Genomic DNA, 112,947 nt, shown 5'->3' on the forward strand with positions numbered 1-112,947 from the left:
GTCCTACGGCGGCCACACCCCGCACCTGCTCGACGAGGCGCTGTCGTGGCACCAGCGCTACGTCCGCGAAGGCTCGATGCGCGCCGGCTGAGCGGCGTTTGCGCCACCGCTGCCCCGGGCATCCCGCGGTCGACCCTTGCCGGGTGCGACGGAAAGTGGTGGTGCGGTGCGCGAGCGGCCCGGCGTCGAGCGCGGACGGCTCTCCGTTCGCCCGTCGGTCCTGGCGGCGGGCGTCATCGGCATCGCGGTGATGGCGGCCGTCGACGAGATCGTGTTCCACCAGCTGCTGTCGTGGCACCACTTCTACGACCGGTCCACACCGGCGATCGGCCTGCTCTCGGACGGGCTCCTGCACGCGGCCGAACTGCTGGCGCTCGTCGGCGGCTTCTTCTGGCTCGCCGACGTACGCCGGCGCGGAGCGCTCGTGCCCGTCGCCGCGTGGGGCGGATGCCTGGCCGGTGCGGGCGCGTTCCAGGTCTTCGACGGCCTTGTGGACCACAAGGTGCTGCGGGTGCACCAGATCCGCTACGGAGTGGAACTCCTGCCCTACGACCTGGCGTGGATCCTCGGCGGCGCCGCGCTGCTGCTCGCCGGACTCGTGTTGATCCGGCGGGCGGCGCGCGCGACGGCGACGAGGTGGGCCCGTGTCCGCGTCCGGGTTGCTGCTCGTCGTGGTCGCCGGGGCGGCGCTCGCCTACGTGACGGCGGCGCTCCGGGCGGGTCGCTGGAGTGCCTGGCGCACGGCGTCGTGGCTGTCGGCCTGCCTCCTGATCGCCGTGGCGCTGTCGCCGCCGTTGTCCGGAGCCGGTCCGCGGGCGCACATGGCCCAGCACGTGCTGCTCGGCATGCTCGCGCCGATCGGCCTCGTAGCGGCGGCACCCGTGACGTTGCTGCTGCGCACCCTGCCGCCACCCCGGCGGCGCCCGGTGGTCCGGGTGCTGCGTGCGCGGCCGGTGCGGGTGCTCGGCCATCCGGCGACCGCGGCGGTGCTCGACGTCGGCGGCCTGTACCTGCTGCTGCTGACCCCGGTGGCCGCGGCGGCCCACCACGCGGAGTGGGCGGCGTTCGGCGTCCACGTGCACTACCTCGCGGCCGGGTACCTGTTCACGTGGTCGATCGCGGGTCCCGATCCGGCTCCCGGACGGCCCGGCCTGCGCACCCGGCTGGCCGTGTTCGTCCTCGCGGCGGGCGCGCACTCGGTGCTCGCCAAGCTCCTCTACGCGCGGGCGTCCGGCCATCACCACGACGCGCACCTGAACCAGGAGGCCGCGCAGCTGATGTACTACGGCGGCGACCTCGCGGAGGTCCTGCTCGCCGTCCTCCTGTTCGCCACCTGGTACCGGCGCCGGGCGCGGCACCGTCCACGTCGGACCCCCGCGGCTTCCGGGTGACGCCACCTCGTGGGCCTGCGCCGACGTGGCGTCGGCCACACCCGCTCCTCTCGCCGCGGGTGGGCAAGCCGCCGTCACTTCTATAGATTCGCCTACGCGAGTGCGTTCCCAACGCCGGGAGGAGCCTTCGATGACCGACGACGTTCTCGTGGAGGAGCGCGGCCGGGTCCTGATCATCACCCTCAACCGACCGTCGGCACGCAACGCCATCGACGCCTCGGTCACCCAGGGCGTCGCGGCCGCGCTCGACCTGCTGGACGAACGCCGGGACCTCTCACTGGGCATCCTCACCGGCGCCGGCGGCACATTCTGCGCGGGCATGGATCTCAAGGCCTTCCTGCGCGGGGAGAACGTGACCGTGCCCGGCCGGGGACTGGCGGGGATGACCGAGAAGCCGCCCGCCAAGCCGATGATCGCGGCCGTCGAGGGCTACGCGCTGGCCGGTGGTTGCGAGCTCATGCTGGCCTGCGACCTCGTGGTAGCCGCCGCGGACGCCACGTTCGGCATTCCCGAGGTCAAACGCGGCCTGGTAGCGGGCGCGGGCGGGCTGATCCGGCTGCCGCGGCGCATCCCGCAGCAGCTGGCGATGGAACTCGCGCTCACCGGCGACTTCTGCTCGGCCGGGGACGCGCACCGGTACGGCCTGGTCAACCACCTGACCAAGCCCGGTGAGGCCCTGGACGGGGCGCTACGGCTCGCCGAGCGCATCACCGCGAACGCCCCACTGGCCGTACAGGCCACGAAGCAGATCATCGTCTCCTCGGCCGACTGGAGCGCCGACGAGGCGTTCGCCGAGCAGGCGAAGATCATGGGCCCGGTGTTCGAGTCGGCGGACGCCCGGGAAGGCGCGCGGGCGTTCGCCGAGAAGCGGGAGCCGGTGTGGCGGGGAGAGTGAGCCCGTGACCGGCTCCGGGCTGCCCGTCCTGCTCGACTGCCTCGACCTGGACCCGATCGAGCTCGACCTGTTCCGCAGTCGCACCACCAGGGAGCCCGGCCACCGGCTCTTCGGCGGCGAGGTCGCCGCGCAGGCGCTCGTGGCGGCCGAACGGACCGTGGACCCCGTGGCCGCGGCACACTCGCTGCACGCCTCTTCCTGCGTCCGGGACGCAGTGGCGAGCGGGTCGCGTGCCAGGTGGATCGCCTGCACGAGGGCCGGACGTTCCGGCGCAGGCGCGTGACCGCGGTGCAGGCCGGCGCGCCGATCCTCTGTCTGGAGGCGTCGTTCACCACGGACGGGTCGGGCTCGCATCTGCAGGCCACCGCCCCGGACCTACCCGGCCCGGACAGGTGCGCGCCCGCGGAGTGGAGCTTCGGCGGGGGTGCCCGCAACCGGGCGACGGGTTCGAGCCGCGCGTGCTCGCCCCTACCGCTCCCGCGACCTCGCGCAACATGCACGACCTGTGGGCGCGCCCTCGGGCGGCGACACCGGAGGCCGTGTCAGCTCCGCCGCCGTGCTCACCTACCTCAGCGACCTCACACTCGCCTCGGTGCTGCTGCGTCCGGGCGGGCGGTCGGTCGGACGCAGCCGGCATGAGGTCGCTGGACCATGTGGTGCGGTTCCACAACGAGGTCCGGCTCGACGACTGGTGGCTTCACGCCAAGACCGCCCCGGCGGTGGGTGATCTGCGCAGGCTCGCGCAGGGACGGATCTTCCACCGCGACGGCACACTGCTGGCCACGGTCGTTCCAGAGGGTCTCCTCCACGGCAGGCGGTGACACCCTGGGCCGACTGTCCGAACCAGACACGGCATCAGGTCAGGCCGCGGATCACCCGTGCCGGCTGTTTGCTGCCCTTGATGACCGACACCATGTCGAGGGTCTGGCACGTCTCCGCGACGTTGTGCGCACGGAAGACCGCGGCGCCCTGCCAGGCGCACACGGCCGTCGCGGCAAGCGTGCCGTACAGCCGCTCGCCCACGTCGGCGCCCAGCGCCTCCCCGACGAAGTCCTTGTTGGACAGTGCCACGAGCACGGGCCACCTGGTGGCGACCAGCCGGCCCAGCTCGCGCGTCAGCGTGAGCGAATGCCAGGTGTTCTTGCCGAAGTCGTGGGTGGGGTCGACGAGGATGCCCTCGGCGGGCACGCCCAGCCGGACCAGCTCGTCGGCGCGCGTCGTCACCTCGGCGACGACGTCGGTCACGATGTCGGGGTAGCTCACCCGGTGCGGCCGGGTACGCGGGACCGCACCGCCGGTGTGCGAGCAGACGTAGCCCGCGCCGAACTCCGCGGCCACCTCGGCGAGCTTCGGATCGGCACCCGCCCACGTGTCGTTGAGCAGGTCCGCGCCCTCCGCACAGGCGAGCCTGCCCACCTCGTGCCGCCAGGTGTCCACGCTGATGACCAGCTCGGGAAACCGCGCTCGCACCTCGGCCACGAACGGCACCACCCGCCGCGTCTCCTCCGCGACGTCGACCTCCGCGCCCGGCCCGGCCTTGACTCCCCCGATGTCGACGATGTCGGCCCCGGCCTCGGCGGCGCGCTCGACCGCGGCGAGTGCCTCCGCGGTGCCGTAGGTGGCACCCCGGTCGTAGAACGAGTCCGGTGTCCGGTTGACGATCGCCATGACCAGCGGGCGGTCCCGCCTCATGGGACGCCCCCGGAACCGGATCTCGCGTGGCGTGACGCCTTCCATACCACTTCCCTCTGTGACGCAGCGCGGACGACACCGAGTATCCCCGGCGCCGGGCACGCTGCGCTGCCCGGCGCGAACGACGCCACAGAAGCAGGCCGCCGACGAGGGCCGGAGTCACTACGGCTGGGTCGGCACGGTGCCGCTGATCCGTCCGTACCCCTCGGCGTCGTGCTCGGCGAGGCCGTAATGGAAGCGTTCCCGCGGGGTGAGCGAGGCGACGATGCCCTGCCGGGCGGCGGGCGGCAGCGTGTGCAGAATCGTCATGACACGGTCCTTGCGGCGGCGGGCGCCCTTGCGTTCCGGCAGCCCGGGGGTCGGCTGCAACTGCGGCACGATGCCCCGCACGTCCTCGGCCGACCCGTCGTGGTGGCCCGCGGCGGCACGGGCCTTCTCCAGCGCCATCTGCGCGGAGTCCTTCTCCTCGCTCATGCCGATCGGCCCACGGACCCGCCCGTTGAGGAACTGCTCCACCACCGGCTCGTCGCTGGTGAGCAGGACCTCGCGCGGACCGAACATCACCAGCTCCTTGCGGAACAACATCCCGATGTTGTCCGGCACCGTCCGGGCCACGTTGATGTTGTGCGTGACGATCAGGATCGTCGCGTCGATCTGGGCGTTGAGGTCCACCAGCAACTGGGAGATGTAGGCGGTGCGCACCGGGTCGAGGCCGGAATCCGGTTCGTCGCAGAGGATGATCTCCGGATCGAGGACGAGCGCTCGCGACAGCCCGGCGCGCTTGCGCATACCACCGGAAATCTCGCCGGGTAGCTTCTTCTCTGCGCCTGACAAACCGGTCATTTCGAGTTTCTCGAGCACGATCTTGCGGATCTCGGTCTCGGATTTCCTGGTATGCTCGCGAAGCGGGAACGCGACGTTGTCGTAGAGGTTCATCGACCCGAACAGCGCGCCGTCCTGAAACAGCACCCCGAACAGCTTGCGGGTCTCGTACAACCTGCGCTCCGAGCAGCGGACGATGTCGACACCGTTGACGACGCATCTGCCGCGATCGGGTTTGAGCAGGCCGATCATCGACTTCAAGAACACCGATTTGCCGGTGCCCGAAGGACCCAGCAGGACCGACACCTCACCGGGCGGCAAGGTCAGCGTCACATCCCGCCAGATCGCCTGCTTACCGAAGGATTTCGACAGGTTCTCGACGACAACCTCAGCGCCCACGCCCACCTCCTCGGAGACCGCACCACCCTGGACGGTTCCGTAGATCTCATACAGCGTGACAGCGATTCACCGACATGGTCAAGGACCGCGAATGTCGGTCGACGTCGGCGTGGACCGTCCCGCCTGCCCGTTGCGTTCGCCGAACGACACCGGCAACACGCTCGAGCGCCCCGGCAGCCGATGCCCGTCAGCCGTACCCAGTGGACGGTCGGCTGCCCCGTTCCGGCACGCGACCGTCCACAGTGGCAACTCCGATGGTCGCGGCTACGCGGGGCAGTGGCTGAGGACCGCACGCAGGGCGTCGCGTTCGTCCTGGTCGACGGTCAAGGAGTACTTGGCCTTCACCGCGACCCAGCGGGCGGCGTAGCCGCAGCGATCCTCGTCCGGCAGCCAGGATGCGGGATCCTGGTCGCCCTTCTGCCGGTTCGACCGCGCGGTCACCACGACGAGCTGGTCGAGGTCGTTGGCGAACGCCTCCCGCTGCTCCTCGGTCCAGCCGCGGACACCGCTGCGCGCCGCTTCCGCCAGTGGCACGAGGTGGTCCAGGTCGGCGTCGCCGGCGTCGGCCATCACCACGCCGTCGTAGGAGCTGCGCCAGGAACCGGACACCGCACGGCACTTCTCGTCGGTGACCACGTCGCTGCCCTGCCGCTGCAGGGCGATCTCCCGCGTGTTGCACCCGTCTCCGTGGGACGACCAATGCGGCCAGTCGTCCCGGTCGTAGGGGTAGCCCGTGTCCTCCGGGGCCACGGTGAGCGAGTCGAACGTCGTCAGCGCCTCGCTCGCCGTGACCGGCGCGGGTGCGGCGCTGTCGGCGGAGGTGGGGTCGTCGGTGAACCACCAGATCACCGCGGCGACCGCCAGGACGATCAGGGACACCACCGTGCTGCCACGTGCTCGTTTGCTCGCCACGGTGATGATCATGAGCCGCGCTGAGCCCGGGGACGGCCTGACGCGCCGGAAGCACCGGGTGGTCGTGGGCGGGATCACGCGGCCGCCGGGGCCCGTGAAAAGGTTCCCGCACGGATCTGGGCCGCGCGACGGCGCTTGATGCCACGGTGAGGGTCCGAGCTCGTGGGCGGGGCCGGTCCGGATCCGGGACGGCCCGGCACCGCCGAATCCGGCTGCCGCCCGCGGGCACCGTGGAAAGGAGTCGACGATGGCCGAGACACACGCACAGTCAAGTGGAGCCTGGACCACGGCCCGTGGCCGCCCCACGAGTGCCGCCACGCCCTGGGCGGGATGGATCACCTTCGGCGCCGTGATGATGGCGCTGCTGGGATTCTTCAACGTCATCTTCGGCCTGATCGCGCTGTTCGAGGACACCTACTACGCGATCACGCCGCAGGGCCTGCTGCTCTTCGACCTCACCACCTGGGGCTGGATCCACCTCCTGGTCGGCGCTGCCGCCGTCCTGGCCGGATTCGCTCTGATGAGCGGGGCGACGTGGGCCCGGGCAGCTGCCGTGATCCTCGCGAGCTTCAACGCGGTGGCCCACCTCGCGTTCCTGCCCGCCTACCCGATCTGGTCGGTGATCGCGATAGCCCTCGACGTCCTGGTGATCTGGGCCGTCGTCGTGCATGGCGGCGAGTACGCCGACCGGGAACGCGTGAGGTAGCACCCAGGCGGGCGCCGGGGCGCCCGCCGCGACCGAGCACGCGAACGACCGGCAACGTCCTCCGGCCCGCCCGCGATCCAGGCTTCACACCGTGACTGGACGGCGTCTCCTGACCCGGGCGGGCACCGGACCAGGAGACGCCACGCGACCCGCTCACTCAGGGTGTGCCCGCGCCGCGTAGTTCGGATCAATCGCCGCCGCGGCGGGCGCCCAGCCCATCCGGCCCGGCGCCCAGCCCTGTTCCATGGGCACCCAGAAGAAGAACGTCACCCTGCGCTCCTCGAACAGCCAGCGCCCGTCCGGCCGGCGCGCGATGCGGTCGGCGTAGCGGCCGGCCGCCACGTGCGGACGGCCATCCACGACACACGGCTGGTACAGCCAGGTCTCGCCGTACGCGGTGTCGCCCTCCACGGTCACGGTCTCGTTGGCGCTGAAGTGCCACCACGCGGTGAGCGCACCCTCCTGCAGTCCGGCGAAGAAGGTGCGCAGCTCGGGGCGGCCCCGCGCCGTCGAGAGGCCGACGAACGCGCCGTCCTCGGTGAACAGCTCGGCCAGCTCGTCCCAGCGCCCGTCGTCGAGGTACTGGCAGTACCGAGCCCGCAGCTGGCCGATCTCGTGGACGTCCTCGAGCCGGCGCACGCGGGCCCGCAACTCCTCGTCGGTCATGACAGCGCGGCCGCCTTCTCCGCCGCCTGCTGCGAGGTCTCGTGCAGGTCGCGGCGAAACGACTCGCGGATGGTGAACACGGCGACGAAGGTCAGCACGGACATGGCGACGATGTAGAGCGAGACCGACCACGCCGAACCCGTGGCCGCCAGCAGCGCGGTCATGACGAACGGGGCGAGCCCACCGGCGAGCACCGAGGCGAGCTGGAACCCGAGGGACGCGCCCGAGTACCGCACGTCGGCCGGGAACATCTCGGCGAACAACGCGGCCTGCGGCCCGTACATCACGGCGTGGATCGTGAATCCGCCGATGAGTCCGAGCAGCACCAGCGGCACGGAGCCGGTGCCGACGAGGGCGAACAGCGGGAACGCGAACACCGCCATGAGCAGCGCGCCGACGAGGTACTGCTTGCGCCGCCCGCGCCGATCGCTCAAGGCACCGAACAACGGGATCGTAACGAGCTGTGTCGCCCCCGCGGCCATGACGCACAGCAGGATGGTGGTCTTGGACATCCCGGCGTGCTGCGTGCCGTAGTCGAGCATGCCGCTGATGAGGATGTAGAAGGTCGCGTTCACCACGAAGAACGCCCCGGCCGCCTGCAGGATCTGCCGCCAGTAGAGGCGGATCGCCTCCCGCAGCGGCGCTTTCCGGACGCCCGCGGCCTTGGCCGCCGACTGTGCGCGCAGCGACCGGAACACCGGCGTGTCCTCGATCTTCAGCTGCACATAGATGCCGATGGCCACCAGCACGAGCCCGGTGAGGAACGGGACGCGCCAGCCCCAGTCGGTGAACGCACCGTCGCTCATGGCGGACGTCAGCACGAGGAACAGGGCGTTGCCGACGACGGCACCGATGATCGAACCGGTCTGGATGAGACTTCCGTAGTAGCCGCGGCGCTCCACCGGAGCGTGCTCGGTGAGCAGCAGCGCCGCGCCGCCCCACTGGGCTCCGACGCCGAGACCCTGGACGAGCCGCAGGACCACGAGCAGTACGGGCGCCCAGACGCCGATCGCCTCGTAGGTCGGGAGCACGCCGATGCCGAAGGTCGCGACGCCCATCACCACCATCGCCCCGACGAGTGGCGGCTTGCGGCCGAACCGGTCACCGAGGTGGCCCGCGACGACACCGCCGAGCGGCCGCGCGAGGAACCCGACGGCGAAGGTGGCGAACGACGCGAGCGTCCCGGCCACCCCGCTGAACGACGGGAAGAACAACTCGCCGAAGACCAGCGCGGCCGCCGTCGAGTAGATCATGAAATCGAACCACTCCAGCGCCGTGGCGAGAACGGCGGCCGACGCGAGCCGTCCCATGCGTTTCGGCTGCGCCGACGGTGGGTGCTGGTTGACACTCATCCGGCTGACCTCCGGTCGCGACATTGCGAGTAGGTACGAACGATCGTTCGGACGCTAGCCGGGACGACGGCTCCGGGCAAGACCCGCTGTCCGCCTCAGCCGGGCAGCTCGGCCTCGAGCAGGGCGAGGGCGTACCGGGCGTGCTGCTCGCCGAGTTCGCGTTTGGACAAGCGCCCGCCCGGCCGGTACCACGTCGAGATGGCCGAGCACATCGACACGATGTTGCGCGCGGCGTCATCGGGGTAGGGCGTGCGGAACTGCCCGCTCGCCGCTCCCGCGGCGACGATCTTCTCGTAGATGCTCTGCGTGCTGTCCCTGGCGGCCACCACGTTCGTCCTCGCCACGCCCGCGAGGTATCGGACCTCGGTCAGCGCCACGAGGGAGGCGATCTGGTGGTCGACCACGAACGCCACGTGCGCCCGGACCGCGGCACTGAGGCGATCCGGCGGCTCCTCCCCCGCCGCGTTCACCGCCTCGGTGATGCGGGCGAGCAGCTCGTCGTTGGCCATCCGCAGCAGCTCGGCGAGCACGTCGGACTTCGACGGGAAGTAGTTGTAGAGGTTCGACAGGCTCGTTCCGGCGCCGCGAGCGATGTCGCGCATCGAGGCCCCGTGGAAGCCCTTGGCCCCGAACGCCTCGAGTGCGGCCTGCAGGATGGCCGCGTCATTGCCCCGGCCGCCGTCGCGGAGGAGGCCCAGCGAACGACTGTTCATGCGCGGAGGCTACGGGCGCGGCGGAGAGCCGGTCAACCGGGGCCACTCTTGACGGCGAGCGACACTCGGTGCTTCGGTAAGAACGTTCGTTCGTATAGAACCCTGCGCAGAGGAGCGCCATGGCGAGCCGCCGGTATTTCGAGGACTTCGTCGTCGGGCAACGGTCGTCCGGCCCGTCGTGGGAGGTGACCGCCGGCATCGGTCCCGCGGAGTTCCCCGGCCTGTTCGGCGATGCCGGCGGCACGGTGGTGGAGGCCCGCTGGCAGCATCTCGCCCCCGTCGAGACGGGCGCGACCGTGCGGTTCGAGGAGACGGTCACCCGCTGCCGCCGCACCCGCGACGGCATGCACGGCCTGGTCACCCGGCACGGCTGCGTGGTCGACCGGCGCGGGCGCACGGTGTGCGAGGGCTCCACGACGGTGCGGGTCCTGGCGCGTGGCAGCGGCCCGGACCCGGCAGGCCGCGCCTTCGCCACCCCGGAGTGGGCCGAGGCGCTGGCCGGCCTGCTCGCGGCCGACGGCCGGTTCACGGAGGCCACCGCCACCTGGGACGGCGCGATCGGCCTGCGCTGCGGCGCCGAGGAGGTGCAGTTGCGCGTGTATTGCGGGTCGGTTCTGCGGCCCGGCACTCGCACCCCGCTGGGCGCCACCTTCACCCTCGGTGCCACGGAGCTCACGTGGACCGAGCTGCTCACCGGGCCGGACAACGACTTCATACGCCGCGCGATGTCGGGCCAGTTCGACGTCCGCGGCAACGGGTACGAGTACCTGCGCCTCACGAAGGTGCTGGACATCCTCGTGGACAACGCACGGCAGCTGGCCCGGCAGGACGGTGCGGCATGATCGAGGCGAGCTATCTCGACATCGGCGGCTGCTTGTCCTATGTGGAGCAGTGTGGTGCCGGGCAGCCGGTGCTGTGCCTCCACACGGCGGGACAAAGCGGTGTCCAATGGCGGCACACCGGCCCGGCACTCGCCGCTCTCGGCTACCGCGTGATCGTGCCCGACCTGCCCGGGCACGGCCGCTCGGAACCCGCGCCCGGCGGTCCCGTCACCGACCTCGGTACCTACTCCGCCTGGTGCGGGACGCTGCTCGACCGGCTCGGCGTGAATCGGCCGTTCGTCGTGGGCTGCTCGATCGGCGGCAAGATCACGCTGGACCTTGCCGTGCGCCGCGGTGACCGGCTGGCGGGCGCGGTCGTCATGGCCGCCGGGCCGGGCCCCGGCCGCGTGAACCTCACCGGGCTCCGGCGGGAACTGGAGGACGTCGCGGCGCCGAGCCGTGCGGACCGCACCCAGCTGGGCACGCTCGCCGTCGTGGGGCGGAAGGTGCCGCCGGAGCGGGCGGACCTGATCGCCACCATGCATCGCAGGGAGGACCCGGCCGTGTCCGGCTCCGACCTCATCGGCTGGGGCACCCACGACGTCAGCGCCGAGATCGGCGGCATCGCGTGCCCGGTGCACCTCGTGGCGGGCTCCGACGACCTGTGGCTCGAGCCCGAGCTGATCCGGCAGGCCGCCGACGTGATCCCTGATGCCCGGTTCACGCTCCTCGACGGAATCGGTCACTATCCGATGGAGGAGCTCGAGGACTTCGCCGCCGTGCTCGACGGCTGGCTCACCGACCTCACCGCCCGGCAGGAGAAGCGCCGATGACGTTGCTCGCAGTGCTGTCCGATCTCGTCGCGCGGAACGCCGACGCACCCGTCGCGATCGACGCGCATCCCGAGGACCCGGTCGTGGTGTCGCGGCGGGAGCTGTGGCAGCGCACGCTCGCGCTGCGAGCCGATCTCGCCCACGCCGGTGTCGGGCGGGGCGACGGTGTGGCCGTGTGGCTGCCCAACTGGTCGGACGCGCTGTGCTGGCAGTTCGCCACGGCATCGCTCGGGGCGCACGTCATCGGGGTCAACACGCGGTACAACGTCGAGGAGGTCGCGCACGTCCTCGACCGCGCGCGGCCCGCCGTCGTGGCGCTCGCGCACGACTTCCACGGCCTCGACCTGCTCGGCAGACTCCACGCCGCGGTCGGGCGCGTGGCCGCGCCGCCCCCGGCGGTGGCCGTGGTCACCGGACCACACGGCACGGCGCCCGAGGACGTCTCCGCCTACGACGTGGGCGGCGGTACGTGGCGGCCCGGACCGGCACGCGACCTGCCCGCGCCCGAGGCCACCGACGGTGACGAGCTCGCCGTCGCCTTCACCACCTCCGGTTCCACCGGCAAGCCGAAGCTCGCCGCCCACCGCGAGTCCGCCGTGGTGGCACACGCCCGCGCCGACGCCGCCGCCCTGGGCATCGGTGACGGCGACGTGGTGGTGTGCGCGCTGCCGTTGTCGGGCGTGTTCGGGTTCAGCACCGCGCTCGCGGGCGTGGCCGGTGGCGCGGCGTGCCTGCTGGAACCGGTGTTCGACGGCACGGCCGTGGTCGCGGACATGGCCCGCTGGCGGGCCACTCACCTGGTCGGCGGTGACGACCTGGTGAGCAAGCTCGCCGCCGCCTGGCAGGCGTCGCCCCGGCCGCTGCCGGCGTGGCGCTGGCTCGGTATGGCCGACTTCATCGGCAAGACCCACGAGCTCGCCCGGTGGGCCGAGCAGGAGTTCGGCACCCACGCCACGGGGGTCTACGGGTCGTCGGAGGTGTTCGCGCTGACGGCGTGCTGGCCCGGTGACGAACCCGCGCCGCGACGGTGGAGGGGCGGCGGCCGGCTCGTCTCCGGCCGCATCCAGGCTCGCGTGGCGGACCCGGTGACCGAGGAGAGCCTCCCGGCCGGTCATCAGGGCGAGCTGCAGCTGCGGGGCTACAACGTCGTCGACGCCTACCTCGGTGATCCGGACGCGGGCGTGCGATCGTTCACCACGGACGGCTGGTTCCGCACCGGTGACCTCGTCGAGCTCGACGCCGACGGCGCCGTCACCTACGTCTGCCGCATGGGTGATGTGCTGCGGCTGCACGGTTTCCTCGTCGACCCGGCGGAGATCGAGCAGCGCCTCGCCGAGCACCACGCCGTGAGCGTGGCGAAGGTCGTCGGTGTCCGTGGTGACGACGGGTTCGAGCGGGCCGTCGCCTACGTCGTGCCCGTCTCCCCCGGTGCCGTCGACGCCGCCGAGCTGCGGGAGTGGTGCGGGGCCACGCTGGCGACGTTCAAGGTCCCGTCCGCCATCGAACTGCTCGACGAGATGCCGACCACGTCCGGCACCAACGGCACCAAGATCCGGGCGGCGACGTTGCGCGAGTGGGCACAGCGCCGCCACGGTGCCCGGCGCGAGATGGCGCCCTGAGCACCGTGGCAGCGAACCCCGTGGCGTCGGCGCGAGCCACGCCCTAACCTCGCTCTCGTGCGGATCGTCTCCCTGTTGCCCGCGGCCACCGACATCGTCGTCGAGCTCGGCAGGCTTCCCGACCTCGTGGGCCGGACCCACGAGTGCGACTGGCCCGCCGGGGTCGCCTCGGTTCCCGTGGTGACCGCCAGCGGAGTGGACTCCAGCCTCGCCAGCCGCGAGATCTCCACCGCGGTGGGTGGAGCGCACCGGGGCTCGTCGCTGTACACAGTGGACTCCGAGCGGCTCGCCGCGCTCGCTCCCGACCTCGTACTGACCCAGGACCTCTGCGAGGTCTGCGCCGTGTCCTACACCCAGGTCGCGGCCGCGGTACGGATGCTCGATGCGGGTCCGCGCGTGCTGAGCCTCGAACCACGCACGCTGGAGGAGGTACTCGACTCGCTGCGCGTGGTCGGTGCCGCGCTGGGCGCCGAGGACGTCGCCGCCGACCGGATCGGCTCGCTGCGGCACCGCCTGGACGTGGTGCGTCACCGGGTCGCCGGCGCTCCGCGCCCACGCGTGGTCGCACTGGAGTGGCTCGATCCGCTGTGGCCCGCCGGGCACTGGGTACCGGAGCAGATCGAGGCAGCGGGCGGGCAGGCGCTGCTGGCCGGACGGGGCGAGCACACCGCACCGGTGACCTGGGACGCCGTGCGGCAGGCGTCGCCGGACGTGCTGCTGCTCCTGCCGTGCGGGCTCCCCCCGGAGCGCGCCCTCGCCGAGCTGGAGGTCCTGGCCGGGCTGCCCGGCTGGCACGAGCTGCCCGCGGTGCGGAACTCCGCCGTGTGGGTGCTCGACGACCCGGCGTACTTCAACCGGCCGGGACCGCGCGTCGTGCGCGGGATCGAAGTGCTGGCACACGTGCTGCACGGCGTCGACCCGGCCGAGCCGGTGACGGCCACCGAGGCCCGCCGGGTGACGTCGTGACTCGCTAGACCACGTCGAGTGCCGCGCGGACGATGCCGTCGGCGTCGATGCCGTGATGGCGGTACACGTCCTCGAGCGAGCCCGACTGGCCGAACTGCGTCACCCCGAGCGCGAGGCTCGGCACGCGGTTGACGTTGGCCAGGAACGCCAGCGTGTGCGGGTGTCCATCCAGGACGGTCACGAGCGGCGTCGCGCGCGAGGCCGGGAACACCTGATCGAGGATCCAGCTCGGAGCCCGCGACCGGCCCTGCCGGGCCTGCAGCGCGTCGAACAGCAACCCCGCGCTGGTGACGCACACGACGTCGGCCGGGGTGCCGAGCCGGTCGAGGCGGTCCGCGGCGGCGAGCGCCTCCGGCACCACGGCACCCATCGCGGCGATCGTGACCGCGGGCGTCTCGGTCCGCCGCAGCGGGTAGGCGCCTGCCACCACCTGACGGCGCCGCCGTTCGCGTGCCGCCGGGTCCTCCGGCACGCCGGCGAGTGTCTGGTCGACCGGCCGCGTGGACAACCGCAGGTAGGCCGAGCAGCCGTCCGGCCTGCCCAGCCTCGCGAGGCAGGCCAGCAACGTCCACTCGACGTCGATCGCGAACGCCGGTTCGTAGGCGACGCAGCCGGGCTGCTCGATCCCGACCGACGGTGTGGTGATCGACTGGTGCGCGCCACCCTCGGGCGCCAGGGACACTCCCGACGGAGTGCCGACCACAATGGACTGTCCGCCCGCGTAGATCCCGAACGACCACGGCTCGAGCGCGCGTTCGAGAAACGGGTCGTAGAGCACGCCGATCGGCAGCAGCGGCTTGCCCCAGCGGCTCCACGTGGAGCCGAGCTCGCCGAGCAGGCCGACGAGGTTGGTCTCGGCGATCCCGAGCTCGATGTGCTGACCCGTCGGGCGTTCCCGCCAGTGCAGGATCGTCTCGGTGTCGTCGGCGAAGAAGTCGTGGCGCTCGGTGGACGACCAGACACCGACCTTGTTCACCCAGCCACCGAGGTTGGTCGTGGAACTGACGTCGGGGCTGACCGTGACCACCCGGCCCGCCGCCTCCGGCGCGCTGCGCGTGAGGTCCAGCAGCACACGCCCGAGTGCCGCCTGGGTGGTGGCCGTGCCCTTCGGTGTCCGTCCGATGTCGGTGGGCAGGTCCGGAGGTTCCTGCAGGGTGACCGGGGCGCGCTTGAGGCGCTGCGCGGTGCTCGCGCAGAGTTTGCCCTCGGCACTGTCGGCACCGAAGCGCGCCCAGGGACGGTCGACGTCCATCCCGAGCTCCTCGGCGAGTTCCCGTATCTGCTCGGTGGTGAGCAGCGAGGAGTGGTTCTGCGGGTGGCCTTCGATCGGCAGGCCGCGCCCCTTGATGGTGTAGGCGAAGATCACCGTCGGGCGATCGTCCATGATGGACTGGAAGGCGCGGTCGAGCACCCCGAGGTCGTGGCCGGCGAGGTCCCGGACCGCCGCGGTGAGCGTCTCGTCGTCCAGCTGGTCCACGAACGCCGCGAGCCCGGTGTCGGCGCCGGGAAGCCGGTGCCGCAGCTCACCGGGGGCGCAGCGAAGCAGACGCTGGTACTCCGGGTTGGGCATCGCGTCTATCCGGGCCCGCAGCGCTGCCCCGCCCGGCCTGGCGAAGACCTCCTCCGCGAGGGTGCCGTACTTGAGCTCGATCACCTGCCAGCCCGCCGCGGCGAACATGCCGCGCAGGCGGCCGGCGGCGATGCCGGGCACCACGCGGTCGAGCGACTGACGGTTGAGGTCGACGATCCACACCAGTTCGCCGAGCTGCGAGACCGCGGGGTCGAGAATGGCCTCCCACACGGCACCCTCGTCGAGCTCGGCGTCGCCCAGGAGCGAGTACTGCCGGCCGGCACCGACGCCGCCGACCGTGCTCTCGAGATACCGGCGAGCCACGGCACCCCAGATCGGCGCGGTGGCACCGATGCCCACCGACCCGGTCGAGTAGTCGACCGGATCCGGGTCCTTGGTGCGGCTCGGGTAGCTCTGCAAGCCGCCGAACTGCCGCAACGTGCCCAGGTAGGACTCGTCGAGCTCACCGAGGAGGTAGTTGATGGCGTGCAGGACCGGCGACGCGTGCGGCTTCACCGACACCCGGTCCTCCGCGCGCAGGTGCCGGAACCACAGCGTTGTCATGATCGACACGAGCGAGGCACTGGACGCCTGGTGGCCACCCACCTTGAGCCCCGAGGGGTTGGGCCGAACCCGGTTGGCGTGGTGGATCATCGCCGTCGCCAGCCAGAGCACCCGGCGCTCGACCTCCTGGAGGACGGCGGTCTCAGCCCTGGCCGAGCCGGGTCGAGTCGGAGCGACACTGGTCATCCGGACACCACCTCCTGTGCAGGAATGCCCGATATGACAGCACTGTCGCACCGGTGTGCACAACGGACTCGCGCCAGATTGCGCATAATGCACGTCCGAGAAACATCCACACCGGCGAAAGCGAGCATTGTGCCCACCTCCGACCGTCTCGACCGCGTCGACGTGCTCCTGGTGCGGGCGCTGTCCGAGCAACCGCGCGCCACCGCACTCGCGCTGGCCAAGCTCACCGGGTTGTCCCGCAACACCGTCCAGACCCGGCTCGCCCGGCTGGAACAGCGAGGACTGCTCGACTCGTTCGAGCGCCGGATCTCGCCGAAGAGCTTGGGGTATCCACTCACCGCCTACGTCACCACCACCGTGACCCAGCGCAAACTGGACGACGTCGCGGACGCACTCGCGACGATCCCGGAGGTCCTGCAGGTGCAGGGCATCAGCGGTCCGACCGACCTGATGGTGCACGTGGTCGCCCGGGATGCCGACGACCTGTACCGCGTCGCCGGGCGCATCCTCGCGGTCCCCGGCGTGGAGCGCACCGACACCGCGCTGGTGATGCGCGAACTCGTGGACTACCGGATCACGCCGCTGCTGGAGCAAGCCGTGAACGTCGACCGCTGACGCGCGTCGCTAGGCGGTGCCGTCGATCCAGGACTGCAACAGCGGTGCCGTCCTGGCGACAAGGTGCTCGGGTTCCTGCGCCGCGATCTCGCCGGTCCGCAGCACCAGCCGCGCGGCGCCGAGGCCGAGCAGGTGCGCGCACACCAGCTCCGCGCGCAGGCGCGCGTCCGGGCCGGACAGCCGGTCGCTGAGGGCGGCGACGAACTGGCGCTCGAAGTTCTCCCGGAACGTCGCCCCGGCCGGCCGCGACGACGTGAAGAGCGCGCGCAGGAGCGGATCGGCCTGCGTGCGCTCGTGGTAGTCGAGCAGGGTGCGCACCAGGTGCTCGCCCAGCCGGTCCACGGGGCAGTTCAGCAGCACGGCGGCCTCGCCCTCGAAGCTCGACGCCTCGGCGAACAAGGCTTCCTTGCTGCCGAAGTACTTCACCACGAGAGCGGCGCTGACGTCGGCGTCCGCGGCGATGTCCCGCAGTTTGACGTCGGCGTAGCCGTGCAGCGAGAAGCGGCGCCGCGCCGCCTTCAGCACCGCCGCACGGGTGAGGCACGCGTCGCGGCGCTGCTCGTCGACAGCCGCGCCCGCCTGCTCCGGTGTGGACACGGGGTAAGGCTAGCGCGACCGTGCTGCCGCGGGCGCGGCTCGCGACGGCCCCATCTCGGCGTCCGGGCGCGGCGTGGGCGTCAGAGCTGCGATCACGCCCGCGAGCAGGGCGGCTCCGCCGGCGATCACGAAGATCACCGTGTAGCCAACCAAGGACGGGAACTCGCCACCCGCCGCGTACGTCACCATGCCCGCGGAGACCGTGGCGACGATCGCGCTGCAACTGGACGTGCCGATCGAGCGGCACAGCGCGTTGAGGCTGTTGGCCGCCGCCGTCTCGGAGCGGGGAACGGCACGCATGATGAGGGCGGGCACGGCCCCGTAGGCGAGGGCGGCGCCGATCGCGGTCACGGTGACCACGAGGATGACGCCGGCCAGCGGGCGGTGCACCAGAGGACGGCACAGATTGCCCGCCGCGAGGACCGAGACGCCGAGCACCACGGTCACCCGCGGACCCCAGCGCCGGGAGACGACAGCCGACAGCGGGGAGAACGCCACCATCGCGCAGCCCACCGGCAGCAACGCCAGCCCGCTCTCCATGAGCGAGAGGTCGAAGCCGTAGCCGGTCTCGGCCGGTGCCTGCAGCATCTGCGCGCTCACCATGAACGACGCGAACATGGCGATGCCGATGAGCACCGAGGCGATGTTGGTGAGCAGCACGGCCGGCCGCGCCGACACGCGCAGGTCCACCAGCGGCGCCGAGGGGCCGCGCAGTTCGTACCGGCCCCACACGAGGAACAGCAGCAGGGACGCGCCGAGCAGCCCCAGCACCGGCGGACTCCCCCAGCCCCACACCGAGCCACGCGACACCGGCAGCAGCAGGCACAACAGCGCCACGGACAGCCCGACGGCACCGGCGAGGTCGAACCGGCCGCCGCTGCGCACCGGCGACTCCGGCACCAGCAGCCGGACCAGCAGGATCTCCAGTGCGGCGAAGACGGCCGCCCCCGCGAACAGCCAGTGCCAGTCCGCGTTCTCGGCCACGAACCCGGTCAGTGGCAGGCCCACCGCGCCACCCGCCCCCAGGGTCGAGCTCATGACGGCGATGCCCGTCCCCACCCGCTCCGGCGGCAGCTCGTCGCGCATGATGCTGATCCCGAGCGGGATCACGCCGATAGCCACGCCCTGCAAGGCGCGCGCGGCGAGCAGCACCAGGAACTCGCTGCTCAGCGCACCGAGCGCACTGCCGAGCGCCATCGCGGACAGCGCCACCAGCAGCATCCGGCGCTTGCCGTACATGTCGCCGAGCCTGCCCAGCACCGGGGCGAACACGGCACCGGTGAGCAGCGTGACGGTGATGAGCCACGCCGCGTTGGACGGCGTGGTGCCGAGCAGCCGGGGGAATTCCGGCAACAGTGGCACCGCCAGCGTCTGCATCAGCGACACCGCGATGCCCGACGAGGCCAGGACGCCGACCGCGACCTTGGATCTCGCGGGCGACCGCACGGGCAGTGTTCCGGTCACGGGCGAGGGCTCCTTCTCGACATCGGTGAACCAGTGTTCACGCGCCAGCCGATCGAGTAAACCTGTGTTCACCCCTCCGCGCAATCCACCGGGGCGCCGGCATGGAGCCGGGTGAGCCCGAACCCGCTCACACCGGCGCGCCGCGGGACGACGGCGGCCGGCGCACGGGTACGCGCCCGGCGGCGGGCCACTGAGCTACACCGTGGCGATAACCCTGCTCATGATCCTGAACGGTTCCGACCGGACGACCCGGACGGCGGAATCGACCGGTAACGCCGACCGGACACCATGTCGAGAGGAGACTGAGTGATCCGTCGATGTGCTAATCTATCATCACCATTCGCATAGAGGAGACGATATGGGCACTGAAGCCGTCCCCTCCGGCGCACGGCCGCTGGCCGGTGTGCGGGTGATCGAGCTCGGTTCGATGTACGCGGCCCCGACCGCGGGCAGGATGCTCCGCGACTTCGGCGCCGACGTCGTCAAGATCGAGGACCCGGCGAATGGCGACTTCGCGCGCCAATGGCAGCCGTCGCACAACGGCACGGCCATCGGTTTCGCACGGCTGAACTCCGGCAAGCGGTCCGTGGGCATCGACCTGCGGGACCCGCGCGGCCGCGAGGTCGTGACCCGCCTGGTGGCCGACGCCGATGTGCTGATCGAGAACTTCCGGCCCGGTCGCCTCGAGGACTGGGGCATGGGCTACCGCGACCTGTCGCGGCAGAACCCGCGACTGGTGATGACCCGCGTGAGCGGGTTCGGGCAGACCGGCCCCTATCGCTCCAGGCCCGGCTTCGGCACGGTGGCCGAGACCGCGAGCGGATATGCCTTCCTCAACGGCTGGCCGGAGACGCCCCCGACCGCACCGCCGTTCGGATTCGCCGACTCCATCGCGGGCATCTCCGCCGCCTTCGGCACCGCCATGGCGCTCTACCGGCGCGAGGTGCAGGGCAGCGGTTCCGAGGTCGACGTTGCCCTGTACGAACCGCTGATGTTCATCCTCGGCGACGCGGTGCTGAACTACACGGCATCGGGAACGATCATGCAGCGGCACGGCAACGCCTCCGGAGCCGCCTCGCCACGCGGCATCTACCAGGCCGCGGACGGTGGCTGGTTGTCGATCGCCGGCTCCAACCAGACCATCGCCATGCGGCTGTTCGACGCCATGGGCAGGCCGGATCTCAAGACCGACCCGCGCTACGCCACCAACTCCGCTCGGATGGCCAACAACGAGTCGCTGCAGAAGATCGTCAGCGACTGGGTGCGCAGCCGCCCGCGCGACGAGATCCTCACCATCCTGGACAAGTACGAGGTGGTGTCGGCGCCGGTCAACGACGCCCGCGACATCACGCTCGATCCGCATTTCACCGAACGCACCCTGGTGGAGCTCGCCAACACCGCACTCGGCCCGGCGCTGATGCCCGGACCGATCCTGCACGTGCGCGACACCGAACGCCCCGTGTACGACGGTGTGCCCGACCTCGGCCAGCACACGGCGGACGTCCTCGTCGGGGAGCTGGGCATGAGCGAGGCCGACCTGAGCTCCCTGGCCGAGGCCGGGGTCGTGGCCTCAGGCCGGCCGGGGGTGCGGCGGTGAGCCAGCCACCGCTGCGGCCACGAAAGACCGCCATGCTCGTCGCGCAGCGAATCGTCGCCGACATCAACAAACGCGGCAACACGGTGGGCGAACGCCTTCCTCCCGAGCGCATCATGCTGGACGAGTACAGCGTCGGCCGCGGCACGCTGCGGGAGTCGCTGCGGTTCCTCGAGCTGCAGGGCGTGATCTCGCTGCGGCCCGGGCCGGGCGGCGGGCCGGTGGTCGAACAGCCGGACGCCTCCAGCCTCGCCACGGCACTGACGTTGCTGCTGCAGTTCGAGAACGCGCCGTTTCGCACCATTGCCGAGGCCCGCACCGGGCTCGAACCCATGATGGCGCAGCTGGCGGCCGAGCGGATCAGCGACGACCAGTTGTCCGACCTCAAGCTCAGCGTCGACACGATGCACGAGCACCTCGACGACCAGGAGGTATTCCTGGCCGAGAACAAGCGGTTCCACGACATCATCGCCCACGGGTCGGGCAACGCCATGTTCGGCTATCTCGTGGACGCGCTGCTCGGCATCCTCGACGGCTCCGCGATCGGTATCGATTACCCCAAAGTGCGCCGCTCGGCGGTCCACAAGGCACACCTGCGGATCTACGAAGCGATCGCGACGCGGGACCCGGACGCCTCGTCGGAAGCGATGTCCGATCACATCCGCGAGTACGTTCGCTACGCCGAGCGCAAGTACCCCGAGGTGCTCGCCGCGCCGATCGTCTGGACCAACCTGGCCTGAAACGCTGCCCTCACCGCGACCACGGCGAGTCGATACCGAGCACCCTGGCCAGCGTCCCGCCCAGCACCGACTTGGTCTCCGTGTCGCTGAGACCGAGCGCCTGGATCGCCTCGATCTCCTTGGCCGGGTCCGCCATCGGCCAGTCCGAACCGAACACGACGCGCTCGGCGCCGTGCCGGCGGATGAGCCTGCGCACGCGCTCCGGACGGAGTGTGGTCAGGCTCGGCGGCCACGACGTCTCCAGCACCACGTCGGCGCCGCACAGCATCTCCTCGGCGTCGTCGAGGATCTTGTAGCCGCCGAAGTGGCAGGCCATCAGCCGCAGGTCCGGAAACTGCCTGGCGATGTCGGCGATCATCGTCGGACTGGACAAGCTGTTGGTGTGGGCGTCACCGCTGCCGGCGCCGACATGGGCGATCACGGCGATCTCGGAACCGAACGCCTCCAGGATCGTCCACAGTCGAGGGTCGTCCAGAGCGAAGTTCTGGAACAGCGGGTGCAGTTTGACCGCGCGGATCCCGTGCCTGCGCAGGCTGGCGAGGTTTTCCTCGGCGGACAGTTCGACGTGCACGGTCCCGACACCGAAGTGCCGCTCGGAGGCGAGCCCCGCCACGAAGGCGTTGACCTTGTCCACATGGCGGGCCTGGTTGGCGATGCCGAGACAGCAGCTCATGTCGACGCCCGTGGCGTCCATGTGCGCGGTGAGGCCGCCGACCGTGCCATCGCCCTGGGCGGTGAGGCCCGGCAACCGGTTGTTGCCGAGAGCAGCGGCCGCGATCGTGTCCGGCCAGACGTGGGTGTGTGCGTCGATGATCATGGCGTCACAGCTTTCCGGATTCACCGCCGTCGACCACGAACACAGCACCCGTGGTGAACGGCGAACTGGCGGACACGAGCAGGCAGACCAGCGGCATCAGCTCCGCGGCGTCGGCCATCCGGCGCGCGGGGATCTTGGCGACCCGCCGCTGGAGCAGGTCGGGTGATTCGAGTACGGCCTTTTGCGCGTCGGTGGCGAACGCCCCCGGCGCGATGCAGTTGACCTGCACGTTCTTGGCCGCCCACTCGGCGGCCAGCGCCTCGGTCATGCGCACCACCGCGCCCTTGGACGCCGAGTACCCGACCAGGTGGGGCTTGCCGCGGACACCGGTGGTGGAGGCGATGTTGACAATCCGGCCGTGGCCCTGCTCGATCATCTTCCTGCCCGCCGCTTGGGCCAGCAGCATGGGTGCGATGACGTTGACCGTCATCGTGTCCTTCCACACCTGGGGATCCTGCTCGGCGAACGTGCCGGCTGCCGCGATGCCCGCGTTGTTGACGAGCGCGTCGATCCGGCCGTGCCGCGCGACGACGCTGTCCACCAGCCCGCTCACGGCCGTCTCGTCGCGCATGTCGACGACCTCGACCGAGATGCGGCCCTGTCCCCGCGCGGCGACGTCGTCGAGACTGTCCTTGCTCCGGGCCGCCGCGACCACGGTGGCCCCTTCCTCGGCGAGGGTGACCGCCATGGCGGCCCCGAGACCGCGGCTGGCTCCGGTTACCAGGACGACCGTGTCCTGCAGCTGGAAGTCCATTCAGGACACCTTCTTCCCGAGCCTGCGGGCAAGCGAGTCGAGGAGCACCTCGGTGGCGCCCTCGTAGACCCGCAACGGGCGCGCGTTGCGGTAGAGCCGCTCGATCTTCGAGCCCCGGACGAGCCCGAACCGGCCCATGCTCTGCACGCCCCGGTCGACGACGCGCCCGGCCGCCTCGGTGGCGACGACCTTGGCGATCGAGGAGTAGTCCAGATGCGCCAGTGGGTCCTGCCGCGCGAGCGAGGCCGCCCGGTAGGTCATGGCGCGTGCGCTCTCCACGTCGGCCCAGGAGAGCGCGAGGTTCTGCCCGACGGCGCCGAGCTCCAGCAACGGCCTGCCGAACTGGGTGCGCGTCGTGCTGTGCTGCACCGCCTCGTCCAACGCGGCCTGACCGAGCCCGACCGCCGACCCGGCTACCGTCACCCGGAAGACCGCCAGCGTCTGCAGCATCAGCGAGAACGCCTTGCCCGGAACACCCAGCCGATGGCCCTCGGGGACGACGACGTCGTCGAAGGTCAGCTCGCCGAGGATGTGCGGCGCGATGATGTCGGCGCCCCGCTCGGCGCGCAGCCCGGGCGCATCGGCGGGCACGAGCACCATCGAGTAGCCGTCGCCCTCCTTGCCCAGCACACAGTAGAAAGCAGCGGCACCGCCGTTGGTGATGAACGACTTCCGGCCCCGGACCCGTAGCTCGCCGTCCCGCGACTCGATCGTGGTGGTGATCGCCCGCAGGTCCGAGCCGACGTCGGGCTCGGTCAGCGCGAGCCCGGCGATGGCGTCGAGCCGCGCCACGCGCGGCAGCCACTCGTCCTTCAGCTCCTCGGATCCGCCGACCGCCAGCGAGTAGCTGCCGACACCCTGCATGCCGAACAACGAATCGAGGTGCGCGGAGGTGTACATCAGAGCCTCGCGCACCACCGCGATGGCGAGCGGGTCGAGTATCTCCTCCTCACCGCCGTACGCCGCGGGCACGACGTGGCGCGCCAGGCCGGACTCGCGCAACGCCGCCGCGGTGGCGGGGTGCACGTCGGCGCATTCGTCGGCCTCGTGCGCGAATGGTTCCACCGAGGCCGCCACCTCGCGGGCGATCTCCTGGATCTTGCGATGCCGTTCGGACAGATCGAACGGCTGCTCCACTGCGACCATGCCACCCTCCCGCTCAGCCACGCTGGTCGAATCGACGGTTCAGCAACTCGGACACGATCCGGATGCGCTGCATCGTGGGCGTTCCGCCTGCGATGGCCCACCCGTGGGCGTCCCGGTGCAGCCGCTCGAGGCCGTACTCCTCGGTGTAACCGTTACCGCCGTGCAGCTGCATGGCCAGATCGGTCACGCGCTTGGCGGTCTCGTTGGCCGTGCACTTGGCCAGGGACACCTGAAGCGGGTTCGGCAGCCCGGTCCCGGCGCCGGCGGCCGCCTTGTCGAGCAGTGACCGTGCCGCCTCCACCTGCAGCACCATGTCGGCCAGCGTGGTCTGCACGCTCTGGAACTCGATCAGCGGCTTGCCGAACTGCTCGCGCTCCTGCACGTACTTGACCGTGCGGTCGAGTGCTTCCTGGGCGATGGCGAGGCTCATCGTGGAGTTGCCGAGCCGCTCGATGGAGAAGACGCCGAACAGCTTGCCGAAGCTGCCCGCGGGCACGACGACGTGATCCTTGGGCACCACGACGTTGTCCAGGATGACGTCGGCTGACGGAATGCCGCGGAAGCCCATCAGTCGCTCCGGCGCGCCGAAGCTGAGCCCGGGCATCCCCTTCTCCACCACGACGGCACCGATGCCCTTGGAGCCCGGCGCGTCGGACAGGCGCGTGTAGACGAGGTACAGGTCGGCCTCTCCCCCGTTGGAGATCCAACGTTTGGCGCCGTTGACGACGTAGCCGTCGTCGGTCGGCTTGGCCACGGTGCGCATGTCGGTGGCCGCCGAGCCCGCGTCCGGTTCGGAGATGGCCACGGCCATCGTCTTCTCCCCCGAAACGATGGCAGGTAGCCAGCGCTCGCGCTGTTCCTCGGTGCCGAGGTGGTTGACGACCTGCGCGGGTCCGGTGTTCGACTCGAAGACCTGGAACGCCGCGGGACGGCAGACCTTGGCGAGTTCCTCGATCACCGCCAGCGCCTGGGAGACGGGGGCTCCGGCGCCCCCGAACCGTTCGGGGAGGGCGATACCGAGAAAGCCCAGCTCACCTAGTCGCCTTCGTTCCTCCGCGGGCAACGGCCGGCGGTGGACGTCCAGCTCGTCGGCCATCGGCGCGTAGACCTCGGCGGCCACTCTCGCGGCGAGTTCCCGGATCTCCCGGTTCTGGTCAACGGTCATCAGTTCGCCCTCCTTGGTTGTAATCATTATCCTGGTTTAGCCGCCGGGATTGTCAACAGGCGAGCGGATGACACTGACCGAGGACCAGCCCCGCGGCAACCGGCGACCGTGGACTTGCCATGAATATCATGATAAGTAATTAGCCATGATTCCGGCGCGGGAAGTCAGTGAAGTCGTCATCGTCGACGCGGTCCGGACGCCGATGGGCAAGGGCCGCCCGGGAGGCGCACTGGCGAACGTCCACCCGGTGGATCTGCTGGCCCAGACGCTCGCCGGACTACTCGGCAGGCACGATCTCGACCCCGGCACCGTCGACGATGTGCTCATCGGCTGCGTCTCCCAGGTCGGTGAGCAGTCGGCCACCCCGGGCCGCATGGCCTGGCTCGCCGCGGGGTTGCCCGCGCACGTCCCGGCCACGACCATCGACCGCAAGTGCGGCTCCGGCCAGCAGGCCGTGCACTTCGCCGCCCAGGCGATCATGGCGGGCTGCTACGACATCGCCGTCGCGGGCGGTGTCGAGTCGATGAGCCGGGTGCGCATGGGCTCGGCCCGCATGGACGCCGACCCCTTCGGCGCGGGAGTGCGCGAGCGCTTCGCACCCGGGCTCGTGCCGCAGGGCGTCGCCGCCGAGCTCGTCGCCGCCCGCTGGAAGCTCGACCGGGACGAGCTCGACGAGTACGCCGTGCGCTCGCACCGGCTCGCGGCCGCCGCGCGGGACGCCGGTTCGTTCGCGCGCGAGATCGTGCCGATCGCGACCCCCGAGGGCACCGTCACCGACGACGAGACGATCCGGCCCGGCAGCACCGTCGAGCAGCTGGCCGCGCTCGACCCGGCGTTTCGCTCCGACACCATGACTGAACGCTTCCCGGAGATCGGCTGGCACATCACCGCGGGCAACTCCTCCCAGATCACCGACGGTGCCGGTGCGCTGCTACTGATGAGCGCGGCGAAATGCGAGCAGCTTGGCCTCATCCCGCGGGCACGGATCCGCGCCATGCACGTGTGCGGCGACGATCCGCTGCTGATGCTCACCGCACCGATCCCCGCGACCCGCGGCATCCTCGGCCGGACCGGCCTGACGCTGGACGACATCGACCACATCGAGCTCAACGAGGCATTCGCGTCCGTGCCGCTGGCGTGGGTGGCCGAGTTCGGTGTGGACGGTGCCGACACCGCGAAGCTCAACCCGCGCGGCGGCGCGATCGCGCTGGGCCACCCGCTCGGCGCGTCGGGCGCCCGCCTGATGACCACGATGCTGACCGCGCTCGAGGACAACCGGCAGCGCTACGGCCTGCAATTGATGTGCGAGGCAGGCGGGATGGCCAACGCGACCATCATCGAACGCCTGTGAGCCCACCGCAGAGCAAGGAGAACAACGTGGATCTGACCAACGCGTCCGTCATCGTCACCGGCGGAGCCTCGGGACTGGGCGCGGCCACGGCCGCCCGGCTGGCCGACCGTGGCGCCCACGTCGTCATCGTCGACCTGCCCACCTCACAGGGCGACGCCGTCGCGGAGAAGATCGGCGGCTCGTTCGCGGCAGCCGACGTCACCGACACCGACGCCGTGCAGGCCGCCCTGGACACCGCCGAATCGGCCGGTCCCCTGCGCGCCGTCGTGCACTGCGCGGGGCGCGGGGGCGCCGTGCGCCTCGTCGACCGCGACGGCAACCCCGGGTCGATGGAGATGTACGAGACAGTCGTCCGGGTCAACCTCTTCGGCACGTTCAACGTGCTGCGCCTGGCCGCGGCACGGATGGCCCGTAACGAGCCGGTCGACGGCGAGCGGGGCGTGTGCGTGCTCACCGCGTCGGTCGCGGCCTACGAAGGCCAGATCGGCCAGATCCCCTACGCCTCGGCGAAGGCGGGCATCGTCGGGATGACGCTGGTGGCCGCGCGCGATCTCGCGTCGAAGCTCATCCGCGTCACCACGATCGCGCCGGGCCTGTTCGACACACCGATCCTCGCGCGGCTGCCCGAGGAGGTCCGCGAGTCGCTCGGCAAGTCGATCCCGCATCCCAGCAGGCTCGGCATCCCCGACGAGTACGCCTCACTCGCCCTGCAGATCATCGACAACCCGATGCTCAACGGCGAGACCATCCGGCTCGACGGCGCCATCCGCATGGCGCCCCGCTGACCCACCCGTGGAGGGACCGTGACCGACCACTCCGCCGACTCCGGCGCTCCCGAGCTGCTCGTGTCCGAACGCGGGCGCGTCCTCGTCCTCACCATGAACCGCCCGCACGCCCGCAACGCGATGTCGCTGGCGATGGCCCGGCAGATCGCCACCGCCCTGGACGAACTCGACCGCAGGCCCGACCTGAGCGTCGGCGTCATCACCGGTGCCGGCGGGACGTTCTGTGCCGGCATGGACCTCAAGGGGTTCGCGCGCGGCGAGCGCCCGGTCGTGGACGGCCGCGGCTTCGCCGGGCTCGTCCAGCGCCCGCCCGCGAAGCCGCTGATCGCGGCCGTCGAGGGCTACGCGCTGGCAGGCGGGTTCGAGATCGTGCTCGCCTGCGATCTCATCGTGGCCACCACCGAAACGAATTTCGGATTGCCCGAGGTGAAGCGCGGGCTCACCGCGGCGGCGGGCGGGCTTCTGCGCCTGCAGCACCGCATTCCCTACCACCTCGCCATGGAGATCGTGCTCACCGGCCGGATGTGGCCGGCCCGCGAGGCCGCCGAGGCCAGGCTGGTGAACCGGCTCACCGAGCCGGGCCGGGCGCTCGAGGTCGCGCTCGAACTCGCCGGCACGGTCGCCGCCAACGCTCCGCTGGCGCTCACCGCGTCCAAACAGGTCCTCGTGCGCTCGGCGGACTGGCCGCTCGAGGAGAAATTCGCGCGGCAGGAGGAGTTCGTCGACCCGGTACGGCGATCCGCCGACGCCAAGGAGGGCGCGGCCGCCTTCGTCGAGAAACGCGCACCGGAGTGGACCGGTTCCTGAGCCGGACACGCGAGAAACGCCGGGGGTGCCGTGTGGCGCCCCCGGCGTTGTCGTCCCCCGGTCAGTAGCTGCGCGGCAACCCGAGCACGTGCTCGGCGATGTAGTTGAGCACCATCTCCTGGCTGATGGGCGCGATACGCATCAGTCGCGCCTCGCGGAAATACCGCTCCACGTGGTACTCCTTGGCGAACCCGTAGCCTCCGTGCACGCTGATCGCCACGTCGGCGGCGTTGAACCCGGCCTCGGCCGCCAGGTACTTGGCCTCGTTGGCCTCCTTGCCGCACGGGATGTCGTTGTCGATCATCCACGCCGCCTGCTTACACATCAGGTCCGCCGCGTCCAGCTTGATCTTCGCCTCGGCGAGCTGACCGGAGATGAGCTGGTTCTTCCCGATGGGGCGGCCGAACACCACCCGCTCGCCCGCGTACTCGCAGGCTCGCCGCAGTGCCGCGCGGCCCAGGCCGATGGCGGCGTTGGCCGACAGCACACGTTCGGCGTTCAGACCGGCGAGGATGGCGTTGAAACCCTCCCCGACCTCGCCGATCACGTCGGAGTCGGCCACGAACAGGTCGTCGATGAACAGTTCGTTCGTGTCGACCGCGTTGCGCCCCAGCTTCGGGATCGGCTTGACCTCGACGTGATTGCGGTCGAGCTCGGCGAACATCAGAGTGAGCCCCCGGGTGCGCCCCTTGCCCTCCTCGCGCGGCGACGTGCGGCAGAGCAGCATCATGCGCTCGGCCTCCTGGGCCTTGGTGATCCAGACCTTTTTGCCGGACACACGGAAGCCGCCGTCCACCTTGCGCGCCGTGGTGCTCAGGTTGAGCGTGTCGGTACCGGCATCCGGCTCGGTGACCGCGAACGACGTGTGCAGGTCGCCCTTCACCAGCCGCGGCAGGAACCGCTGCTTGAGCTCCGCGCTGCCGTACCGGATGAGCGGTTCGAACCCGAAGATTCCGATGTGGACGGCGCTGCAGCCGTTCATGCCCGCGCCGGAGGCGGAGATCTCCTGCTCGACGATCGCGGCCTCGGTGACGCCGAGCCCGCCGCCGCCGTACTCCTCCGGCACCGTGAGCCCGAGCCAGCCACCGTCCACAACGGCCTGGTAGAACTCCCACGGGAATTCGTGGGACTGGTCGTGTTCCAGCCAGTACTGGTCGTCGAACCGGGCGCACATCTGGCGGACCGCCTGGCGGATGTCCTCGTGCGTCTCGTCGTAGCCGAACCCCATCATGCCCTCCTGTGGCTCGCCCGCACCGCTGCCGCGTGTGTGAACATCACCGCGCGTCCGGCCGCTTCATCATCATCCCGACGCGCTCGCACACGCAGACGGTCTCGTCCCGCTGATTGACACCGCGATGCTCGAACCAGACGATCCCCGCGTCCGGGCGGGACTTCGACTCTCGCTTGCGGAGGATCGTGCTGCTGGCACGGATCGTGTCGCCGTGGAACACCGGCTTGGGGAACTCGACCTTCTCGTAGCCGAGGTTACCCAGCGTGGTGCCGTAGGTGAGGTCGTACACGATCATGCCGCCGACCAAGGCCAGCGTGAACAGGCTGTTGACCAGCCGCCGGCCGTGAATGGTGGTCTTGGCGAACTCCGCGTCCAGGTGCAGCGGTTGTGGGTTCATGGTCAGCGAGGTGAACATGATGTTGTCCATCTCGGTGACGGTGCGGGTGAACGGGTGGTCGTAGACCTTCCCCTCCACGAGGTCCTCGTAGTACAGGCCTGGCATGGTCGGCTCCTCGGTCGTTCGGGTCACGCGCGCTCGAGCACGCGGCGGGCATGGGCGAGCCATTCCCGCGCGGTGTCCGCGTGCGCTTTGTCGATGTGGACGCCTCGGTACCGGACAGCACCGTCGCCGTGCGCGGCGGCGGCCTCGAACGCGGCCACGAGGCCTTCGCGGAACTCGATCTCCTCGGCGCTCGGCGAGAACACCTCGTTCAGCACGGGAACGTGGGACGGGTGGATGGCGATCTGGCCGCGGAAACCGAGCTGGAGCCCCTGGTCGGCGAACGCGCGCAGCCCGTCCAAATCGGACAGATCCTCCCACAGTCCGGTGAGCGCGTGCAGGCCGTACTCGCGGCACGCCAGCAGCACCCGGCTGCGCAGGTACAGCGTCTCGGTGCCCTCACGGCTCCACCGATACCCGACCGCGCGGGCGATGTCGGCGTGCTCCGCCGTCGGGCCGATCATGGCGCCCACGCGTGGCGAGGCGCCGGCGATCTCCCGGCAGTTCTGGATCGCCTCGACCATCTCCACGGGCACGATCAGCTCCAGGCCGCTCGCCCCGTTGCGACGCTCGAACCAGTCGACGAGGGTCTCCCAGCGCACGACGTCGTCGCGGTCCCGGACCTTCGGCACGAAGAGGCCGGTGAGCCCGGCACCGACCGCGGCTTCGAGGTCCTCGCCCGCGAGGCCGGTGTCGAGCGCGTTGGGCCGGACGAACAGGCCCACCCGGTCGTCCCCGGCACGGATGTCGGCCACGGTGCGCGCGACGGTGGCCCTGGCCTCGGCCTTCAGGTCGCCGGGCACCGAGTCCTCGAGGTCGAGCACCACGGCGTCGGCGCCGCTGGCCACCGCCTTGGCCGCCCACCGCGGCTTGTGCCCGGGCACGAACAGCACGGAGCGGTACGGATGCATGATGGTCCCTTCTCGTCAGCTCGCGGGCACCGAGGCGCGGTCGACCGTGTCGGCGGTGATGCCGATCTCGCGCAGCTTCGCCTTCTGCACCCGCTGGCTGGGCGTCTTCGGCAGTTCGTCGACGAACCGGAGGTAGCGGGGCACGGCGAAGGCGGGCACCTTGCTGCCGCACCAGTCCCAGATCTCCTCCGCGGTCACCGGCTCGCTCGTGATCAGGTAGGCCATCACCTCGTCCTCACCGGCCTCCGCCTCGGCGGGCACGGCGATGACAGCGCATTCGAGCACGGCCGGGTGGCTGAGGAAAGCCGTCTCCACCTCGTAGGAGCTGATGTTCTCCCCGCGACGGCGCAGCGCGTCCTTGAACCGGTCGACGAAGTAGAACCAGCCGTCGGCGTCCTGCCGGAGCGCGTCCCCGGTGTGGAACCACAGGTTGCGCCACGCCTCGACCGTGCGGTCCGGCATGTTGAAGTAGCCCATGCTGCAGATCCACGGCACGCGCGGGCGCACCACCAGCTCGCCGACCTCGCCGACGGCCACGTCCTCGTCGGTTTCCGGGTCCACCAGCCGCACGTCGAACCACTCGTCCGCCGCGAGTCCCGCCGCGCCGGCCGGCCGAGCCTCGCCGTAGGGCGAGAGGATGGGTGCCGAGGTCTCCGTGAGGCCGAAGACCTCGACGAAAGCCTCGATGCCGTACCGGGACTTGAACTCGTCCACCAAGGATGCGGCGGTGGGTGCGGCGAAGACACACCGCAGCACGTTGTCGGCGTCGTCGGGGCGCGGTGGCTGCTTGGACAGGAAGTCCATCATCACGCCGATGAAGTTGGTGACGGTCGCCCGGCTCTCGCGGATCTGGTCGATCCACCGGCTCGCGCTGAACCGCGACCGCACAATCGCGCGTGCCCCGGCCACCATCGCCGGGTAGACCGCCATGAACTGCGCGTTGCCGTGGAAGAGCGGCGTCACGGTCATCCACGCGTCGTCGGAGGTCAGGCGCGTCAGGGACACGCATTCGTCGGCGAAGAAGTACATCTGCGCGTGCGGCATCGCGACCCCCTTGGAGGGCCCCGTCGTGCCGGAGGTGAAGAACACCGACGCCAGGTCGCGCGGGGTCACCTCGGGCAGGGTGGCCGCGTGGTCGCTCTCGAGCGCCTCCCACGGTTCGGCCGTCCAGCCGGCGTCCCGCAGCGTCGCGAGCGCCTCGGCGCGCCGTCCGGTGTCGATGACGTAGAACCGTTTGATGTCGCGGGCGGCCTCGGCGACGGCGACGAACCGCTCCGCGTGAACGTCGTCGATCACGGCGATCCGCGCCTCGACGGTCCGCACCTGGTGGGCCAGGAAGTCGTGCTCGTAGGCGGTGTTGATGGGCACCTCGACGAGTCCCGCGACGGCCGTGCCGAGCCACGTCCGCACGAACCGCGACGAGTTGGCGGCCATGATCACGACACGGTCGCCCGGCTCGGCGCCGGCGTGCAGCAGACCGCGCCCGACCCGCTCGGCAGCGTCGAGAGCCTGCGCGTAGGTCCACGTGGCCGACTCCTCGGGAGCGTCGAGGAAGACCGCGTCCGGAGTCCGGCGCGCCCAGTGCCGCAGCACCGTGGGCAGCGCCCACTGCTCGCGGTCGCCGAACGTGGGACGCAGCTCCGTGTAGTACCGCCGTGCCATCACGACCTCCGTGTTCCAGTTCCGGGCGGCGGAAATTCGGGCCGCCGTTTCTCGATGAAGGCCCGCGCCCCTTCCCGCATGTCGTCACTGCCGATGGCCTGCACGAGCATCCCCAACCCGTTGGCCATCGAGTCCTGCGCGCTGTTCCACCACAGGTTGGAGCTGACCTTGCTGATCTCCAGGTACCGCGGGCTGAGGGCCTTGAGCTCGGCGATCCACTCGCTCACGCGCGTCTCCAGCTCCTCGTCGGCGACGACCTCGTTGACGAGCCCCATAGCCAGGGCCTGCTCGGCGTCGTAGCGGCGGCAGAGCAGGGTCAGCTCCTTGGCCTTCTTCTCACCGATCTGCACCGCCATGAGGTTGGTTGCGCCGAGGACCGGCGACGAGCCCACTCGCGGGCCCGTCTGGCCGAACGTGGCGCGCTTCGCCGCGACGGCCAGGTCGCAGGCGACCACCAGTTCGTTGCCGCCTCCCGCCGCCGCACCGTTCACCGCGGCGATCACCGGCCGCGGGCAGGCCCGGACGGCGTGCAGCATGCGCGCGGACGTCGTGAAAAGGGTGCGCAAGAGGTCCGGGTCCGGGTCGTCCAGCTGATCGAGCGCTCCGCCGGCACAGAAACTGCCGCCGGAGCCGGTGATGACCACGGCATGCATCGCCGTGGCCGATTCCAGCGCGTCGATGACCGTGGTGGCCATGCCGATGTCGTAGGCGTTGCGCCGGTCCGGCCGGTTCAGCCGGATCCAGATCGCGCCGTCCCGTTCCTCCACCTCGACGTCGCCCATGCGACCAGCCCTCCGTTGGGTGTTGCGGTTGTCGTGGTTCGGCTGCCGCCGGGGTGGTCACTCGTCGACGACGGAGAGCGCGATCTCCGGGCACGACTCCACCCCGCGCACGGCGTCGTCGTGCAGCTCGGGCGGCACCTCGGGCGTGCGGATCACGACGTGCCCGTCCTCGTCGGAGAGGTCGAAGACGTCCGGTGCGGTCATGTTGCACAGACCATGTCCCTGGCAGCGGTTCTCGTCAGCTCGCACCTTCATGGCTGTTCCTCACTCTGCGCGACAACAAGGCCGTTGTTCACATATAACCATTATCAGAGAACAAGCGGAAGGTCGAGCCTTGACGAGGTCAGGGATATAACTATTATCAGGAAAAGCCCAAAGGAGGGATGCGCAGTGGCCGAGCAGCCTCGTTGCCCAGTGACCGCGTTCGACCACCACTCCGCCGAGCACGCCGCGGACCCGGTCGGCGCCTACCGCAAGCTCCGCTCCGAGTGCCCGGTCGCGTGGACGGACGCCCACGGCGGGTACTGGGTGCTCGGTGACTACGCCAGCGTATTCGAAGCCTCGCGGGATGACGACCTCTTCTCCTCGGCCCGGCACGAGTCGGGCGGTGACGGCCTCGCCATCGTGATCCCCAAGGCACCCACGGCCTTCCACATCCCTATCGAGCTCGACCCGCCGCAGTTCCGCAGCTACCGCAAGATCGTCAACAACGTCACCTCGCCCGCGGCGATCCGCAAGCTGGACCCGGTGATCGACCGGTTCGTCACCGGATTCATCGACGAGATCATCGAGACCGGCGAGGCCGACCTCGCCTTCGTCGCCGGCGTGCCCGCGGCCGTGACCGTCGAGTGGCTGGGCCTGGACGCCTCGGAGTACAAGCGCTACGTCGACGCCATGCACACCCTCGTCTCGGCACCACCCGGGTCGCCGGAGTACAACCACGCCAAGGACGTCGAGGTGCCGTGGGTCGAGAAGACCGTCCGTGCGCACATCGCCGCACGGCGCGAGAACCCGGCCGACGACGCGACGAGCGCGTTCCTCAAGGCTGACGTCGACGGCAGGCCGATGACCGACGACGAGATCTACTCGATCCTCGAACTGCTCATCTCCGGCGGTGTCGGGACCACGGCGTCGCTGGTGACCCAGTCACTCGTGTGGCTCTACCAGAACCCGGCCGAACGGCAACGGCTCATCGACGACCCGGGCATGCTCGACATCGCGGTCGAGGAGTTCCTGAGGGTCTTCTCCCCCACCCAGGCCCTCGCCCGAACGGTCACGCGAGACGCCGAGTTCCGCGGGGTCCACCTGCGCGCGGGCGACCGGGCGCTGCTCAGCTGGGCGTCGGCCAACCGCGACCCGGGCCAGTTCGAGAACCCGGACACGGTCGACATCACCCGCTGGCCCAACCGGCACATGGCCTTCGGCCTGGGCGTGCATCGCTGCGCCGGCTCCCACCTCGGCCGGGCGATGGCCAAGGCGATGATCGGCCAGGTGCTCGAGCGGATGCCGGACTACGAGGTCGACCTCGACCGGATCGTGCCCTACCCCGACCAGGGAACCAACGCGGGTTACCACTCCATCCCGTGCCGGTTCACCCCCGGCAAGCGCCGGGGCGCGCCGCTGTTTCCCGCGAAGTCCTGACCGGCCGGTTCCCGGCCACAGAAAGGAGCGCGCCCGGTGACCGACCCGAGCGCCATCCGCCGGATCGTGGTGGTCGGCGGTGGGCTTGCCGCTGCCCGGACCTGCACCGCCTTGCGGCGCAAGGGCTATTCCGGTGATCTCGTCCTGATCGGCTCCGAGCCCCACCCACCCTATGACCGGCCACCGCTGTCCAAGGACGTCCTCGCCGGTACCCGCGACTCGACCGAGCTGCCGTTCGACCCGCAGGCGCTCTCCGTGCGGATGCGCACGACGACCACCGCCACCGGGCTCGACCTCGCGACCCGGACCGTGACCACCACCGCGGGCACCGAACCGTTCGACCGGCTGGTGGTGGCCACCGGGGCGGACCCCGTCCGGCTGCCCGGCGACGGCGAACAGTGCGCGCTCCGCACGGTCGACGACGCGGTGGCACTGCGGCGGCGGCTGGTGCCCGGCGCGCGTGTCGTGCTCGTCGGCGCGAGCTGGATCGGTGCCGAGGTCGCCACGGCGGCGCTCGGCGCAGGTTGCACGGTGACCTGTCTCGAAGCCGGGGCGGCTCCGCTGTCTGCGGCGCTGGGTACCGACGTCGGCGCGCTGTTCACGCCCTGGTGGCGTGACGTCGATCTGCGGCTCGGCACACCGGTGGCGTCCGTCGATCGTGGCGGGGTCCGGGTCGCCGACGGCACGGTCCTGCCCGCCGACGTCGTCGTGACCGGCATCGGCGTACGCCCGTCGACCGGCTGGCTGGACGGGTCCGGTCTCGTGATCGACGGCGGGGTACACGTCGACGAGCACCTGCGCGCGTCCGCTCCCGGCGTGGTCGCGGTGGGCGACGTGGCGGCGCGGTGGTCGCCCCGGTTCGGCGGACGGGTCCGGGTCGAACACTGGGACGAGGCGGGCGCCGCCGCGCCGGTGGCCGCCCAGGTGCTGCTCGCCGACGGCACCGAAGACGCCGAGACCGCTGGCCTGCCCGTACACGATCCGGTGCCGTACTTCTGGTCGGATCAGTTCGGTCACAAGGTGCAGTACGTCGGCAGGCACACCGCCACGGATCAGGCCTACGTCGACGACGAGGCCGGCAAGCTCCGCGTGCGCTGGTACTCCTCCGACGGCAGGCTGACCGCATGGCTCGGCGTGGACCGCATGCGCGAACTCGTCCCGGCTCGCAAGGAGATCGCCGCCGCCCTCTCCCCGGCCGCCTGACGCCGCTGTCGCGGGTCCCGCCCTCAGCGGGCCGAGGAGGCGTTCGCTCCGCTCCCGCAGCCGGTGTGCCGAGTCCGGACCGACCGCGGGGGCTCGTCGCGGCGAACAGGGCACGACCTCCACACGCGAGGGGTCGGCCATCTCCGCTCCGCTGCCGCAGCCGACCCCGCGGACCATCCATAGTGGATGCACGTCGAGCGTGATCGTGCACACCATGGGTCCGGCCGGACAGTGATCCGGCCGGACCCACAGGGTTCAGGCCGCCGAGGTTTCCAGGAAGTCGGAGAACGAGCGAGACTGCAGCTCTCGCAGCGGCGTGACGATCTCGCGTCCCACCCGCTCCAGATACGCCTCCGTCTGCTCGGCGTCCATCCCCGGCCAGTGCGGCCGCACCAGCAGCGGGCCGATCGGCAGCGCGGCGGCGATGTCGGCGATCTGCTGCCGGCACGACTCGGCGTCGCCGAGAATCACGTGGTCGCGCACCGTGTCGCCGAAATTGCGCACCTCGTCGTCACCGAGCAGGGTCATCCCACGGCCCGCGTAGGCCTCGTACTTGCCGCGCGCCACGGCCGCGAATCGCGACACCGCGTCGTCGAAGTCGGCACCGATCATCAGCTCCCGCCGCAGCGGCAGCGGCGACAGCGGCAGTCCGCGGCTCGTGCGCTCGGCCGCGTAGGTCCGGATCAGTGCGTCGACCTGGCCGATCGTCTGCTGCGGCGTGATCGTCCAGACGTCGCCGTGCCGCGCCGCCCGGCGGACCCCCGTCTCCCGCATCGCACCCAGCCAGATCGGCGGCCGCGGCTGCTGGACCGGACGGACATGGGTGGGCAGGTCGTCGATGCGCCAGAACCGCCCCTCGTGGCTGACCCGGTCCTGAGACCACAGCTTGGTCATCACCTCGATCATCTCCTCGAGCATGCGGTACCGCTGCCCGAAGGGGACGCCCATGGTCTCGTACTCGTGCGGCAGGTAGCCCGTGCCGATGCCGACGACGAGCCGTCCGCCGGTGACGATGTCGAGCGTCGCCAGCTCCTCGGCCAGAATCACCGGGTGGTGCACCGGTCCGATGAGGACGGTCGTGCCGATCCTGACGTGGTCGTCGAGCTCCGCCGCCAGCCGGGCCAGCAGCGGCACCGGCTGCAGCCAGCGGAACCCGTCGTAGAGGAAATGCTGACCGAGTGTCAGGTAGGTGAACCCGGCGCGCTGCGCGGCCTCGACCTTGCGCAGCATCAGATCGAGGTGCTGCGTCGGTGACGAGGAGACCGGCTGGTCTCCCATCAGGATGCCGAACTCCACGGGTCACTCCTCGCTGCCGTGCCGGGGTGTCACTTCGCCGTCAGGCCGCCGTCGACAGGGATCGTCACACCGGTGACGTAACTCGCCATGTCACTGGCGAGGAACAGGGCCACCTGCGCGATCTCGTCCGGCCGCGACGGCCTGCCCAGGGGGATCTGGCTGAAGAACGCGGCTTTGCGGGCCTCCAGCTCCTCCGGCGAACTGCGGAAGAACGCGGGCAGACCGGGCGTGTCGACCGATCCCGGAGCGATCGCGTTGACCCGGATGCCGTCCTGCGCGAACGCGAGCGCAAGGGAGCGCACGAGTGCGATGATGCCGCCCTTGGTGAACGAGTACAGCGGGCTGTAGGGCGAACCGACCAGACCCGAGCTGGAGCTGGTGAAGATCACCGACGCGTTGCCAGAGGCGCGGAGCGCGTCGGTGAGGTAGTTGGTGAGGTAGAAGCCGGCCCGCGCGTTGATCTCGATGAGCGCGTCCCACTCCTCCACCGTGAGGTCCGTGCCCGCGGCGCCGGGGATGCCGACGTTGTTGTACAGCACGTGCAGGGCGCCGTGGTCACCGCGCACACGGTCGGCGAGCGACTTCAGCGCGCCCAGGTCGCGGACGTCGATCACCTCTGCCGTGGCCCGCCCGCCCTGGGTCTCGATCGCGCCGACGGTCTCCTTGGCGGCGACCTCGTTGACGTCCACGACGATCACGTGCGCGCCCTCACGGGCAAAGGCCTCGGCGGCGGCCCTGCCCATCCCGGACGCGCCGGCGGTGATGAGTGCGGTCTTGTCCTTCAGCAGCATGGCTGGTCTCCGATCTGCGCTGTCGAGTCCACTGTGGTCGGTGCTCCGGTCACGTGCCCGGTGGGCGGGTAACGCCGGCCAGCGGCCACTGGATGTGCTTCACCTCGAAGAATTCGGCGAACCCGTCCTCACCGAGCTCGCGGCCGACCCCGCTGCGCCCGGGACCGCCCCACGGCGCGTCGGGTCGCATGCCCGCACCGCCGTTGATGGTCACGGTGCCTGAGCGCAACCGGCCCGCCACCGGCATGGCCTCGTCCACCGGGCCGAAGACGTTGGCCGCCAGCCCGTACGACGTCGCGTTGGCGATCCGCACCGCCTCGTCGACGTCGGAGTAGGGCAGGGCGATCGCGATGGGGGCGAAGAGCTCGGTCTGAGCGATCGGCGCGTCCGGCCGCACGTCCGTCAGGATGGCCGGGTTGAGGTAGTAGCCGGACGGCAGGTCGGGGCGGCCGCCGCCAGCGGCGATGCGCGCGCCGTCGGCGAGGGCGTCGGACACCATGCGCTCGACCTTGTCGCGGTGAGCGGCGGAGATGACCGGGCCGACGACGGTGGCCTCATCCTGCGGGTCGCCCACGGTGACGGTCTTGATGAACTCGTCGGCGAGGTCGCAGAACGCCGCGAGCTTGTCCTCGGGGACCAGCACCCGGCTCCAGGCGGCGCAGCCCTGCCCGGCGTTACGGGCGAACCGCAGCACGGAGGCGGCCACGGTCGCCTCCAGGTCGGCGCTGGGCAGGATGATGTTGGGACTCTTGCCCCCGAGCTCCAGTACCGTCTTGGACAACGACCCCAGCGCCGCCTGCGACATCACCTTGCTGCCGACGGCGTCCGACCCGGTGAAGGTCACCAGGCTCACGTCGGGGTGACTGGTGAGCCGGGTGCCGATGTCGGGACCGCCGACGACGAGGTTGACCACGCCCGGCGGCAGGTCGAGCTCCTCGATCAGCTCGAACACCCGCAGCGTGGTGAGCATGCCGTGCGGCGACGGTAGTGCCACCGTCGTACAGCCGCTCGCGAGCGCACCGCCGAGCTTCCAGGCCAGGAGGTTGATCGGATAGTTGTAGGCGGGCAGCGCGGCGACCACGCCCGCCGGCTCGTACCGCAGCAGGCTCGTGGACAGCACGGGCTTGTCGTAGAGCGGCAACGCGTGCTCGTACCCGCCACGCGGTCCGCGCACCGCCATCTCGGCGTACCAGCGCAGCGCCTCGATCGGCCCGCCGACCTGCATGCCCCGGGCGGCGCCGATGGGTGTACCGACCTCGTCGGCGATGAGCCGGGCCAGCGGCTCCATGTTCTTCTCGAGCAGGTCGGCGAACCGGGTGAGCACGTCCGCCCGGTCGGCGGGACCGTAGGAACGCCAGGCGCTGCTGTCGAAGGCCTGGCGGGCACTCGCCACGGCGGCATCGACCTGCGCCGCCGAGCTCAGGGCCGTCGTGCCCATCGGCCGTTCGGTGGACGGGCTGCGGGAGGTGAACGTCTCTTCGGACTCCCCGTCCCGCCACGCACCGTCGATGTAGGTGCTCTTGCTCCGGGTGTCGAGCGCACTCATGCCGACTCCTTGTCCTCGTCGACAGGCGGATGGGATCGTATTCGCCTGCTCTTCAGTTGGAAAGCTGTTGTCACGTCGGCAAAACGGTGAATCTGCGCCTCACCTGCCGTGTGCCGCACGGAAGTTCCGAACGGCCATCCGGTGCTCGTCGGTGTCGAACAGCAGGGCGGTCGCCTCGACCGACTCGGCGAACCCACCACCCGTCTCGCGGTTGACGAACGCCTTGCCGACCCGCACGGCCAGCGGCGGATGCGCCGCGATCTCGGCCGCCAGCTCGACGGCGCGGTCCACCACACACGTGTCCGGGTGCACCTCCTGCACCAGGCCGGCGCGTTCGGCGCGATCGGCGTCGATGTCGCGCCCGGTGAGCGCGAGGTAGCGCGTCCAGTGCCTGCCGAGCACGTCCGGCCCGCGCACGATGCCGTAGCCCGGCATCAGCCCCACGGTCGGCTCTTTGAAGGCGAACCGTGCCGAGCGGCCCGCCAGCACCACGTCACAGGCCAGCGCGAGCTCCGTGCCACCGCCGTACGCCAGCCCGGTCACGGCCGCGATCACGGGAACGGCGCAGCGTTCCACGGCGTGGAACGCGTCGTACACCCGGCGCAGATGCGGGCGGACCCGGCCGACGTCCCCGTCGAGCCCGGCGAACATGTCGATGTCGCCGCCTGCCGAGAAGGCGCGCCCCGACCCGGTGAGCACCACCGCGCGCACAGCGTCCTCGGCCCCGTGGCCGAAGCCCTCCATCAGCTCGCGCAGTTCGGCGAACCACGCCTGGTCCATCGCGTTGAGTTTCTCCGGACGGCACATCGTCAGCTGCACGACGCCAGGGCGGGGTTCGGTGCGCCGGAACCGGCTCTGCTCACCGCTCATCCGTTGCTCCCTCCCGGTCCCACGTGCCCGGCGGGACTCCCTCGGCGCGGAGCTTGTATTTCTCGACGCGCTGGCTCGGGGTCATCGGGAGCGCGTCGACCACGCGCACGTACCGCGGCACCGCGAACGAGGTCAGCGCACCTTCGCAGTGGCCGATCAACTGCGCCGGGTCGACGCGTGCGCCCTCCGCGGGCACCACGGCCACCATGACGTCCTCTTCGGACAGTTCGGAGGGGACGCCGTAGGCGGCGACCGCCGACACGGACGGGTGCTCGGCGACGACGCGCTCAACCTCCCAGGAGGAGATGTTCTCGCCGCGCCTGCGCACCGTGTCCTTGAGCCGGTCGAGAAAGACGAGGAACCCGCTGTCGTCGAGGTAGCCGCGGTCGCCGGTGTGGAACCACAGGTTGCGCCAGCTGCGGGCGGTCTCGACTGCCATGTCGTGGTAGCCGTCGAACATCCAGCCGGGCCGCACCGGTCGAGCGACGATCTCGCCGGGCACACCGGGTGGTTGCGGCTCGTCCCGCTCGTCGACGACCGCGACCTCGTAGTTGCGCGACGCCGTTCCCGCCGTGCCGATCCGGCGCCGCCACGGCGGCATGTCGGTGACGATGGAGACCTCGGTACTGCCGTAGATCTCGGTGAGCCGGACGGCGAAGCGGTCCTCGAACGCGGTGAAGATCTCCGGCGGGCACGGCGCGCCGAACCCCGCCCGCACCGGGTTGTCGGCGTCGTCGGCGCGGGGCGGTTGCTTGAACAGGATGCTCATCATCGCGCCCTGGTAGTTGAAGGCGGTGATGCCGTGCTCGCGGCAGATGTCCCAGAACCGGCCTGCCGAGAACCTGCGATCGAGAACCAGACCCGCGCCCGCCTCGATCGCCGCCATGACGCTGCAGTAGCGCGCGTTGCTGTGGAACAACGGGAACACGCTGTAGAGCCGGTCCGCCGTGGTGTAGTCCATCAGCCCGACCGTGTGCCGGGCGAGGTTCACGTTCGCCCGGTGACTCAGCCGGACCCCCTTCGGCGGTCCGGTGGTTCCCGACGTGTAGAGGATCACCGCGGGATCGGCGGGATCGACCTCGGCGAGGTCACCGGTCGCATGGGTCTCGAGGTCGGACAGCCGGTGTCGCGTCAGGGTCACGGGCAGGTCCGGCAGGCCGGGGTCGGGCTCGGCGAGTACGATGAGGTGCCGCACCGACTCCGGCGCGCACTCGCGGACGAGCCGTTCGTACCGCGCGTCGCACACGACGGCCGTGGCGCCGGCGTGGCCGAGGTAGTAGCGCATCAGGTAGCGTCCGGCGCCCGGATTGAGGGGTACCTCGACGAGGCCGCGGCGGGCGAGCCCGAACCAGACGGCGAGGAACTCCGGGCAGGCGTCCAGGACGACGCACACCCGGTCGCCGCGCCGCAGCCCCAGCGAGGCGAACCCGCCGGCGAGGCGGTCGGCGCGGGCGTCCAGCTCGCGGTAGCCGAGGTGCCGGCCCGCGATCACCGCACCGGCCTCCCGCGGGGCCCGGCTCGCCGCCTCCCGGAGCCAGTCGCCCAGGGTCCGCGCCACGGTCGTCTCCGCCACGGTTACGCGTTCCTCTGGTCCGAGGCCGCCAGAGCCGTTTCGCCGAGCAGAGCGTGCACGACGGCGGAGTCGCGGGTCAGCTCGGCGGCTGTCCCGGTGCGGACGACCTCGCCTCGAGCCATGACGGCCACCGAGTCGGCGACGGCCAGTCCCGCGTCGGCGTTCTGCTCCACCATGAGCACCCCGATGCCGGAGTCCGCGATCGCGCGGACCGCGGCGAGCACCGTGTCGACCATGCCGGGTGCGAGCCCCATGGACGGCTCGTCCATGAGGATCACGCGTGGCTGGGCCATCAGTGCCCGGCCGAACGCCAGCATCTGCTGCTCCCCGCCGCTGAGCAGGCCCGCCGGCATGTCGCGGCGTTCGGCGAGGATCGGGAACCGGTCGTACACCCGGCCGGCCAGGGCGGCCACCTCACCGCGTGCCGCGGTGTACGCGCCGACGCGCAGATTCTCGGCGACGGTCAGCGGCGCGAAGATGCGGCGGCCCTCGGGCACGAGCGACAGCCCGCGCCGCACGATCCGGTGCGGTCGGGCGCCGAGGATGCTCCGGCCGTTCAGCGTCACCGAGCCACGCTGGGCGGGCAGCAGCCCGCAGATAGCGCGCAGGCTCGTCGACTTGCCGGCGCCGTTCGCGCCGAGCACCAGCGTGACCTCCCCGGGCGTCACGGTGAACGACACCCCGCGGACGGCGTGCACCGGCCCGTAACCGACGTGCAGGTCGTCGACCTCAAGCATGCGTCCTCCCGTGCTTGCCGAGGTAGGCCTCTTGAACGGCCGGGTCGCGCACGACGGCCGCCGGTTCCCCCTCGGCGATCAGCGCCCCGAAGTTCATCGCGAACAGGTGGTCGCAGGTGTCGACCATCATCTGGACGTCGTGCTCGATCAGCAGCTGGGTCAGTCCCTCCTCGCGCAGGTCGCGCAGCAGGCTCGCGATGTCGTCGCGCTCCTGCCGGTTCATGCCCGCCGTGGGCTCGTCCAGGAGCAGCAGGGTCGGTTCGCTCGCGATGGCGCGGGCGACCTCGACGCGCCGCTGGTAGCCGTAGGACAGCTCGTCCGGGTGGTGCCGTTCGAGCCCGGTGAGCCCGGCGCGCTCGATCGCCCGGTCCACCCGCTCGGCGGCTCGTCGGCGCTGCTGCCGCGTGCGTGAGCCCGCCGACTCGGCACCGAGCGCGATGTTGTCGCGCACCGTCCGGCCCGGCAACAACCGCACCGTCTGGAACGTTCTGGCGACGCCACGCGCCGCGATGATGTGCGGCTGGGCACGTTCGTAGGGCCGGTCGCCGAACAGCAACCGGCCTCGGGTCAGCGGCACCAGCCTCGTCAGGGCGGCCAGGAGCGTGCTCTTGCCTGACCCGTTCGGGCCGAGAATGCCGAAGATCCGGCCGGCGGTGAGCGTCAGGGACACGCCGTCGACCGCCTTGACGCCTCCGAAGTGGACGGCGACGTCCTCGGCCCGCAGCACCGTGGCCGGCGCCTCGGTGGTGTGCTCGGTCACCGTCATGCTCCTCGCCCTCCACTCGTGGCCGCCGCGACGGGACGTGGCGGCGCGATATCGGCCGTGGCCCGGCGTTTCCGGCTGTACGCGCGATACCCGTCCACGACCGCGCCGACCACCCCACCGGGCAGGTACACGGCCGCGGCGGCGACCAGGACGCCGTAGACGACGTCCTCCCACTCCCCGACGAACGCCAGCACCTCCGGCAGCCACACGAAGATCACCGACCCGATCAGCGCGCCGATCCACGACCGGGAGCCGCCGACGATGATGATCGTCAACGCGAGCACGACGAGGTGGAAGTTGATGTCGTTCGGCGTCACCGTGGAGCGCAGGAGCACGGTCATCGACCCCGCCAGCCCGCCGAGCACGCCGCTGACGGCGAACGTGGCCCGGCGGTACCGCGCGACGTTGATCCCCATCGCCGAGGCCAGCTCCGGGTCCTCGCGCACCGCGTCGATGCGCCGTCCCATGGACCCGAACTCGGAGGCGGCCAGCAGCGCCACGACGACACCGGCCACGGCGAGCAGATGCCCGGTGTCCAGCATGCCCAGCGCGCCGAACAGGCCGGACGCGCCGCCGGTGAGGTCGCCACCGTTGACGGCCAGCACCGAGATGATGAGCGTGAACGCCACGGTGGCCATCGCCAGATACAGCCCGGTGAGCCGTTGGATCAGCACGCCGAGTCCGTACGCCACCACGCCGGCGATGACGGCGGCGAGCGTGATCGACGTCGCGGTGGACAGGCCGTAGTGCGTCAGCCCGATCGCCGCGACGTACCCGCCGATGCCGTAGCAGCCGACGCCGGCGAACGAGAACACGCCCGCCCGCAGGGGCACCTGGACGCGCAGGGCAAGCAGCAGCGTGGTCAGTGTGCTCTGGACGAGCACGATGTGGGAGAAGTACCAGTCCGTCATGTCCGTCGCACCTCCGCACGGCCGAACAGGCCCTGCGGCCGCAGCAGCAGGACGAGGAAGATCAGTCCGAAGGAGACGGCGTCGACCCAGGTGCCCCAGTTGTTGGCGAGCACGAACGTCTCCGCGCCCGCCAGGACGAAGGACCCGACGATGACACCGGCCATACTGCCCAACCCGCCCAGCACGATGATCGCGAACGCCTTGATCAGCAGGCCGTCACCGCTTTCCGGGGCGATGGCGCCGAGCTGGAACGTCAGCAGTGCGCCCGCCAGCCCCGCCAGCGCGCCCGAGGTGGCCATGGTGCCGAGCGCCAGCGACGACCGGTTCACCCCCATCAGCGAGGCGGTCTCGGCGTCGACGCCGAGGGCGCGCAGCGCGAGTCCCTGCCGCGACCTCGCCAACCAGCGGGTGACGCCGACGCCGATGCCGACGCCTGCGATGACGATCACCAGCACGGTGGTGGTGACGCGCACGCCGTGGACGTCGAACACCTGAGGTTGATAGGTGCTGCCGCGGAAGCCGAACGGCGCGCTCTCCGTCATCCGCTGGGCGATGGCGAGCGGGATCGCCGCGACCCCGATGCCGCCGATGAGGATCCGCAGCTCGGCGGAGCGATGGTCGGTGGCGCGCCGCATGATCGGGCCGAACGCGAGCACCTGGGTCGCCGTGGTGATGAGCGCCCCCGCCGCCACCGCGATCAGCACCACCGCCGGCATCGGCAGCGCCGCCTCCCGGGTGACCAGGTGCGCGACGAAGGCCGAGAACATGAAGGTCACGCCGTGGGCGAAGTTCAGGATCCCGATGGTGCCCCACGCCAGCGCCATGCCGAGCGCGAACACGAGGTACACCGAGCCCAGTGCGACGGCGTTCAGCAGGTCCTGTGCCACGGCGACCTCCTCGCGGGCCGGGACGATCTGGTGTGGACTGTCATGGCCGCGGCTCCACGAGTTCCTCGGCCTGCCCGTTCCAGCGCACGAGCACGCCCGGAACGCGCATGTCGTTGCCGGCGAAGGTGATCTCTCCCATGACTCCCTCGAATCCTTCTCGCGCGACCTTCTGCAGACCGCGCTTGATCCCTTCGCGACTGGCCGAACCGGACGCCTTGATCGCCCTCGCGATCCACCACATCGCGTCGTAGCCTTCGGCGGCGTAGGTGTCGGGCCTCTCGCCGAACCGTGCGGTGAAGGCTTCCACGAACCGCTGCGCCACAGGGGATGTCTGTGCCGGCGAGAAGTCGGTCGGGTAGATCAGTCCGATGCCGTGCTTACCCGCCTGCCGGACGTTGCCGCCGCCCTGCACGGACGTCGCCACGACCTGCCCGTCGTAACCGGCCTGCCGCAACTGCGTCAGCGCCGTCACCGACTGAGGTTCGGTCAGCAGCATCACCACGGCGTCCGGGTCCTTGCCGGCGATCGACCGCACCGGCGTGGTGAAGTCCTGCGTCGTGCTCTGCACCGGGGTGCTGGACACGACGTTGAGCCCGTGCTCCTTGGCCTGGCGGGGAAACGCGTCCTCGCCGATCTCGGCGAACGTCGGGAACGTCGCGTTGTAGAGCACGCTGACATCCCGCATGCCGTGCTCGGCGAGGTACTCGGTGGCGAGATGGTAGTAGGAATCCATCGGCGCGGTGGCGCGGAAGGTGTAGTCGCCGATCACCACGCCGTCGGAGCCTGCCTGGGTGAAAACCGTCGGCACCCGTGCCCGTTCGACCATCGGCGCGACCGTCGCAGCCTGCTGGCCCTGCGTCGGCCCGAGGATGGCGTGCACGGTGCGGTCGGCCGTCGCCTGCGCCATCTCCGCCGACGCGGTCTCGATCGAGCCCGCCGTGTCAACCTCCTCAAGGGTGATCGTCACGCCCTTGCCGAGGTAGCCCTGACGGTTGATCTCCGCGACCGCCAGCTCCCCGCCGCGCGCGCCGCCGATGCCGGCGTAGGCGACCGGACCGGTGAGGTCACGCACGCCGAGCAGCTTGATCTCCTTCGGGATTCCCTCCTGCGCCGCCGCGCCGCCCTGCGCCGCGCCGCATCCGGCCAGGAGCGCACCGGCCGTCACGAGCGCGACCGCCCCTGCGGTGGCGCGTCGCCACCTGTGTGGAGCCCGCATGCCATCCTCCTGCTGCTGCCTGCCTTCACTGCGTTGTGGTGCGTGTCGTGCGCCGGCCCCCGCGCACGCGTCGCGGCGCCACTGCCGTCACGGCACGGGTTCACCGCCCAGTTCCCCGGCGACGAGGTAGGCGAGCGTGACGCCCCGGCCAAGCGCGAACCCGCTGTTGTACCCGGTTCCCGTGGTCGTCAGAGCGGCACACGAGCCGACCGCGTACAGGCCGTCGATCACGCTGCCGTCGGTGTCCAGGACGTGACCGTCGCCGTCGATGTGCACGCCGCTGGAACCGATGCCCGTGCCGACGAACTTCAGCCGCAGGCCGTGGAACGGCGGCTTGACCAGCTCCCCCAGCACCGGGTTCGGCGTGTTGGCCGGGTCGCCTGCGAACTTGTTGACGTAGGTGACCGTGCCGCGGCCGAAGTCCGGGTCCTCGCCGCGCGCGGCGTAGGTGTTGAACCGCGCCGCCGTGCGTTCCAGCTGCTCGCCGTCGATGCCGAGTTTGGTCCCGAGCTCGGCCAATGTCGGCGCCGAGCTCACCCAGCCCTCGGGATACCGCCCGCCGGGCGGGGTGGCCGCGAGACCGTACTTCTCGCGGTGCTGGTCGTCCCAGATCAGGAAGAACGGCAGGTGTTTGTCGTCCGGGTCCAGGGTCTTGGCGACGATGTCCACCCAATACGAGTCGTTGCAGAACCGCTTGCCCGTGCTGTCCACGATCATGGTGTGCGGCATCGCATACTCGGGACCGTAGCCGTAGCCGGTGCCGACCTGGGAGCGCCAGCCGGGCAGCATCGGCACGCTGGTCGCGGGGATCTTTGCGATCGCCGCGCCGACACCTCTGGCGAGCTTGATGCCGTCCCCGCGTAGCGACTCGGGTGCCACGCTGCCGAAGTCCTCCGGCTCGAGATCGACCATCTCCCGGACGAGATCGGGGTCCCAGTCGTAGGTGCTGGTGGCCAGCACGACCGGCCCGCGGGCCTCCACCGGCCCGTCCGGTCCCTCGGCGCGCACCCCGATGACGCGGCCGCCCTCGGCCAGCAGCTCGGTCACCGGGTGCGACGGCCGGATGTCGATCCGCTTCTCCTGCAACACGCGGCGCAGGAAGCTGGCCACCACGCCGGTGCCGAAGGTCAGCGGGTCACCGCTGCTCGCCGCGTCGTGCGTGCGGCCGTCGGCGATCCCGAACGCCGGAACCCCGGCGTGGTCCGGCTTCCCGGCGGTGTCCTCCTGATCCACATAGGACGCTCGGCGGCCCTTGACCATGAGCTCGTCGTAGGTCGTGCCGACCGGGAAGTACGGGCTCACCCGAAGTTTCCGGCGCCACTCGCCGAGCACGCTGCCGTCGATCACCTCGTTGGTCAGGTACCTGCCGACGGGCAGCGCTCCGGGCGCCTCGTTGTGATAGTCGGCCAGCCCGGGGATCACCTTCCAGCGGATGGCGCCGAGCTCCTCCCAGTAGCGGATCGCGTGCGGCGCGGTGTGGATCCAGCGCAGCATCGCCTTCTCGTCCAGGACCTCCGGAGCGTCGTGGGCGATGGCGCGCACGTACGTCTCGGTGAGTTCGAGGGAGTCCTGGATGCCCTCGCGGGCGGCGACCGGGTTGGCGCCACACCACACCTGGCCGCCGGAGTAGGCGGCGGCGCCCCCCACCAGCTCCGCCGCCTCGAACACGACGACGTCCCTGCCGCGCACGGCCGCACCCAGCGCCGTCGCCAGTCCGGACAGGCCGGCCCCGACGACGATCACCGGCTCGCTCGACACAGCCATCTCACGACCTTCCTTTCGGGTACTGCGAATCGATCGGGTTCGACGCGGCGGAGGGCGGGTCAGCCCAGCGGGATACGGCGTGCCGGGCCGAACGAGCCGTCACCCTTGCCGTCGAAGGCGACGAGCACGGGCACGACCCCGCCGGGGCAGAGGACGTCGAGCGCGGCGTCGTCGTTGATCCGGCCCGCAGTGCAGGTGATGATCCAGTCGCCCGCGGAGCGAACCTGCGCCTCACCGAGCGTGCCGTCGCCGTTGTTGTGCAGGACCGACATGCTGAAACCGGCCATGTTGGCCGTCGCGAGGTCCTCGTCACCGTCGGCGTCGTAGTCGCCGACACCGAAGCAGGACGCCCAGAGGCTCTTCGAGGGGTAGTGCGCCGCCTCGGCGAACGTCCCGTCGCCGTGGCCGCGCAGCACCGTGATACGGCCGTCCACATGCGACGAGATCAGATCCGCCGTGCCGTTGCCGTCGAGGTCGGCGGTGCGGTTACAGATGCCGCCGATGCCCACCGGCGCGGAGGTGTGCCGGAACGTGCCGTCACCGTTGTTGAGCAGGATCGTCTGTGTGGGCGACGCGGCGCCGACCGACGCGATGTCCGCGTCGCCGTCGTTGTCGTAGTCGCCGGAGGTCACGCCGATGCCGCCGAGCGGCCCGGCCAGGCTCGTCGGCGGGCCGAACGTGCCGTCGCCGTTGCCGAAGTTCACCGCGACGCTGCCCCCCGGGTGGCTGACGGCGGTGTCCTCGTGGCCGTCACCGTTGAAGTCGTCGATGGTCAGCGCCGCCGTGGCGAGCGTGTCCGTCTGCGACCGCACGGCCTTGCCGAACGTCCCGCCACCTTCGTTGAGGAGAACGGAGATCGTGTTGCCGCCCGCGTCCATGACGACGATGTCGTCTCGCGCGTCGTCGTTCATGTCGTGGATGTGGACGTTGCTGGGCAGCAGACCGATGTCGATCCGCTCCGGCGGGTGGTAGCCGCCCGCGGGGTTCGCCCGCAGCACCGTGACGCTCGTGCCGGCCTCGTTGGCCACCACGATGTCGTCGAACGGCCCGTCGGTGAGGTTTCCGGTGTCGACCTCGGTGGGCCACAAGCCGTCGGCCGGGACACCGGCGAGCGAGGGCAACGGCGAGAGACCCAGCTGCGGCAATACGGGCAGCGGTGGGAGATCCGGCACGGCAATGGCGTCGTCGCCCGACGCGGGCGCCGCCGCGAGCGTGCTGCCCGAGAGCACCGTGGCGGCCACGACGCCACACCACCGGGCTGTCGAACGAGACATGGTTCGCCTTTCAGGAGATGTCGATGGACGTCACCCGGCGGGGAATCAGGGACGCTGGATCAGCTTGGTCTCGAGGTAGGCGCTCAGGCCCTCGACGTTGCCTTCGCGGCCGAGTCCCGACTGCTTGAAGCCACCGAACGGCTGCACGACGCACATGGCCCAGTTGTTCACCGACACCTGGCCGGTGCGGATGCGGCGCGCGATCTGCTCGCCGTAGCCGGGGTCGCGGGCGTAGACCGCGCCGGAGAGGCCGTACTCGGAGTCGTTCGCGAGCTCGACGGCCTCGTCGACGCTGTCGAACGGGATCACGCAGACGACGGGGCCGAAGATCTCCTCGCGGGCGATCCGCATGTCGTTGCGTACGTCGGCGAACAGGGTGGGTTCGACGAACCAGCCGCGGTCCAGACCCGCGGGCCTGCCGCCACCGGTGACCAGCCTCGCGCCCTCCTCCAGGCCCAGCTTGATGTAACTCTCGACGCGGTCGCGCTGCCGCTCGGCGGCGAGCGGACCGAGGACGGTGTCGGGCTCGGCCGGATCGCCGACCTTCAGCCCCTGGAACGCGGGCACCATGGCGTCGAGCAGTTCCTGTTGCCGCTCACGAGGAACGAGGACCCGGGTCAGCGCCGCGCAGACCTGGCCCGAGTGCCCGATGCCGGCGAACAGCAGGGTCGGCAGCACGTCGTCCAACGGGATGTCGTCGGCGATGATCGCCGCCGACTTGCCACCCAGCTCCAGGGTGACGCGAGTGATGCGCTCGCCGCACAGGCTCATGATCCGCCTGCCCGCGGCCGTACTGCCGGTGAAGGCGACCTTGTCGACGCCGGGGTGGCGGACCAGGTGCTCGCCCACCTCCCGGCCGCCGGGCAGCACGCTCACCACACCCTCGGGCAGTCCCGCGGCCTCGAGCGCCTCGGCGAGGAGATAGGTGCTGACGGGGCCCTCGGGAGCGGGCTTGAGCACGACCGTGCAGCCCGCCGCGAGGGCTGGACCGATCTTCAGCGAGGCCGTCGCCACCGGACCATTCCACGGGATGATCGTCGCCACCACTCCGACCGGTTCACGCACGAGCACGCCGTGCCCGTCCTCCCACGCGCGTTCCTCCTCGAACGCGAATCGCTCGTGCAGGGTGGAGGCGTCCTTCCACATCTTCAACGCGTTCTGGTGGAACGCCTCGCTCACCGCGGCGGGGGCACCGATCTCGGCCGTGAAGCTGGCCGCCATCGCGTCGAAGCGTTTCTCGACCTCCTGGCCGACCCGGGCGAGCACGGCGCCGCGCTCGCCGGGTGTCATCCGCGGCCACGGCCCGTGGTCGAAGGCCTCGCGCGCGGCGGCGACGGCCGCGTCGATGTCGGCGGGCGTCGGATCCGGAACGGTCGCAAGGAGCTCCTCCGTCGTCGGAGACACGACCGGGATCACCTGGTCCCCGGCGGACTCCACCCAGGTGCCGCCGATGAACAGTTTCGAGTAGCTCCGCACAGTGCCCGGTGCGTGCACGGTCGAGGTCATGGACGCGCTCCTTTGCGTGTACCGAACCGAGTCGCCGTCGTGGGGCGGCGCCACTCAACCTTGGCTCGCCGCACAGGCGAAGTCAATGGTTTTCATAGGATTTATTGTCATGGATTTGCGGACCCGGCGCGACACCGAACAGGCCGGGAGCCGTTACGCGACACGACTTTTTCCGCGTGCGTAGCGAACGTCGCGGCGTCGCACCGGTGCGATGTCCGGACGTCTGCACTCGCGCACGTAACGCGAACATGCCCTGAGTCGGGTGCCGGCCGCTACCCTGTCAAGCGCGGAATCGCGGGGCGGGAAGCGTGCGCAGGATCGCCGCGAGCTTCTCCGGCACCGGCGCCTTGGAGAAGTCCGGCTGCCGGCACGCATAGGCCATATGCCCACGCGTAACCAAGTCACCGTCCCGGGTGAACTCGTAGCCGACGGTGTAGGAACTCGTGCCGATGCGGTCGAGCACCACCTGGCAGGTCAGCTCGTCGAACACCTTCGCGGGCCGGTGGTAGGTCGCGCCGGAGCTGATGCCGACGGTGAGGATCCCGAGATCGTCGTGCAGTTCGCCGCTGCGCAGACCGTGGGAGAACAGCCAGGACGTGTAGACACGCTCCATCCACCGATAGTAGATCGCGAAATAGGCGATCCCGACGGCGTCGCAGTCGCCATAGCTCAGCTGGAACGTGAGCCGGTCACGTGGTTCCATCACCGGCTCCCTCCCGCGGCAGGGCGATGGTCGCGGTGCCGATCAGGACGGTGCCCTCCCCCGCGACCGACAACTCCACGTCGCAGTCGCACAACAGCTCGCCGTCCTGCTCGCGCAGCGCGGTGACCACGCCGCTCGCACTCACCCGGTCGCCCGCGCGGACGTTGCCGCGGAATCGCACGCGCAGCCGCCGCAACCGGTCGTGGCCGCCGCTGAACGCCGCCAGCATGTTCATCACGTAGGCCATGTTGAGCGGTCCCTGGTTGATCGGCCGGTCGCCGAGGCCGATCGCGCGCACCGCATCCGTGTCCCAGTGGATCGGGGTGGGATCACGCAGCAACGCCGCGGTCGTCTTCATCTTCTCCGCGCTGACCTCCGGCACAGTCCACTGTGGCAACCGGGTTCCCACGACGACGCCCATCAGTTCCTCCGGGGAAAGATGATCGAGTTCCAGCAGTCCGCGACGTGACGCCCGCTCTCCTTGTCGTGGACCGCGAGCCGGTAGTCGACGATGTCGAAGGTGCCCGCGCTGCGGCCCGTCTTGCGATCGGCCGACGTCACGCACCCCGACACCATGTAGGTTCCGCCCACCCGCATCGGCTCGTGCAGCACCGTCTCGTGCTCGCCGAACAACGGCCCGTCCTCGGCACACGCGTCGAACCACGCGAAGAACTCGTCCCAGCCGACACCCATTGCCTGGGTCGCCGCCGTCCAGGCGAGCACCGGGTGCGCGACCTCACCACCCGGTTCCGCGAGCGCCGCGTCGGCGAACAGCCACGCCAGCCACGGTTCCACGACGAACTCGCCACCGGGAAACGCCCGGCCGACCTGCGCCCGCACCACGGCCACGCCCGGATCAGACATCGCGTTCCCGGCCGGCCCAGTAGGGTTCCCGGAGGGCGCGTTTGAGGATCTTGCCGGTCGGCGCTTTCGGCAGCTCCGCCACGAAGTCGACCGACCGGGGTCTCTGGTAGCCGGCGAGATGCCGGCGCGCCTGGTCGATGATGTCGGCCTCGGTGGCCCGGTGGCCGGGTTTGAGCACCACGACGGCTTTCACCGACTCGCCCCACTCGTCGTCGGGTACCCCGATCACCGCGCACTCCAGCACCGCCGGATGGCGCGCGATCGCTTCCTCGACCTGGACGCTGAAGATGTTCTCGCCACCGGAGATGATCATGTCCTTGGCGCGGTCGACAATGAAGATGTAACGATCCTGGTCCCAGGTGGCGATGTCGCCAGTCCACATCCAACCGTCCCGCAACGTCTGTGCGGTGAGCTCCGGGCGGTTCCAGTACCCGAGCATGTTCGCCTCCGACCGCACGATGATCTGCCCCGGCGTGCGGCCGTCCTGCGGCACGTCGTGGCCGTCGTCGTCGACCACCCGCACCGACGTGACGAAACCCTCGCGCCCGCACGACTGCAGTCGCTCAGGCCACCTGCCCGCGAGTGCATCCACGTGGTCCTCCTGGGACAGAAAGCACATCGTGGCGCCCTCGGTCTGCCCGTAGCCCTGGATCAACGTGCACGGAAAGGAGTCGAGCGCCTGCCGCACCACGGCCGAGGGCATCGGGCCACCGCCGTACTGGATGTTGCGCAGGCTCGACAGGTCGTAGTTGCCGAATCCCTCGACGGCCATCATCCAGTTCAGCATCGTCGTGATGCCGAGAAAGGCCGACACCCGTTCGGCCTCGATGATCTCCAACGTCTGCCTCGCATCGAAGTTGACGAGCACGAGCGGGCAGCCGTGCTTGAGGTAATTCATCGCCAGCACCACGGGAATGTGGTACATCTGCCCGGTCAGCAGGTAGACGTCGGTCGGCACGATGCGCTCGGCCACGGTCTGGTTCAGCATGCCCGCCGCAGCGCTGCGATGGGAATGCAACGCTCCCTTCGCCTCGCCGGTGGTGCCGCCTGTGTAGAGGATGAAGAAGGGGTCGTCGTCGCCGATCTTCGCCGACCACTCCGGCTCCTCGGGCGGCGCGCTCTCGACGAGCGACTCCAGACTGCCGTCTCCGTCCACACCGAACTGCAGCACGTGCGGAACGTCGACCTCCCGGCACAGTTCGGCCAGCACGTGCCGCCACTCGTCGCCCACGACGATCGCCCGCGGCGCCGCGTCGCGAACGATGGCGGCGAGCTCGGGCACGGCGAGCCGCCAGTTGAGCGGCTGCAGCACGAAGCCCGCGCGCCCGGCGGCGAAGTACAGCGCCTGGTACTCCGCACAGTTGCGCGAGAGCACGGCCACGCGATCACCGGGTCGGATCCCGAGTGCCGCCAGCCCGTTCGCCAGCCGGCGCACGAGCTCGTCGAGCTGCCGCCACGTGAGCCTGCGCTCGCCGGGCACGTCGTAGATCGCCTGCCGGTCCGGGGTCAGCGCGGCCCATTTCGCGGGAATCAGTCCCTGATTCACGGTCCGCCCTCCTCAGTAGGGGAGGTCCAGCTGGATGTGCCGCCGCCCGAACCTCCAGTGGCCGCTGTCCCGGACGAGTTCGTCGGCGTAGCGGGCGGTCGAGAGCACGGTCAGCGTGGAACCGGTGACGGAGATCAGCGTGAGATAGGAATCCACGGTGGCGATGTCCGCGTCGATCGCCCGGATGACCACGTTCGTCACCAGGTGCCGCCGCTGGTCGTTCTGCGAGGCGAGCGAGTCCCTCATCAGCCGGACGATCGCCTCGCGGCCCTCGAACGGCCCGATCAGGTCGCCGTCCTGGATGCGCATGGTCAGCACGGCGTCGGCGGTGAAGCAGTCCGCCATGGTCTCCATGTCGTTGTCGTCGTAGGCGAGGGCGTAGGCGGCCAGGACGTTCTCGATCGACGCCCGGTCGGCCGCGGGCGCGGTGGGCACGGTCATGCGTCGAATCCCTCCAGCTCCGCAGGTGTCCACGGGGAAATGACCCTCGACGCGATCCGCCAGCCGTCGTCGCTGCGACGGTAGACGTCCTCGTTGAGCGCCGCGGCACGGAACCGGGCGCCGGTACGACTATGTCCCTCGGAGAACACATAGTTCGTCCCGTGCGCCCGGTCCTCGCCGTCGAACACGATCACGTGGTTGGTGATGATGTGGAACTGGTCGGCCACCGACCGCGCGTCCCGCTCGAAGAAGTCACGCAGCCGCGCGTGGCCCTCGAGCCGGTCGAGGCCGACCGCGGTGGCGTCCCAGACGGCGTCCTCTGTGAACACCGCCAGCGTCTCGGCGGGGTCGAACCGACCGAGGCCGAGGGCGTAGCGATGGGTCAGCTGGATGATCTCCAGGTGCGACTCGACAGTCGCGACCGACGCTGGTGTCGTCATCACCGCACCCCGCTTCAGTCGTAGACGATGACGCCGCGGATGTTCTTGCCCTCCCGCAGGTCCTGGAAGGCCGTGTTGATGTCCTCCAGGGCGTAGGTGCGCGTGATGAGCTCGTCCAGCTTCAGCTCGCCCCTCCGGTAGAGGTCGGTGATGAGCGGGATGTCGTTGCGCGAGTTGGTCGAGCCGTAGAGGGTGCCCTGCAGGCGCTTGCCCGACATAGCGAAGGTGAACAGGTCGAACTCGACCTCGCGCTGGGTCACCGGTGCCGCGGCCGTCAGGACCACCACCCCGCCGCGCCGGGTCATCGCCTGTGCGGGCTCGATGATCGAGCCGTGCGCCACGCCGACGGTGATGATGACGCGGTCGGCTCCCTGGCCGTTCGTCATGTGCTCGACGAGCTGCGCTGCCTCGGCCGCGGTCGCCGCGGTGTGGGTCGCGCCGAACTCCGGCGCCCGGTCGCGTTTGTAGTCGACAGGGTCCACGGCGATGATGTTCTTCGCGCCGCGGTGCCGTGCGCCCTGCACCGCGTTCATGCCGACGCCACCGACGCCGAAGATCACCACGGTGTCACCGAGCTGCATGTCGGCCGCGTACACCGTCGAGCCCCAGCCGGTCGGCACGCCACACCCGATCAGCGCCGCCTTGTCGAGCGGGATGTCCTTGTCGATCTTCACCAGAGCGTCCACCGGCACCGTGATGTAGGGGGCGAACGTGCCGAGGTACGACATCGCGCCGACGCCCTTGCCACGGGCATGGATGCGGTGCGTTCCGTCCGGCGACGTCCCGCCGAGCACCCCGGCGCCGAGTGCGCACATGTTGGACCGGCCGCTCACGCACATCCGGCACTTGCCGCAGGAGGGCAGGAACGAGCACACGACGTGGTCGCCGACCTCGAGCTCGTGGACCTCCGGCCCGACCTCGGTGACGACGCCGGCTCCCTCGTGGCCGCCGATAATCGGCGCCCAGTCGAGCGGAATGTCACCGGTGTCGAGGTGGTCGTCGCTGTGACAGATTCCGGATGCGGCCAGCTTGACCGTCGCCTCCCGGAGCTTGGGCGGGTCGAGCTCGATCTCCTCGACGGACCAGCCCGAGTGAGTTCCCGGCTCCCACAGGAGCGCGCCCCTCGTTTTCATCGGTTACCCCTTTTGTTGTCGTGTGTGGACGAGGAGTCAGCTCACCGGATCCGGTACCGGGAAGGTGTGGTGCAGGTCGGTCTCCCGCTTCGCCAGCAGCCAGGTGCCGTCGACGCGCCGGAACGTGTCGCGGTAGGTGGCGGCCGTCTGGGCCCAGCCGCCGTCGGCGCTCTGCGCGAGCGCGTTGACATCGGTCATCGCCGTCGCCACATCGCCGTCGACGTCGATGACCGCGTTGACCGACCAGTGGTGGGAGGCCGCCACGGACTGCCACATCTGCTCGGTTAGCTGCCGGATGCCGGCGCGGCCGGAGACGCTCGTGCCGGGCATGGGCGTCCACTCGGCGTCCTCGGTCCAGATCGACAGGAAACCGGACAGCTCCCGCTTGTCGAAGGCGTGCGCGTAGGTGTGCATCCGGTGGCGGATCGCCTCGACGGACTCGGCGCGGTCGAGACGTGTCGCCAGGTCGAGCGTCGTGCGTTCGGTGGTGGTGCTCATCGTGTGTCGCTCCTGACGGCTCAGCTGACCTGGGTGACCTCGTGGAAGTTCACGTCCACCCCGGCGTCGGCGAAGTTGGCCATGTCCGCTGTCGCGGCCTGGCCCTCGGGGGACGCGAACGCCGCCGCGGCCTCCTCCCTGGTCTCCCAGTCCATGACGGCGACGAGGAAGTGCTCCGGGCGCGAGCCGTCGAGCGTGGTCGCCTGACCCCAGCCGTAAGCCTTCAGACCGGGCATCTTGGCCGCCAGCACCGAGTGGGTGGTGCGGTAGTGCTCGAGGAACGCCTCGCGGTCCTTCGGGTGGTGGTAGTGCGCGGTGATACGGAACATGCGTCGTCTCCCCTCGGTCACGCCCGCAGCGCGAAGCCCTCGTAGTCCTGGGCGGCCACCTGCTCGCACTTCTCGCGGTACGCGCCGACGCCACCGATGTAGGGCATGAACACCCGCGGTTTGCCGGGAACGTTCGCGCCCATGTACCACGAATCGGTCTTCGTGTAGAGCGTCGCCTCACCGCATTCCTGGACGTGGTCGGTCCATTCCTTCTCGGCGGCCTCGGTGGCCTCGACGCTGGTCAGCTCACGCTTGCGCATGTGGTCGAGCAGGTCGGCGATCCACTCCACGTGCTGCTCGATCGAGACGATCATGTTGGACAACACGGACGGGCTGCCGGGGCCGGTGATGGTGAACAGGTTCGGGAAGCCCGAGACACCGAGTCCCAGATAGGTCATCGGACCCTCCGCCCACTTTTCCTTCAGCGTGATCCCGCCCTTGCCGTGGATGTCGATGTTGAGCAGGGCACCGGTCATCGCATCGAACCCGGTGGCCAGCACCAGACTGTCCACTTCGTACTCGCGGTCGCTGGTGCGAACGCCCTTATCGGTGATCTCCACCAGCGGCGTCTCCCGGAGATCGACCAGGTGCACGTGGTCGTTGTTGAACGTCTCGTAGTACCCGGTGTCCAGGCACGGGCGCTTGGTGCCGAACGCGTACCCCTTGGGCGAGAGGATCTCAGCCTTCTTCGGATCCTTGACGATCTCGCGGATCTTGCCGCGCACGAACTCCGCCGCCGTCTCGTTGGCCCGTTCGTCGGCGAGCAGGTCGGTGTAGGCCTGCAGCACGCCGGTCAGATTGCCGCGCTGCCAGCGTTCCTCGTAGGTGCGCCTGCGCTCCTCCTCGTCCACCTCCAGCGCGGACTTCGTCGGCGGGTCGATGGCCACGCCGAAGCCGGAGCGCCGGCCTGCCTCCCGCACCTCGCGGTAGTTGGCTTTGATCTCGGCGACCATCTCGCGGTCGATCGGGCCGTTGAACGTCGGCAGGCTGAAGTTCGCGGTGCGCTGGAAGACGGTGAGCTCGTCCGCCTGCTTGGCGATGATCGGGATCGCCTGGATACCGGACGACCCGGTACCGATGACACCGACCCGCTTGCCGGTGAAGTCCACTCCGGACTCCGGCCAGTCGCACGTGTGGTACCAGTCGCCACGGAACCGCTCGAGTCCCGGCACCTCCGGCGTCTTCGGCACCGACAGGCAGCCGACCGCCATGATGCAGTACCGGGCGCGGGCCTCGTGTCCGCGGTCGGTCTGCACCGTCCAGGTCGCGGAGTCCTCGTCGTAGTACGCCGAGGTCACCTTCGTCTCCAGCACCACGTCCTTGCGCAGGTCGTGCTTGTCGGCCACGTGGTGGATGTAGGACAGGATCTCCGGCTGACTGGGGTACTTCTCGGTCCACTCCCAATCCTGTTCGAGTTCCGGGTCGAACGAGTAGGAGTAGTGCATGCTCTCGACGTCACAGCGCGCGCCGGGATAGCGGTTCCAGTACCAGGTACCGCCGATGTCCCCACCGGCCTCGATCACCGTGGTGCTCAACCCGAGCTCGCGGAGTTTGTAGAGCATGTAGAGCCCGGAGAACCCGGCACCGACGACGATCGCGTCCAGCTCACGGGGGACGGTGTTGGTTGCAGACATGGCAATTCCTCGCAATCCACGGGAGGCAGAAGGGCATGGCGACCGGGACGGGCGAGCCTCGGGCCGCCGTCGGGAAGGTGCGATGGGGATCGGGGAACGGGGATCAGCCGAGTCCGTCGAGGTGCCGGCGGATCTCGTCGGTCACGAAGTCGATGGCCTGCGCACTGCCGGGAAGCAGGTTGACCATGGTGAAGAAGCCGTGCATCTGGCCCTCGAAGTGGCGGTGGGCTACCGGGACGCCGGCGTTCTCCAGCGCCTTGGCGTACGCCTCGCCCTCGTCCCGGAGCACGTCGTGCTCGGCGGTGACGACGACCGCGGGCGGCAGCCCCCTGAGGTCACCGGCCCGCGCCGGGCAGGCGTCCGCGTTCGAGCGTGCCTCCGGGGGTGCGTAGTGGTCCCAGAACCAGATCATGGTGTCGCGGCTGAGCATGAGCTGGTTCTCCGGATCGGTGTAGGACGCGGTGTCGAAGTCGCAGTCCGTCACCGGGTAGACCAGCACCTGCTGGGACACAATCGGGCCACCTCGGCGCGCCTTCTGGCAGACGATCGTCGCGAGGTTCCCGCCCGCACTGTCGCCCGCGGCGATCAGCGGCACGCGGCGGCCCGCGATCTCCTCGACCTGCCCGTCGGCCCACACGAGCGCGTCCCACGCGTCGTCGACCGCCGCGGGATAGCGGTGCTCGGGCGCAAGCCGGTAGTCGACGAGGACCACGGCGCACCCGGTCTTCTCGGCGAGCTGACGACCGAGTGTTTCGAATTCGTCGATCGCACCGATCACCCAGCCACCACCGTGGTAGTACACGATGACCGCGCGCGGCTGGGCGTGCGGCACGAGGATCCGGACGGGGATCGAGCGGCCCGGCGCCTCGATCGTCCGCGTTTCGGCGCTAGCCATGTCCGGGCCGGGCCCGTACATCTCCTTCAGCGCCGCCGTCAGCGAACGCGCCTGTTCGGGTTCCATCTCGTGCAGCGGCGGCTGACCGGACTCGGCGAGTTGAGCCAGGAACGATCTGGTTGCTTCGTCAAGAGCCATGGGGCACCTCTTTGTGCTGGGCTTGGCGTGGTGCGGGGCGGAGCTGGGGGCGGATGCTCAACCGCCACCCGGCGGGTGGTCGACGCCGCGCTGCCGAGTGGGAAGCGGGCGGGCCACTGCGTTCATCCGTGTTCCTCCGTGTTCGCCTCGAGTGGGCGGCTGACTCCCCGGGCGGTCGGGCCCGAGGCAGTGGGTTCCGTCCCTGCGGAGACCTGGATCACACGCTCAGCAAGTATGGGTCTCGCCGTAATTCATGTCAAGGATTAGCATAGACTCGACGCCCTGGGGTCATGAAGCAGCAGGTCGGCGGGTCGACAGCCCTGCGAGGAGGACACGAGAACCGGTAGCACGATCGCGAAATATGCTCATCAAAGGCGCACGCCACGGCATCGGATCCGGTCGGCCGCGGGCGGCACGCACGTCGGTGAACCGTGGCGTGGACTGATCTTTGGCTCGCGGACCGTCACCGAGAGGACGGCCCGGCGACGACTGCTGCGCACGTCCTGTGCGGGATCAGGATCATCATCGCTATTGTCAAGGCATGGACCGAGACGCGCTGGAACCTCGCCAGCGGCCGTACAAGCGGGGCGACAAGGTCGCCCAAGCCGTGGCGCGGAGCATCGTCCGGAAAATCCGGACGGAAGGCCTCGAGCCCGGTGCGCACCTGCCGTCGGAAGCGCAGATGCTCAAGGAATACGGCATCGGCCGGGGATCGCTGCGGGAGGCGCTGCGCATCCTGGAGGTCAACGGCCTCATCTGGCTCAAGCCGGGACCGGGTGGCGGCCCCATCGTGGGCGGCGCGCAGGCCGATCACTTCGGACAGATGGCGACCCTGTACCTCCAGGCGCAGGGCACGACGTTCAGCGAGCTGATCGAGGCCAGGCTCGCGCTCGAGCCGCTGATGGCCAGGCTCGCCGCGGAACGCCAGGATCCCGAGCTCATGGACGCCCTCAAGCAGGTGAGCGGGTCGGTCCGCGTGGACGACGACTCCACCTACCTGCAGTTCACCGGCGACTTCCACCGGCTGATCGCCGCGATGTCGGGCAACGGGATCCTCAGCCTGGTCAGCCAGTCGCTTTCGGACATCTTCCGCGACCGGGTCAGCGGCATCGTCTTCCCGAAGTCGCGCCGCAAGGACGTGTCCGCCTCGCACGCGGCCATCGCGCAGGCCATCGAGGAGGGCAAGCCGGACGAGGCCCACGACCTGATGTACGAGCACATGGCGAAGTACGTGGCCTACGTCAAGCGCGGCCACCCGACGCTCATCAACGAGGTCGTCGACTGGCGCTGAGCGCGCTCGTCACCTCGCCGAGGACGGCGGCGTCGGCCCGGGCGGTGGCGGTCATCTCTTGCGGAACACCAGCCAGGTGATGCCCAGGATGATGTCGACGGCGGCCCAGAGGCCGATGATGAGCCCGACGCCGATGCCGGTGCCGACCGCGGTGCCGGCCTGGCACGCTTCGAGCGCCGCCCCGACCTCCCCGACACAGCTGTCGGAATTCTGCGCGATGCCGGCAATGATCCAGGCCAGGAACGCGGCCTGAATGGCCAGGAAGAACCAGCGGAAGATGTGGCGGCGCTTGGCCGGTGCAGGGGGAGCCGACTGTGTCCCGGTCGGCTGATACGGCATGTCTGACACGATGCGCTCCTCTCGGACACGCCGTGATCGCGTCGCACGCTCCCCCCGTGACAGCAAGCACAAAGCCGTGACCGGAGCGTGATAGGCGCACGCCGTTCGCGTCGGTGGTGCGGGTGTGTCCGGCCTTCTGCGCAGGACTCGGGGCCTCGATGGCGCGTGAGCGCACCATCACCTGGAGCAAAGAAAGACCCCAGGCCTTGTGGCCTGGGGTGGAAGCTCCCCCGGCTGGACTCGAACCAGCAACCCTTCGGTTAACAGCCGAATGCTCTGCCAATTGAGCTACGAGGGAACGTGCTCTGTCGGGCCGATCACCCGGCCCAACGGGTTAAGACTTTAGACCATGCCCGATCACCCGCGCACACCACCCCCCTGGTCCGCTCCGAGCGCTCCGCCGGGCCCTGCGGGACAATGAACGCCGAGGTGGACAGCGACGAGGAGGCATCGACACGATGAAGACGTTCCTGCTTGGCACAGCCGTGGGCTACGTCCTGGGCGCCCGCGCAGGGCGTGCGCGATACGAACAAATCGTGCGCACCTACCGTAAGGTCGCCGACCACCCCGCCGTCCAGGGCGCCGCGGGCGTGGCCCGGGCGAAGGTCGGCGAGAAAATGGGTGACCGGGTGCCGTTCGTCCGCGCGACCCACGGCACCGACGGCCAGCGGTCCTCCGAACCGCGGGCCACCCAGGCCTGACGACGCCGCAGCGCGCCCCGCCCCCTCGCTGGACCGGCCGGCCTGGTGCGGGGCGCGTTCCGACGGCCGACGGCGACGCGAGCGGCGCACACGACGACACCAACCGCGGACGCGCCGACCCGAACAGCGCACACGGCGACGGCAACGGCGCACACGGCGACACGAAACGCAGACACGGCGACGCGAGTGGCAGACACGCAGCCCGCGCCGGCGGCCGCCTAGGTCGTCCTGGCCACCGCGAACACCCGGCGGAACGGGAACCACGTCGTACCGTCCGGACGCGGCGGGTATGCCTCGTCGAGCAGGGGCGCCAGCTGTGCGCGGAACGCCTGCCAGCAGGCGTCGTCGAGGGCCGCCTTGACCGGGCGCAGCGTCGTCCCGCTGATCCACTCCAGCACCGCCGACGGCCCGGTCAGCCGTTGCACGTACGTCGTCTCCCACGCGTCGACCGCGCAGCCCAGGTCGCTGAACAGGTCGGCGTAGCCTCGCGGTGTCTCCACGGCGTCCCCGCCCGGCAGCACATCACCGAGCTCGGCCGCCCATTCCGAGCTCGCCACCAGGCGCCGCGTGAGCACGTGGGAGGGCGCATCGAAGTTGCCCGGGACCTGCATCGCGAACCACGCCCCCGAGGGCAGTGCCGGCACCCAGCGCCGCAGCAGCTCCCGGTGGTCCGGCACCCAGTGCAGGACCGCGTTGGCCACCACGACATCGGTGTCCGGCGCGGGTGACCAGTCGTGGACGTCGGCGACGCGCGCCGCAACCCCCGCGTCCCGGGCGGCCGCCACCATCTCCGGCGAGGCGTCGAGCGCCTCGATCTCCGCGCCGGGCCAGCGTCTGGCCAGGGTCACCGTCAGGTTCCCGGGCCCGCACCCCAGGTCGACCACGCGGCGCGGCCGCTGGGCCGGCACCCGCGCGAGCAGCTCGTGGAACGGCCTGGCCCGCAGGTCGCCGTAGTGGAGATAGGCGTCCGGGTCCCACCCGCCCGTCACGACGAGCCGCCCTCAAGCGTGCGCGCGGCCTCCTCGACCATGCTCGCCACGAGGTCGGGGTCGGTGCCCGGGTCGGGCCGCGCCTGGAGCACCGCCCCGTCCGTGCCGGGCACCTTGCGCAGCACGAACCACGCTCCGCCGCTCGAGAGGTCCTTGCGGTAGCGCGCCCGGATCGAGCCCTCGACGCGCTGCCGCACCAGCTGCGGGACCCTGCCCGCCCTGGGCAACACGTACCGCGCGGGTGGCCGGTCGGCCAGCAGCACCGCGCTCCCCGCCCGGCGGACCTCCTCCGCCTCGACGACGGTGAGGACCTCGCCCTCCCAGGTGGCCTTGCTGATGAGGTGCCAGCCGACCCGGCGTGGTCCCCCTGCCTCGGGCAGCCAGAGCCCCAGCGCCGTCACCGCGACGTGCCCGCCCGTGCCCGCCTCGGCCGCGCCCACGACGTGTTCGTCCGGCGCGAGCAGCTCCTGCAGCTCCGCCGGGGTCCGCTGCCCGAACAGCCGCGCGAGCCGTCCCATCAGTCCAGCCCGCCGACGGCCTGTTCCTTCAGGGACTTGCGGTACTGCTCCAGCGCGACGAGGTCACCGAAGAGGGCACGGTAGTCGTCGGCCGCGTCGACCGGGGACAGACGCTGCAGTTTGGACTTCAGCTCGCCGATCTGCCTGCCCACCAGGTTCTCCTGCACGGCGGCGAGCATCCCGTGTACGTAGCGCACATCGGCCTCGCCCTTGGCCTGCAGCGGTTCCACGGCCAGCTCCGACAACAGCGAGCTGACCGTCCCTTGTGGAACATGCCGGCTCGCCGCGTCGATCAGCGCGGGCCCGGTGAGCCCGGAACTCGTGCCGCCCGCCGCCAAGATCGCCCGGTGCACGGCGACATACGCGGGATGGGTGAACGCGTCCTCGGGCAGCGTGTCGTAGGCGGGCCCGGCCAGCGCGGGCTCCTGCAGCGCCGCCTTGAGCACCTCGCGCTGGGCACGCAGCCCCGGGTGTCTGGGGTCGGGCCGCTCCACCTCGGCGGGCTCCCTGCCGGACGACCCGTTGCGCGTGGGCCTGCGGCCGTTGAGCTTCACGGGCACGCCCGAGCTCTCCCGCACGCGCCGGACCACCATGGCCTCGTCCTGCCAGCCGACCCACCAGGCCAGCTTCGTCGCATATCCGTCCCGCTTGGCGCGGTCCTTGATCTGGGCGACCAGCGGCACCGTGCGCTGCAGGGCGGCCACCTGCCCGTCCACCGAGTCGAGGTCGTACTCGGCGAGCAGGCTGCGAATCGCGAACTCGAACAGCGGGATGCGGCGGGCCACGAGGTCGCGCACGGCCGCGTCGCCCTTGGCGAGCCGCAGCTCGCACGGGTCCATGCCGTCGGGCGCGATGGCGATGTAGGTCTGGCCGGCGAAGGTCTGGTCCCCCTCGAACGCCTTGAGCGCGGCCTTCTGACCCGCCTCGTCGCCGTCGAAGGTGAAGATCACCTCGCCGCGGAAGGCATCGTCGTCCATCATCAGCTGCCGCAGCACCCGCATGTGGTCCTCGCCGAACGCCGTGCCCGACGACGCCACCGCCGTCGGCACGCCCGCCTCGTGCATGGCCATCACGTCGGTGTAGCCCTCGACGACCACGACCTGGTGCCGCCGCGCGATCTCGCGCTTGGCGAGGTCCAGCCCGAACAGCACCTGCGACTTCTTGTAGATGGGGCTTTCGCTGGTGTTGAGGTACTTGGCCTGGATCGGGTCGTCGTCGAAGATCCGGCGCGCGCCGAAGCCGACGATGTCCCCGCCCCGGTCCTTGATCGGCCACACCAGCCGCCGGTGGAACCGGTCGATCGGCCCGTTGCGGCCTTCCTTGGCGATCTGGGCCTTGTAGAGCTCGCCGAGCTCGAAGCCCATGTTGAGCAGGTGCTTGGTGAGGCGGTCCCAGCCGCCGGGGGCGAAACCGCAGCCGAACTTCGCGGCCGCCGCCTCGTTGAAACCGCGTTCGGTGAGGAACTCCCGCGCGCGCCGGGCCTCCGGCGTCTGCAGTTGCTCGGCGTAGAAGGCCTGGGCAGCCTTGTGCGCCTCGACCAGCCGGAGCCGGGTGCCCCGGTCGCGCCGGACGCTGCCACCACCGCCCTCGTAGGTCAGCTGGAGGCCGATCCGGTCGGCGAGCCGCTCGACCGCCTCCACGAACGGGAGGTGCTCGATCTGCATGACGAACTTGATGACGTCGCCGCCCTCACCGCAGCCGAAGCAGTGGAAGGTGCCGTGGGTGGGGCGCACGTTCAACGACGGCGTCTTCTCCTCGTGGAACGGGCACAGCCCCTTGAGCGCGCCACCACCGGCGCGGCGCAGCGCCACGTACTCGCCGACGACGTCGTCGATCCGATTGCGTTCACGCACCTGCGCGATGTCGCTTTCCCGGATCCTTCCCGCCACGCGCCCCACTCTAGGCCACCCCCGTGCGCCGGTTCTCGGCCATACTCGGCACATGACCCACACCGGCGGCGACGACGCGCTCGCCACGCGGTTCGCCGCCGAGCGCGCTCATCTGGTGGCGGTCGCGTACCGGCTCACCGGCTCGCTGGCCGACTCGGAGGACGCCGTGCAGGAGGCCTGGCTGCGGCTCAGTGCGCTCAGCCCGGCGCAACGGGAGGGCGTCCGCGACCTGCGTGCCTGGCTGACCACGGTCGTGGGCCGCATCTGCCTCGACCGGCTGCGCTCGGCCGTGGCGCGCCGCGAGCACTACGTCGGCGAGTGGCTGCCCGAGCCGATCGTGACGGTCTCCGCCGGCAGGCCCGAGGTGGATCCGCTCGAGGCGGTCGTGCGTGACGACGGCATCCGCATGGCCGCCATGGTGGTGCTCGACAGGCTCTCGCCCGAGCAGCGGGTGGCGTTCGTGCTCCACGACGCGTTCTCCGTGCCGTTCGCCGAGATCGGCGACATCCTCGGCTGCGCGACGGACACCGCGCGCCAGCACGCCTCGCGTGGCCGGCGCGCGGTCGCCGACGCCGACCCGCCGTCCCGCGCCGGGCTCGACGAGCAGCGCGCGGTGCTGGAGCGTTTTCTGGCCGCGGTGCTGTCCGGTGACGTGCGGGCGGTGGCCGAGGTGCTGCACCCCGACGTGGTGCTCATCGGCGACTCCGACGGCAAGGCCCGCACGACGCGCCGTGTCATGGTCGGCGCGGACAAGATCGCCCGGTTCTTCCAGGGCCTGCTCGGCACCTACCGGCCGGGCGCGTTCCAGGCGGCGCGGCCGGTGCTGGTCAACGGCGACCTCGGCGTGTACCTGCCGGCCGCCCCGGGCGGGGCCGGCTACCGCGACCTCGACGCCCACGTCCAGACCATGGCCATCCGCGACGGCAAGGTCGTCGCCATCTACGACCAGGCCAATCCCGACAAGCTGCGCCGGGTCGCGGCTCTCGCGGCGACGGAGGCGACCCCGTAGCCGCGAGAGCGTCCGCGCTCAGGCGGCCGGGTCACCCAGTTCGACGCGGCAGGCCTCACCCGAGGTGAAGCCCTGGTCGGTGATGTCGAGGGCGCTGTTCATCCGGGCCCGCATGTTTTCCAGAGCGATCTGGTAGGTCAGTTCGATCACGCCCGCGCGCCCGAACTCCCGCTCCAGCTCGGCCACCTGCTCGTCGGTGACCCGCACCGGGCTCTCCGTCATGGCGTCGGCGTAGGCGATGGCCAGCCGCTCCTTCCGGGTGAACTTCGGCGAGGTGGCGTAGTCGTCGATCGCCTTCAGCCGGTCGATGTCGAGTCCCTCGTGCTTCTGCAACATGGTGCCGAAGTCGACACACCACGAGCAGCCGAGCCGTACCGCCGTGCGGTACACGGCGAGCTCGCGCACGGCGGCCGGCAGCACGCGCGAGGCGCGCTCGGCCAGCAGCTCGTTGACAACGGTCGCCCGCATGAGCGCCGGGTGGTGCGCGACGACCGCGACGGGCTCCGGGACCGCGCCGTAGCGTTTGCGGGCGAAGCGGTAGGCCAGGCGCAGCAGTGGGCCCGTCTGCTCGATCGTCACCGCGGGAATGCGAGGCATGGGTGTCCTCCCAGGTCGTGGATTGCTCTCGGTACCTGGACGAGACAGCTCACGCGGACGTGACAGACCGGACGTCCCACACCCACACGCCGTCGACGAACCGGGCGTCCCGGTCGAGCAGCCGCTCGACGGTGGTGCGCAGGGCGTCCTCCTCGTCGGCCGTCGTGGGCAGCACGACGACATCGGCACGCCAGTAGCGCAGGTCCGCCAGCGCCTGCTCGCGCTCGCGCGCGGTGACCGTGGGCACCACTCCGGACTCGGCGACGTCCTCCAGTACCGACGACGTGGGCCTGCGCACCGCGCCGTAGGTGCCACGCCCGTCCGGTGACGGGCCGACGAAGTAACCTTCCGCCAGCGGGAAACCCAGGCCGGCCTCGACCTGCCAGTGCAGCGCTTCGGCGTCGCCGCTGTCGGGCAGCGGCACCACGACGACGGACCCACCCGGCTCGACGTACCGCCGCCAGGTGTCGTCGGTGAAGAAGACGGGCGCCGGGTCGCGGGCGCTCACGCGCAGCTCCGTCGGCGCGATCGGCACGAGCGCCAAGGCCAGCGCGCTGAACCACACGGTCCGCGCGACGTGCCGCCAGTCCCCCGGCCACCGCGGCCGCAGCACGCGCTCGGTCGCCAACGCGAGCAGTATCCCGGCGGGCGCAACGCAGCCGAGCGCGAACCGCGACTCGAGCACGGACTCGTACAGCGGGAGGTCGAACAGCAGCATCCACGGACCGGGCACGGAGGTGGCCGTGCCGTCGACGATCAGCAGCACGCCCGTCGAGATCCACGCCAGCACCACCATCGCCACCGCGAGCGCCCTGGCCGCGACAACTCGCCACAGCGCGATCGACACCGCCGCCAGGAGCACCACCAGGGGCCAGCCGAAGAAGGCGTTCTCCTCGGTGCGGTTGAGGGACAGCTGCTGCGCGCTGTCGTGGTCGCCGGCCAGCGACTCGGTGGCGAAGGAGGTGAACGCCGTCACGTCGTTGCCCTGCAGGCCGTGCTCGATGCCGGTGTAGCTCTGCGGGCCCGCGAACTGCCACCAGAGCGGGAACGCCACGAGCAGGACGGTCACGCACGCACCGACGGCGATCCCGGTACCGAGCGGACGGGCCATCGCGAGCGCCTCGGCCGGGCGCGAGAGCGCGTAGACGGCGGCGAACACGGCCATGGTGGTGGCGGCGATCAGCAGCGGTTCCTCGCCGAGGAACACCTGGTAGGCCACCAGCAGACCGAGGATCACGCCGTTGCGCACCGGGCGTGCGCCGCGCGTGAGCAAGAGCAGCCGGTGCACGATCAGCGGGAGGAGGGCCAGCACGACGAAATTCGGGTGCGCGTTGGCGTGGGAGATGATCGGCGGCGCGAATCCGCAGAACGCCGCGCCGATCGCCGCGCCCGCACGCGTGTCCACGACGTGCCGGGAGAGCAACCAGTACCAGGCGGTCGAGGTGGCCGCGAGCCCGCCGGTCAGGGTGAGCGCCCAGGTGGCCGTGGGGCCGAACAGCACGGTGACCGGGGTGAGCGGAACCCCGATACCGAGCATGGCGGTGTTGGCCATGAGGTTGACGCCGAGCGGGTGATTCTGCAGGTCGGTGAACAGCGGGTTGTCCAGGGTGAGCACAGCACGCGCGGTGACCGCGAAGAACCATTCCCACATGTTCTGGTCCTGGACGCTGCTCGTCAGGTACGCCCGGCCCAGATCCATCCACAGTGGACGGTAGAGGAGGAACGCGGCGAGCAGAAAGCCCAGGACGACGAGCGCGTCGATGGTGCGGCCCGCCGTGAGCCAGTCCGGCCGTCGCCGGAGGGCCCGCGGCCGCATGTCGGCCCCCGCGGTCACGGTTCGACGACGCGGGCCAGGAAGTAGACGGCACCGCTGCCGCCGTGCCGCACCAGCAGGAGGAACGGGCGGTTGACCTCCACCGTGACGGGCTCGCCGACAGGCATCGAGACCAGCCGCATCATCGCGGCCGTGGCCGCGGCCCCCTCCAGCCCGCTCTCGTCGAGCCGCAGCACGGCCTGGTGCAGGACGTCGGAGATCACCAGTCGCGGATCGTCGGTGAGGGCGCCGAAATCGGCTCCCGGCGTGAACATGCGCCGCACGCCGAGCGCACGCAGCGCCGCCTTCAGCGGTGACCGGACGTCCAGCGACACACGCGGCAGGGACAGCCGCACGAGGCGGTCCCTTCTCGCCGCCAGCAGCTCCGCCAGCGTGAACTCGTCCAGTGTGGACTCGAGATCGGCGAGCCGGCGATCCGGCAGCAGCACCACGGCTTCGACGCCGCCCACGGCGGGCAACGACACCAGCTGCCAGCCACCGTGCTCGGCGTAGCCGAGCCGCTCGGTCTGCCGCATCATTCGCACCGGCAGCGCGCCGCCGGGCGTGTGGAAGTCGGCGTCGACGGTGTCGGCCGGCGCGAACGGATGCACCCAGCCGACGCGCAGGTACAGCGCGTTGACGAGGCAGGCCACCGTGTCGTCGCCGACGGTGCCGGGCGGCAGCAGCTCGGGGATGAGCTCGCGCGTGATGTCCGCGACGTCCCGGTTGATGGCGGTCCGCGCGCCCTCCGGGTCCTCGGCGAACGGCGCCTGCGACACCCCACCCGACGGCCAGTCGACGATCGCCTCGGCGAACCCCGGCTCGACGGGCAGCCCTTCCCACGCCCACAGCGTGTTGGCCACGGCGAGCAACGGCTCGTCCTGCCCGGCGCGGGCCTCGAGCACGGCCGCCTTGCGGAGCAGGTCGGCCTGATCCGCGAGGCCGGAGTCCGCTCCGGCGAGCAGCGTGGTCAGCTCGGAGGCCGTGTCGCCCCGGGCCGCGGTGGCGGCGAGGCCGAGCGCGCTCGCCGTGGAATACGGCGAGAAGCACGTGTCGGCCTCGCCCGCGACGGCGCGGTGCATCGCGAGGGCGAATCGCAGGTGGGCCAGTTCGGGTGCGCTGGCAGGCATTCCCCGACGGTACCGTCGGCGGAGCTCGCTAGCTGTGGCGCCCCGTGTGCCAGGCGTGCCAGGCGTGCGCCTGCGCGTCGGTGAGCGTGGCGACCTGGTCGATCGCCACCCGTAGCCGCGCGGCGTCGTCGCTCGCGGCCTCCCAGGCGGGCCGGAAGATCGGGTCCAGGGTGTCCGGGGCCCGGTCGGCCACGATCCCGACGAGCTCGGCGAGCAGCTGCCGCTGCCCCTCCTGCATGGCCAGCCGCCGCCGGTCGCTCATCACGTAGCGCAACGCGAGCGCCTTGAGCAGGGCCACCTCGGCGCCCACCTGTTCCGGCACGCGCAGCTCGGCGGCGTAGCGGCGCAGCGGCCCGTCGCCGTACGCGGCGCGGGTGCCCGTGACGGCCGCCGACGCGAACCGGCCCACCAGCTCGCTCGTGAGCCGCTTGAGCGCGACCTGCGCGGTCAGCGAGGAGTCGTACCCGTGCTGTGCGAGCTCGGCCACCACCGGCAGTTCCAGCAGACCGCGCGCGGCCTCCTCCACAGTGGACACCGAGCTGGATGTGAAGTGCTTGGCGGCCAGTTCCGCCACGGCGGCACGTTCCTCCGGATCGGCCAGCACACCGAGCGAGATGCGGCCCGCGAGCACCCCGTCCTCGACGTCGTGCACGGAGTAGGCCACGTCGTCGGCCCAGTCCATGATCTGTGCCTCCAGGCACCGGCGTCGGCCGGGAGCCCCGTCGCGCATCCACGCGAACACCTCGAGGTCGTCGGCGTACACCCCGAACTTCACCGTGCCGGGTTCGCGCGGCCACGGGTACTTCGTCGCGGCGTCCAGGCTGGCGCGCGTCAGGTTGAGCCCGGCCGTGACGTGACCGTCGGCGAGCACCTTCGGCTCCAGCCGGGTGAGGATGCGCAGCGTCTGGGCGTTGCCTTCGAACCCGCCGCAGGCCTCGGCGGCCTCGTCGAGTGCCTGCTCCCCGTTGTGGCCGAACGGCGGATGCCCGATGTCGTGGGCGAGCCCGGCGGTGTCGACGATGTCGGGGTCGGCGCCGAGATCGTCGGCGATGCCGCGGCCGATCTGGGCGACCTCGAGCGAATGGGTCAGCCGGGTGCGCGGCACACCGCTGACCTCGGCGCCCTCCCCCGGGCCGACCACCTGCGTCTTGCCGGCGAGCCGGCGCAGGGCGGCCGAGTGCAGCACCCGGGCGCGATCCCGCGCGAACGGGCTCCGCGCGTCGCCGTGCGCGCCGGGCAGCCCGGCCCGCTTCGGCGGCTCGGGCTGCCTGCGTGCGCGGTCGTGGTCGGTGTAGTCGGCGTACACCCGCGTCAGCTTATGGGCTCGCGGCAGGTACCGGTCAGCGCAGGCCCGTGCCGCCGAGTTCGTCCGCGGGGTTCTTCGAGAGCCGGTAGTAGAGCAGCGCGCCGGTCTCCCGCACGATGTAGCGCGCCTGCGTCTGGCGGGTCTGGACGACCGGCCCGGAGTGCGTGGGCGAGGTCCAGGCCTCCAGGCCCGCGTCCTCGGCCATCGTCCTCGCGCGCAGCGAGTGCCACGGGTCGCTGACGATCACCGCCGTGGTCCACCCGCGAGCCTGGATCTCCGCCGCCACCGCCCGCAGCGAGCGCAGCGTGTCGCTGCCCTCGCCGACGGCGATCGTGCTCTCCTCCGGCACCCCGTTCGCCACCAGCCAGTTGGCCCCGGCCTCGGCCTCCGTGTAGGCGTCGCCCTCCCGGTTGCCGCCCGAGGTGACGATGTGCCCGGCGACGCCCTGGTCGTAGAGCTCCTTGGCCTGCTCCAGGCGGGCTTCGAAGATCTTCGACGGCGTGCCGTTGTACTGGGCGGCGCCGAGCACCACGATCGCGTCCACGGGCGGGCGCTCGTCCGCCCGCGCGACGTACCAGACGCGGAAGGCCGTACCGCCGCCCACGAGGAGCGCCACGAGGACGACGCCGGCAACCGCCCGGCGCAGCCAGCGTGCGATGCCCACGGGCGTCAGCAGCCGATGAGGCGGGCCGCGAGGTAGGACTCGAGCTTGTCGATGGCGATGCGCTCCTGAGCCATCGAGTCGCGCTCACGGACCGTGACGGCGTGGTCGTCCAGCGTGTCGAAGTCGACGGTCACGCAGTACGGCGTGCCGATCTCCTCCTGCCTGCGGTACCGCTTGCCGATGGACTGCGCGTCGTCGAAGTCGGTGTTCCAGTGCTTGCGCAGCGCCGCCGCGATGTCGCGGGCCTTCGGCGTCAGGTCGGCGTTGCGCGACAGCGGCAGCACAGCGACCTTGTACGGCGCCAGCCGCGGGTCGAGCTTGAGCACCGTGCGCTTGTCCGTGCCGCCCTTGGCGTTCGGCACCTCGTCCTCGGTGTAGGCGTCGAGCAGGAACGCCATCATCGGCCGGCCCACGCCCGCCGCCGGCTCGATGACGAACGGCCGGTACCGCTGGCCGCTGGCCTGGTCGAAGTAGGACAGGTCGACACCCGAGTGGTTCGAGTGCGTCGTGAGGTCGAAGTCGGTCCGGTTGGCGATGCCCTCGAGCTCACCCCACTCCTGGCCGGCCGAGAACCGGAACCGGTACTCGATGTCCACCGTCCGCTTGGAGTAGTGGGAGAGCTTCTCCTTCGGGTGCTCGTAGTGGCGCAGGTTCTCCCGCGCGATGCCGAGGTCGGTGTACCACTCGGTGCGCAGGTCGATCCAGTACTGGTGCCACTTCTCGTCCTCGCCGGGCTCGACGAAGAACTCCATCTCCATCTGCTCGAACTCGCGCGTGCGGAAGATGAAGTTGCCCGGCGTGATCTCGTTGCGGAACGACTTGCCGATCTGACCGATGCCGAACGGCGGCTTCTTGCGCGACGTGGTCTGCACGTTGAGGAAGTTCACGAAGATGCCCTGCGCGGTCTCCGGGCGCAGGTAGTGCAAGCCCTCCTCCGACTCGACCGGGCCGAGGTGGGTCTTGAGCATCATGTTGAACTCGCGGGGCTCGGTGTACTGGCCGCGCGTGCCGCAGTTGGGGCAGGGCACCTCGGAGAGGTCGTCCTCGTTGAGCGGGGTGCCGGTGCGTTCGGCGTACTCCTCGGCCAGCTGGTCGGAGCGGAACCGGCGGTGGCACGCCAGGCACTCCACGAGCGGGTCGTGGAAGGCGTTGACGTGGCCGGAGGCCACCCAGACCTGGCGCGGCAGGATCACCGACGAGTCGATGCCGACGACGTCGTCCCGGCTCTGCACCATGGTCTTCCACCACTGGCGCTTGATGTTCTCCTTGAGCTCGACGCCGAGCGGTCCGTAGTCCCACGCCGACCGGGTACCGCCGTAGATCTCTCCCGACGGGAAGACGAAGCCACGACGCTTGCACAGATTGACGACGGTCTCGATGGTGTTGGCGGGCACTCCACGCTCCGAGGCATGCGGATTGGACGATGTGAACCTGACTGTGAGCTACCAGCGTAGCCCGCGAGGCGGGCCGGACGTCCCCGGGGAGTGCCCGTTGCGGCCCCGGTCGGGACGGCGGTTCGCGCGCGGGAACACTCCGGGCGGCGCACTAGGATGGGAGGCAATCCCCCATCGGCCGTGTGCCGGCACACGGCGAGCGCAGGCTTGGAGTTGCGACATGCCGACGGCGAGTTCGAACGCGGCGCCCTCCGGGCTGCCCGGCGACGCCGAGCGGCACGAACCGTCGCCGGGGTCCGCTCCGCCGTCGCCACCCCCGTCCCAGACGACACTGACCGACGCGGGTGAGCTCCTGCGGGCGCTGGCCGCGCCCGTGCGCATCGCCATCGTGTTGCAGCTGCGGGACGGGGATCGGTGCGTGCACGAGCTGGTCGATGCGCTCGGCCTCGCCCAGCCTCTGGTCAGCCAGCATCTGCGGGTGCTCAAGTCCGCGGGCGTCGTCCACGGGGAGCGGCGGGGCCGCGAGGTGGCCTACCGGCTCGTCGACGACCACCTCGCGCATATCGTGATCGACGCCGTCGCACACGTGCAGGAGGAGGCGAAGCGATGAGCAGCACCTCGACCCGGGGCCGCGCGCCGCTGCCGGGACGCCGGGCGACCAGGCAGCGCGCCGCCGTGGTGGACCTGCTGGCCGAGATCGACGACTTCCGCTCCGCGCAGGAGCTCTACGACGAGCTGCGCAAACGGGGCGAAGGCATCGGGCTGACCACGGTCTACCGCACGCTGCAGTCGCTGAGCGAGGCCGACGAGATCGACGTGCTGCGCACCGACACCGGCGAGGCGCTCTACCGCCGCTGCTCGGACCACCATCACCACCACCTCGTCTGCCGCCACTGCGGCTACACCGTCGAGGTCGAAGGTCCCGCCGTGGAACGGTGGGCCGAGAAGATCGCCTCCGGCAACGGCTTCTCCGACATCAGCCACACGGTGGAAATCGTGGGCACCTGCTCGACGTGCGCGCAGCGCGAGGCCGGGTAACCGTCAGTACTCGTACGGGTCCGTCGGCGCCGGGACCTCGCGCAGCGACCCGACCGCCAGCGCGGGCACGTAGCCGCTCGCCGCGGTGTCCGCACCGGGCACGACCTCGCCGGTGACCTCGATCCATGTGTCCTCGGCCAGCGTGTCCGCCGGTCCGCCACGCAGCTCGACGCGTACGGCGAACGCGTCGGCGGCGCAGCAGCCGATCACCATGCGGGCCAGCTCGGTCCGCCCGTGCGAGTGGACGACGAAGCCCGTCAGCCGCACGGTGCGGCCGTGCAGCGAGCCGGACTCGTCCCAGCCGGCACGGCTGACGAAGTCCGTCACCGACAGCGGCACCACCGGCCCCGGGGGCAGCGGCGGGAACGACGCCCCCGACGGCGCGTATCCCTCGCCCGCGCGGGTGCGGGTCACCGAGTCGGCACCGAGCGCGGGGGGTGCGACGAGGAACACCGCCAGCACCGGCACCATGAGCAGCCACGCCGAGCGGGCGGAATGGTCGTGGTCGTGGCCGGCCCCGCCGCGCGCCGCACCGCGGAGGTCGCGGACGATCGCCACCACCGCCAGCAGGACCATCACCGCACCGGCTCCGATCAGCCACGGCTGGTGCGCGGCCTTGACATAGCGCAGGTAGTCGCCGGTGACGGCGATCTTCAGCAGCGCTCCGCCGAGCAGCAGCAGCAGGACGTTCTGCGTCTCGCGCCTCACCGCGCACCCCCGAGGAACAGTAGCCCGGCACCGACGCCGCACACGACCGCGACGACGAATGTCGCCGGCGCGAACCGCAGCGCGAACGCACGCCCGAACGTCCCGGCCTGCAGGGCGAAGAGCTTCGCGTCGATCGCAGGCCCCACCACCAGGAACACCAGTCTCGGCAACAACGGCAGTGCGGACAGCGACGCGGCCACGAACGCATCCGCCTCGCTGCACAGCGACAGCACCACCGCCAGCGCGGCCATCACCAGCACGCCGAGCACGATCTGGTCACCGAGCGCGGAGAACCACTCCCCCGGCACCAGCACACCGAACGCGGCGGCCACCAGCGCGCCGAGCACCAGGAACCCGCCCGCGTCGACCAGGTCGGCGCGGGCGGTCTCGGCGAAGGCACGCCACCGGCCATTGCCCTCGACGTCCGGCAGTCGCCGCAGCGCCCGCTCGGCGATCCACTCGAGCTTGCCCCAGCGGATCCACAGCCAGCCCATCACCAGTGCCGTGGCGAGTGAGCCCGCGAACCGGGCGGCCACCATGCCGGGCTCGCCCGGGAAGGCGACGGCGGTGGAGACGAGCACGATCGGGTTCACGGCAGGCGCGGCCAGCAGGAACGTCAGCGCGGCCGCCGGCGCGACACCCTGGCCCATCAGGCGGCGCGCGACCGGCACGGAGGCGCACTCGCACCCGGCGAGCGCGACCCCGGAGAGCCCGGCGACACCGACGGCCGCGGCCTGCCGGCGGGGCAGCACCCGGCGAAGCACGCGGGCGGGCACGAACGCGGCGATGGCGCCGCTGAGGAGCACACCGAGCACCAGGAACGGCAACGCCTGCACGCACACCGCCACGAACACCGTCGACGCCGTCCGCAACGCGGGCACGTCGAATGCCGCACGCAGCCACGACTGGCCGAGGATCGCCAGCACCAGGACCGCGCACAGTACCTCGATCGACGTGAGGCGCCGCCGCGCCGGATCGGTGCCCTGTCCGCCACTATCGACAACCGTTGCCATGTCCCGGGCCATCATGCCACCACGTCCGGCGCGCGACCACGACGCTCCGCCTACCCGGTGCGGGAGGGCCCGCGACCGCCGCCGTCACCGCGCGCGCCGTCTCGAACGCCCTGTCGGTGCTCGACTCCGAGATCGGCCTGCTCAGCCCGATCACGTTCCGGCCCTTCGAAGGGATCGACGCCGTCCGGACCTGCGGGCGTCGGCCTGCCGCAGCGGAACACCGGCGGCGGCCTCGTCTCGACGCCTCCCGGGTTCTCATTCACCCACCCGGTGTGCTGCCGGTCCACCCGGCGTGCCGCCTCAGTTCCCCTCGCCCAGCACGTCGGCCCGCACCTGGGAGGCCGTCGAGACCACCAGCATCAGCAGCGTGCCCAGCGGAGCGGGCTCGAGGCCCTGGGCCGGGAACGCGTAACGCAGGGTCAGATCCATCCCGCGCTCGGTGTGGACGATGCCGAGCGTGCCGAACAGGCCCTGCCCCGCACGCTCGGCCACGACCGCCGCCAGCTTCGGCTCGTCGGGCAGGTCCCACGCGACCACGCACGTAAGGCTCAGCACCGACAGCCCCTCGGCCAGCCGCATCGCCTGCACCACGCACGGCACGTCGGAGTGCTTGAAGGTCAGCGTGCCGTCGTCGTCGACCTGCACGTCGAGATACATCTCGAGGGCCTCCTTGGCGGAGGTCAGCAGGGCGGCGGTATCGGCGGCCTCGGTCGTCACGACTGTCCCCCTCCCGCGGCGGCGTCGACCGCCGCCCCGAACCGCCGGTCGCGCTTGGCGTACTCCAGGCACGCCTCCCAGAGCTTGCGCCGGTCGAAGTCGGGAAAGAGCGTGTCCTGGAAGACGAACTCGGCGTAGGCCGACTGCCACAGCAGGAAGTTCGACGTCCGCAACTCCCCCGACGGCCGGAGGAACAGGTCCACGTCGGGCATCTCCGGCTGGTAGAGGTACTTCGCGATCGTGCGGTCGTCGACCTTGTCGGGGTTGATCTTGCCGTCGGCGGCGAGCCTCGCGATCTGCCGCGCGGCGTCCCCCAGCTCGGCGCGGCCGCCGTAGTTCACGCACATGGTCATATTGAGTAGCGTGTTGTGCTTCGTCTTCTCCTCGGCGGCCTGCAGCTCCTTGATGACGCTGCGCCACAGCTTGGGCCTGCGGCCCGCCCAGCGGATGCGCACGCCGATGGAACCGAGGTAGTCGACCTGGCGGCGGATCGTGTCCCGGTTGAAGCCCATGAGGAAGCGCACCTCCTCGGGGCTGCGCTTCCAGTTCTCCGTCGAGAAGGCATACACCGACAGCCATTTGATGCCGAGCTCGACGGCGCCGCTGGCCACGTCGATCATCACCGACTCGCCGCGCTTGTGGCCCTCGATGCGCGGCAGCCCGCGCTGGTTGGCCCATCGCCCGTTGCCGTCCATCACCAGCGCGACGTGGTTGGGCACCAGCTCGGGCGGGATCCTCGGCGGCCGCTCGCCGGACGGATGCGGGTCAGGCGCCCGCAGCGTCCCCTGCGACATGCCGAGTGCCTCCCGTGCCTTGCGCCGCACCTGTCACCTCCGTATCGCCGGACACCGCGTCCGACCCTAACGCGCCGGTGATCGGCGCCTCGCGGGCACGGCGTTCGACGAACGGCAGCGAGCGCAGCTGCCGCTCCAGATGCCACTGGAGGTGGGCCGCGACGAGACCGCTCGCGTCCCGCCGCACCGGCTGTGTCGTCGCCTCGGCCGTGCTCCAGTCGCCGTGCAACAGGGCCGCCAGCAGCACGAGCACCTCGGGTGCCGGGTGCACCGAACCCGGCACCCGGCAGCGGCCGCAGAGCGAGCCGCCCGCCTGCACGTTGAACGCACTGTGCGGCCCGCGCTCGCCGCAGCGCGCGCACTCGGTGATCGCGGGCTCCCAGCCCGCGAACGCCATGGCTCGCAGCAGGAACGCGTCGAGCACCAGCGAGGCGTCACGCTGCCCGTCCGCGAGCGCCCGCAGGGCCCCGACGACGAGCAGGTACAGCTTGAGCGCCGGCTCGCCCTCCTCGGCGGTGAGCCGGTCGGCGGTCTCGGTGATGGCGCTGGCCGCCGTGTACGCCTGGTAGTCGCCCACGATGGGCAACGCGAACGCGTCCACCGTCTCGACCTGGGTGACCACGTCGAGCGTGCGGCCCGTGTAGAACTGCACGTCCACGTGCCCGAACGGCTCCAGCCGCGCACCGAACCGGGACGTGGTGCGCCGCACCCCCTTGGCGACGGCGCGCACCTTGCCGTGCCGTCGTGTCAGCAGCGTGATGATGCGGTCGGCTTCGCCGAGCTTGTGCACCCGCAACACCACGCCGGTGTCCCGATACAGACTCACCCGTTCATGGTCCCACGCGCGCGCGACATCCAGGCGATTCCCCACGCCGCGCGGAGACCGCACTCACCTCACGGATCACTCAGAAGCCGAGTTTGCCGAGCTGCTTGGGGTCACGCTGCCAGTCCTTGGCCACCTTGACGTGCAGGTCGAGGTACACCTTGGACCCGAGCAGGGCCTCGATGTGCCGCCGCGCACTGGCTCCGACCTGCTTGAGCCTGCTGCCGCGGTGACCGAGCACGATGCCCTTCTGGCTCGGCCGCTCCACGTAGACGTGCGCGTAGATGTCGATCAGGTCGTCGCGGCCCTCGCGCGGCACCATCTCCTCGATGGTCACCGCGATCGAGTGCGGCAGCTCGTCCCGCACGCCCTCCAGCGCGGCCTCGCGGATGAGCTCGGCCACGAGCGTCTGCTCAGGCTCGTCGGTAAGGTCACCGCCCGGATAGAGCTGCGGCCCCTCGGGGAGCAGGCCCACGAGCACGTCGGCGACCGTGCCCACCTGGTAACCGTCCACAGCGGACACCGGCACCAGGTCCGCGAAGTCCATCACCTTCTGCAGCGTCAGCAGCTGCTCGGCGATCTCGTCGGGGCGAGCCAGGTCGGTCTTCGTGACGATGCCCACCACGGGCGTGTGCCGGGCGACCTTGGCGAGCTCGTTCGCGATGAACCGGTCCCCCCGGTCCCACCTTCTCGTTGGCGGGCACACAGAACCCCACCACGTCCACTTCGGACCACGTCGAGCGCACGACATCGTTGAGCCGCTGGCCCAGCAGTGTTCGCGGCCGGTGCAGGCCGGGCGTGTCGATGATGATCAGCTGCGCGTCGGGCCGGTGCACGATGCCCCGGATCGCGTGCCGCGTGGTCTGCGGCTTGCTCGACGTGATCGCGATCTTGGTGCCGACCAGCGCGTTGGTCAGTGTCGACTTGCCGGCATTGGGCCTGCCGACGAAGCACGCGAAGCCGGAGCGGTGCTCGACAGCGGAGCCGACACCCTCGCCGGTATCGGTCACCTGAGAATCTCCTGGACCGCGCCGGCCGGGTCGGCGCGCAGGATCGGCGCATCCGCCGCGAGGTCACGCACGGCCTGCACGGACGCACTCGACACCAGTGGCTCGGCGGTCACCACGGCCGCCGCCTCGAGCCCCTCCGCGCCGCTCGACACCGCCGCCGCGACGGCGGCCTGCAGTGCGGACAGCTTGAACGAGGGCAGGTCGACCGTCGCGGCCGCGTACGTGCGCCCGTCCGTGTCCCGGACGGCGGCGCCCTCCGCGGCCTGGGTGCGCGCGCGGGTCGAGCGCGCCAGGATGACGATCTTCTCGTCCTCGGGGTCGAGGTCAGGCATGTTCGACGCTCCTATCGCGTTCGTCGCTACCGTTGTGCCGCGCGGTGATCGCCTGCCCGTCGGCTGGGCGGACCACCACGGTGGTGATGCGCATGCGGCCACGCCGGTCCTTGCCGCCTTCCGCGCGCAGCCGCAGACCGTCGATCTCGGCCTCCGCGCCGGGCAGCGGCACCCGGCCGAGCCGCTCCGCCATCAGGCCGCTGACCGTCTCGACGTCGTGGTCGGAGAGGTCGACGTGGAACAGCTCGCCCAGGTCGTCGACGCCGAGCCGCGCCGACACCCGCACCATGTGGTCGTCGAGGTACTCGACGGGTGGCCGCTCCCCGGTGTCGGACTCGTCGGTGATCTCGCCGACGATCTCCTCCAGGATGTCCTCGATGGTGAGCAGCCCGGCGGTGCCACCGTACTCGTCGACGGCGATGGCGAGGTGATGGCGCGACACTTGCATGTCCTTGAGCAGGCCGTCGAGCCGCTTGGAGTCGGGCACGAAGCTGGCCGGGCCCATCAGCTCGCCCACCGTGCGGGCCGTGCCGCCCTCGGCCATGGACGCCTGCACGAGATCCTTGAGGTTCACCACGCCGACGATGTCGTCCACCGACTCGCCGATCACCGGCAAACGCGTGAAGCCGGTGCGCATCGACAGGGCCAGTGCCTGCCGCACGGTCTTGTTCTGCTCGATCCAGACGATCTCGGTCCGGGGCACCATGACCTCGCGCGCCACCGTGTCGCCCAGTTCGAAGACGGAGTGGATCATCTCGCGTTCGTCCGTGCCGACGACGCCGCGCTCGCCCGCCAGGTCGACGAGCTCCCGGAGCTCCGCCTCGGTGGTGAACGGCCCCTCCCGGAAGCCCTGGCCCGGTGTGATGGCGTTACCGATGAGGATGAGCAGCTTGGACAGCGGGCCGAGCACCGTGCCCAGCACGCGCACGGGCCCCGCGACGACGAGACCGACCCGGTAGGGGTGCTGCCTGCCGATCGTGCGCGGGCCGACCCCGACCAGCACGTAGCTGACGAGCACCATGATCAGGCCCGCAACCACCACGGCCAGTCCCACGGGCTCGAACCAGCGCACGCTCACCACGGTCACGAGGACCGTGGCGGTGAGCTCGCAGCACAACCGGAGCAGCAGCAGCAAGTTGATGTGCCTGCTGCGCTCGCCGATGATCGCGACGAGTTGACGCGCGCCGACCCGGCCCATCCGGACGAGCCCCTCGGCACGGGCCCGCGACGCCGTGCTCACCGCCGCGTCGGCCGCGGCGAACACTCCGCCCAGCAGCACCAGCAGCGCGGCGATCAGCAGCAGGACCGCTGAACTGGTCACGGCGTCTCCTGGTTCGCCCCTCCGTCGAGCCCGGCGGCACCGAGCAGACGGTCGTCGGCGCTGCGCTGGGCTTCCCGGCGCGCCGCGTCGAGCCTGGCGGCGCGGAAGTCGGCGAGGATGCGGTTCTGCAGACTGAACATCTCCCGCTCCTCGGCGGGCTCGGCGTGGTCGTAGCCGAGCAGGTGCAGCACACCGTGCACCGTGAGCAGGTGCAGCTCGTCCATCAGCGAGTGGCCCGCGGTCTTCGCCTGGTCGCGGGCGAACGCCGGGCAGAGCACGATGTCACCGAGCAGCGCGGGCGAGGCCTCCGCCGCGTCGGGACGCCGGGTGGAGTCCAGCTCGTCCATGGGGAACGCCATGACGTCGGTGGGACCGGGCAGGTCCATCCACCGCTCGTGCAGGTCCTCCATGACGTCGAGGGTCACCAGCAGCACCGACAGCTCGGCAAGCGGGCTCACCTCCATCTGGTCCAGTGCGTACCGCGCGGCCGAGACGATCGACGCCTCGTCGACACCGACTCCGGACTCGTTGGCGATCTCGATGCTCACGCCGGATCCTCGCTGTGTTCGTACTGCCTCATCGCCCGCCGAAGGCCCTTCCGTTGCCACCCCTGCCTCCGTGGGAGCCGTTGCCCGCGGCGGCGTCCTGGGTGGCCTGCCACTTCTCGTAGGCGTCCACGATGTCGCCGACGAGCTTGTGGCGCACCACGTCGTGGCTCGTCAGCGACGCGAAGTGCAGGTCGTCGACGCCCTCGAGGATGTCGCGCACGATCCGCAGCCCGCTGCGCTGCCCGCTCGGCAGATCGACCTGCGTGATGTCACCGGTCACCACGACCTTCGAGCCGAACCCGAGCCGGGTGAGGAACATCTTCATCTGCTCGGGCGTGGTGTTCTGGGCCTCGTCGAGGATGATGAAGGCGTCGTTGAGCGTGCGGCCGCGCATGTAGGCCAGCGGTGCGATCTCGATGGTGCCCGCCTGCATGAGCCGCGGGATCGACTCGGGGTCGACCATGTCGTGCAGCGCGTCGTACAGCGGGCGCAGGTACGGGTCGATCTTCTCGTACAGGGTGCCGGGCAGGAAGCCGAGCCGCTCACCCGCCTCGACGGCGGGCCGCGTGAGGATGATCCGCGTGACCTGCTTGGCCTGCAGCGCCTGGACGGCCTTGGCCATCGCCAGGTAGGTCTTGCCGGTGCCGGCCGGGCCGATCCCGAACACGATGGTGTGCTTGTCGATCGCGTCGACGTAGCGCTTCTGGTTCAGCGTCTTCGGCCGGATGGTGCGCCCGCGGCGGGACAGAATGTCCATGCTCAGCACGTCGGCGGGCGACTCCGCGCTGCCGGCGGAGAGCATGGCGACGGTGCGGCGGACAGTGTCGGGGCCGACCTGCTGGCCGCGGGTCGCGAGTGTGGCGAGCTCGGCGAACACCCGCTCGGCGAAGGCGACGTCGGAGGGCGTGCCGGTGAGCGTGACCTCGTTGCCGCGCACGTGCACGTCGGCGTCGAGAAGGTCTTCCGCGGCGCGGAGGTTCTCGTCACGCGAGCCGAGCAACACGAGCGCGGCAGCGTCGGGAATCGGGAACTTCGACTGCGCCTGCTGTGCGGCGTCTGCGGGTTGCTGCGGAACGGTTCCGGCCACGTGGCCTCTGGCCTGCTTTCTGCACGTCTGTGCCAGTCGTCTGTTGGTTTGCCTGAGCTCGATGCTAACGGCACCGGCTCGCCCCGGGCTGCTAGATTACCCGGCCTCGCTCTGGTAACGCCCGAACAAGCCCAGCTGTTCCCCGCCCAGGACGTGCGCGTGCACGTGGAACACCGTCTGACCTGCATGGGAGCCGGTGTTGAAAACGACACGGTAGCCGCCCGCGGTCAGGCCCTCGAGCTCGGCCACCTTGTCGGCGGTGGCGATCACGTCGGCGAGCAGCTTCGGGTCGGCCGCGGCGAGCTCGGCGACCGTGCGGTAGCGGGTCTTGGGGACCACGAGCACGTGGGTGGCCGCCTGCGGGTTGATGTCGCGGAAGGCCAGCGTCGTCTCGGTCTCGTGGACGATGTCGGCCGGGACCTCCCGGGCGATGATGCGCTCGAACAGCGTGTCGGCGTCGCTCATGGGCAGCAACCTTAGCGCGCAGGTACGACGACGCAGGTACGACACTGACGCGGAATGTGTGAACACCCTTGCGGTAGGAGCGCCGCGGGGCGGTGAAGCCTGGGGGTCGCCCCACTCGCCACCGCGGCTCCGCCGGACCGAGGGGGGAGGTGCCCGGCGGGTTCTGGATGTCCGCATCAGCTCCGGACAGATCGTCAACGAGCGTAACGGTGCGCGGATACGCGGGGAAGAAGATCACGCCGAAACCGGTCGCGCGGACGACCTCGCCGGCCAGCGTCGTCGTCCGTTCGGCCTAGGCCCACCGTGCGGTCAGGGCACCGAGGGCGCCGAGCGCGACGGCACCGGCGGTGGACGTGCGCAGCACGGTCGGCCCCAGCCGGACGCCGACGGCGCCGGCGGCGGTGAACGCGGCCAGCTCCTCCGGGGCGATACCGCCCTCGGGACCGACGACGAGGCAGAGCTCTCCCGTGGCGGGCAACTCCACCTCGGTGATGGACCGAGCGGCACTCGCCTCGAGCACGAGCGCGACGTCGGCGTCCGCGAGCACCGGCGCGAGTTCCTTCGTGGTGACGGGCTCCGGGACGTCGGGAACGCGGCCACGCCGCGCCTGCTTGGCCGCCGCCCGCGCCGTGGAGCGCCAGCGGCCGAGGGCCTTCGCACCGCGCGGGCCGTCGTCCCAGCGCGCCACGCTGCGGGCGGCCCGCCACGGCAGGACCGTGTCGGCACCGGCCTCGGTGGCCAGTTCGACGGCGAGCTCGCCCCGGTCGCCCTTGGCGAGGGCCTGCACGATGGTCACCCGCAGGGGCGGGGGCGGATCGTCCCGGCGCGCCTCCACGGTCAGCTCCAGCCGTGGGTCCCGCCCCGGGTGTACGGCCTCGACGACGCAGTCGGCAAGCGCTCCCCTGCCGTCGGAGAGGGTCAGCCGTTCGCCCGGCCGGGTGCGCCGGACGGTGACGGCGTGCCGGGCCTCCTCGCCCTCCAGGACGGCACGGTCGCCGGACGGCACGGCGTCGACGAGGAAGACGGGGGGCGTCGAGCCGCCCGCGGTCCCGGTCACCGCTTGGCGCGCAGCTTGGAGAACAGGCCGCCGTGCTTGCTGCCGTTGCCCGCGAGGCTCGGAGCCTCTTCACCACGCAGCTTGGCCAGCTCGCGCAGCAGCTCGACCTGTTCCTCGTCGAGCTTGGTCGGCACGACCACCTCGACGTGGACGTGCAGGTCGCCACGCCCGTCGACGCGGCCGGACGAGCGCAGGCGCGGCATGCCCTTGCCGGTGAGGACGAGCTCGGTGTCGGGCTGGGTGCCCGGCTCGATGTCAAGCTCCAGCTCGCCGTCGACCAGCGTCTCCAGCGGCACGGCGGCACCGAGCGCGGCGCTCGTCATCGGGATGCGGAGGTGGCAGTGCAGGTCGTTGCCGTGGCGTTCGAAGACCTCGTGCGGCTCCTCGTCCACCTCGACGTAGAGGTCGCCTGCGGGGCCGCCGCCGGGGCCCACCTCGCCCTGCCCGGAGAGCCGGATGCGCATGCCGTCGCCCACGCCGGGCGGGATCTTGGCGGTCACGGTGCGCCGGGCGCGGACGCGGCCGTCGCCGCCGCACTTCTGGCACGGGTCGGTGATGACCTCGCCGAGACCGTGGCACACCGGGCACGGCCGCGCGGTGACGACCTGGCCGAGGAACGAGCGCTGCACCGACTGGATCTCGCCCTGCCCGCCGCAGGTGTCACAGGTCCGCACGGAGCCGCTGTCGGAGGTTCCCGCCCCGCGGCAGCGGTCGCACAGGATGGCGGTGTCGACCGCGATCTCCTTGTCGACGCCGGTCGCGCACTCCTCCAGCGTCAGGCGGATACGGATAAGCGCGTCGGAACCCGGCTGCACCCGGCTACGCGGGCCCCGCCCCCGGCTGCCCCCGGTGGCGGCGCCGAAGAAGGCGTCCATGATGTCGCCGAGACCGCCGAAGCCGGCGAACGGGTCGCCGCCGCCACGGCCGGCGCCGTTGTCCATCGGGTCGCCACCGAGGTCGACGATCTTGCGCTTCTGCGGGTCCGACAGGACCTCGTAGGCGGTGGTGACCTCGCTGAACTTGTGCTGCGCGTCCTCGGACGGGTTGACGTCGGGATGCAACTCGCGCGCGAGCTTGCGATAGGCCCGCTTGATCTCCTGGTCCGTGGCGTTCTTCGACACGCCCAGGATGCCGTAGTAGTCCCTCGCCACCGTCTTGACGTCCTCCTCGTGCCACACCAGCGCCCGGGCTTACCTGCCGGACAGGATCTGGCCTACGTAGTTGGCCACCGCGCGCACCGCGGCGATCGTCCCGGGGTAGTCCATCCGTGTCGGACCGACCACGCCCATGCCGCCCAGCAGCAGGTCGTCGGAGCCGTACCCGATCGACACGACCGAGGTGCTCCGCATCTGCTCGTCCTCATTCTCCTCACCGATCCGCACGGTGACGGCACCGGGGTTGCGGGCGGCGGCGAGCAACTTGAGCACCACCACCTGCTCCTCCAGCGCCTCAAGCACCTGGCGCAGCGAGCCGGGGAAGTCGGCGACGTTCCGGGTGAGGTTCGCCGTGCCGCCGAGCACGAGCCGCTCCTCCGGGTGCTCGACGAGCGACTCCACCAGCACCGTGCAGATGCGCGTCATGATGTCACGCAGCTCGCCGGGGCTCTGCTCGGGCAGTTCGGACACCTTCGCGGCCGCGTCGGCCAGCCGTTTGCCGCTGAGCGTGTTGTTGAGCTGCTCCCGCAGCCGCGCGACCCCGTCGTCGGTCACGACGTCGCCGAGGTCGACCGTGCGCTGGTCGACGCGGCCGGTGTCGGTGATGAGCACCAGCATGAGCCGCGCGGGCGTGAGCGAGACCACCTCGACGTGGCGAACGGTCGAGTTGGTCAGGGTCGGGTACTGGATCACCGCCACCTGGCGCGTGAGCTGCGCGAGCAGCCGGACCGATCGGCGCAATACGTCGTCGAGATCGATCGCGCCGTCGAGGAAGTTCCGGATGGCCCTGCGCTCGGCGGCCGACAGCGGCTTGATCTCCGAGAGCCGGTCGACGAACAGCCGGTAGCCCTTGTCGGTGGGGATGCGTCCCGCGCTCGTGTGCGGCTGGGTGATGTAACCGTCTTCCTCCAGCGCCGCCATGTCGTTCCGGACGGTGGCGCTCGACACACCCAGATCGTGTCGATCCACCAATGCCTTCGAGCCCACGGGCTCCTGGTTCGACACATAGTCGGCAACGATGGCGCGTAGTACCTCGAAACGCCGCTCGTCCGCGCTCGCCAACCGGCACCTCCTCTCGTCGCCCTTCCGACGACGAGTTTACGGTGCTCGCGGCGCTTTGGTGGATCACACGTTGCCAGGGAACCGCAGGTTGACGCCGCTCTGCGACGCCGCCCCTGCCTGCGGCGACGGAGCCGACGGCCAACGCGAGGTGACCACCTTGCGCCGGGTGAAGAAGTGGAAGCCCTCGGGCCCGTAGGCGTGGCTGTCGCCGAACAGTGAGTCCTTCCAGCCGCCGAACGAGTAGTAGCCGACCGGAACCGGGATCGGCACGTTCACCCCGACCATGCCGACCTCCACCTCGTTCTGGAACCGGCGGGCCGCGCCGCCGTCGCCGGTGAAGATCGCCGTGCCGTTGCCGTAGTGGTTGGCGTTGACCAGCGCGAGCGCGGCGTCGTAGTCCTCGGCGCGGACCACCGACAGCACGGGGCCGAAGATCTCGTCGGTGTAGACCGACATCTCGGGCCGCACCCGGTCGAACAACGTCGGGCCGAGCCAGAAACCACCGCCGTCGAGTCCGGGATCGCGGCCGTCGACGACCAGCTCGGCGCCCTCGGCCAGCCCCGCGTCGATGTAGGAGGCGACGCGCTCGCGGTGGGCGGCCGTGACGAGCGGCCCCATCTCCGACTCGGGATCGCGGCCGTCGCCGACTCGCAGGGCCCGCATCCGGTCGGTGATCTTGCTCACCAGCTCGTCGCCGATCGGGTCGACGGCCACGACGACCGACACCGCCATGCACCGCTCCCCCGCGGACCCGAAGCCCGCCGACACCGCCGCGTCCGCGGCGGCGTCCAGGTCGGCGTCCGGCAGTACGACCATGTGGTTCTTCGCCCCACCGAGCGCCTGCACCCGCTTGCCCGCGCCGGTGCCCTTCTCGTAGACGTATCGGGCGATCGGTGTCGAGCCCACGAACGAGATCGCCTTCACGTCCGGATGCTCGAGGAGACCGTCCACCGCGACCTTGTCGCCGTGCAGCACGTTGAGCACGCCGCTGGGCAGGCCGGCCTCGGCGAACAGCTCGGCGATGAAGTTCGCCGCCGAAGGATCCTTCTCGCTGGGCTTGAGCACCACGGTGTTGCCGGCCGCCAGCGCGTTCGGCACGAACCACAGCGGCACCATGGCCGGGAAGTTGAACGGCGAGATCACGCCGACCACGCCGAGCGGCTGGGCGATGGAGTACACGTCGACGCCGCGCGAGGCGTTCTCGCTGTAGCCGCCCTTGAGCAGCTGCGGGGCGCCGCAGGCGTACTCGACGTTCTCGAGTGCCCGGCCCACCTCGCCCGCCGCGTCGGCGAGCACCTTGCCGTGCTCGCTGGTGACGATGCGCGCCAGGTCGTCCTTGCGGGCGGCCAGCAGTTCCCGGAACGCGAACATGATCCGCGTGCGGGCGGCGAGCGAGGTGTCCCGCCAGCCGGGGAAGGCCGCCGAGGCCGCCGCCACGGCCTCCGCGACCTGCCCGGCGCCGGCGAAGTCCACGCGGGCGCGCACCTCGCCGGTGGCGGGGTCGAACACCTCTCCGGTGCGCTGCGCGACCCCGGCCCACGGCTTGCCGTCGATCCAGTGGCTGATGCGGTTGGTCACGAATGTCTCCTCGTCAGCGGTCGGCGGCGTGGATGGCCTCGCCGAGGATGTCCAGGGCCTGGCCTGCCTCGTCGTCGGTGAGCGTCATCGGCGGCGCCAGCCGGATCACGTTGTTGTGCAGCCCGCCTTTGCCGACCAGCAGGCCACGGGCCTTGGTCTCCTCGAGCACGACGGTCGCCGCGGGCGGGTTGGGTTCCGTGCCGCCTGGGTGGACCAGCTCGATGCCGATCATGAGTCCCTTGCCGCGCACGTCGCCGACGACGCCGTGCCGGTCGCCGATCTCGCGCAGCCCGGCAAGCAGCCGGTCGCCGAGCTTGGCCGCGTTTCCCTGCAGATCGTGGTCGAGCAGGTAGTCGAGGGCGGCCTTCGCGCCCGCCGTGGACATCGGGTTGCCGCCGAACGTGGAGATCGAGTTGGCCCCCAGGCAGTCCATGATCTCGCCGCGTGCGACGACGCCGCCGATCGCGAGCCCGTTGCCGAGTCCCTTGGCGAAGGTCATCATGTCCGGCTTCACGCCGTGAGCGTCCATGCCCCAGAAATGCTCGCCGGTGCGTCCCCAGCCGGTCTGGACCTCGTCGGAGATCAGCAGGATGCCGTGTTCGTCGAGGATCTCCTTGAACGCGCCGAACAGCCCGTCGGGCGGGGTGGCGAACCCGCCGACGCCCTGGATCGGCTCGGCGATCAGCGCCGCCACGTCCCCGGACGTGGTGGTCTGGAGGACGTCGCGCAGGTCGTCGGCGCACGCGGCGATGTAGTCGGCGTCGGAGAAGCGCGCGAACGGGCTGCGGTAGCGGTAGCCGCCGTGCACGTAGCTGACCTTCACCGGGGACAGCGAGCTGGCCGACCAGCCGTGGTTGCCGGTGATACCCAGGGTGCCGAACGCCCGGCCGTGGTAGGAGTTGCGCAGCGCCAGGATCTGGTTGCTGCGCCGGTACTGGGTGGCCAGCAGCAACGCGGTCTCGTTGGCCTCGGTGCCGGAGTTGGTGAAGAACACCTTCGCGTTCTCGATCCCGGACAGCTCGGCGATCTGCTCCGCCAGCTCCACCTGCTTGCGGATGAGGTAGAGCGTCGACGTGTGCAGCACGCCGGTGTCCAGCTGGGCCTGGACCGCGTCGCGGATCTCGGCGACGTCGTAGCCGATGGCGTTGGTGAGGATGCCCGCGAAGAAGTCGAGGTAGGTGCGGCCCTCGGAATCGGTGACGTGTCTGCCGCGCGCGCGGACGATCTCGATCGGGTCGGCGTAGTACAGCGACAACCAGTCGGGCATGACCGCCCGGTGCCTGCGGAGGAGGTCCGATTCCGTCATGGCCCGAGTCTCGCGGCGGCCCACGCGCCGGCGCCACGGACAATATGTACGGACTCGCGCCCGTCGCCGTACAGTCTGCTTCTTGGCCCAGGGGGTGACGCACGCATGTACCCGACCGTCGCGGAGGTGCTCGCCCTGCCGGTCGTGCGCCACGGCGGGCCGAAGGTCGTCGCGGGCGCGGACGGCCTGGACGGCCGGGTGCGCTGGGTGCATGTCGCGGAGGTCGCCGACATCGCCCACCTGCTCAAGGGCGGCGAGCTGGTGCTGACCACCGGGATCGCGCTGCCGGACGACGACGCGGCGCTCACCCGCTACGTGGACGAGCTGGCGGGCGTCGGGGTGTCCGGGCTCGTGGTCGAGCTCGTCCGGCACTGGAGCGACGCCCTGCCGCGCGCCCTGGTCGAGGCCGCCGAGAAGCACCGACTGCCGCTGGTCACCCTCTCGCGGGAAACCCGGTACGTCACGGTGACCGAGGCCGTCAACGGCCGGATCGTCGACGCGCAGGTCGCCGAGCTTCGCGCGGCCGCCCAGGTGCACGAGACCTTCACCGAGCTCACCGTCTCCGGCGCGGAGCCGCACGTCGTCCTGCGCGAGGTGGCGCGGCTGACGGGGCAGCCGGTGGTGCTCGAGACGCTGTCGCACGAGGTGCTCGCCTACGACGCCTGCGGCGCCGATCCCGTCGAGCTGCTCGCGGACTGGCAGCGCCGGTCGCGCGCGGTCCGGGTCGGCGAGCGGACCGCCTACGACCCACCCAGCGGCCGGCTGGTGACCGTCGTCGGTGCCCGCGGGCACGACTGGGGCAGGCTCGTCCTGCAGTGCGGCGAGCAGCCACCGCACCGTTCGGTCGTGGTCGCCGAGCGGGCCGCGTCGGCGCTGGCGGTGCACCACCTGCTCGCGCGGGAGGGCGACAGCCTGGAGCGGCAGGCGCACCGGGGCGTGCTGGAGCGGTTGCTCGGTACGCCCGCGGCCTCGGCCGAGCTGGTCGCGCGCGCCGCGGCGCTGCGGGTTCCGCTGACCGGTCACCGGCTCGTCGGCGCCGCCATCCGGCCGCGACTCACCGGCACGGCGAACCCGCCCACGGCGAACTCCGCCCCGGCGCTGCTGCGGGAGCTGGCCGAGGCGACCGCCCTGGCAACGCGGCGGGCCCGGGTCTGCGCACTCGTGGCAAGCGTCGACGACACGAGCGTGCGCGCGTTGCTCTCGCTGTCCCCGCAGGCCGATACCGATGCCGTGCTGCACCGGCTCGCCCGGGAGATCAAACAGGCCAGGCAGGCGGCGCCGCTCGTGATCGCCGTCGGCACGCCCGTCGACTCGGCGGCCGACGCGGGACGCAGCCTGGTCGAGGCCGCGCACGTGGCGGCCGCGGCGCTGCACCGGGACCGGGAGCCGGCGTGCGGCTACCACCGGCTCGAGGACGTGCGGCTGCGCGGGCTGCTCCACCTGCTCGCCGACGACGACCGGCTCGCGGCGTTCGCGGCACGCGAGCTCGGCCCGCTTCTCTCACGCGACACCGCGTCGGGCAGCAGGCTGCTGCCTGCCCTGCGGCACTTCTGTGAGCAGGGTGGCAACAAATCGGCGGCGGCCGCCGCCGCGCACACCTCACGGACCGCCTATTACCAGCAACTCGCGCGCATCGAGCAGGTGCTCGGCGTGCCGCTGGAGGACCCGGAGTCCATGCTGTCGCTGCACGTCGCGCTGCTCGTGCACGACGTGCTCGCCCAATCGAGGGACGGCGACCACTCGACCGAGTAACACAGGTCCGGACCGGGCCCTGCCGATACCCGGAACATGGCCCTGTTCAGCGCTGGATCGCTCGCCGCCTGCACGCTCACGATGCTGTGCGCGGCCGGACCCGTCTCCCCGCCCCCTGAATCCGCCCTGACCCTCACCGTGCGGCAGGCCGACGGGGTCAGCCGGGCCGTGCAGCTGCTGTGCGACCCGGACGCCGGCACACACCCGAAGGCACTCGAGGCGTGCACGGCCCTCGAGCAGGCGGACGGGAACTTCGACGCGCTGGCGACCACGCGCCAGCCGTGCCCGATGATCCACGCGCCGGTGCGCGCCACCGCGCACGGCCACTGGCGCGGCAAGCCGGTGCGCCACACCGCCGACTACAGCAACCCGTGCCTGGCCGACGCCGAGTCGTCGGGCGTGTTCGGGTTCTGACCACTCCCGGGCGCCCCACTCACCCGCCGGCGCCGGTGTCGCAGCGGCGCTCGCACGCTCGCGCCTCGGCCTCCCGGCCGAGTGCACGCAGCAGCCCGGCTTTCGCCAGCCACGCGGCCGGGTCGGCGGGATCGAGGTCGAGCGCCCGGTCGGAGCAGGCGAGTGCGTCACCGGACCTGCCCAGCCGGGCCAGGGCCAGCCCCTGGTTGCGCCACCACAGCGGGTTGCCGGGTTCGAGTGCGCTCGCCCGGGCGAAGCACGCCGCGGCGCGGGCGTAGGCGCCGAGGCCGAAGAGGACGACGCCCTTGTCGTTGTGGCAGGCCGCCGTCTCGGCCAGGGCGAGCGCGCGGTCGTGGCAGTCGAGTGCCTTTTCGGCCAGCCCGATCGCGCTGTAGACCACCGCCTTGCCGTGCCAGGCGGCGGCTGTCTGCCCGAAGCGCAGCGATCGGTCGAAGGCCCGCATCGCCTCGTCGTGCCTGCCGAGTTCGGCCAGCGCTCGTCCTTTGGCCACCAGCGCGCACTGCCAGCCGGGCTCGATCTCCAGGCCCCGGTCGTAGGCCAGGACCGCGTCGCACCACGCACCGAGCTCGGCGAGCAGATCTCCGCGCAACACCCAGGCCCGGCCGTGGCGGGGTGCGATGGCCAGCACGGTGTCGACCTCCCGCAGCGCCTCCTGCCGCCTGCCCTCGGCCTGCCACAGCATCGCCTGCTCGTAGGGCACCTCCGGTTCCCTCGGCAAGATCCGCCGTGCCCGCCGCAGCGCGCGGGCGGCCTCGCGGTGCCGGTCGAGCACGCGCAGCAACCGTCCGCGCGCGAGCCACAGGTAGCCGTCCCGCGGCGCGTACCGCAGGCCGCCGAGGTAGCACTCGAGCGCCTCGGTGAGCCGTCCCGTGGCCTGCAGTGCGAACCCGCGCGCCAGCCAGAGGCTCGCCTCACCCGGGTTGAGCCGCAGTGCGCGGTCGTAGCTCACGACGGCGTCCACGGACCGGCCGAGGTCGTGCAGGGCCAGCCCGTGGACCTGCCACAGGTGCGCCTCCGTCACCGGCTCGTCGGCGGACACGGTGCGCAGGCCCCGCACCGCACAGGCGACGGCCTGCTCGTGATCGCCGAGGTTGCGGAAGCCGAGGCTCTTGTCGACCCAGTCCTGCGCGGACGGTCCGCTCGCGCGGGGGGTGGGCGCCGGGGGCAGCGTCCCGACCGTCGCGCCGTGCGCCTCCCGCAGCCGTTCGCGGACCTCGCCGAAGCCCGATGGCCGATCGGCCGGGTCGGGCCGCACGCAGTCGGCGATCAGCCGGGCGAGATCCGGTGGCAGCTCCCGCGCGCACCCGGACTCCTCCAGATACCGGGCCGCCTTCGCCGGCGGCGGGCACCCCGCGCCGAGCATCGTCAGCAGGAGCACGCCGAAGGCGTAGACGTCGGTGCGCGTGTCGAGTCGCGCGCCGTGGACGAATTGCTCGGGTGCCATGTACCGCGGCGTCCCGATGAGCGTCGTGTGCGGACCGTCCGTGGGTGCGCCCGGCCCGTCCTGGCGGCCGAACACCCGCGCGAGCCCGAAGTCGGCGATCAGCAGCCTGCCGTCACCGGTGAGCAGGCAGTTGGCGGGTTTGATGTCGCGGTGGACGATCCCGAGCTGGTCGTGTGCGTGCCGCATGCCATCGCAGAACTGCAGTCCGAGCCGCAGGGCGTCCCGCGGTTCGAGCGGTCCGGCGCGCAGCCGCCCGCCCAGGTCGCCGCCCGCGGCGTGGTCCATCACCAGGCACGGGAAGCCTTCGAGGTGCTCGAGCCAGTGTGCGGTGACGACGTGGGGATGCGGGTCGAGCGCGAGCCAGGTGGCCGCCTCGCGTTCGAACCGGTGCCGGTCCTCATCGCTCCAGAGCAGCCGCGCGTCGAACGTCTTGACCGCGCGCATCCCCGCGCCTCCCGCGCGTTCGACCAGGTACACGACGCCGAAACCACCCTGCTTGACCTCGCGCACGGTCCAGGTGCCGTCGCGGGCGCTGTGCAGCCGTTGCCCGACCGCGAAATTGGCCCGGCCGGGTGGTTCCGGCGGCAGTGTGCGTAACCCGTTCAGAGCAGTGCGATGGGTCTCGTCGAGGTCGAGTGCACGGCGGTAGGCGGCCCGCGCGGACTCGGTGCGCCCGGCCGCGCGCAGGGCGCGGGCCAGGTCGCAGTGGACGTCCGGCCAGGCGGGGGCCAGCCGCGCGGCCCGGCCGAACACCTCGATCGCCTCGTCGATTCCGCCCCCGGCCAGCAATGCGCGGCCGCGCAGGAGCAACCGTCCGCATTGCCCGCCGTCGTCGTCGCGCAGCAATGGTCTCGGCCCCCTCGGATCGCCCATGATCATTGTTTCGACGGCATTTCTGCGCCGCTACGAAAGTTGTCCCCACTTCGAGCGCAATCGACACACTGTCCTCCGCCCGGGTCAACCGTGAACACTCTGCCAATCCCGGCCGCAGGCCGGGGCCGAGCAATATGCCGCAATGGAGCCGACCACCGCCCAGATTCAGCACCCGGACGGCCGGGTGGAACTCCGCGATGCGTCGTCACTTCACGGCAGCCGGTTCTTCAACGACGAACTCGCCCCGGTGCCCGTCGAGCGGCGAACCTGGTCCACCTACAACTACTTCGCACTGTGGATGGGAATGGCGCACAACATTCCCTCCTACCTGCTCGCCTCGGGCCTGATCGCCATCGGAATGAACTGGATCCAGGCCTTCCTGACGATCACGCTCGGCAACCTGATCGTGCTCATTCCCATGCTGCTCAACAGCCACACGGGAACGAAGTACGGCATCCGTTCCCGGTATTCGCGCGTGCCTTCTACGGCGTGCGCGGGGCGAATCTCGCCGCGCTGCTGCGCGGGTTCGTGGCCTGCGGCTGGTTCGGCATCCAGACCTGGGTCGGCGGGCAGGCCGTCTTCGTCATCCTCGGCAAGCTCGTCGGCGACGGGTGGACCAATGCCGCCGAGGTGCTGGGTCAGCCGTGGACGATGTGGGTCGGGTTCCTCGCGTTCTGGGCCGTCCAGATGCTCATCATCTGGCGAGGCATCGACGCGGTCCGCCGGTTCGAGAACTGGACCGCACCCCTGGTGACGGTCGGCTTCCTCATCCTCCTCGGCTGGGTGCTCGTCGAGGCGGGCGGGCTCGGGCCGATCTTCTCCCAGCCGGGCGAGCTCGGCTGGGGCGCCGACTTCTGGAAGGTGTTCGCGCCGTCGCTGATGGGCATGATCGCCTTCTGGGCCACCCTGTCGCTGAACATGCCGGACTTCACGCGGTTCGGGATGAGCCAGCGCAAGCAGGCGTGGGGCCAGATCCTCGGCCTGCCGACCACGATGTCGCTGATGGCGATCATCTCGGTGATGGTCACCTCGGGTGGCATCGTCATCTACGGTGAGGCCATCTGGGACCCGGTGTTGCTGGCCGCGCGGTTCGACTCCCCGCTCGTCGTGGTGATCGCCCTCATCGGGCTCGGGATCGCCACCATCTCGGCCAACCTCGCGGCCAACGTCGTGAGCCCCTCGTACGACTTCTCCAACGCCTTCCCGAAGCGCGTCAGCTTCCGCGTGGGCGGGCTCATCACGGGCGTCATCGGCATCGCCATCCAGCCGTGGACCCTGATCTCCGATCCCAGCATCTACATCAACGCGTGGCTGAACTTCTACGGCGGCGTGCTGGCCGCCGTCGCCGGTGTGCTCGCCGCCGGTTACTGGGTGGAGGCGCGGACGCGGCTCGCGCTCGCGGACCTCTACTCCGACCGCGGCCGGTACTGGTTCCGCGGCGGCTGGAACTGGCGTGCCCTGGTCGCGACGGCCGCGGGCGCGGTGATCGGCGTCGGCGGGGCCTACTCCAACCCGGGCGCGGGCCCATTCCCCGAGGACGGGCTCATCCCGATGCTGAAGGTGTTCTACGACTACAGCTGGGTCGCCGGTCTGGTGGCCGCGTTCATCGTCTATCTCGCACTGTCCGTGCCCGCATCGCGCGGCCACGACGAGTTCATTCCGGAGGAGGAAACCCATGAGCGAACTGGTGAGAGCCGGGTTGGTACAGCAGCGGTGGACGGGTGACAAGGACTCGATGATCGCCGCCACGGTGGATGCCATCAGCACGGCGGCGTCGGCGGGCGCGCAGGTGGTGTGCCTGCAGGAGCTCTTCTACGGCCCCTATTTCTGCCAGGTCCAGGACACCGAGTACTACTCCTACACCGAGGCCATTCCGGACGGTCCGACGACGCAGCTGATGCAGGAGGTCGCCGAGCGGCACGGTGTGGTGCTCGTGGTGCCGATGTACGAGCAGGAGCAGCCCGGTGTCCTGTACAACACGGCCGCGGTGATCGACGCGGACGGCACCTACCTGGGCAAGTACCGCAAGAACCACATTCCGCAGGTGAAGGGTTTCTGGGAGAAGTTCTACTTCCGGCCCGGCAACCTGGGCTACCCGGTCTTCGACACGGCGGTGGGCCGGATCGGGGTCTACATCTGCTACGACCGGCACTTCCCCGAGGGCTGGCGCGCACTGGGCCTCGCCGGCGCGAGGATCGTGTTCAACCCGTCCGCGACGAGCCGCGGCCTGTCGCAGTACCTGTGGCGGCTCGAGCAGCCCGCCGCCGCGGTGGCCAACGAGTACTACGTCGGCGCCATCAACCGGGTCGGCGTGGAACCGCTGGGGGACAACGACTTCTACGGGCAGTCCTACTTCGCCGACCCGCGGGGCGAGCTGGTCGGCGAGGCCGCCGCCGACGACAAGGACGAGGTCGTGGTGCGGGATCTCGACATGGACAAGCTGGCCGAGGTGCGCCGGCTGTGGGCGTTCTACCGCGACCGCAGGCCGGACTCCTACGACGCGCTCGTGAAGCCGTGAGGGAGTGAGGACGATGCGGACTCTCATCACGGGCGGCACGGTGCTGAGCTCGACCGGAGCCGTCGAGGCCGACGTGCTCGTGGACGGCGAGCGCGTGGCCGCCGTAGCGGCACCCGGGGTGTTCGGTGAGGCCGACACGGTGCTCGACGCCGCCGGGAAGTACGTCCTTCCGGGCGGCATCGACGCCCACACGCACATGGAGATGCCCTTCGGCGGCACGTTCTCCTCGGACACGTTCGAGACGGGCACGCGGGCGGCCGCATGGGGTGGGACGACCACCATCATCGACTTCGCCGTCCAGCCCAAGGGCAGTTCGCTCTTGTCCACACTGGACAATTGGCACGAGAAGGCCGACGGCGACTGCGCCATCGACTACGGCTTCCACATGATCGTCTCCGACGTCAACGACGCCACACTCAAGGAGATGGAGTCGTGTGTGGACGCCGGGGTGAGCAGCTTCAAGATGTTCATGGCCTATCCCGGGGTGTTCTACTCGACCGACGGCGAGATCCTGCGCGCCATGCACAAGGCCGCGGGCATCGGCGCCACGATCATGATGCACGCCGAGAACGGCATCGCGATCGACCAGCTCGTGGCGCAGGCGCTGGCCGAGGGCAAGGGTGAGCCCGAGCAGCACGGGCTCACCAGGCCGCCGGAGCTGGAGGGCGAGGCGACGTCGCGCGCCATCACCCTGGCCAAGGTCACGGCAAGCCCGCTCTACATCGTGCACCTCTCGGCCGCGCAGGCGCTGGCCGCCGTGGCCGCGGCCCGCGACGACGGGCAGAACGTCTTCGCCGAGACCTGTCCGCAGTATCTCTACCTGTCCATCGAGGACCTCGCGAAGCCGGACTTCGAGGGCGCGAAGTACGTGGCCTCTCCCCCGCTGCGCCCGAAGGAGCACCAGACCGACCTCTGGCGGGGGCTGCGGACGAACGACCTGTCCGTCGTCTCCACCGACCACTGCCCGTTCTGCTTCAAGGACCAGAAGGAGCTCGGCCGCGGCGACTTCTCGAAGATCCCCAACGGGATGCCGGGCGTCGAGCACCGCATGGACCTGCTGCACCAGGGCGTGGTGGCCGGCGAGATCTCGCTGGCCCGCTGGGTCGAGACGTGCTCGACGACGCCGGCCCGGATGTTCGGGTTGTACCCGCGCAAGGGCGTGATCGCGCCGGGAGCCGACGCCGACATCGTGATCTACGACCCCACGGCGGAGCAGACGATCTCGGCCGCCACGCATCACATGGCCGTCGACTACTCCGCCTACGAAGGCCTGCGCATCACCGGCAAGGTCGAGACGGTGCTCTCCCGTGGCCGGGTCGTGGTCGACCGCGGCGAGTACCACGGATCGGCCGGGCACGGCCGGTTCCTGTCCCGCGACCTGTGCCAGTACCTGAGCTGAGGGGGCCGTGATGGACTTCGGAGTGGTGCTGCAGACGGACCCGCCCGCCGACGACGTCGTCCGGCTGATGGCACTCGCGGAGGCCGAGGGCTTCGGCTACGGCTGGACGTTCGACTCGGTGGTGCTCTGGCAGGAGCCGTTCGTCATCTACTCGCGGATCCTGGCGGCGACGTCGTCGATGACGGTCGGGCCGATGGTGACCAGTCCGGGCACGCGGGACTGGTCGGTGCTCGCGTCGTTGTTCGCGACGCTCAACGACATGTACGGCAACCGGACGGTGTGCGGCATCGGCCGCGGCGACTCCGCACACCGCGTGGTCGGCAAGCTACCGTCCACATTGGCCACACTCCGGGAGTGCATGCACACGGTCAAGGAGCTTGCCGAGGGCCGGGAGGCCACGCTGCACGGTGCGCCGGTGCGGATCCCGTGGGTCCGCGACGGCCGCCTGGAGATGTGGATGGCCGGGTACGGGCCGAAGGCATTGCGGACGGTCGGCGAGCACGCCGACGGATTCATCCTGCAGTGCGCCGACCCGGCCATCGCCCGGTGGACGATCGGGGCGGTGCGGCAAGCGGCGCGGGCGGCGGGGCGCGATCCCGAGGGCCTCACCGTGTGCGTCGCCGCCCCGGCGTACGTCGGAGACGACCTGTCGCACCAGCGCGAGCAACTGCGCTGGTTCGGCGGGATGGTCGGCAACCATGTGGCCGACCTCGTGACCCGCTACGGCGCCACCGGCCCCGTGCCGCGTGAGCTCACCGACTACATCGCCGGCCGTGAGGGGTACGACTACGCCCACCACGGCCGGGCGGGCAACCCGTCGACCGACTTCGTGCCCGACGAGATCGTCGACCGGTTCTGCCTGCTCGGTCCGGCGGCGGCGCACGTGCAGCGGCTCGAGGAGCTCGCGGAGCTCGGCGTCGACCAGTTCGCCGTCTACCTCATGCACGACCAGCGGGAGGAGACGCTGCGCGCGTACGGCCAGGAGGTGATCCCCAAGCTGCGCCGGTGAGGCTCAGACCAGCGCCTGGTACACGAGCTGCCGCAACTGCTGGCGCAGCGGGTGCGTGCTCGACGGCATGAGCTGGGTGAAGAACAGCACCGTGAGCTCCTCGGCCGGGTCGACCCAGAACGCGGTGCTCGCCGCCCCGCCCCAGGCGTACTCCCCCACACTGGCGAGGGTCTTGGCCTTCACCGGGTCCTGCAGCACGGAGAAGCCGAGCCCGAAGCCGTAGCCGTCGAAGGGCATCTCGGCGAACAGGGGTCTGCCGAACTGCTCGAGGTCGGCACCGCCCGGTAGGTGGTTGCGGGTCATCAGGTCCACCGTGCGCGGGCCCAGCAGCCGCACGCCGCCGAGCTCGCCACGCTGCAGCAGGAACTGGGTGAACCGGTGGTAGTCGGCGGCCGTGGAGACGAGGCCGCCGCCGCCCTGCAAGCAGGCCGGTCTGCGGGTGGCGGCGCGCCCGAGGTTGTCGTTGCGGATGGCCCGCCGGGTGCCTGCCTGGGGCACGTACAGCGCGGCGAGCCGCTCGGCGTCGGCGCCCTCGACGTGGAACGCCGTGCCGGTCATACCGAGCGGCGTGAAGATGCGCTCGGCGAAGAACTCGTCGAGCGGCCTGCCCAACACGACCTCGACGAGCCTGCCCAGCACGTCGGTGGCCACGGAGTAGTTCCACTCGCTGCCGGGCTGGAACACCAGCGGCAGGGCGGCCCACGCCTCGCAGCACTCGGCGAGGGTCTTGCCGGGCGGCGTGCTCCACTCGAACCCCTCGGCGCGATACATCGCGTCCACCGGGTGGGCGTGGTGGAAGCCGTAGGTGAGACCGGCCGTGTGGGTGAGCAGGTGCCACACGCGGATCGGCTCGGTGGCGGGCTCGGTGACCGGCCGGAGCGCGGACCCCTTGGTGTAGACCCGCATGTCGGTGAACTCCGGCAGCCAGCGGTGGATCGGGTCGGTGAGTTCGAAGGCGCCCTCCTCGTAGAGGAGCATCGCGGCGACCGACGTGATCGGCTTGGTCATCGAGTAGATGCGCCAGCGGGTGTCCACCTCGACCGGCAACCCGGCTTCCACGTCCCGGTGGCCGCGGGCCGAGACGTGCGCGACCTTGCCGTAGCGGGAGACGACGGTCAGCCAGCCGGGCAGCAGGCCGTCGTCGACGTAGCGGGCCATGCGGGTGTCCAGGCGGTGCAGGCGCTGCGGGTCCAGTCCCAGCTCGGCGGGGTCGGCCTCGACCTTGAGCTCCGTCATGCCGCAGTTCTACCGGACGACGGCCGCCTCTTCCTTGGCCCGTTCGGCTGCTTTTTCCCGCCGCCACGTCTCGTCGTCGGCGCCCCGGCGCCAGTACCCGGAGATCGACAACAGCTCGCGGGAGACGCCACGCTCGGTCAGCAGGTGCCTGCGGAGCTCTCGGACGAACCCGGCCTCGCCGTGCACGAACGCCTGCACGGTGCCCTCGCCGAACTCGAACGCCCGGACCGCCTCGACGAGGTCGTCTCCTGCGGCCCGGTGCAGCCAGCGGACGCGCGCGTCGGCCTTCGTGGCGATCGGCACCTCCTCGGACTCGTCCTCGACCAGGATGAACGCGTGCGCCGGCATGCCGTCGGGCACGGCCTCCAGCGACGCGGCGATGGCAGGCAGCGCGCTCTCGTCCCCGACCAGAAGGTGCCAGTCGACGTCGGCACGGGGCGCGTAGGCACCGCCGGGCCCCACGAGCAGCACCTCGTCGCCGGGGACCAGCCGAGCGGCCCACGGCCCGGCGAGGCCGGAGTCGCCGTGGTACACGAAGTCGAGCGTCAGCTCGCCGGCGGCGGCGTCGTAGTGGCGCACGGTGTAGCTGCGCATCCGGGGCCAGTGCTCGCGCGGCAGCTCGGCCTTGATGGTGCGCATGTCGAGCGGCTCGGGATAGCGCACGCCCGGCGCGGGGAAGAGCACCTTGACGTAGGCGTCGGTGAAGGCGTTGGGCACGAAATCCGCCAGGCCCTCGCCCCCCGCGACGACGCGGATCAGGTGCGGCGTGAGACGCTCGGTGCGCAGGACCCGCAACCGGATCACCGGCTTGCCGCTGCTCCGGTCTCGTTCTTGCGCCATGCCGGCCTCCTCACGTCGTGGTCACTCCCGGCGAACTAAGGCTACCCTAATTTGCTGCTCCTACTCACTCTCGTGCAGCAGTGAAGGTGACGGGCCGTGGCCGGGGCGCCGCCAGGGCGGTGAGGACGCTGGTGCCGCCGACGACGAGAAGGCCACCGGCGACCACCGCGCCCAGCACGGGCCACGGCACGACGAGGATCCCTGCCAGTACGGGGCGAAGGCCTGCGGCACGAAACCGAGGTCGCGCGACAACCCGGTCTGCACCCGCATGGCCGCGAGCCCGAGCGACACCCCGGCCCAGTCCCGAGCACACCCAGCAGCACGGCTTCCCCGAGCAGCAGGCGGCGCAGCCGCCCGCGCCCGGCTCCCGCCAGGCGCGGCAGCGCGAGCTCGCGCCGCCGCTGGGCGACCGTGAACGCGAACGTCGAGCCGCCGGACAGCTCGCGCGGCCGGTGCTTCCTGCGTTCGTCGAGACCGACGCGCGCAAGCACCTGCCGCACCTCGGCGCGCGCGACCCGGTGCCCGGCGAGCGTGAGCGGCAGCGCGACGTTCTGTTCTGCGGTGAGCGAGCCGACCAGGTTGAAGGTCTGGAACACGAAGCCGATCCGGTGCCTGGGTGATGTCCTGCTCGCCGAGCAGCACCCGGCCGGCGTCGGGGCGGTCCAGGCCGGCGGCGCGGTGCAGCGGCGTCGACTTGCCGGACCCCGACGGGCCATCATGGCCGTCCAGGATCCGCGTGCGCAGGCGAGGCGCACGCCGTCGAGGGCGCGGACCGGCGCGTGCCGGTCGCCGTAGTGCCTGCTCACGCCGCGCAGCTCGACGGCAGCCTGCGCATGACTCGGATCGTCCCGGCGAGGAATTCGCAGCGGTGTCGTCATGGATCGATTTCATCGTGAGTACACGGCAGGCACAGCGGGCTCCGCCCCCGAGCCGGCGGTGGGGCTGGCCCTGCCCGGTGAGTGCGTACTGAGCCGACGACCTACCAGCCGGGTGAGCCCTCTTGACACCCTGCCAACAAGCGGCGAACGTGTGGCGCATGACGCAGTTCGACTACGACGTCCTGGTCATCGGCTCGGGGTTCGGCGGCAGCGTCAGCGCCCTGCGCCTCACCGAGAAGGGCTACCGCGTCGGCGTGCTCGAAATGGGCAGACGATTCGCCGACCGCGAGCTGCCGAAGACGTCGTGGCGACTGCGCGACTACCTCTTCGCGCCCGCGCTCGGCTGTACCGGCATCCTCCGCATCACGCCGCTCAAGGAGGCGATGATCCTCTCCGGCGCGGGAGTCGGCGGTGGCTCCCTGGTCTACGCCAACACCCTGTACGAGCCGCCGGACGCCTTCTACGCCGACCGCCAGTGGGCCCACATCACCGACTGGAAGGACGAACTCGCCCCGTACTACGACCAGGCCAAGCGCATGCTCGGCGTCACGCGGTACCCGCTCACCACACCCGCCGACGAGATCATGCGGGCGGTCGCCGAGGACATGGGCATCGGGCACACCTACGGGCCGACGCCGGTCGGGGTCTTCTTCGGCGAGGACGGCACCCGGCCCGGCACCACGGTGCCCGACCCGTTCTTCGGCGGCGCGGGACCCGAGCGGCGCACCTGCACCCACTGCGGCGAGTGCATGACGGGCTGCCGGCACAACGCCAAGAACACCACGGTCAAGAACTACCTGTACCTCGCCGAGCGGGCGGGCGCGCGCGTCCACCCACTCACCACCGTCACCGAGGTCCGGCCCCTGCCCTCGGGCGGCTACGCGGTCGCCACCGCTCGCACCGGACGGCCGTGGCAGAAACGGACCTTCACCGCCGAACAGGTGATCTTTTCCGCCGCCGCGCTCGGCACGCAGCGACTGCTGCACCGGATGCGCGACCGCGGTGTGCTCCCCCGCCTCTCTCCCCGCGTGGGCGTGCTGGCCCGGACCAACTCCGAGGCCATCCTCGCCGCGCGCTCCCTGCGGCCCGGCACCGAGTACCACCGCGGCGTCGCCATCACCTCGTCGATCCATCCGGACGAGGTGACCCATGTCGAGCCGGTGCGCTACGGCAAGGGCAGCAACCTCCTCGGGCTGCTGGGGGCCGTCCTCGTCGACCCCCAGCCGGGCACACCACGCTGGTTGCTCGGCCTGCGGGAGATGTGGCGGCAACGGCGGCACCTGCCCAAGCTGCACAATCCGCGGCACTGGTCGGAGCAGACCATCGCGCTGCTGGTGATGCAGACGCTCGACAACTCCGTCACCACCTACACCAAGCGAGGGCGGCTGAAGACCAAACAGGGCATCGGCGAGCCGAACCCGATCTGGATCCCGGCGGGGCACGAGGTGACGCGCCGGGTGGCCGAGAAGATCGACGGCCTGCCGGGCGGCGGCTGGAACGACCTCGCCAACATCCCCCTCACCGGCCACTTCATCGGCGGCTGCGTCATCGGCGACTCCCCCGACACCGGCGTCGTCGACCCCTATCAGCGGCTCTACGGCTACGAGGGCCTGCACGTGGTGGACGGCTCGGCGATCTCGGCGAATCTCGGGGTCAACCCGTCGCTCACGATCACGGCACAGGCGGAGCGCGCGATGGCGTTCTGGCCCAACAAGGGGCAGCGCGACGAGCGTCCGCCGCTGGGCTCGCCCTACCGCCGGATCACGCCCGTCGCACCGAAGAACCCGGTCGTGCCGGAGGCCGCACCGGGCGCCCTCCGGCTGCCCCTGTTCCCGGCATAACCGGGCTCAGCATGAGAAACTCCACGCTATGACCGCCGACTCGGCGCCAAGGTGGCGAAGACTGGAACCCGACGAACGCAGGGAGCAGATCTTCGCCTGTGCGGCCGAGTTGTTCGGCGAGCGTCCGTACGCCGCCGTGTCGACGGCGGACATCGCGGCCAGGGCGGGCGTCGCGCGGGGCCTCATCAACCACTACTTCGGCACCAAGCGCGAGCTCTACCTGGCCGTCGTGCGGCGGGCCCTGACAGTGCCGACGACGGCCATGGAGCAGCTGCCGTCGGGATCCCTGGCGGAACGCACCGAGGCCGCCGTCGAGTGGTTCCTCGACATGGTGAGCAAGCAGCACAAGATGTGGCTCGCCGCGATCACGCCGGAAGGGATCGGGCGGGACGTCGAGGTCGAGCGCATCCTCGACGAGGCCGACCGGGAGGCGGCGGACCGCGTCCTGGAGGCCATGGGCTTCGATCGCGCCGACGAACGCTGGAACCAGCTCAACGCCCTGGTGCGCGCGTACGGCGGCATGGTCAAGGCGGCGGGCCGCGAGTGGCTCGTCCGCGGCACGCTGAACCGGGAGCAGGTGCACACGCTGCTGAGCGGTGTCCTGCTCACCCTCGTCTCCGACGTGATGCCGCGGGTCCGCGAGCAGAGCGGCAGCCGCAGCTGAGCACGCTCACCCTGGCTTGCGCATCCGGGCGATGCAGTCGGTGACCAGGCTCCCGAAGTAGAGCGTGCCGTCGCGTTCCCGCACGCCGGTCAGCATGTGAAAGCCGTCGATCTCCCCGCTGAGGCGGTGCACGACCGTGCCGTCCGCCGCCACGCCGAGCACGCCGCACGTCCGCGCCGGGGCGGGTTGCAGGCGCGCGGGCAGCCTGCGGACCAGTGAGCGCACCGGCGCGGGGAGGCGGCGGACCCGGCTCAGCGACGCCACCCTCGGGCTCGCTTGGCTCACCCAGATCAGCCCGTCGCTGCCGGTGGCGATGTTGTCCGGGAAGCCGGCAAGGTCGGTGAGGAAGTCCTCGGTCTCCCCCGCGCGCTCGCCGGTCAGCCACACGCGGCGCACGCGGAACGCCGACGTCTCGGCAACGGCCACGAACGACTCGTCCGGCGCGAGCGCGACCCCGTTGGCGAACTGGAGCCCGTCGGCGAGACGCTCGACCGCGCCACCGGGCGTGCGGCGGTAGAGGCGGCCGGTACCGGTCTGTTCGATGAGGTCGTCGCGCCACCGTGCGATCGGGTAGCGCGTGGAGGAGTCGGTGAAGTAGATCGTGCCGTCGGCGGCCACCGCGGCGTTGTTGCAGAAGAGCATGGCGGCGCCGTCGACGTCGGTGACGAGCGTGCGGACGTCGCCGGTGCGCGGCGACACGGCCAGCAGCCCGCGGTGGGCGTCGCACACGAGGAGTTCCCCGTCGCCGAGGAACTCGAGCCCGAGCGGGCGGCCCCCGGTGTCGGCGATGGTGTCGATCCGTGTCGTGCCGGGATGAATCCGCACGATCCGGCCGTCGTCCAGTCCGGTGTAGACGCTTCCTTCGCCGTCGGCGAGCACGTCCTCCGGCCCGCGTCCGTTCACCGGGATGAGCGTCACGTCGCCGAACCGCGTCATCGCGCCTCCTCGTGTCTCGGCCTCAGCGGTAGCTGAGCAGATCCGCCGCCTCGCCGTCGAAGTGCCCGTGTTCGTTGAACGACAGCAGGGTCGTGCCCGACCGTCCGGTCACGAGCTTGGTGATGCCCGCGTTGACCGCGACGCGGTTGAGCGTCAGCAGGCCGGTCTCCGGCGTGCCGAGCAGCAGCCCACAGATCGTCGAGATCACACCGCCGGACGTGAACACCACGGCCTGCGCGCCCTTGCCCACCGAGGCCGCGAGCTCCTCGAACGCGTCTCGCACCCGGGCGACGAACGCGGGCCACGTCTCGGCCGCGGGTCCGCGGTCGCCGGCGTCGATCCACGCCCGCAACGCGGCCTCGAGCGCGTCCTGGTACGCCCTCGGGTCGGCGCTGTCCTGCGCCACCCCACCGCCGTGGTGCGCGGCGATATCCACGTGGTCGTACTCGTTCCAGCGCGGATCCTCCTTCGCCACCACACCCGGCCCGCACTCGGCGAGCGCCGTCACCGCGGTGGCCCGCTGGCGCGAGAGGGTGCCGCAACGGGCCTCGGTCGGGCGCACTCCCCGGCGGGCGAGTTCCCGGCCCGCCAGCCGTGCCTGCCGGTGCCCGGTCTCGGACAGCACGTCGTAGTCGGCCGCGCCGAACGACGCTTGCCCGTGCCGGACGAGGTAGATGGCGCCCACCTAGACGACCCTCCGCAACACGCCGAGCGGCAGCGCCTTCACCACGGCGGCGAGCGGCGCCCACGGCCACGCCGGGACATAGGCTTTCGGCCGCTCCTTCTCGATGGCCTTCACGAGCGCGGCGGCACCGCGGTCGGCGCCGGCGAGCAGCGGGGTGCGGGACGTGCCCGCCCGGCTGGTCATCTCCGACTCGATGTAGCCGGGCAGCAGGGCCGTCACCGCGATGGGCGTGCGGTAGGTGTCGGCGCGAATGCCCTCGGCCAGGGTGGCCAGCGCCGCCTTCGACGCGGCGTAGGCGGTGAGGTTGCGAGGCATCCCCCGCAGGGCGCTGAACGACGAGACCACCACGAGGTGACCGGCGTTCTGCTCGCGGAAGATCTCCAGCGCCGCCTCGCACTGGGCGAGCGCGGCGACGAAGTTGGTCTCGGCGGTCTGCCGGTTCGCCGCGAAGTATCCGGTGCCGATCGGCTGGCCCTTGCCCAGTCCGGCGTTGACGATCACCCGGTCCAGACCGCCCAGCTCGTCCCGGAACTCGCGGAAGACGGTGAAGACGCGATCGTGGTCGTTGACGTCGAGCTCCCGCGTGACGACACGGATGCCGGGGTGGTGTTCCTTCAGCTCGGCGGCGAGCCGCTCGAGCCGCTCCGTCCGGCGCGCGCACAGGGCGAGATCCCGGCCGGCCGCGGCGAAGCGGCGGGCCATGCCCTCGCCGAGCCCGGCGCTGGCGCCGGTGATCACGATGTTCTTCCGGTAGGCCATGCGCCGACCCTATCGCCTCGCACACGGCCGGTGGCCCAGCGCGAACCACGCTGGGCCACCGGATGCCGCGCGACGGCGTGCCGCGTCAGCGGCTCACTCGCCCGTGTTGAGCAACAGGTTCGGCGTGCCGCCGGTCGGGTTGGTGATGACGTCCGGCGTGGCCGAGGAGGTCAGGGCCGACTCGACGTCAGCGGGCGCGGCCTCCGGATTCTCCGCGAGGTACAGCGCGGCGGCCCCCACCACGTGCGGGGTGGCCATCGAGGTGCCGGAGATGGTGTCCTCACCGCCGTTGTTCCACGCCGAGGTGATGTCGACACCGGGCGCGTAGAGGTCGACGACCTCGCCGTAGTTGGAGAAGTCGGCCTGCGCGTCGGCGTTGTCGCTCGCGGCCACCGTGATCGCCTCGGTGACGCGTGCGGGCGAGCTGTTGCCGGCGTCGGTGCCCTCGTTGCCCGCCGCGACGCCGAACGTCACGCCGGCCTCGATCGCGCCGCGCACGGCCGTGTCCAGAGCCTCGTCGGCGGTGCCGCCGAGGCTCATGTTCGCCACGGACGGGCCACTCGCGTTCTCGGCGACCCACTCGATGCCGGATACGACGCCGTCGGTGGTGCCGCTGCCATTGGCGTCGAGCACGCGGACCGGCACGATCTGCACGCCCTTGGCGACACCGTAGGTCTCGCCGCCGATGGTGCCCGCGACGTGGGTGCCGTGACCGTTCTCGTCGGAGGGGTCGTCGTCGTTGTCGATGAAGTCGGCCCCGCCGGAGACCCGCCCGCCGAAGTCGGGGTGGTCGGCCTGGACACCCGTGTCGATGACGTAGGCGGTGACGTTGTCGGCGGGGGTGCTGTAGGTGTAGGCGTCGTCCAACGGCAGCTCGGCCTGGTCGATGCGGTCCAGACCCCACGACGGTGGCGACTGCTGGGTGTCGGCGGCGTGCACGCGCTGGTTCTGCACCACGTAGGCGACGTTGTCGTCGGCCGCCAATCGCTTGGCCTCCGCCTCGTCCGCCGTGATCGAGAACCCGGTGAGCGCGGTGTCGTAGGTCTTGACCACGTTCGCGCCGTACTCCCCGGCCAGTCGGCTCGCCACGTCGGCGACCGCGGCGGTCAGCGTGTTCTCCTCGAGTACGACGATGTAGCTGCCGTCCACCGCGGTGGGGGTGTTCGCCGAGAGGATCTGCCCCTGCGGCGCCGCGTGCGCTGCGGCTCCCATGCTGACGACCGCTCCGGTCACGCCCGCGACCACGACGCCCGCGGTCAGGCTGCGCCTCAGCTTTCGCGAGTTGCCCATTGACTTCCTTCCGTTGCCCGGCAGGTTCGTGAGTCATGCAAGCTGGGCCGCGGGGAGTTGGGCAATGATTCACAGTTACCAGTTGTAGGCTGTTCACCGTAGTCAGCGATACTCCGTTCGGGTCAGTCATCACTGAGCGAAGCCACCGGACCACGCGTTACAGTTTGCTGCTAATGTTGTCCATATCGTTATCGGGGCGCAGACTGGGGGCGATCGACGCGTGGGCGGAACCGCATTCTCCGCGGCACTCCGCGCCGCCATTTCCGCGAGCGGCCTCGGCCTCGATCGCATTCAGGCACGCCTGCAGGAACGCGGAATCACCGTCAGCGTCACGGCATTGAGCTACTGGCAATCCGGAAAGCGGCAGCCGGAACGGCAGAGCTCCATTTCCGCGGTCCGCGCGCTCGAGGAGATACTCGAGGTGCCGCCCGGGTCGTTGCTCGGCCGGCTGCCCTCACCCCGGCCGCGGGGCAGCACCTCCCGGCGCAGGCAGGACGAGGGCGTGCGCCCGCTGAGCCTCGACGACCCGCCCGACCTGACACTCGTCGGCCTGCACGACCGTTGCGAGGTCGCCGAAAACGGCAGGCAGAGCGCTGTGACGTCGCGGGCGGTCTTCCGCGCGAGCGCCGATGGTCAGGACCGCTGGCTGCTCGCCTACCGGCAGGACGGGCCCGGCGCGCCCGCTCCGACCCTGCGTGCCCTCCGCAACTGCACGGTCGGCCGCGTCGAGGCGGACGCCGAGCACGGGCTCACCCTGGCCGAGCTCCTCTTCGGCCGGTCCATCGCCCACGGCGAGACACACCTCGTCGAATACTCCCTCGCCTACGAGCACGCACCCGGCCCGCACTGCCGCAAATCACATTTTCGCGAGTTCTGGCAACCCATTCCGGAATACCTCCTGGAAGTGCATTTCGGCGCCGGGACGGCGCCGGAACGGTGCTGGCAGTACGCGCACCCCGGAGAACCGGGTGCCGCCGAATCGAAGGACCTCAAACTCGACGACGGCAACAGCGTGCACGCCGTCGCCCTCGATTTCGGCCCGGGAGTGTTCGGGATCGCCTGGGCGTGACGACTTTCGTCGGGCGGGGCCGGTAGCGGTGGACGGCAGGCGCGACCTTCGCCGGGTGGCGGGGTGTGTCGGGCCTCGGGATGGCGGCGGGTGGCCCGGGCGCGGCAGGGCGACCGGCGCGACTCAGCCCAGCTTGTTGCGCAGCAGCTTGCCGGTCGCGTTGCGGGGCAGCTCGTCGAGGAACTCCACGTCCCGCGGCACCTTGTAGCGGGCGAGGTTCTGCTTGACGAACGCGCGCACCGCGTCGGCGTCCAGCTCCGAGCCCGGGGCCTTCACGACGAACGCCTTCAGCCGCTGGCCGAACTCCTGGTCCGGCACGCCGATGACCGCCGCCTCGTGGATCTCCGGGTGCTCCACGAGCAGGTTCTCCACCTCGATGGGGTACACGTTCTCGCCGCCCGAGACGATCATCTCGTCGTCGCGGCCGTCGATGAACAGCAGCCCGTTCTCGTCGAAGTGGCCGACATCGCCGCTGGAGAGCAGCCCGTCGATCATCTCCTTGTGTCTGCCGTCGGTGTAGCCCTCGAACGCCAGGCCACTGCCGACGAACACCCGGCCCGTCACGTTCGGCTCGGTGATGCGGTTGCCCTGCTCGTCGTAGAGCGCGACCCGGCACCCGACCGGCGGGCGGCCGACCGTGCCGGGGGCCATGGCCCAGTCCTCCGGCGTCGCGACGGTGGCGACGGCGACCTCGGTGGAGCCGTACAGGTTGTGGATCACCGGGCCGAAGATCTCGGTGGCGCGGTTGCCGACATCGGGCGGCAGCGCAGAGCCGGCGAGGAAGATGATGCGGATGCTGGAGGTGTCGTACCTCCCGATGACCTCGGGGCCGAGGTCGATGATGCGCTGCAGCATGGTCGGCACCAGCACCAGCGCCGTGCACTTGTACTTCTCGACGCCGCGCAGCGCCTCCTCCGGATCGAAGCGGCGGCGCAGCACGACGGTGCAGCCGAGCGCGAGCGAGAGGATGAACTGGGAGATGCCGGTGCCGTGGAACAGCGGCGCGCCCATGTACGTGGCCTCGCCGACGCGCAGCGGGATGCGGTCGAGGAACTGCGCCGAGTGCAGCGGCGAGATCTTCGGCCTCGGCGCGCCCTTCGGCGTGCCCGTGGTCCCGCTGGTGAGCAGGATCAGGCCACCCGGTTTCTCCGGCGCCGGCGGCGCACTGTCGTCGGTGCCCGCGATCAGCTCGTCGAGCGTGGTGACGTCCCGGTCGGCGCCGGCGGTCTCGGTCCACGCGAGGTAGCGGTCCACGCCCTCGATGTCACCCAGCAGGTCGGTGAACTCCTCGTCGTAGACGAGCACCTGCACCTTCTCGCGCTTCGCGACGTCGGTGAGCTGTGGCCGGGCGAAGCCGGTGTTCATGAGCAGCAGGGCCGCGCCGAGCTTGCCGGCCGCGAGCATGGTCAGGACCAGGCCGCGGTGATCCCGGCAGAGGACGGCGACGCTGGAGCCGAGGCCGACGCCCCGCTCGCTCCACGCTCGCGCGAGGGCGTTGGACTGCTGGTCGAGCTGGGAGAACGTGAGCGGCCCGAGCTCGTCGACGAGGCCGATGTCCATGGGGTTGCGGCGAGCCGCGATCCGCACCGCACCGGCGAGAGGCCCGTACTTGCGCGTCAGGACCAGCGACCGCAGGCCTTCGTCGACGCGCGGGAACGGGATGAACCCGGCCCTCCACATCACCTCGACACTGCGGGCGGTCTCCGCCACACGCGCGGTCAGCTCCGTCACCGTCGGCGGTGTTCTCATCCGGGCACCTCCTCGAGCTCGTGCGCCATAACCTACCCGCTGGTACGTAGTAACGAGCAACCCTCGGTCGAGCGACGCGCGCCAACGTTCTCCCAGGTCAGCGCGCTGTGTAACCCACGTCTCAGTAACACGGCACGGAGCGCGGCGACCGGCCCACCACGCGTGTCGGTGTACTCGCGCAGAATCGACTCGTGCACGTGATCGTCACCCGGGAGGCCGACGACCGGTACTCCGTGCGCACGCCGGAGCGCGACCTCGGCATCCCCGCGGTCGTCGGCCCGGACGAGCTGGTCGCCCACGCGGAGCGGGTCGAGCACGACCTGCGGCCGCGCTGGGTGTTCGGTTCGGCCGAGCGGGACTACCCGGTGCTGCTGCAGGCCGGTGTGCGCGTGCGACGGTGTCACGATCTCGCGCTCGTCGAGGCGCTGCTGCTGGCGGCGGAGGGCCGGCACGAGCAGTCCCGCAGGCTGGCGGCTGCCTACGCGCGGGCGCGCGGGCTGGATCCGCCCGCCGACGTGGGTGACGCGTATCCGGACCTCACCGGCCAGCCCGCGTTGTTCGAACCACGCGAATCCGGCTTGCCCCCGGAGCTGCCCGCCGCCGAGGCGGCGGAGGTGGTGTTCGCCGCCCAGCGCGACCGGATGGAGCGGGTCGCCCACCCGGACCGGATGCGGCTGCTGGCGGCGGCGGAGTCGGCGAGCGCGCTCGCGGCCGCGGAGATGTCCGCCGACGGCCTGCCATGGCGCGCCGAGACGCACGACGCGCTGCTGACCGAGCTGCTCGGCCCGCGTGTCCCCGCCGGGACGCGGCCCGCGAAGCTGGCCGCGCTCGTGGAACGGATCGAGGAGGCGTTCGGCGGCAGGCCCGTGAACCCCGACCACCCGGGCAGCATCGTCCGCGCGTTCGGCCGGGCGGGCATCGCGGTGCCGTCGGCGCGGGCGCACGTGCTGCGCCGCATCGACCATCCCGCCGTGGCGCCGCTGCTGGAGTACAAGGAGCTCGCCCGGCTGCACTCGGCCCACGGCTGGGCGTGGCTGGACCAGTGGGTGCACGGCGACCGGTTCCGCCCGGTGTACGTCGTCGGCGGCGTGGTGTCCGGTCGGTGGGCGAGCCGCGGCGGCGCCGCGCTGCAGATTCCCCGCATGCTGCGCGGGTGCGTCACGGCGGATCCGGGCTGGAAGCTCGTCGTCGCCGACGCCGCCCAGCTGGAGCCGCGCATCCTGGCGGCCCTCTCGGGTGATCGCCGGCTGGCCGACGTCTCCGCCTCAGCCGATCTCTACACCAGCCTGGCGCAGGCCCTCTCCCCCGGCGGCGCGGTGACCCCGGAAACCCGTTCCCGCGCGAAGGTCGCCATGCTCTCGGCGATGTACGGCGGCACTGCGGGCGAGGCGGCGGCATCACTGGCGCTGCTGCGCCGCCGGTTCCCCGCCGCGGTGTCCTATGTGGAGCACGCGGCGCGGGCGGGCGAACGGGGCGAGATGGTGCGCTCGCGGCTCGGCCGGACGTCCCCACCGCCGTCGGCGGCCTGGCGGGCGCTCACCGGTGGCGCCGAGGCCGAGGACCAGGCCCGCCGCGCGGCGCGGGACTGGGGCAGGTTCACGCGGAACTTCGTCGTGCAGGCCAGCGCCGCCGACTGGACGGCCGTGCTGCTGGCGACGCTGCGGCAACGGCTGCCTGCGCCGGCGCACCTGGTGTTCTTCCAGCATGACGAGGTGCTCGTGCACGCCCCGGCCGAGCTGGCCGACGACGTGGTGGCGTGCCTGGACGACTCGGTGCGGGAGACCACGGCCCGCGTGTTCGGCGCGGCCTGCCCCGGTTCCCCATGCCGGCCGCGGTCGTGGACCGCTACGCCGACGCGAAGTGACGCGCCCGGCCGCGATCAGACGGGCGCGGCGTCGAGTGCCTTCAGGACACGCTTCACCGACACCGGGTAGGCCGTGCGCAAAGTCTGCGCGAAGAAGCTGACCCGCAGCTCCTCGATCATCCACCGGATCTCCACCAGCTCCGGGCTCGGCGCGGTGTGAGGCGGCACGGCGTCCAGCGCAGCCTGGTACTCCTCCCGCAGCCACGCGATCTCCCGCAACCGTTCGACGTCCCGTGCCGGGTCGGCCGGCAGTTTCTCCAGCCGCCGCTCGATCGCCCGCACGTAGCGCACGAGATCGGGCAGCCGGTCGTAGCCGGTCTCGGTCACGAACCCGGCGTGCACCAGGTCGGTGAGCTGCGCGCGGATGTCGGCCAGCGACTCCTGCAGCACCGGCCCGTTCGTGTCGGCGAGCCGGGATTCGACG

109 protein-coding genes, 1 tRNA gene and 5 pseudogenes (2 of these 115 cut by a window edge) are annotated in these 112,947 nt (G+C 71.0%); 34 read left to right on the forward strand and 81 right to left on the reverse strand.

The genetic code is table 11. The features are described from left to right. The 5 genes and pseudogenes from ACFSZT_RS21765 to ACFSZT_RS21785 all read left to right on the forward strand — a co-directional run. Positions 1-91, forward strand: the 3' portion of a protein-coding gene (locus tag ACFSZT_RS21765) for an acetyl-CoA hydrolase/transferase family protein (protein WP_377386182.1). Its footprint begins 1,424 nt before the window's first position; only the last 91 of its 1,515 coding nucleotides appear in the window; its start codon lies beyond the left edge, outside the window; its stop codon occupies positions 89-91. Positions 92-166: 75 nt separating this feature from the next. Beyond that, positions 167-601 (forward strand): annotated as a pseudogene (locus ACFSZT_RS21770) (DUF2243 domain-containing protein); the annotation flags it as partial. Between the two features lie 43 nt (positions 602-644). Next, a complete protein-coding gene (locus tag ACFSZT_RS21775; protein ID WP_377386184.1) occupies positions 645-1,391 on the forward strand; it encodes a cytochrome c oxidase assembly protein in 747 nt (248 codons plus the stop codon). A gap of 130 nt (positions 1,392-1,521) precedes the next feature. Further along, positions 1,522-2,286 (forward strand): crotonase/enoyl-CoA hydratase family protein, encoded by a 765-nt coding sequence (locus ACFSZT_RS21780; RefSeq protein WP_377386186.1) that lies wholly within the window; start codon positions 1,522-1,524, stop codon positions 2,284-2,286. Between the two features lie 407 nt (positions 2,287-2,693). Further along, positions 2,694-3,107 (forward strand): hypothetical protein, encoded by a 414-nt coding sequence (locus ACFSZT_RS21785; RefSeq protein ID WP_377386188.1) that lies wholly within the window; start codon positions 2,694-2,696, stop codon positions 3,105-3,107. Between the two features lie 34 nt (positions 3,108-3,141). Here ACFSZT_RS21785 and folP read toward each other — a convergent pair whose 3' ends face one another. From folP to ACFSZT_RS21800, 3 genes are all read right to left on the reverse strand, one after another. Then, complete coding sequence (gene folP / locus ACFSZT_RS21790; protein ID WP_377386191.1) at positions 3,142-3,978, reverse strand: dihydropteroate synthase; 837 nt, start codon at positions 3,976-3,978, stop codon at positions 3,142-3,144. A gap of 162 nt (positions 3,979-4,140) precedes the next feature. Beyond that, positions 4,141-5,199 carry an ABC transporter ATP-binding protein gene (locus ACFSZT_RS21795; protein ID WP_377386194.1) on the reverse strand — a complete coding sequence of 353 codons (1,059 nt, stop codon included), beginning with the start codon at positions 5,197-5,199 and terminating at the stop codon, positions 4,141-4,143. A gap of 264 nt (positions 5,200-5,463) precedes the next feature. After that, entirely contained in the window at positions 5,464-6,111 is a 648-nt protein-coding gene (locus ACFSZT_RS21800) for an HNH endonuclease family protein (protein ID WP_377386197.1), read from the reverse strand. Positions 6,112-6,358: 247 nt separating this feature from the next. On the opposite strand from ACFSZT_RS21800, the gene ACFSZT_RS21805 reads away from it, so the two are divergent. After that, positions 6,359-6,817, forward strand: a complete 459-nt coding sequence (locus tag ACFSZT_RS21805; protein ID WP_377386200.1) for a DUF7144 family membrane protein — start codon at positions 6,359-6,361, stop codon at positions 6,815-6,817. A 153-nt stretch (positions 6,818-6,970) separates the two neighbouring features. Here ACFSZT_RS21805 and ACFSZT_RS21810 read toward each other — a convergent pair whose 3' ends face one another. The 3 genes from ACFSZT_RS21810 to ACFSZT_RS21820 form a co-directional block, all read right to left on the reverse strand. Further along, positions 6,971-7,483 carry a nuclear transport factor 2 family protein gene (locus tag ACFSZT_RS21810; RefSeq protein ID WP_377386203.1) on the reverse strand — a complete coding sequence of 171 codons (513 nt, stop codon included), beginning with the start codon at positions 7,481-7,483 and terminating at the stop codon, positions 6,971-6,973. After that, positions 7,480-8,835, reverse strand: coding sequence for an MFS transporter (locus ACFSZT_RS21815; RefSeq protein WP_377386205.1), 1,356 nt, complete (start codon positions 8,833-8,835; stop codon positions 7,480-7,482). Before ACFSZT_RS21815 ends, ACFSZT_RS21810 begins: the two co-directional genes overlap by 4 nt. A 95-nt stretch (positions 8,836-8,930) precedes the next feature. After that, on the reverse strand, positions 8,931-9,548 hold the full coding sequence (locus ACFSZT_RS21820; protein ID WP_377386208.1) for a TetR/AcrR family transcriptional regulator: 618 nt from the start codon (positions 9,546-9,548) through the stop codon (positions 8,931-8,933). 119 nt (positions 9,549-9,667) lie between these two features. Here ACFSZT_RS21820 and ACFSZT_RS21825 point away from each other — a divergent pair, with 119 nt between their 5' ends. From ACFSZT_RS21825 to ACFSZT_RS21840, 4 genes are read left to right on the forward strand one after another with little or no spacing between them, the layout of a single operon-like run. Further along, on the forward strand, positions 9,668-10,390 hold the full coding sequence (locus ACFSZT_RS21825) for a hypothetical protein (protein ID WP_377386211.1): 723 nt from the start codon (positions 9,668-9,670) through the stop codon (positions 10,388-10,390). After that, entirely contained in the window at positions 10,387-11,202 is an 816-nt protein-coding gene (locus ACFSZT_RS21830) for an alpha/beta fold hydrolase (protein ID WP_377386214.1), read from the forward strand. Before ACFSZT_RS21825 ends, ACFSZT_RS21830 begins: the two co-directional genes overlap by 4 nt. Continuing rightward, a complete protein-coding gene (locus ACFSZT_RS21835; protein WP_377386217.1) occupies positions 11,199-12,821 on the forward strand; it encodes an AMP-binding protein in 1,623 nt (540 codons plus the stop codon). The genes ACFSZT_RS21830 and ACFSZT_RS21835 overlap by 4 nt, the downstream gene beginning before the upstream one ends. Before the next feature lie 57 nt (positions 12,822-12,878). After that, positions 12,879-13,787 carry a cobalamin-binding protein gene (locus tag ACFSZT_RS21840; protein ID WP_377386220.1) on the forward strand — a complete coding sequence of 303 codons (909 nt, stop codon included), beginning with the start codon at positions 12,879-12,881 and terminating at the stop codon, positions 13,785-13,787. A 4-nt stretch (positions 13,788-13,791) separates the two neighbouring features. On the opposite strand, the gene ACFSZT_RS21845 is transcribed toward ACFSZT_RS21840, so the two are convergent. Continuing rightward, on the reverse strand, positions 13,792-16,107 hold the full coding sequence (locus tag ACFSZT_RS21845) for a transketolase-like TK C-terminal-containing protein (protein WP_377386222.1): 2,316 nt from the start codon (positions 16,105-16,107) through the stop codon (positions 13,792-13,794). A gap of 129 nt (positions 16,108-16,236) precedes the next feature. Here ACFSZT_RS21845 and ACFSZT_RS21850 point away from each other — a divergent pair, with 129 nt between their 5' ends. Continuing rightward, a complete protein-coding gene (locus ACFSZT_RS21850) occupies positions 16,237-16,722 on the forward strand; it encodes an Lrp/AsnC family transcriptional regulator (RefSeq protein WP_377386225.1) in 486 nt (161 codons plus the stop codon). Positions 16,723-16,731: 9 nt separating this feature from the next. Here the strand turns inward: ACFSZT_RS21850 and ACFSZT_RS21855 are convergent, their stop codons facing one another. Together ACFSZT_RS21855 and ACFSZT_RS21860 are read right to left on the reverse strand one after the other, a co-directional pair. Then, entirely contained in the window at positions 16,732-17,319 is a 588-nt protein-coding gene (locus ACFSZT_RS21855) for a TetR/AcrR family transcriptional regulator (RefSeq protein ID WP_377386227.1), read from the reverse strand. A gap of 9 nt (positions 17,320-17,328) precedes the next feature. Then, positions 17,329-18,783, reverse strand: a complete 1,455-nt coding sequence (locus tag ACFSZT_RS21860; protein ID WP_377386230.1) for an MFS transporter — start codon at positions 18,781-18,783, stop codon at positions 17,329-17,331. Between the two features lie 358 nt (positions 18,784-19,141). Here ACFSZT_RS21860 and ACFSZT_RS21865 point away from each other — a divergent pair, with 358 nt between their 5' ends. Together ACFSZT_RS21865 and ACFSZT_RS21870 are read left to right on the forward strand one after the other, a co-directional pair. Further along, positions 19,142-20,380 (forward strand): CaiB/BaiF CoA transferase family protein, encoded by a 1,239-nt coding sequence (locus tag ACFSZT_RS21865; RefSeq protein ID WP_377386233.1) that lies wholly within the window; start codon positions 19,142-19,144, stop codon positions 20,378-20,380. Then, positions 20,377-21,117: a FadR/GntR family transcriptional regulator gene (locus ACFSZT_RS21870; protein ID WP_377386236.1), complete on the forward strand. Its 741-nt coding sequence runs from the start codon at positions 20,377-20,379 to the stop codon at positions 21,115-21,117. Before ACFSZT_RS21865 ends, ACFSZT_RS21870 begins: the two co-directional genes overlap by 4 nt. Before the next feature lie 10 nt (positions 21,118-21,127). Here the strand turns inward: ACFSZT_RS21870 and ACFSZT_RS21875 are convergent, their stop codons facing one another. Genes ACFSZT_RS21875 through ACFSZT_RS21890 form a run of 4 tightly spaced genes read right to left on the reverse strand, consistent with a single transcriptional unit; the run spans position 21,128 to position 24,999 of the window. Beyond that, positions 21,128-21,934, reverse strand: coding sequence for an amidohydrolase family protein (locus tag ACFSZT_RS21875; protein WP_377386238.1), 807 nt, complete (start codon positions 21,932-21,934; stop codon positions 21,128-21,130). 4 nt (positions 21,935-21,938) lie between these two features. Continuing rightward, positions 21,939-22,688 carry an SDR family NAD(P)-dependent oxidoreductase gene (locus tag ACFSZT_RS21880; RefSeq protein WP_377386241.1) on the reverse strand — a complete coding sequence of 250 codons (750 nt, stop codon included), beginning with the start codon at positions 22,686-22,688 and terminating at the stop codon, positions 21,939-21,941. Continuing rightward, on the reverse strand, positions 22,689-23,834 hold the full coding sequence (locus ACFSZT_RS21885; protein WP_377386244.1) for an acyl-CoA dehydrogenase family protein: 1,146 nt from the start codon (positions 23,832-23,834) through the stop codon (positions 22,689-22,691). 13 nt (positions 23,835-23,847) lie between these two features. Then, on the reverse strand, positions 23,848-24,999 hold the full coding sequence (locus ACFSZT_RS21890) for an acyl-CoA dehydrogenase family protein (protein WP_377386247.1): 1,152 nt from the start codon (positions 24,997-24,999) through the stop codon (positions 23,848-23,850). 145 nt (positions 25,000-25,144) lie between these two features. On the opposite strand from ACFSZT_RS21890, the gene ACFSZT_RS21895 reads away from it, so the two are divergent. The 3 genes from ACFSZT_RS21895 to ACFSZT_RS21905 are packed head-to-tail and all read left to right on the forward strand — an operon-like array spanning position 25,145 to position 27,942. Next, on the forward strand, positions 25,145-26,350 hold the full coding sequence (locus ACFSZT_RS21895; protein WP_377386251.1) for a thiolase family protein: 1,206 nt from the start codon (positions 25,145-25,147) through the stop codon (positions 26,348-26,350). Positions 26,351-26,376: 26 nt separating this feature from the next. Then, a complete protein-coding gene (locus ACFSZT_RS21900) occupies positions 26,377-27,135 on the forward strand; it encodes an SDR family NAD(P)-dependent oxidoreductase (protein WP_377386253.1) in 759 nt (252 codons plus the stop codon). An 18-nt stretch (positions 27,136-27,153) separates the two neighbouring features. Next, on the forward strand, positions 27,154-27,942 hold the full coding sequence (locus tag ACFSZT_RS21905) for a crotonase/enoyl-CoA hydratase family protein (protein WP_377386255.1): 789 nt from the start codon (positions 27,154-27,156) through the stop codon (positions 27,940-27,942). 61 nt (positions 27,943-28,003) lie between these two features. On the opposite strand, the gene ACFSZT_RS21910 is transcribed toward ACFSZT_RS21905, so the two are convergent. From ACFSZT_RS21910 to ACFSZT_RS21935, 6 genes are read right to left on the reverse strand one after another with little or no spacing between them, the layout of a single operon-like run. Next, positions 28,004-29,170, reverse strand: coding sequence for an acyl-CoA dehydrogenase family protein (locus tag ACFSZT_RS21910; RefSeq protein ID WP_377478330.1), 1,167 nt, complete (start codon positions 29,168-29,170; stop codon positions 28,004-28,006). Between the two features lie 46 nt (positions 29,171-29,216). Beyond that, the gene (locus ACFSZT_RS21915) at positions 29,217-29,675 is read right to left on the reverse strand and encodes a MaoC family dehydratase (protein ID WP_377386261.1); all 459 of its coding nucleotides are present in this window, start codon (positions 29,673-29,675) and stop codon (positions 29,217-29,219) included. 23 nt (positions 29,676-29,698) lie between these two features. Beyond that, a complete protein-coding gene (locus ACFSZT_RS21920) occupies positions 29,699-30,583 on the reverse strand; it encodes an HpcH/HpaI aldolase/citrate lyase family protein (protein WP_377386264.1) in 885 nt (294 codons plus the stop codon). A gap of 15 nt (positions 30,584-30,598) precedes the next feature. Beyond that, a complete protein-coding gene (locus tag ACFSZT_RS21925) occupies positions 30,599-32,245 on the reverse strand; it encodes an AMP-binding protein (protein WP_377386267.1) in 1,647 nt (548 codons plus the stop codon). Beyond that, the gene (locus ACFSZT_RS21930; RefSeq protein WP_377386270.1) at positions 32,245-33,027 is read right to left on the reverse strand and encodes an enoyl-CoA hydratase/isomerase family protein; all 783 of its coding nucleotides are present in this window, start codon (positions 33,025-33,027) and stop codon (positions 32,245-32,247) included. Before ACFSZT_RS21930 ends, ACFSZT_RS21925 begins: the two co-directional genes overlap by 1 nt. Positions 33,028-33,084: 57 nt before the next feature. Beyond that, complete coding sequence (locus tag ACFSZT_RS21935; protein WP_377386273.1) at positions 33,085-33,282, reverse strand: ferredoxin; 198 nt, start codon at positions 33,280-33,282, stop codon at positions 33,085-33,087. Positions 33,283-33,417: 135 nt separating this feature from the next. On the opposite strand from ACFSZT_RS21935, the gene ACFSZT_RS21940 reads away from it, so the two are divergent. Together ACFSZT_RS21940 and ACFSZT_RS21945 are read left to right on the forward strand one after the other, a co-directional pair. Beyond that, positions 33,418-34,668 (forward strand): cytochrome P450, encoded by a 1,251-nt coding sequence (locus ACFSZT_RS21940; protein ID WP_377386276.1) that lies wholly within the window; start codon positions 33,418-33,420, stop codon positions 34,666-34,668. Positions 34,669-34,704: 36 nt separating this feature from the next. Beyond that, positions 34,705-35,871, forward strand: coding sequence for an NAD(P)/FAD-dependent oxidoreductase (locus ACFSZT_RS21945; RefSeq protein ID WP_377386279.1), 1,167 nt, complete (start codon positions 34,705-34,707; stop codon positions 35,869-35,871). 255 nt (positions 35,872-36,126) lie between these two features. On the opposite strand, the gene ACFSZT_RS21950 is transcribed toward ACFSZT_RS21945, so the two are convergent. The 24 genes from ACFSZT_RS21950 to ACFSZT_RS22065 all read right to left on the reverse strand — a co-directional run bounded on the left by ACFSZT_RS21950 (position 36,127) and on the right by ACFSZT_RS22065 (position 59,629). Further along, positions 36,127-37,167, reverse strand: a complete 1,041-nt coding sequence (locus ACFSZT_RS21950) for an LLM class flavin-dependent oxidoreductase (RefSeq protein ID WP_377386281.1) — start codon at positions 37,165-37,167, stop codon at positions 36,127-36,129. 29 nt (positions 37,168-37,196) lie between these two features. After that, the gene (locus ACFSZT_RS21955; protein ID WP_377386284.1) at positions 37,197-37,958 is read right to left on the reverse strand and encodes an SDR family NAD(P)-dependent oxidoreductase; all 762 of its coding nucleotides are present in this window, start codon (positions 37,956-37,958) and stop codon (positions 37,197-37,199) included. Positions 37,959-38,007: 49 nt separating this feature from the next. Continuing rightward, complete coding sequence (locus ACFSZT_RS21960; RefSeq protein WP_377386287.1) at positions 38,008-39,504, reverse strand: aldehyde dehydrogenase family protein; 1,497 nt, start codon at positions 39,502-39,504, stop codon at positions 38,008-38,010. Positions 39,505-39,603: 99 nt separating this feature from the next. Further along, entirely contained in the window at positions 39,604-40,374 is a 771-nt protein-coding gene (locus tag ACFSZT_RS21965) for an enoyl-CoA hydratase/isomerase family protein (RefSeq protein WP_377386290.1), read from the reverse strand. After that, complete coding sequence (locus ACFSZT_RS21970) at positions 40,364-41,947, reverse strand: AMP-binding protein (RefSeq protein ID WP_377386293.1); 1,584 nt, start codon at positions 41,945-41,947, stop codon at positions 40,364-40,366. Before ACFSZT_RS21970 ends, ACFSZT_RS21965 begins: the two co-directional genes overlap by 11 nt. A gap of 2 nt (positions 41,948-41,949) precedes the next feature. Continuing rightward, positions 41,950-42,684, reverse strand: a complete 735-nt coding sequence (locus tag ACFSZT_RS21975; RefSeq protein ID WP_377386296.1) for an ABC transporter ATP-binding protein — start codon at positions 42,682-42,684, stop codon at positions 41,950-41,952. Then, positions 42,677-43,444, reverse strand: a complete 768-nt coding sequence (locus tag ACFSZT_RS21980; protein WP_377386299.1) for an ABC transporter ATP-binding protein — start codon at positions 43,442-43,444, stop codon at positions 42,677-42,679. The genes ACFSZT_RS21975 and ACFSZT_RS21980 overlap by 8 nt, the downstream gene beginning before the upstream one ends. A 2-nt stretch (positions 43,445-43,446) precedes the next feature. Next, positions 43,447-44,361: a branched-chain amino acid ABC transporter permease gene (locus tag ACFSZT_RS21985; protein WP_377386302.1), complete on the reverse strand. Its 915-nt coding sequence runs from the start codon at positions 44,359-44,361 to the stop codon at positions 43,447-43,449. Beyond that, positions 44,358-45,248: a branched-chain amino acid ABC transporter permease gene (locus ACFSZT_RS21990; RefSeq protein ID WP_377386305.1), complete on the reverse strand. Its 891-nt coding sequence runs from the start codon at positions 45,246-45,248 to the stop codon at positions 44,358-44,360. Before ACFSZT_RS21990 ends, ACFSZT_RS21985 begins: the two co-directional genes overlap by 4 nt. A 40-nt stretch (positions 45,249-45,288) precedes the next feature. Beyond that, positions 45,289-46,464, reverse strand: coding sequence for an ABC transporter substrate-binding protein (locus tag ACFSZT_RS21995; protein ID WP_377386307.1), 1,176 nt, complete (start codon positions 46,462-46,464; stop codon positions 45,289-45,291). Between the two features lie 87 nt (positions 46,465-46,551). Then, entirely contained in the window at positions 46,552-48,228 is a 1,677-nt protein-coding gene (locus ACFSZT_RS22000; protein WP_377386310.1) for an FAD-dependent oxidoreductase, read from the reverse strand. 59 nt (positions 48,229-48,287) lie between these two features. Further along, positions 48,288-49,469: an FG-GAP repeat domain-containing protein gene (locus ACFSZT_RS22005; protein ID WP_377386312.1), complete on the reverse strand. Its 1,182-nt coding sequence runs from the start codon at positions 49,467-49,469 to the stop codon at positions 48,288-48,290. 78 nt (positions 49,470-49,547) lie between these two features. Next, positions 49,548-51,008, reverse strand: a complete 1,461-nt coding sequence (locus tag ACFSZT_RS22010; RefSeq protein ID WP_377386315.1) for an aldehyde dehydrogenase — start codon at positions 51,006-51,008, stop codon at positions 49,548-49,550. A gap of 280 nt (positions 51,009-51,288) precedes the next feature. Continuing rightward, a complete protein-coding gene (locus ACFSZT_RS22015; protein WP_377386318.1) occupies positions 51,289-51,711 on the reverse strand; it encodes an acyl-CoA thioesterase in 423 nt (140 codons plus the stop codon). After that, entirely contained in the window at positions 51,698-52,132 is a 435-nt protein-coding gene (locus tag ACFSZT_RS22020; protein ID WP_377386321.1) for a MaoC family dehydratase, read from the reverse strand. Before ACFSZT_RS22020 ends, ACFSZT_RS22015 begins: the two co-directional genes overlap by 14 nt. Further along, positions 52,132-52,575: a hypothetical protein gene (locus ACFSZT_RS22025; protein WP_377386324.1), complete on the reverse strand. Its 444-nt coding sequence runs from the start codon at positions 52,573-52,575 to the stop codon at positions 52,132-52,134. The genes ACFSZT_RS22020 and ACFSZT_RS22025 overlap by 1 nt, the downstream gene beginning before the upstream one ends. After that, positions 52,568-54,121 carry a class I adenylate-forming enzyme family protein gene (locus ACFSZT_RS22030; RefSeq protein ID WP_377386327.1) on the reverse strand — a complete coding sequence of 518 codons (1,554 nt, stop codon included), beginning with the start codon at positions 54,119-54,121 and terminating at the stop codon, positions 52,568-52,570. The genes ACFSZT_RS22025 and ACFSZT_RS22030 overlap by 8 nt, the downstream gene beginning before the upstream one ends. Before the next feature lie 12 nt (positions 54,122-54,133). Beyond that, positions 54,134-54,562, reverse strand: coding sequence for a nuclear transport factor 2 family protein (locus tag ACFSZT_RS22035; RefSeq protein ID WP_377386330.1), 429 nt, complete (start codon positions 54,560-54,562; stop codon positions 54,134-54,136). After that, entirely contained in the window at positions 54,559-55,002 is a 444-nt protein-coding gene (locus tag ACFSZT_RS22040; protein ID WP_377386333.1) for a nuclear transport factor 2 family protein, read from the reverse strand. Before ACFSZT_RS22040 ends, ACFSZT_RS22035 begins: the two co-directional genes overlap by 4 nt. A gap of 14 nt (positions 55,003-55,016) precedes the next feature. Then, the gene (locus ACFSZT_RS22045; protein ID WP_377386336.1) at positions 55,017-56,135 is read right to left on the reverse strand and encodes an NDMA-dependent alcohol dehydrogenase; all 1,119 of its coding nucleotides are present in this window, start codon (positions 56,133-56,135) and stop codon (positions 55,017-55,019) included. A 36-nt stretch (positions 56,136-56,171) separates the two neighbouring features. Beyond that, a complete protein-coding gene (locus tag ACFSZT_RS22050; RefSeq protein WP_377386339.1) occupies positions 56,172-56,633 on the reverse strand; it encodes a nuclear transport factor 2 family protein in 462 nt (153 codons plus the stop codon). Between the two features lie 20 nt (positions 56,634-56,653). Then, complete coding sequence (locus ACFSZT_RS22055) at positions 56,654-56,962, reverse strand: EthD family reductase (RefSeq protein ID WP_377386342.1); 309 nt, start codon at positions 56,960-56,962, stop codon at positions 56,654-56,656. Positions 56,963-56,979: 17 nt separating this feature from the next. Further along, positions 56,980-58,596, reverse strand: a complete 1,617-nt coding sequence (locus ACFSZT_RS22060; RefSeq protein WP_377386345.1) for a flavin-containing monooxygenase — start codon at positions 58,594-58,596, stop codon at positions 56,980-56,982. 103 nt (positions 58,597-58,699) lie between these two features. After that, positions 58,700-59,629: an alpha/beta hydrolase gene (locus ACFSZT_RS22065; RefSeq protein ID WP_377386348.1), complete on the reverse strand. Its 930-nt coding sequence runs from the start codon at positions 59,627-59,629 to the stop codon at positions 58,700-58,702. A 541-nt stretch (positions 59,630-60,170) separates the two neighbouring features. Between ACFSZT_RS22065 and ACFSZT_RS22070 the strand changes: the two genes are divergently transcribed. Beyond that, on the forward strand, positions 60,171-60,920 hold the full coding sequence (locus tag ACFSZT_RS22070) for a FadR/GntR family transcriptional regulator (RefSeq protein ID WP_377386351.1): 750 nt from the start codon (positions 60,171-60,173) through the stop codon (positions 60,918-60,920). A 51-nt stretch (positions 60,921-60,971) separates the two neighbouring features. Here the strand turns inward: ACFSZT_RS22070 and ACFSZT_RS22075 are convergent, their stop codons facing one another. Together ACFSZT_RS22075 and ACFSZT_RS22080 are read right to left on the reverse strand one after the other, a co-directional pair. Further along, complete coding sequence (locus ACFSZT_RS22075) at positions 60,972-61,268, reverse strand: hypothetical protein (RefSeq protein ID WP_377386354.1); 297 nt, start codon at positions 61,266-61,268, stop codon at positions 60,972-60,974. 216 nt (positions 61,269-61,484) lie between these two features. Continuing rightward, positions 61,485-61,557, reverse strand: a tRNA-Asn gene (locus tag ACFSZT_RS22080). Between the two features lie 160 nt (positions 61,558-61,717). Here ACFSZT_RS22080 and ACFSZT_RS22085 point away from each other — a divergent pair. Beyond that, positions 61,718-61,960 (forward strand): hypothetical protein, encoded by a 243-nt coding sequence (locus ACFSZT_RS22085; protein ID WP_377386357.1) that lies wholly within the window; start codon positions 61,718-61,720, stop codon positions 61,958-61,960. 218 nt (positions 61,961-62,178) lie between these two features. On the opposite strand, the gene ACFSZT_RS22090 is transcribed toward ACFSZT_RS22085, so the two are convergent. The 3 genes from ACFSZT_RS22090 to dnaG are packed head-to-tail and all read right to left on the reverse strand — an operon-like array spanning position 62,179 to position 65,410. After that, complete coding sequence (locus ACFSZT_RS22090) at positions 62,179-62,949, reverse strand: trans-aconitate 2-methyltransferase (protein ID WP_377386360.1); 771 nt, start codon at positions 62,947-62,949, stop codon at positions 62,179-62,181. Further along, entirely contained in the window at positions 62,946-63,467 is a 522-nt protein-coding gene (locus ACFSZT_RS22095; RefSeq protein ID WP_377386363.1) for a hypothetical protein, read from the reverse strand. Before ACFSZT_RS22095 ends, ACFSZT_RS22090 begins: the two co-directional genes overlap by 4 nt. Then, positions 63,467-65,410, reverse strand: a complete 1,944-nt coding sequence (gene dnaG, locus ACFSZT_RS22100; protein ID WP_377386366.1) for a DNA primase — start codon at positions 65,408-65,410, stop codon at positions 63,467-63,469. The genes ACFSZT_RS22095 and dnaG overlap by 1 nt, the downstream gene beginning before the upstream one ends. On the opposite strand from dnaG, the gene ACFSZT_RS22105 reads away from it, so the two are divergent. Next, positions 65,409-66,365, forward strand: coding sequence for a sigma-70 family RNA polymerase sigma factor (locus tag ACFSZT_RS22105; protein WP_377386369.1), 957 nt, complete (start codon positions 65,409-65,411; stop codon positions 66,363-66,365). The two genes, dnaG and ACFSZT_RS22105, sit on opposite strands and share 2 nt — an antisense overlap. Before the next feature lie 18 nt (positions 66,366-66,383). Here the strand turns inward: ACFSZT_RS22105 and ACFSZT_RS22110 are convergent, their stop codons facing one another. From ACFSZT_RS22110 to ACFSZT_RS22135, 6 genes are read right to left on the reverse strand one after another with little or no spacing between them, the layout of a single operon-like run. Then, positions 66,384-66,962 carry a carboxymuconolactone decarboxylase family protein gene (locus ACFSZT_RS22110; RefSeq protein ID WP_377386372.1) on the reverse strand — a complete coding sequence of 193 codons (579 nt, stop codon included), beginning with the start codon at positions 66,960-66,962 and terminating at the stop codon, positions 66,384-66,386. A 49-nt stretch (positions 66,963-67,011) separates the two neighbouring features. Beyond that, positions 67,012-68,778, reverse strand: a complete 1,767-nt coding sequence (locus ACFSZT_RS22115) for a glycosyl transferase (RefSeq protein WP_377386877.1) — start codon at positions 68,776-68,778, stop codon at positions 67,012-67,014. A gap of 14 nt (positions 68,779-68,792) precedes the next feature. Continuing rightward, positions 68,793-69,905, reverse strand: coding sequence for a serpin family protein (locus tag ACFSZT_RS22120; protein ID WP_377386375.1), 1,113 nt, complete (start codon positions 69,903-69,905; stop codon positions 68,793-68,795). 28 nt (positions 69,906-69,933) lie between these two features. Continuing rightward, positions 69,934-71,211, reverse strand: coding sequence for a deoxyguanosinetriphosphate triphosphohydrolase (locus tag ACFSZT_RS22125; protein WP_377386378.1), 1,278 nt, complete (start codon positions 71,209-71,211; stop codon positions 69,934-69,936). A gap of 34 nt (positions 71,212-71,245) precedes the next feature. Then, complete coding sequence (locus ACFSZT_RS22130; RefSeq protein ID WP_377386880.1) at positions 71,246-71,869, reverse strand: YdcF family protein; 624 nt, start codon at positions 71,867-71,869, stop codon at positions 71,246-71,248. Between the two features lie 11 nt (positions 71,870-71,880). Continuing rightward, positions 71,881-73,269 carry a glycine--tRNA ligase gene (locus tag ACFSZT_RS22135; RefSeq protein WP_377386381.1) on the reverse strand — a complete coding sequence of 463 codons (1,389 nt, stop codon included), beginning with the start codon at positions 73,267-73,269 and terminating at the stop codon, positions 71,881-71,883. Positions 73,270-73,489: 220 nt separating this feature from the next. Here ACFSZT_RS22135 and ACFSZT_RS22140 point away from each other — a divergent pair, with 220 nt between their 5' ends. Together ACFSZT_RS22140 and ACFSZT_RS22145 are read left to right on the forward strand one after the other, a co-directional pair. Beyond that, complete coding sequence (locus ACFSZT_RS22140; protein ID WP_377386383.1) at positions 73,490-73,879, forward strand: ArsR/SmtB family transcription factor; 390 nt, start codon at positions 73,490-73,492, stop codon at positions 73,877-73,879. After that, complete coding sequence (locus ACFSZT_RS22145; protein WP_377386386.1) at positions 73,876-74,307, forward strand: Fur family transcriptional regulator; 432 nt, start codon at positions 73,876-73,878, stop codon at positions 74,305-74,307. Before ACFSZT_RS22140 ends, ACFSZT_RS22145 begins: the two co-directional genes overlap by 4 nt. A gap of 3 nt (positions 74,308-74,310) precedes the next feature. Here the strand turns inward: ACFSZT_RS22145 and ACFSZT_RS22150 are convergent, their stop codons facing one another. The 16 genes and pseudogenes from ACFSZT_RS22150 to ACFSZT_RS22225 form a co-directional block, all read right to left on the reverse strand. Beyond that, a complete protein-coding gene (locus tag ACFSZT_RS22150) occupies positions 74,311-75,015 on the reverse strand; it encodes a TIGR03943 family putative permease subunit (RefSeq protein ID WP_377386389.1) in 705 nt (234 codons plus the stop codon). Then, on the reverse strand, positions 75,012-76,028 hold the full coding sequence (locus tag ACFSZT_RS22155; RefSeq protein ID WP_377386392.1) for a permease: 1,017 nt from the start codon (positions 76,026-76,028) through the stop codon (positions 75,012-75,014). Before ACFSZT_RS22155 ends, ACFSZT_RS22150 begins: the two co-directional genes overlap by 4 nt. Before the next feature lie 300 nt (positions 76,029-76,328). Then, positions 76,329-76,745 (reverse strand): hypothetical protein, encoded by a 417-nt coding sequence (locus ACFSZT_RS22160; protein WP_377386395.1) that lies wholly within the window; start codon positions 76,743-76,745, stop codon positions 76,329-76,331. Next, on the reverse strand, positions 76,742-77,569 hold the full coding sequence (locus ACFSZT_RS22165; protein ID WP_377386398.1) for an isoprenyl transferase: 828 nt from the start codon (positions 77,567-77,569) through the stop codon (positions 76,742-76,744). Before ACFSZT_RS22165 ends, ACFSZT_RS22160 begins: the two co-directional genes overlap by 4 nt. Then, a complete protein-coding gene (gene recO, locus ACFSZT_RS22170) occupies positions 77,511-78,365 on the reverse strand; it encodes a DNA repair protein RecO (protein WP_377386401.1) in 855 nt (284 codons plus the stop codon). Before recO ends, ACFSZT_RS22165 begins: the two co-directional genes overlap by 59 nt. Before the next feature lie 79 nt (positions 78,366-78,444). Continuing rightward, positions 78,445-79,372, reverse strand: a pseudogene (era, locus tag ACFSZT_RS22175) (GTPase Era). After that, positions 79,369-79,704, reverse strand: coding sequence for a cytidine deaminase (locus ACFSZT_RS22180; protein ID WP_377386407.1), 336 nt, complete (start codon positions 79,702-79,704; stop codon positions 79,369-79,371). The pseudogene era and the gene ACFSZT_RS22180 overlap by 4 nt, the downstream one beginning before the upstream one ends. Further along, positions 79,697-81,025, reverse strand: coding sequence for a hemolysin family protein (locus ACFSZT_RS22185; RefSeq protein WP_377386410.1), 1,329 nt, complete (start codon positions 81,023-81,025; stop codon positions 79,697-79,699). The genes ACFSZT_RS22180 and ACFSZT_RS22185 overlap by 8 nt, the downstream gene beginning before the upstream one ends. Then, entirely contained in the window at positions 81,022-81,573 is a 552-nt protein-coding gene (gene ybeY / locus ACFSZT_RS22190) for an rRNA maturation RNase YbeY (protein ID WP_377386413.1), read from the reverse strand. The genes ACFSZT_RS22185 and ybeY overlap by 4 nt, the downstream gene beginning before the upstream one ends. A gap of 28 nt (positions 81,574-81,601) precedes the next feature. Further along, the gene (locus tag ACFSZT_RS22195) at positions 81,602-82,660 is read right to left on the reverse strand and encodes a PhoH family protein (RefSeq protein WP_377386416.1); all 1,059 of its coding nucleotides are present in this window, start codon (positions 82,658-82,660) and stop codon (positions 81,602-81,604) included. 96 nt (positions 82,661-82,756) lie between these two features. Continuing rightward, positions 82,757-83,125, reverse strand: a complete 369-nt coding sequence (locus ACFSZT_RS22200) for a histidine triad nucleotide-binding protein (RefSeq protein WP_377386418.1) — start codon at positions 83,123-83,125, stop codon at positions 82,757-82,759. A gap of 292 nt (positions 83,126-83,417) precedes the next feature. Beyond that, positions 83,418-84,182, reverse strand: a complete 765-nt coding sequence (locus ACFSZT_RS22205; RefSeq protein ID WP_377386421.1) for a 16S rRNA (uracil(1498)-N(3))-methyltransferase — start codon at positions 84,180-84,182, stop codon at positions 83,418-83,420. Then, positions 84,179-85,333, reverse strand: coding sequence for a molecular chaperone DnaJ (gene dnaJ, locus ACFSZT_RS22210; RefSeq protein WP_377386882.1), 1,155 nt, complete (start codon positions 85,331-85,333; stop codon positions 84,179-84,181). Before dnaJ ends, ACFSZT_RS22205 begins: the two co-directional genes overlap by 4 nt. Before the next feature lie 39 nt (positions 85,334-85,372). Beyond that, positions 85,373-86,398, reverse strand: a complete 1,026-nt coding sequence (gene hrcA / locus ACFSZT_RS22215) for a heat-inducible transcriptional repressor HrcA (RefSeq protein WP_377386424.1) — start codon at positions 86,396-86,398, stop codon at positions 85,373-85,375. A 63-nt stretch (positions 86,399-86,461) separates the two neighbouring features. Beyond that, positions 86,462-87,976: a CoA-acylating methylmalonate-semialdehyde dehydrogenase gene (locus ACFSZT_RS22220; RefSeq protein WP_377386427.1), complete on the reverse strand. Its 1,515-nt coding sequence runs from the start codon at positions 87,974-87,976 to the stop codon at positions 86,462-86,464. Positions 87,977-87,989: 13 nt separating this feature from the next. Then, the gene (locus ACFSZT_RS22225; protein ID WP_377386430.1) at positions 87,990-89,282 is read right to left on the reverse strand and encodes an aspartate aminotransferase family protein; all 1,293 of its coding nucleotides are present in this window, start codon (positions 89,280-89,282) and stop codon (positions 87,990-87,992) included. Between the two features lie 105 nt (positions 89,283-89,387). Here ACFSZT_RS22225 and ACFSZT_RS22230 point away from each other — a divergent pair, with 105 nt between their 5' ends. Next, positions 89,388-91,034, forward strand: coding sequence for a PucR family transcriptional regulator (locus ACFSZT_RS22230; protein ID WP_377386433.1), 1,647 nt, complete (start codon positions 89,388-89,390; stop codon positions 91,032-91,034). A gap of 36 nt (positions 91,035-91,070) precedes the next feature. Then, complete coding sequence (locus ACFSZT_RS22235; RefSeq protein ID WP_377386435.1) at positions 91,071-91,448, forward strand: SSI family serine proteinase inhibitor; 378 nt, start codon at positions 91,071-91,073, stop codon at positions 91,446-91,448. Positions 91,449-91,467: 19 nt separating this feature from the next. Here ACFSZT_RS22235 and ACFSZT_RS22240 read toward each other — a convergent pair whose 3' ends face one another. Next, complete coding sequence (locus ACFSZT_RS22240) at positions 91,468-93,786, reverse strand: tetratricopeptide repeat protein (protein WP_377386438.1); 2,319 nt, start codon at positions 93,784-93,786, stop codon at positions 91,468-91,470. Positions 93,787-94,090: 304 nt separating this feature from the next. Here ACFSZT_RS22240 and ACFSZT_RS22245 point away from each other — a divergent pair. The 4 genes and pseudogenes from ACFSZT_RS22245 (at position 94,091) to ACFSZT_RS22260 (ending at position 98,712) form a co-directional block, all read left to right on the forward strand. Next, a pseudogene (locus ACFSZT_RS22245) lies at positions 94,091-95,511 on the forward strand (NCS1 family nucleobase:cation symporter-1). Then, on the forward strand, positions 95,462-96,304 hold the full coding sequence (locus ACFSZT_RS22250) for a nitrilase-related carbon-nitrogen hydrolase (RefSeq protein WP_377386441.1): 843 nt from the start codon (positions 95,462-95,464) through the stop codon (positions 96,302-96,304). The pseudogene ACFSZT_RS22245 and the gene ACFSZT_RS22250 overlap by 50 nt, the downstream one beginning before the upstream one ends. A 13-nt stretch (positions 96,305-96,317) precedes the next feature. Continuing rightward, positions 96,318-97,703 (forward strand): dihydropyrimidinase, encoded by a 1,386-nt coding sequence (hydA, locus tag ACFSZT_RS22255; protein WP_377386444.1) that lies wholly within the window; start codon positions 96,318-96,320, stop codon positions 97,701-97,703. A 10-nt stretch (positions 97,704-97,713) separates the two neighbouring features. Next, positions 97,714-98,712, forward strand: coding sequence for a TIGR03842 family LLM class F420-dependent oxidoreductase (locus ACFSZT_RS22260; protein WP_377386447.1), 999 nt, complete (start codon positions 97,714-97,716; stop codon positions 98,710-98,712). A 3-nt stretch (positions 98,713-98,715) separates the two neighbouring features. Here ACFSZT_RS22260 and ACFSZT_RS22265 read toward each other — a convergent pair whose 3' ends face one another. The 4 genes and pseudogenes from ACFSZT_RS22265 to ACFSZT_RS22280 all read right to left on the reverse strand — a co-directional run. Further along, positions 98,716-99,948 (reverse strand): serine hydrolase domain-containing protein, encoded by a 1,233-nt coding sequence (locus ACFSZT_RS22265; protein WP_377386450.1) that lies wholly within the window; start codon positions 99,946-99,948, stop codon positions 98,716-98,718. Positions 99,949-99,957: 9 nt separating this feature from the next. After that, complete coding sequence (locus ACFSZT_RS22270) at positions 99,958-100,788, reverse strand: siderophore-interacting protein (RefSeq protein WP_377386452.1); 831 nt, start codon at positions 100,786-100,788, stop codon at positions 99,958-99,960. Between the two features lie 64 nt (positions 100,789-100,852). Then, positions 100,853-100,978, reverse strand: a complete 126-nt coding sequence (locus tag ACFSZT_RS22275; RefSeq protein WP_377386896.1) for a hypothetical protein — start codon at positions 100,976-100,978, stop codon at positions 100,853-100,855. Positions 100,979-101,135: 157 nt separating this feature from the next. Then, positions 101,136-101,288, reverse strand: a pseudogene (locus ACFSZT_RS22280) (hypothetical protein); the annotation flags it as partial. Between ACFSZT_RS22280 and ACFSZT_RS22285 the strand changes: the two are divergent. The 3 genes from ACFSZT_RS22285 to ACFSZT_RS22295 all read left to right on the forward strand — a co-directional run bounded on the left by ACFSZT_RS22285 (position 101,241) and on the right by ACFSZT_RS22295 (position 104,171). Next, positions 101,241-101,408, forward strand: a complete 168-nt coding sequence (locus tag ACFSZT_RS22285; RefSeq protein ID WP_377386899.1) for a hypothetical protein — start codon at positions 101,241-101,243, stop codon at positions 101,406-101,408. The pseudogene ACFSZT_RS22280 and the gene ACFSZT_RS22285 overlap by 48 nt on opposite strands. A 416-nt stretch (positions 101,409-101,824) precedes the next feature. Beyond that, positions 101,825-103,507 (forward strand): GMC family oxidoreductase N-terminal domain-containing protein, encoded by a 1,683-nt coding sequence (locus ACFSZT_RS22290; RefSeq protein WP_377386455.1) that lies wholly within the window; start codon positions 101,825-101,827, stop codon positions 103,505-103,507. A gap of 28 nt (positions 103,508-103,535) precedes the next feature. Continuing rightward, positions 103,536-104,171: a TetR/AcrR family transcriptional regulator gene (locus ACFSZT_RS22295; RefSeq protein ID WP_377386458.1), complete on the forward strand. Its 636-nt coding sequence runs from the start codon at positions 103,536-103,538 to the stop codon at positions 104,169-104,171. Between the two features lie 6 nt (positions 104,172-104,177). Here the strand turns inward: ACFSZT_RS22295 and ACFSZT_RS22300 are convergent, their stop codons facing one another. From ACFSZT_RS22300 to ACFSZT_RS22315, 4 genes are all read right to left on the reverse strand, one after another. Continuing rightward, positions 104,178-105,107: an SMP-30/gluconolactonase/LRE family protein gene (locus tag ACFSZT_RS22300; protein WP_377386461.1), complete on the reverse strand. Its 930-nt coding sequence runs from the start codon at positions 105,105-105,107 to the stop codon at positions 104,178-104,180. A 22-nt stretch (positions 105,108-105,129) separates the two neighbouring features. Continuing rightward, complete coding sequence (locus ACFSZT_RS22305; RefSeq protein ID WP_377386464.1) at positions 105,130-105,792, reverse strand: histidine phosphatase family protein; 663 nt, start codon at positions 105,790-105,792, stop codon at positions 105,130-105,132. Next, positions 105,793-106,551: an SDR family oxidoreductase gene (locus tag ACFSZT_RS22310; RefSeq protein WP_377386467.1), complete on the reverse strand. Its 759-nt coding sequence runs from the start codon at positions 106,549-106,551 to the stop codon at positions 105,793-105,795. 93 nt (positions 106,552-106,644) lie between these two features. Continuing rightward, a complete protein-coding gene (locus ACFSZT_RS22315; protein WP_377386469.1) occupies positions 106,645-107,841 on the reverse strand; it encodes a S8 family peptidase in 1,197 nt (398 codons plus the stop codon). Between the two features lie 220 nt (positions 107,842-108,061). On the opposite strand from ACFSZT_RS22315, the gene ACFSZT_RS22320 reads away from it, so the two are divergent. Next, a complete protein-coding gene (locus ACFSZT_RS22320) occupies positions 108,062-108,910 on the forward strand; it encodes a helix-turn-helix domain-containing protein (protein WP_377386472.1) in 849 nt (282 codons plus the stop codon). Between the two features lie 123 nt (positions 108,911-109,033). Here ACFSZT_RS22320 and ACFSZT_RS22325 read toward each other — a convergent pair whose 3' ends face one another. Then, positions 109,034-110,659: an acyl-CoA synthetase gene (locus ACFSZT_RS22325; RefSeq protein ID WP_377386475.1), complete on the reverse strand. Its 1,626-nt coding sequence runs from the start codon at positions 110,657-110,659 to the stop codon at positions 109,034-109,036. A 191-nt stretch (positions 110,660-110,850) separates the two neighbouring features. Between ACFSZT_RS22325 and ACFSZT_RS22330 the strand changes: the two are divergent. After that, positions 110,851-112,523, forward strand: a pseudogene (locus ACFSZT_RS22330) (bifunctional 3'-5' exonuclease/DNA polymerase). A 15-nt stretch (positions 112,524-112,538) separates the two neighbouring features. Here ACFSZT_RS22330 and hrpA read toward each other — a convergent pair. Continuing rightward, a protein-coding gene (gene hrpA, locus ACFSZT_RS22335) for an ATP-dependent RNA helicase HrpA (protein WP_377386478.1) crosses the window boundary here: on the reverse strand, positions 112,539-112,947 show its final stretch. The gene runs 3,473 nt beyond the window's last position; 409 of the gene's 3,882 nt are visible here — the last part of the coding sequence; its start codon lies beyond the right edge, outside the window — the gene reads right to left on this strand; the stop codon is at positions 112,539-112,541.

It is taken from the genome of Prauserella oleivorans (genome assembly GCF_042685745.1).
Taxonomy (GTDB): Bacteria; Actinomycetota; Actinomycetes; order Mycobacteriales; family Pseudonocardiaceae; genus Prauserella_A; species Prauserella_A oleivorans.

Bases quoted from the DNA above. Each gene is read 5' to 3' on its own strand.
- ACFSZT_RS21780 (WP_377386186.1), top strand. From the start codon at position 1,522: ATGACCGACGACGTTCTCGTGGAGGAGCGCGGCCGGGTCCTGATCATC.
- folP (WP_377386191.1), bottom strand. From the start codon at position 3,978: ATGAGGCGGGACCGCCCGCTGGTCATGGCGATCGTCAACCGGACACCG.
- ACFSZT_RS21805 (WP_377386200.1), top strand. From the start codon at position 6,359: ATGGCCGAGACACACGCACAGTCAAGTGGAGCCTGGACCACGGCCCGT.
- ACFSZT_RS21810 (WP_377386203.1), bottom strand. From the start codon at position 7,483: ATGACCGACGAGGAGTTGCGGGCCCGCGTGCGCCGGCTCGAGGACGTC.
- ACFSZT_RS21815 (WP_377386205.1), bottom strand. From the start codon at position 8,835: ATGAGTGTCAACCAGCACCCACCGTCGGCGCAGCCGAAACGCATGGGA.
- ACFSZT_RS21820 (WP_377386208.1), bottom strand. From the start codon at position 9,548: ATGAACAGTCGTTCGCTGGGCCTCCTCCGCGACGGCGGCCGGGGCAAT.
- ACFSZT_RS21825 (WP_377386211.1), top strand. From the start codon at position 9,668: ATGGCGAGCCGCCGGTATTTCGAGGACTTCGTCGTCGGGCAACGGTCG.
- ACFSZT_RS21830 (WP_377386214.1), top strand. From the start codon at position 10,387: ATGATCGAGGCGAGCTATCTCGACATCGGCGGCTGCTTGTCCTATGTG.
- ACFSZT_RS21835 (WP_377386217.1), top strand. From the start codon at position 11,199: ATGACGTTGCTCGCAGTGCTGTCCGATCTCGTCGCGCGGAACGCCGAC.
- ACFSZT_RS21845 (WP_377386222.1), bottom strand. From the start codon at position 16,107: ATGACCAGTGTCGCTCCGACTCGACCCGGCTCGGCCAGGGCTGAGACC.
- ACFSZT_RS21865 (WP_377386233.1), top strand. From the start codon at position 19,142: ATGGGCACTGAAGCCGTCCCCTCCGGCGCACGGCCGCTGGCCGGTGTG.
- ACFSZT_RS21875 (WP_377386238.1), bottom strand. From the start codon at position 21,934: ATGATCATCGACGCACACACCCACGTCTGGCCGGACACGATCGCGGCC.
- ACFSZT_RS21880 (WP_377386241.1), bottom strand. From the start codon at position 22,688: ATGGACTTCCAGCTGCAGGACACGGTCGTCCTGGTAACCGGAGCCAGC.
- ACFSZT_RS21885 (WP_377386244.1), bottom strand. From the start codon at position 23,834: ATGGTCGCAGTGGAGCAGCCGTTCGATCTGTCCGAACGGCATCGCAAG.
- ACFSZT_RS21890 (WP_377386247.1), bottom strand. From the start codon at position 24,999: ATGACCGTTGACCAGAACCGGGAGATCCGGGAACTCGCCGCGAGAGTG.
- ACFSZT_RS21895 (WP_377386251.1), top strand. From the start codon at position 25,145: ATGATTCCGGCGCGGGAAGTCAGTGAAGTCGTCATCGTCGACGCGGTC.
- ACFSZT_RS21910 (WP_377478330.1), bottom strand. From the start codon at position 29,170: ATGGGGTTCGGCTACGACGAGACGCACGAGGACATCCGCCAGGCGGTC.
- ACFSZT_RS21915 (WP_377386261.1), bottom strand. From the start codon at position 29,675: ATGCCAGGCCTGTACTACGAGGACCTCGTGGAGGGGAAGGTCTACGAC.
- ACFSZT_RS21920 (WP_377386264.1), bottom strand. From the start codon at position 30,583: ATGCATCCGTACCGCTCCGTGCTGTTCGTGCCCGGGCACAAGCCGCGG.
- ACFSZT_RS21925 (WP_377386267.1), bottom strand. From the start codon at position 32,245: ATGGCACGGCGGTACTACACGGAGCTGCGTCCCACGTTCGGCGACCGC.
- ACFSZT_RS21930 (WP_377386270.1), bottom strand. From the start codon at position 33,027: ATGGGCGACGTCGAGGTGGAGGAACGGGACGGCGCGATCTGGATCCGG.
- ACFSZT_RS21935 (WP_377386273.1), bottom strand. From the start codon at position 33,282: ATGAAGGTGCGAGCTGACGAGAACCGCTGCCAGGGACATGGTCTGTGC.
- ACFSZT_RS21955 (WP_377386284.1), bottom strand. From the start codon at position 37,958: ATGCTGCTGAAGGACAAGACCGCACTCATCACCGCCGGCGCGTCCGGG.
- ACFSZT_RS21960 (WP_377386287.1), bottom strand. From the start codon at position 39,504: ATGAGTGCGCTCGACACCCGGAGCAAGAGCACCTACATCGACGGTGCG.
- ACFSZT_RS21965 (WP_377386290.1), bottom strand. From the start codon at position 40,374: ATGAGCGGTGAGCAGAGCCGGTTCCGGCGCACCGAACCCCGCCCTGGC.
- ACFSZT_RS21975 (WP_377386296.1), bottom strand. From the start codon at position 42,684: ATGCTTGAGGTCGACGACCTGCACGTCGGTTACGGGCCGGTGCACGCC.
- ACFSZT_RS21985 (WP_377386302.1), bottom strand. From the start codon at position 44,361: ATGACGGACTGGTACTTCTCCCACATCGTGCTCGTCCAGAGCACACTG.
- ACFSZT_RS21995 (WP_377386307.1), bottom strand. From the start codon at position 46,464: ATGCGGGCTCCACACAGGTGGCGACGCGCCACCGCAGGGGCGGTCGCG.
- ACFSZT_RS22000 (WP_377386310.1), bottom strand. From the start codon at position 48,228: ATGGCTGTGTCGAGCGAGCCGGTGATCGTCGTCGGGGCCGGCCTGTCC.
- ACFSZT_RS22010 (WP_377386315.1), bottom strand. From the start codon at position 51,008: ATGACCTCGACCGTGCACGCACCGGGCACTGTGCGGAGCTACTCGAAA.
- ACFSZT_RS22015 (WP_377386318.1), bottom strand. From the start codon at position 51,711: ATGGAACCACGTGACCGGCTCACGTTCCAGCTGAGCTATGGCGACTGC.
- ACFSZT_RS22020 (WP_377386321.1), bottom strand. From the start codon at position 52,132: ATGGGCGTCGTCGTGGGAACCCGGTTGCCACAGTGGACTGTGCCGGAG.
- ACFSZT_RS22025 (WP_377386324.1), bottom strand. From the start codon at position 52,575: ATGTCTGATCCGGGCGTGGCCGTGGTGCGGGCGCAGGTCGGCCGGGCG.
- ACFSZT_RS22035 (WP_377386330.1), bottom strand. From the start codon at position 54,562: ATGACCGTGCCCACCGCGCCCGCGGCCGACCGGGCGTCGATCGAGAAC.
- ACFSZT_RS22040 (WP_377386333.1), bottom strand. From the start codon at position 55,002: ATGACGACACCAGCGTCGGTCGCGACTGTCGAGTCGCACCTGGAGATC.
- ACFSZT_RS22045 (WP_377386336.1), bottom strand. From the start codon at position 56,135: ATGAAAACGAGGGGCGCGCTCCTGTGGGAGCCGGGAACTCACTCGGGC.
- ACFSZT_RS22050 (WP_377386339.1), bottom strand. From the start codon at position 56,633: ATGAGCACCACCACCGAACGCACGACGCTCGACCTGGCGACACGTCTC.
- ACFSZT_RS22055 (WP_377386342.1), bottom strand. From the start codon at position 56,962: ATGTTCCGTATCACCGCGCACTACCACCACCCGAAGGACCGCGAGGCG.
- ACFSZT_RS22060 (WP_377386345.1), bottom strand. From the start codon at position 58,596: ATGTCTGCAACCAACACCGTCCCCCGTGAGCTGGACGCGATCGTCGTC.
- ACFSZT_RS22065 (WP_377386348.1), bottom strand. From the start codon at position 59,629: ATGGCTCTTGACGAAGCAACCAGATCGTTCCTGGCTCAACTCGCCGAG.
- ACFSZT_RS22070 (WP_377386351.1), top strand. From the start codon at position 60,171: ATGGACCGAGACGCGCTGGAACCTCGCCAGCGGCCGTACAAGCGGGGC.
- ACFSZT_RS22085 (WP_377386357.1), top strand. From the start codon at position 61,718: ATGAAGACGTTCCTGCTTGGCACAGCCGTGGGCTACGTCCTGGGCGCC.
- ACFSZT_RS22095 (WP_377386363.1), bottom strand. From the start codon at position 63,467: ATGGGACGGCTCGCGCGGCTGTTCGGGCAGCGGACCCCGGCGGAGCTG.
- ACFSZT_RS22105 (WP_377386369.1), top strand. From the start codon at position 65,409: ATGACCCACACCGGCGGCGACGACGCGCTCGCCACGCGGTTCGCCGCC.
- dnaG (WP_377386366.1), bottom strand. From the start codon at position 65,410: ATGTGCCGAGTATGGCCGAGAACCGGCGCACGGGGGTGGCCTAGAGTG.
- ACFSZT_RS22110 (WP_377386372.1), bottom strand. From the start codon at position 66,962: ATGCCTCGCATTCCCGCGGTGACGATCGAGCAGACGGGCCCACTGCTG.
- ACFSZT_RS22115 (WP_377386877.1), bottom strand. From the start codon at position 68,778: ATGCGGCCGCGGGCCCTCCGGCGACGGCCGGACTGGCTCACGGCGGGC.
- ACFSZT_RS22120 (WP_377386375.1), bottom strand. From the start codon at position 69,905: ATGCCTGCCAGCGCACCCGAACTGGCCCACCTGCGATTCGCCCTCGCG.
- ACFSZT_RS22140 (WP_377386383.1), top strand. From the start codon at position 73,490: ATGCCGACGGCGAGTTCGAACGCGGCGCCCTCCGGGCTGCCCGGCGAC.
- ACFSZT_RS22145 (WP_377386386.1), top strand. From the start codon at position 73,876: ATGAGCAGCACCTCGACCCGGGGCCGCGCGCCGCTGCCGGGACGCCGG.
- ACFSZT_RS22155 (WP_377386392.1), bottom strand. From the start codon at position 76,028: ATGGCAACGGTTGTCGATAGTGGCGGACAGGGCACCGATCCGGCGCGG.
- ACFSZT_RS22180 (WP_377386407.1), bottom strand. From the start codon at position 79,704: ATGCCTGACCTCGACCCCGAGGACGAGAAGATCGTCATCCTGGCGCGC.
- ACFSZT_RS22200 (WP_377386418.1), bottom strand. From the start codon at position 83,125: ATGAGCGACGCCGACACGCTGTTCGAGCGCATCATCGCCCGGGAGGTC.
- ACFSZT_RS22225 (WP_377386430.1), bottom strand. From the start codon at position 89,282: ATGACGGAATCGGACCTCCTCCGCAGGCACCGGGCGGTCATGCCCGAC.
- ACFSZT_RS22230 (WP_377386433.1), top strand. From the start codon at position 89,388: ATGTACCCGACCGTCGCGGAGGTGCTCGCCCTGCCGGTCGTGCGCCAC.
- ACFSZT_RS22235 (WP_377386435.1), top strand. From the start codon at position 91,071: ATGGCCCTGTTCAGCGCTGGATCGCTCGCCGCCTGCACGCTCACGATG.
- ACFSZT_RS22240 (WP_377386438.1), bottom strand. From the start codon at position 93,786: ATGGGCGATCCGAGGGGGCCGAGACCATTGCTGCGCGACGACGACGGC.
- ACFSZT_RS22250 (WP_377386441.1), top strand. From the start codon at position 95,462: ATGAGCGAACTGGTGAGAGCCGGGTTGGTACAGCAGCGGTGGACGGGT.
- hydA (WP_377386444.1), top strand. From the start codon at position 96,318: ATGCGGACTCTCATCACGGGCGGCACGGTGCTGAGCTCGACCGGAGCC.
- ACFSZT_RS22260 (WP_377386447.1), top strand. From the start codon at position 97,714: ATGGACTTCGGAGTGGTGCTGCAGACGGACCCGCCCGCCGACGACGTC.
- ACFSZT_RS22265 (WP_377386450.1), bottom strand. From the start codon at position 99,948: ATGACGGAGCTCAAGGTCGAGGCCGACCCCGCCGAGCTGGGACTGGAC.
- ACFSZT_RS22270 (WP_377386452.1), bottom strand. From the start codon at position 100,788: ATGGCGCAAGAACGAGACCGGAGCAGCGGCAAGCCGGTGATCCGGTTG.
- ACFSZT_RS22290 (WP_377386455.1), top strand. From the start codon at position 101,825: ATGACGCAGTTCGACTACGACGTCCTGGTCATCGGCTCGGGGTTCGGC.
- ACFSZT_RS22295 (WP_377386458.1), top strand. From the start codon at position 103,536: ATGACCGCCGACTCGGCGCCAAGGTGGCGAAGACTGGAACCCGACGAA.
- ACFSZT_RS22300 (WP_377386461.1), bottom strand. From the start codon at position 105,107: ATGACGCGGTTCGGCGACGTGACGCTCATCCCGGTGAACGGACGCGGG.
- ACFSZT_RS22310 (WP_377386467.1), bottom strand. From the start codon at position 106,551: ATGGCCTACCGGAAGAACATCGTGATCACCGGCGCCAGCGCCGGGCTC.
- ACFSZT_RS22315 (WP_377386469.1), bottom strand. From the start codon at position 107,841: ATGGGCAACTCGCGAAAGCTGAGGCGCAGCCTGACCGCGGGCGTCGTG.
- ACFSZT_RS22325 (WP_377386475.1), bottom strand. From the start codon at position 110,659: ATGAGAACACCGCCGACGGTGACGGAGCTGACCGCGCGTGTGGCGGAG.